Below are 115,343 nucleotides of genomic sequence, written 5' to 3'. Positions count from 1 at the left end.
GCATGATCTCCGGCGTGTACGGGGGCTGCTGGTATTCGGTGCCGATCGAGCTCGGGTGTTCGTCGGGGAAACCGACGAGCTTGACCGCGTTCGGGGGCAGCTCGTTGAAATCGCCGCCGAGCACGAACGGGCGCGTCTCCTTTTTGATTTCGTCGTAGATCTGCTGGATCTGCCGGCCCTTCGTGCCGTCGACATCGTAGGCCTCGGTGTGCACGACGTACGCGGCCACGTCGCGGCCCGCGCCCACGTCGATCACAGCACGCCCGATCATGCGGTGAATGTAGAACTTGGCCGTGATCCCGTCCTGATCGGTGCGATCCTCCTGCCGGATCCGCTCGGCGAACGTGATGGGGTATTTCGAGAAGATCGCGTTGCCGAGATCCATCCGGCCGACGCCCTCGGAGGGGATGAAGCGGCTGTTCCAGGTCTGGATGTAGGCCGCGTAATTGAGGCTCGTGCCCTCCAGCATGCCCTGCACCATGTCGTAGTAGGCGCTGCGCCGGGAGTTCACCTCGATCTCCTCGGTCATGAGGATATCGGGGTCGTACTCGTTCACGAGGCGGTAGAGGTCGGCCATGTTCTCGACGACCTCCTGCCGCGTCATCTGCACGCGGTCGCCCCAGTAATCGAACCAGAAGTCGATCCGCGCGGCGCCGTATTTCACGTTCCAGGCCATCACCTTGAGCGTGGCGGGCGCGGGCTCGGCGGGCGGCACGAGCGTGCTGCGCGTGGTGACCTGGACCTCCTGGCGGACGAAATCGAGGTCGTCCGCGAGCGGCTCGCAGGCCGGGAGCAAGGCGAGGAGCGCCGACATCGTGAGCGCGAACGACGCGCGGCGGCGGGTGAGGAGTGCCATGACCGCCCATGCTACCCGCCACGCCCCGACGGTTGAAAGATCCTTACAAGTGGCCCCCGTCACGGGCCGGTTCAGCCGGCGCGGAAAAGCTCTGCGGGTCTGCAATTCCTTCGAATGAAGGCGCCGGGTTCCCGCTTGACACAATCGATCCGCTCGATTCTCATCGCAGGATGTCCCGCGCCTCCCTCCTCCTCGCATTCACTCCCCTGGCCGCCGCCGCGCTCCTCGTGGCTCCCGACGCGTCGGCGACGAACTTCTCGCTCTGGATTCACGGCCGGAACACCGGCACCGCGACCAAGGCGGGCAATTACACCGACTTCTCCTACTGGGGTTCGTCGGGGACCGCGGCCGGCGTCAACAAGAAGGCCGTCAACTGGGACGGCAAGAGCCGCATCTCCGAGCAGAACTACCGCATCCGCGACGCCCTCGATTGCTACTGTACGGGCTCGAACTGGTGTTACATCGCCGCCCACAGCGCCGGCGACGCCCAGATCGGCTACGCGCTGGCGGAATTCGGCGGCTCGTCGCGCAGCATCAAAAACGCGACCCCGGCCTCGAACGGCACGTGTGGCAATGCGGGCGGCACGCAGACCGGCTGGAACATCAAGTGGGTCGACGTCGCGAGCGGCGCCGGCGGCGGCAGCGAGCTCGCGAACATCGGCGCCTGGGCGGTGAGCGACAAGCTCACGGACGACCTGAAGACGGCCACGATGCGTGGCCTCTACGACCACAACCAGACCCGCGGAAAGTGGTTTTACATGTTCGCGGGCGCGAAGGGCACGCTCTACTCGGCCACGCTGGCCGGTCAGGACGACGAGGCGGTCGGATACCACTCGACCGGCGGCGTCTCCGTGGAGGGCAGCTTCTGCAACCCGGGGGATCTCCTGTGCGGTGGCACGCTCACGACGGGCTCGGGCGCGACGAGCAACAACAAGGCGAAGTGGTCGTTCCACTCGGTCCTTCTCCGCGACGACGCCGAGCAGTACAACCATTACGCGAACGGCGCCTGGGGAGGGATCATCGCCCCGGTGCGCGCCGACATGGTCGCCGACGCCCTGTAATTCCTCCGCGTGACGAAACGATTGCCAGGAAAAACGACCTCTCCGCGGCCAGGACGGCGACGCCTCGCCCTCGGGGCGCTCGTCCTCGCCGCAGGTCTCCTGCTCTTCTGGCAACGCGACCGCCTCTCGCCGCGGCGCGCGCCCTCCGAAGAGGAGCTGCTCGCCGCGGCCCCCGCGCGCGCGGCAGGAGACACGCCTGCCCCTCGCCAAGACGGTCCGAAGTCCCGATGGGTGGCCCCGAAAAACGCGGGCGAGGACGGGGCGGAGGTGAGCGCGCGTGCGCTCGCCGAAAGGCGCCTGGAGCGCAGGCGGCACACGCTCGAAGGGTATTTGCAAGCGACACGGTACCCGCCCGGCGCACGCCCGCTCTCGGAAAAACCCGACCTCCAAAAGGCGCACTCCGTCTCGAAGAGCACGCAGCCGCTCGCGCGCTCGGACAAGAAGCTCACGGACGCGCGCGTGACGCTGGAGCAAGATCGCTTGTATCTCGTCGGCGACGAGGCCGCGCGCCTCCAGGTCTCGTGCACCACGAGCGAAGGCCCTGCGCGGTGCGAAGTCCTGCGCGCCGACGCCCGCGTCCCGGAGACGATGCCACAAGCAGGCACGTTGCCCGCGGCCCCCGTCGTATTCGCCGAGGAGGGCGCGGGCGGCTCCGCGGTCGCCGCGCTCTTCGCCCCAGCGAAGGAGGGGTTCGGCGGCTACCACGGCCCCATCGCGGTGAGCCTCGATCTACGCATCGACGGCGAGGAAGGCAGCGCGCGCTTCGACGTGATCTACACCCCCGCGCCGCCGGCCCGCTTGACGGGCGACGTGCGCGAGGTCCTCGAAGACGGCTCGCTTTGCTTGTACCTGCGCCTCGCCGTGGACAAACCAGGCCGCTACGTGGTCGTGGGCCGCGTGGACGACGCCGACGGGGACGGCTTCGCCTACCTGGAGCACAACGAGCCGCTCGGCGCCGGCGCGCAGGAGGCAAAAATGTGCATTTTCGGCAAACTCGTCCTCGACGAGCAGGCGAAATCCCCGTTCGTGCTGCGCGACGTGGAGGCATACCTGCTGAAAGAAGACACCTACCCCGACCGCGAGCTCGTCCCGGGGCGCGACGGGCCTTTCCACACGACGAAGGCCTATGCGCAGAGCGTGTTTTCCGACGCAGAATGGCAAAGCGAGGAGCGGGACCGCCACGTGAAGGAGTTCACGAAGGACGTGAAGGAAGCGGAAGACGCACTCGAAGCCCTTCCTTGAGACCGGAAGCGGACCGGGGCGCTGCCCCGGACCCCGCGGGGGGCTGTCCGCCCCCTCGACCCCGGACCAGCGAGGCGCTGGACCCAGGGTTGAAAAACTGCGCGATGCGCAGTTTTTCAAACAGGCCGACGACGGAGCCGGGTTGCCAGCCGAACCCGCAGCGCGGCTGTCTTGGTGGGGAACGCCGTTGCCGGTCTTGACCGGGCCTGTTCGATGAACTGCGCATCGCGCAGTTCATCGAGCTTGGGTCCAGCGCCTCGCTGGTCCGGGTGCAGGGGCGGACAGCCCCTGCTGGGGCCTGGGGCAAAGCCCCAGCGCAGCGCAGGTGACGGTCTTCGCGTGGAAAACGGCGCGCGACGTTGCGCGAAGGCGCCGCACGGGATGGACGACGGTGCGGCGTCGTTGCGCGAGGCGCGGCCACGGCGTGGATGCTGGTTGCGCAATGTTTCCGAGCCGACCGCCATGTGGTGTTCGCGGCTCGCGCAACGTTCCTGAGCGCACTTCCAGGACGTGGACGCCGCTTGCGCAACGTTTCCGCACCCTCGGCCACGGCGTGTCCGCGCCTCGCGCAACGTTTCCGGGGCGACCGCCATGAGGTGGGTGTCGCTCGCGCAACGATGCGCGCCGCGCGCCATGCGGCGGAAGCTGCTATTGCGGCGGTTCGATCTGGAACACGTCCCAGGCCGGCGTGTGGTTGTTCTCCTCCGGGACCTGCGACGTCACGTAGAGCGCGGGGTAGGTCTTTTCGATGACCTCGGTGCCGTCGGGCTGCACCTTCGTCACGACGCCGCTCACGAAGAGCTGCGGGTTGTTCAGGTCGCGCCGCTTCGAGCTGAACGTCAGCCAGTAATACTTTTTCCCCTGGAATGCCTCGGCGCTCGGCGCCCAGCGCGGCCACGAGTTCGTGATGCCCGGGCTCGGCCGGTTCACGCAGGCCGGCGGATCGTTGGCGGCCACGCGCACGGGCTCGCCGCCCTTCGCCGGCACCACGAAGACCTCGGCCATCGGCTCGTCGTACGAATCCGCCCAGTTCACGCCGTCGAACTTGTAGGGCGCGAACCGATTGAACGCGAGCAGCGTGTCGCCTGGCGAGATCACGGGGTAAAACTCCAAAAACCCGGGATCACTCGCGCCCGGCAGCGGCGTCGCATTGCCGCCCTGCCGGGCGTTGAAGGGCACCGTGTAGATGTCCATCGTCGTGTCGGCGTCCGTGATGCCCGTGACGACGCCTTCGCCGGAGGTCGTGGCCGTCGTGTACGCGATCGTCGTCCCGTCGTGCCAGAACGTCGGCGACGCGGGGGCGTGGGTGTCCCCGATACGCGGGAGAATGCCCGAGCCCGTCACCGGGTCCAGCGTATGAAGGTCGGTCCAGACGAGCTCGTTCTTGTTCGCCGTGAACGCAGGGTCGATCATGACCGTGATGGCGACGGCGTCCTGCGCCGTGTACCGCTTCTCCGAGAGCGTCGGCGCCGATTGTTTTTGCCGTCCGAGCAGCCCGAGCGCCACGGACGAGACCTGCGCCTCCGTGGGCAAACCCGCCGTCCCGTCCACCTTTCGCGCCGTGACGGTCCGCGTGCCGAGGGTCGCGTCACGCGTGAAAAACGTGAGCGCGCCGTCCGGCGACGAGGCGTGGCAAGCCACGCACGTCGTATCGCCGCCCATGATCTCGGGCGAGAGCACCGTCGTCAACTGGGTGTCGCCAATGGAAAAACCCTTCAATGCGGTCTTGCCCGAGCCCGGCGCGCCCGTCGTCCAGTACACGATCGATCCCGGCGCCGCCACGGGCGCCACGTGGACCACGCCCTCGGTGCCGACGAGCGGACCGGCGACGAGCTGGCCGCCGTCGATCTGCCCGCTCCGCACGGTCATCTTGATGTCGCGGCCCGCGCTGTGCCCCGCGAGCCCGGACCAGATCTCCGCGGGAATCGTGTACGAGGTGGCCGAGGTGTAGACCAGGAGCTCGTTCACCTGGTTGTCGACCTTGAGCCGAAGCTCGAAGACATTGTGACCCGCCGGCGCAATCCATTCGAAGCGCAGCGGTGTCCAGTTGGTCGGGACGAGCGCGTCCACCGGCGGCTCCGAGAGGCACGGGCCGCCCTGCGGCTCTCCGGGCATGCCCTGGAAGAGAGCGGGCGCCTCGGCGGGCGCGCCCATGTCGAGCTGCGGACCGGCAGGAAAATCAACGAACGGTCCGTCCGGATTGGGGCCGCTGCCAATAAACGTCCCCCCTTCCCCGCCCGCGCCGGCCGAGCCGCCCGATCCGGAGGCCCCGGCCCCGCCGGTTCCCTGGGTCGCGGACGAACCCCCCACGCTGCTGGAAGAGCACGATACCCCGGTCGCGCCGAGCACGGCGGCCGAGGCCAAGGCCAAGAGGAGCGCGAGATCGCGCCGAAGTGTAGTCGTCATGGACGGATGATCGGAAGCCACCGGCCGGCGTCAAGGCAGAGACGCCGAGCTCGCCCGATTGCGACAGGATGCCCGCGGTTGACAACCAAGCCCCCGGCGCAACGGGACCTACATGGCGGCGAGGGGGAGACAAAGGACGGTCATCGCGCTCTCGGGCGGCGTGATCGCGGGCATCTTCGGCGGAATCGTGCTGAGCCTGTACGGGCTGCTCTCGGCGGTCGCGCGCGGGGGCGACCCGTGGGTCGTGTTCAAGGGAGCCTCGGCCCCGTTCCTCGCCGAACGCGCCTTCGCGCCCGGCTTCGACGCAGGCGCCGTGGTGCTCGGCATCCTCCTGCATTTCGCCGTGTCGATCGGCTGGGGCGCGCTGTTCGGCCTGCTCGTCTTCGGCGCGAACGTGTTCCGCACGCTCGTGTTCGGCGCAGCGTACGGCGTGATCGTCTGGTTCGTCATGCACCGGTTCGTCTTGCCCGCAGCAGGCCTCGGCGAGGTCGCGGCGAGCGCGCCCGTGGGTCCCGCGATCCTCGAACACGTGGTCTTCGGGCTCGCGCTCGCCGTCGGGTTTCTCCCGTTCCAGCGACGCGCCCCCATGGTTTGACCGAGGATCTCCACGTTCCGCCCCCTTCCGAAGGGGCGTTCGCCTCGACTAGGATGCGGGGCATGCCCCTCTCGGTTTCGCCGCAGGCCGCGACGCACGTGGGCCGGAAGCGCAAGCGCAACGAGGACAGCCACCTCGCAGACCCGGACCTCGGCCTGTACATCGTCGCCGACGGCATGGGCGGCCAGGCAGCCGGCGACGTCGCGTCGCGCCGCGCCGTCGACGTCGCGCGGGCCTACGTGGCCGATCGGCTCGACGTGCTGACGCGCTTCGCGGAACACCCCTCCCAGGAGAACCGCGTCGCCGCGCAGGAGCTCGTCGCCGCGGCGATCCAGGCCGCATGCGCGGATCTCTGGGCCATGGCCGAGAACGACCCCAAACTCCGGGGCATGGGCACGACGATGGTGCTCTTCGCGGTCGCGGGGGATCGCGGCGTCGTCGGGCACGTGGGCGACAGCCGCGCCTACCTCCTGCGGCAAGGCGTGGCAAACCGGCTGACCGAGGACCACACGATCGTCGCAGCCTCGATCAAAAACGGCACGATGACGAAGGAGCAGGCGAAGGTGAGCGCCCTTCGCAGCGTGCTCACGCGGGCCGTGGGGACGCAGGAGTCGGTGCAGGTCGACACGCTGCTCGTGGAGATCATGCCGGGCGACCTGTTCCTGATCTGCAGCGACGGTCTCTACGGGTACATCGAGGACGAGGAGGTGCCCGCGCTCTGCGCCGGCGTCCCGGAGAACCTCGCGGAAGCGCTCGTCGACCTCGCAAACGAGCGAGGCGGCCGCGACAACATCACAGCGCTCGTGCTCTCGTTCCACGGCGCGACGGCCGAGGAGCCGGAGCCGGAAGCGCTCACGAAGCACGAGGCGCTACGCGGCATCCCGCTCTTCATGCACCTGACCTACCGCGAACAAGCCGAAATCCTGGCCATCTCGGACGTGCGCAGCCACCCGATCGGCGCAGCGATCGTGACCGAAGGCGAGCCGGGCGAGGATCTCTACGTGATCCTGCGAGGGCGCGTGGCGGTCGAGAAGGACAACGTCGCGATCACGTCGATCATGACGGGCGGATATTTCGGCGAAATGGGTCTCGTCGACGACTCGCGGCGCTCGGCCACGGTGCGGGCCCTCGAGCCAGTACGCACGATGGTCATCACACGAACGGACATGATGAACGTCATGCGACGCGAGCCCGTGCTCGCCGTGAAGCTGCTCTGGAGCTTCGTGCAGGGCCTCTCGCAGCGTCTGCGCACGGTGAACACCGAGCTCTCCGAAGCACGCGCCGAGCTTTTCGAAGCCCAAGGCGTCACGCCCTACACGTCGTAGGTCTCGCCTGGAGGGCGTTGCGCTGGGGCTTTGCCCCAGGCCCCACCGGGGCTGTCCGCCCCTGGACCCGGACCAGCGAGGCGCTGGACCCGGGGTCGATGAACTGCGCGATGCGCAGTTCATCGAACAGGCCAGGGCAAGACTGGCGACGAGCCTGCCAACCAGCGCGGCAGCGCCGCAGGTTCAACCGGCAGCGTGCGCGTCGCCGGCTTGAAACCCACCTCGATGGTCTTGCCACCGGCCCGTTGGAAGAACTGCGCATCGCGCAGTTCTTCCACCCCCGGTCCAGGCCGTGCCTGGTTCGGGTCGAGGGGCGAACAGCCCCCGCGGGGTCCGGGGCAGCGCCCCGGCGCGGCGCCTCGCTCAGCTCAAGCCGTGCGCTTCACGTATTCGAAATCGACGGGACGCCCTTTGATGCCGTGCTTTGGCGGCGCGATCCAGTTCGCCATCAGCTTTGCGTCGTAGATCGGCGCTGTCATGAGGCTCTTTACGTAGGCCTCGTCTGCTTCGCTCGGCATCCACTCGTCGCGACGGCGCTCCCACTCTTCCTTCGTGATGGCGTTGCCCTCCACGTCGAAACAGAGCCCGCCGTAGATCCCTGTGCGGCGATGGAACCTTCGGCTCGGCAGCTTGAGCTTGTACGCGATCCCTGCTTCGGCGAGGGCGCGGTTCCACTTGTCGACTCCGCGCTGCGCGTCCTCGATGTACTCGTCGCGCAGCACCTCGTTCATTGCGTTGCGCAGCGGCACCTCCTCGCGACGGAAGCCCGACACCACGCCGGGACCTGCCGAGACCGGCACGTCCATCGCGTAGATGCCGTCGACGGCGCGATGATCCTCGTAGCTCTCCTCCTTCGCGCGCCCCTTCAGGCTCGACGCGAAGAAGTTCGCTGCGTTCGACGAGATCTCGCCGCCGAACAGGTCGAGGGACACCGAGTACCAGAAGTTCAGGTACTTCTGCATCGTTGGTAGATCGATGCCGCCTTCGGCGCGCGCGTCCTCGTTCTTGTTCTTCTTCATCAGCTCTGCGGTGCGCTGCACGATGCGCAGGATGCCCGTCTCGCCGACGAACATGTGATGCGCTTCTTCGGTCAGCATGAACCGCGTCGTGCGCGCGAGCGGGTCGAAGCCGCTCTCGGCGAGCGCGAGGAGCTGGTACTTCCCGTCGCGATCCGTGAAGTACGTGAACATGAAGAACGAGAGCCAGTTCTGACACGGCTCGTTGAACGCCCCGAGGATCCGCGGTTTGTCGGGGTTGCCGCTGCGGCGCTCGAGAAGCGCTTCGGCCTCCTCGCGACCGTCGCGACCGAAGTAGCTGTGGAGCAGGTACACCATCGCCCAGAGGTGCCGGCCTTCCTCCACGTTCACCTGGAACAGGTTGCGGAGATCGTAGAGGCTCGGACACGACTGACCGAGGAGCCGCTGCTGCTCGACGCTCGCGGGCTCGGTGTCTCCTTGCGTCACGACGAGCCGGCGCAGCACGTTGCGGAACTCGCCGGGCACGCTTTGCCAGACGGGCTCGCCCATGTGGTCGCCGAACCCGATCTTCCGATCGGCGACGGGGTCCGTGAGGAAGATGCCCCAGCGGTAGTCGGGCATCTTCACGTAGTCGAAGTGGGCCCAGCCCTCGTGATCGACGCTCACAGCGGTGCGGAGATAGATCTGGTCCTCCTGGAAGCCCTCGGGACCCATCTCCTTCCACCAGTCGATGAACCTGGGCTGCCAGGCTTCGAGCGCCCGTTGAAGCTTCTTGTCGGACGCGAGATCGACGTTGTTCGGGATACGCTCGGAATTGACGACAGAGCTCACGTTCGCCTCCAGTCGAATTCGGGTCGCTCGGGCCGGCCGTACATCGTGAGCGCGCCCCGCTCGCCGACCGCATTCGGGCGCTGGAAGATCCAGTTTTGCCAGGCCGAGAGACGCCCGAAGATCTTTGTCTCCAGCGTCTCGGGCCCCGCGAACCGCAGCGAGGCCTCCATCCCGGTCAGCGCGTCGGGCGACAGGCTCGCGCGCTCCTCGACCGCGATCCGCACCTCGTCGTCCCAGTCCATCTCGTCGGGCGTGAACGTCACGAGCCCGAGCTTCTTCGCGGCGTCCGCGTCGAGCAGGTCCGTTTGTCCTTCCAGACGCTTCACGGCCGAAGGCTCGTGCAAAAACCGCGTCTCTAGACGCGTGAGGCCGTTCGGCATCGGGAACGGGCCGAAGTTCAGCGGCGAGAGGCCGATCACGGGCGGCTCGTCGCCGCCGTCGAGCATGTAGGTCCGGTCGCCGGCGAGGGCCAGCTCGAAGAGGCTGCCCGCGAAACACGAGCCGGGCTCGACCAGCGAGAACACGCTGCGCGCCGTGAGATCCAGGCGCTTCAGGGTGCGGCGCATCTTGAGCAGGATCTCGCGGGCGAACCAGTCGTCTTGCAGCGCGTGGAGCGCGCGATCCGCGGCGCGCACGGCCTCGGGATCGCCCTTCGTCCGGAGCAGCACGAGGCCTGCCTCCGGGTGGTTGAAGCGCAGATCGAGCAGCGCGTCGTCGAGCTCGCGGAACACGCGGAGCGACCACACGTCGGAGCCGCTCTTGTGCAGCGCCGCCACCGTCGTCTCCGGCGCGCCCGAGGGCGCGCGCACCTCGATCTCGGCGACGCGCGTCGCGCTGTCGAGGACGAGCGTGACGTACTTGTACTCGGCCTTGTACTTGCTGCCGTCCTCGGAGCGCTTCACGTCGAGCGGGGCGAGCTTCACGCCCGAGCCCGGCTTGTCCTTCGTGCGCGATGCGATCGCGTTCGCCTCCTCGATCACCACCTGATCGAAGCGGCTCTTCGGGATCGAACGATCGACGAGGCGCCACTCCTCGGCGCGCTTGCCGCGCACGCCCTCGGCGAGCGTGCTGAACACGTCGGCGAGATCGCGGCGGACCTTGCGCTTGTCCACGAGGCGCGTGAGCCCGCCCGTGCCCGGGAGCACGGCGAGCAGCGGCGTCTCCGGGAACGAGACCGCGCTCGAACCATCGTCGCAGAGCAGGATCTTCTCGCACGCGAGCGCGAGCTCGTAGCCGCCGCCCGAGGCCACGCCGTTCAGCGCGGCTACGTAGTGCTGGTCGCTCTCGACGCAGGCGGCTTCGAGCGCGAGGCGTGTCTCGTTCGTGAACTTGCAGAAGTTGACCTTGAAGGCGTGCGTCGATGAGCCGAGCATGTAGATGTTCGCGCCGGCGCAGAAGATGCGCGGCTGCCCGCTCGTGACGATCACGACCTTCACCTCGGGGTGCTCGAAGCGCAGCCGCTCCACCGCGTCCGCGAGCTCGATGTCCACGCCGAGGTCGTAGCTGTTCAGCTTGAGCGTGTAGCCGGGGCGCATTGGCGCCTCCTCGACCACATCCATCACGAGCCGCGCGATCGCGCCGTCGAACGACAGCTTCCAGTGCTTGTAGCGGCTCGGATGTGTCTCGAAACGGATGGCGGGCGCCTTGGCCCCGCTGCTTTCACTCTCGATGCCCATCGACGAAAACTCCATCACCGCGGCGGGAAGGTGTCAAGCAATATACTGCTTGTTGGATCCTGGCTCATGAAATATAGTGCATGAGGTGGCGGCCCGAAAGAAGCCCGACGCGGGCGCAGACGAACCGGAAGGCGCGGGCTCGCCGCTCCTGCGGGCGCTCGGCGAGCGGGTGCGCGAGCGGCGGCGCGCGGCCGGTTTGACGCTCCGGGATCTCGGGGTCGCGTCGGGCGTGAGCGAGCGGTTTCTGGTGCTCGTCGAGGGCGGCAAGGCGAACGTGTCCGTGGTTCGTCTCGACGCGATCGCGCGCGCGCTCGACACGTCGGCGTCGGCGCTGCTCGCAGACGCCCCCACGGAGGCGCCGCGCGCGGCCGCGAAGGGCCCGCTCGTGGCGCTGCTCGGCCTGCGCGGGGCGGGAAAAACCACGCTGGGGAGCCGCGCGGCGGCCCGGCTCGGGTTGCCCTTCGTGGAGCTCGACAGCCTCGTCGCGACGCGGGCCGGGATGAGCCTCACTGAAATCTTCGAGATGCACGGCACGGCGTACTTCCGCAGGCTCGAACGCGAGGAGCTCGCGCGGCTCGTCGCGCGCGGCGATCGCGGGATCGTCGCGACGAGCGGCAGCCTCGTGACCGATCACGAGACGTTCGAGCTCCTCCGCCGCGAGGCCGTGACCGTGTGGCTGCGCGCGCGGCCCGAGGATCACTTCCAGCGCGTGATCGACCAAGGCGACGCGCGGCCGATGGCGAGCCGGCCGGCGGCGATGGAGGAACTCCGCGCGATCCTGCGCGCGCGTCGCGCCCTCTACGAGCGCGCGGCCCACATCCTCGACACCTCGGCCCTCGGCCTCGAACGTTCGATCGACCGGCTCGTGAAGATCATCCACGCGGCGAGCCGTGGTAGGCTGCCGCCACCGCCGGTCGGTTGAACGCATGCCCCGCCTCCGCATCCTCAACGTCGTCTCCGAGTGCGTCCCTTTCGCCAAGACGGGAGGCCTGGCGGACGTGGCCGGCGCGCTCCCCATCGCGCTCGCGGCGCGAGGTCACGACGTACGCACCGTCATGCCGCGCTACCGCATCGCGAAGAAACACCCGGCCAAACGGCTGCCGATCTCGCTCGGCGTGCCCGTCGGCGGCGGGGAGGTGTGGGGCGGCGTGTGGGAGGCGCGGCTCGGCGAGAGCACGTCGCGCGTCTACCTGCTCGAGCACGACGAGCTCTACGATCGCAGCGGCATCTACAACGATTCGAACGGGGATTACCGCGACAACCTCGCGCGCTTCACGTTCCTCTCGCGCGGCGCGCTCCGGCTCGCGAGCGTGCTCGGGTTCATCCCCGACGTCGTGCACGTGCACGACTGGCCGACGTGCCTCGTGCCCGTCTACATGAAGACGCTCGACGCCCGTTCGCCGATCGGCGGTGCCGCGTCGATCCTGACGATCCACAACATGGGTTATCAGGGCTGGTTCGACAAAAACGAGCTCTCCCAGACCGGCCTCGGCTGGGACGTCTTCCACCACCGCGCGCTCGAGTCCTACGATCGGCTGAACCTGCTGAAAGGCGGCATCAACTTCTCGACGCTGCTCTCGACGGTGTCGCCGCGGTACGCGCAGGAGATCCAGACGAGCGAAGGAGGACACGGGCTCGAAGGCTCCTTGCGCGAGCGCGGCGACGACGTGATCGGCATCCTGAACGGGATCGACGACGAGATCTGGAACCCCGCGACGGACCGGCACCTCCCCGCGCATTTCGACGCCGACGATCTGCAAGGCAAGGCCTTCTGCAAGGCTGAGCTGCAGCGCGAGATGGGGCTCCCGGTTCGTCCCGACGTACCGATCATCGGCCTCATCAGCCGGCTCGTGCACCAGAAGGGCATCGACATCTTCGCGGGCGCGCTCGGGACGCTGCTCCAGCGAGACGTGCAGGTCGTGGTGCTCGGATCGGGCGAGGGTTGGGCGGAGGATCTCTTCACGCGGCTCGGCCACTCGACGGATCGGTTCCGCGCGTACATCGGCATGAACGACGCGCTCGCGCACCGCATCGAGGCGGGCTCGGATCTCTTCGTGATGCCCTCGCGTTACGAGCCTTGCGGGCTGAACCAGCTCTACAGCCAGCGGTACGGCACGCTGCCCATCGTGCGCGCGGTGGGCGGCCTCGACGATACGGTCGAGCACATGGCGACGGGCTTCAAGTTCCTCGATCTCTCGGCCGACGTGCTCGCTGACACGGTGCTCGAGGCAGCGTGGATCTACCGCGAGCACCCCGAGCACTTCCGCTCGATGCAAAGACGGGCGATGAAAAAGCCGTTTGGTTGGGATTACGCGAGCCGCCAGTACGAGGCGATGTACCGGCTCGCCATCTCACGGCATCGCGGCGAGCGCTGAGGCGGGCCCGAGAGCCCGCCTCGGCGGCGATGCTCTCAATGCGCGTGGCCGGCGTGATCGTCGGGGTGCTCGACCTGCTGCCCCGGCTGCCCCGGTTGCCCCGGCGTCGGGATCTGCCGCATGGGCGGCCCCTTCGGCTCGACGACCTGGCCCTTCGCGGTGAGCGCGCGCGAGAGGGCGCGGTGCTTCGCCTCGATGACCGAGGTGAACCCGTTGACCAGCGGGAGGAAGCCGTCGGGCTCGATCCCCTTGTCGCTGATCTTCGCCTGGGCCTCCTCCGCAGCCTTCTGGAACGCGCTCAAGGGCGGGACGGTGATCCTCGCCCAGGGATCGCTCGTGTTGTTCGTACCGAACGTCTTGATGGCCTCGATGTCCTTCGCGAGCGCCGCGACGCCCTCCTTGTAGGCGGCCGTGTCGATCTTCTTCGCGAGCACCGAAAGGACGAGCCCGCGCGCCCTGTCGTAGGCCGTGAGCACGAGCCGCTCGCCCTCGTCGAGCTTCGCCATGTCGACCGGGTGCTCCTTGTGCCACGCGGCGATCGCGCTCCCGAGTTTGTCGGCGTTCTCGTCGAGCTTGGCGAAGTCGGCGACGAGCTTCTTGTGCAGCTCCTTGCCGCGCTCGAACTTGTCCTTCGAGTACTCCTCGCGCTGGTAGTACACGCTGGCCGCGGCGATGTTGCGGCTGAGTTCCAGCGAGAACGGGGCGAATGTCGTGAGCGCCGCGTCGATGTCGGGCATCGCCGGCTCCTTGAGATCGGCGGCGACGGTGCACGCCCGCGCGTTGCGCTCGTGCGGAGCGCGCATGCCCATGTCGGCCATCTTGCGGCCTACGAACGCGCTGTTGGCGGGCGCGGCGGAGGCGACGGGGCCCGCGGACGACGCAGCCGAGGTGCCGGGCTTCGGCGGCGGCGCGAGCGTGGGCGGAGCCGGCGGCAGGGACGCGCCGGGGATGCCGAAGCTCGGGATCTTCTTCTCGCTCGGTTCGTCCTTGCCGAGGCTCCCGAGGTACGCGTCACGCGCTTGACGCAGGGTGAGCGTACCGAAGTAACAAACCTCGAGGCGGTAGTTCTTCATCGCCTGCGGGTCGAACTTCGGGATGGGGGCGATCGGCGTGCGCAGCGGCAGCTTGCCCTTCCCGCTCGGCAGCATCGCCGCAGAGGGCTTCGCCTCCGGCGCGGGCGCGGGCGGCTCCTCTTTTTTGCAACCTACGGTCAGGGGAGCGAGCGCGAGCACGAACGGAAGGAAAGACCGCAGCCGGATCATGAAGACATGCCTCCTCGAAGATGCCCCGCGCCTCGGCAAAGTCCGGGCGAAGGCCGGACCGGCATCATGCCCGACCACCGCGGACTTTCAAGCGTCGCACCGCGGCGATCCTGCCCCTGCCCCTTGCGGCCGCGCGCAGCGGAATCATGTTGGCCGTCGTGAAAAAAACCACCGACGTGCGTCCGCAGAAGCTCGAAGGCAAGAAGGTCTCCGGAAAGGCTCGCGGGCTCGCGCTCGTGCCGCTCCTCCGGGATGCGCCAGCGGCTTGGCGGCTGCTCCGAGACCGGGAATCCGCGCTCTGGGCCAAGGTGCTCGTCGTTCTGTCGGTGGTTTACTGCGTCTGGCCGCTGGATCTCGTGCCCGACGCCGTACCTTTCATCACCTGGATCGACGACGTGGGCGTGGTGCTCCTCTTCCGGGCGATCCTCCACCGTCAACTCGGCCGCTACCACGAGCCCCGATCGGAAATCGTGGAGGACGTGCGTGACACTCGATCCGGAGCCGATGTCCGCGTAGCCTGAACGCGGGTTCCCGTGCGATTCCAACGTTTGACGCTCGACAATGTCCGCATCGAGGACGAGCGCTCGTATCGACACATCGGTCTCTACGCCGAGCTCAAGCGTGCGCTCGTGCGTGACCACGTCACCTTCCTCGTGCCGAAACCTGGGACACCGGAGGCACGCTGGGATCGAGCGCTCTTCTTGAACCTCACGTTCTGGTCGCCTGACCAGCCAGGCGACGTCCTCGACGGCGACGCCATCCCCGCCGACGTGGTGATGCACGCAGGCTGGCACCACGTCACGCGACGCGCGCTCGACGCGCTCGGACCGACGGCGAGCCAGAGCCCCGACGCGCTCCTGCTCGGCGAATCGATCGCGAGCGCGTTTGATCTCTACCTCGTCGGTCGCTTGCTCGGCCACGCGCCGGACGCAGCCTTCCTCGAAACACAAGTGCCCGCGATGGCGGAGGCCGCGCAGCAAGCTGGCATGCCGGAAGACGCGTTCGAAGCGATGCTCGACGAGGTGTCGCGAGATCCGGACAAGGCGTTCGAGGATCTGCGCGAGCTGCTCTTCGACGCGAGCATCGCGCTCGTGCGCGCGCCCTCCGTCGAGGAAGCAGCCGAGAGGATCGCGCGTTTCGACACGCATCGTTTCGGACCGCTCCTGCACCACTACGAACTCTCGACGTGGATCCTGTACGCGCGCGCCTACGCGAAGGACGCCGGCGCGCCGGATCCACAGGTGATGGCCGTCGACGCGATGATCCGCCGCGCGGACGTCGCGCTCGATTGGCTCGAAAAGAACTGGATCTACGGGCTCTCGGGGGATCCGGGCGAACCCGACGACCGCGAGGTTCTGCCACGATGAGCGAGAAACAAGACAACACGAAGGCGGTAGCGGGCAACGTGGAGCCGCCGCCAGAGACGATGAAATCGATCCCCGAGCGGACGAGCGTCTTCGACCTCGACGTGTCGGCCGAGGTGGTGACGGTGCCGCCGCCCGCGCTCGCAGGCGCGGCCGACAGCTTGAAGATCCCGCCGCCGCCGCCGGCGCCGCGCGCGAAGGCATCCTCGCAGCCCACGTTGGCGAAACAGGCGACGCCGATGCCGGCCGCGACGAAGCGCACGCCGACGTTGAAGGACGACGACGACAGGCCCTCGTTCTTCGACGTCTTCGACGTCGAGCGGCACGAGGCCAAGCACATGCAGCCCGAAGCCGCCCCGGAAAAACCCGCGGACAAAGCGGCCCAGCGCGGCTCGCGGCCCGATCCGCGCGAGATCAGCCGCAGCCGGAAGATCGTCGACGAGGACCTGTTCAACCTGAGCAGCAGCCTCTTCAACAACCAAGGGCTCACGCCGCTCGTGGCGCCCGACGTCTCGGCGCTCGGGGTCTCGGCGCTCGGCAAGGATCTCACGAGCGCGCCGAAGCCGGCCGATGCGGCCGCAGGAAAAGCCGACGCGGCGAACAGCGGAGGCTCGCTCTTCCTGGCCGCGCCGCCCATCACCGCGCCGCCGGCGCCCGTGACGAAGTCGTCGATGGACGCGATCGATCTCGACGTCGACGTCGCGGCCGCGACCGGGAGGCTCGATCGCAAGCGCCTCGGGATCGGGGTCGTGCTCGTCGCGGCCCTCGCGGGGCTCGTGTTCTTCCTGGTGCAACGCGCATCGACGACGACCGAGGAGCCAACGGCCGCAGTCGCCACCGAGTCGACGACGACGACGCCCGGCACGGGCAACGACGCGCCGCTCGCCCTGCAACCGGGGAGCACGAACCAGGCGCCCACGCCGAACACGAACACCCCGGCGCCGAGTGATCCGGGCGCGGCGGCGAAGGCAGGCACAGAGGCGCCCGCGGACAAACGCGCCGGCTCGGCCGACGCCGCGCCGAAGGGCGAAGGCCGGGACAAACCAGCGGCGGGCGGAGACAAACCGCCGGAGAACGCCAAACCCGTCGAGACGGCGTCGGCGAACAAGACGCAGGATCTCGCAGCCGCGATGGCCGCGGCGAACAACAAGCCCGCCACGCCCGAGCCGCCCTCGGGCGGCGGCAACGAGTTCAGCAGGAGCGCCGCGGCCTCCGCGCTCGGCGCCGCCGCCGGCAGGGCCTCAGGCTGCAAGGCGCCCGGCGATCCGAGCGGCACAGCGCGCGTGAGCGTCACGTTCGCCCCGTCCGGCCGCGCCACGAAGGCGCAGGTGAACGGCCCGCCGTTCGCCGGCACGCCGACCGGAGGCTGCATCGCCGCGGCGTTCCGCAGCGCCTCGGTCCCGCCCTTCTCCGGTGACTCCGTGACGGTGAGCAAGTCCGTCACGATCCGCTGATCTCCGCGCAGAACGCGTCGACGTTTCTCGTTCCGTTCTTTATCCTCCCGGCCCCGTGCTGGTCGCCCTCCGCGTCAAGAACTTCGTCCTCATGGATTCGCTCGAGCTGCGCCTCGAGCCCGGCTTCAACGTGCTCACCGGCGAGACCGGCGCAGGCAAGTCGATCGTCGTCGGCGCGCTCTCGCTCGTGCTCGGCGGCCGCGGCAACGCCGAACAGGTGCGGCCCGGCGCCGACGAGGCCGAGGTCGAGGCGCTCTTCGACGTGACGGGCAGCGAGCAGCTCGCGACGGCCCTCGACGCCGCCGGCGTGTCCTCCGGCGGCGAGCTCGTCATCCGCCGCGTGGTGCAGCAAAACGGCCGCTCGCGCGCGTACCTGAACGGGCGTCTCTGCACCGCGGGCGAGCTGCAAGCGCTCGCGTCGGAGCTCTGCGACGTCGCCTCGCAACACGAGAGCGTCGCGCTGACCGATCCCTCGACACACCTCGGGTACCTCGATCGTTTCGGCCGTCTCTCGACCACACGCGAAGCGCTCGCCGCAGAGGTCGAGAAGCTCGAAAAGGTCGTCGCTGAGATCCGCGAGGTGCGCGAGGCCGAGCGCGGCCGCGTCGAGCGCGAAGCGTTCCTCGGCTTCCAGCTCCAGGGCATCGACACCGTGTCCCCGCAGCCCGGCGAACTCGAAGAGCTCGCAGCCGAGCGCCAGAGGCTCCGCCACGCCGGCCGGCTCCGCGAGCTGACCGAGCACGCGGCCGCGCGGCTCGATCAAGGCGAGCACGCAATCTGCGACGAGCTCGCGAAGCTCTCGAAGGATCTACGCGCCGCCGCAGATCTCGATCCCTCCCTCGAAGCCACGGCGAACACGCTCGATGGTTTGTTCTCCGAGCTTCGAGAGATCGCCCGCGAGGTCGATCGATACGCCGAGCGCGCCGAGGCAAACCCGTCGCGGCTCTCGGAGATCGAGGACCGCATGTACCGGCTCGAAGGTCTCCTGCGGCAACACGGGCCCACGATCGACGACGTGATCGCGGCGCGATCGCGTATCGCGACGGAGCTCGAAGGGCTCGGCAACGTGGAGACGAAGCTCGAAGCGCTCGAGCACGAGCGCGATCGGCTGCTGCGCGTGGCAGGAGATCGCGCGCGGCAGCTCTCACAAAAACGCCGCGAAGCCGGCGAGAAGCTCGGCGCGTCGATCGGCGGAGAGCTCGCCGATCTCGGCATGGGCGGCGCGCGCGTGATCGTGGACGTCGCACCGCTCTCGGGCGAGAGGTCCGAGCTCGTCGTCGACGGCGCACGGCTCGGCCGCGACGGTATCGACCGCGTCGAGTTCCTCATCGCGCCCAACAAAGGCATCGAGCCGCGTCCGCTGCGCAAGATCGCCTCGGGCGGCGAGCTCTCACGCGCGTTGCTCGCGCTCAAGCGCACGCTCGCAGAGTCAGGGCCGGCAGGGCTCTACGTGTTCGACGAGGTCGACGCCGGCGTCGGTGGCGTGGTCGCGGACAAGATCGGCCGCGCAATCGCAGACGTAGCGCGCCACCACCAGGTCCTCTGCATCACGCACCTCGCCACGATCGCAGCCTTCGCAGACGCACATTTCGTGGTGTCGAAGCAGGTCGACGGGCCGATCACGAAGAGCACGGTCAAGCGCGTCGAGGGCAAGGATCGAGTCGCCGAAGTCGCGCGCATGCTGGCAGGCGCGAAGGTCGGCCCGAGCGCGCTGAAGGCAGCCTCCGAGATGCTGGACGAGGCGAAGGCACGCTCAGCGGCCGTCGTCGCGAGCCCAAAGCGCGGCGCGAAGGGGCGCGCTTCCTGAGCGTTGTGCCGGGGTTTCACCCCGGACCCGTCTGGTCCACGATGGGGCTACGCTCGGCAAGCCGAGCTACGCCCCAAACCCCGGGTTATCCACCCCTCGACCCGGACCAGGGCCAGCCCTGGACCTCTGGTGCATCGACCGCGATGCGGTCAATGCAAAGGAGCATCGGTTCGCGCCGTGGAACCGCGTCAGGCGCGGGATAGCGAGTAGTCGCCGAGATCGACGCGGACGAGGCCTTCGAGCCAGGGGTGCACCGCGATCGCCGTGCGGAAGAGCCCCTGCGCGATGCGCCGGTAGCTCGCATGCCCCTGCCGCGCCGACCGCAGCTCGACCACGTGGAAAAGCTCGCGCAGGTTGAGCGTCCAGAGCGTGCGGATGCGGAAGCCGAGCGGCACCGCGTACTGCGCTTCCTGCGGGTGTTTGCTCTCGAGCGCCTCCCACGCGTCGCACGCCGCGACCATCGCGTCGGTGTAAGCCCGATCGAGCTCGAGCTCCGCGAGCTCCGCGGGCGTCTCGAAGCCGAGCCGGCACGTGAGCCGCTGCGTCGCCGGCAGGAGCATGCGGTGCCGCTGCAGATCGCGGTAGGCGCCGTAATCGAGCATCAACTCGAACGTCATCGTCGTCGCCTCGAAGCCACGCGGCACGGGATCGTGCGCGCCACGCCGCGCGACCGACGCACGAACGACGTCTTCGAGCTCGCGCGACGTCGAATGCCGCATCGCCTCCGTGAGCCCCCGCGCATGCACATTCGGCTCGCTGCTCTCGTACGCGAGCGCGAGCACGATCCGCTCAAGCGCGTCCTTGTCGTGACGCACGAGCCGCACCGGCTGCCCAACGACGTTCGTCGCGCTCGCGTCCCAGGGGCCAGGATCGTAGATCGACCGCAGCTTGTCCCCCACGTCGCTGCGCTGGGCAGACCGATGCTCGCTCCGCCCCGCGTACTTGACGAGGGTCGGCGTGACGGTACGCGCAGCCGCGTGCATGGACGTCGCGACGTTGCGGACCTCCGCGAGCGGATGCGAGAGCATCTTCGTGAGCAGCGCCTCGAGCGCGCGCGCGTTCGCGGTGAGGCCGAGGTTCGTCCGCGTGCCGGCCGGCAAGAGCCCGCGCAGAAGATCACAAGCATGCGCGCGGATCGCCGCCGCATGCGCCGCCTCCGACGCGCCCGGCGGCCGGAGCACGCGCACGCGAAGCGCATCCATCACGCGCGCCATGAGGTCGACGTACGTCGTGAAGAGCCGCTCCGCGCTGGCCCGGTACGTCTGCCCGAGCGGGCCTTCGAGCTCGGGCAGGTCGACGAAGCTGTTCCGATCAAAGACGACGTAACGCGTGCTCTTCTCGGTGTACGAGCCGAGCCGGAGATCCTCGATCACCTTCGAGGCCACGATGCTCACGTTCTCGATCGCGAGGTGCACGACCGCGTGCTCCGCGACCGACGCGTGCCCGTAGCCGACGACCCATTTTTCGTGGAACGCGCGCGCCTTCTCCGTCGCGAGCCCGAACGAGGGGCGCGTCGTCACGCCTTCCCCGACGTCGAGCTCCTGGTCGGTGAGCAAGCGCGCCAGGTTCGTCCGCAGATCGTCGCGACTGCGCGAATAATAGGCGAAGAGGACGGCGATCACCTCCTCGGGCAAACCCGAGAGGGCGAAGACGTCGTCGCTCAGACTGGAGACGTACGGCGCGATCCGGCCGCGCGCAGCTTCGTCGAGGGGCATGGGACCCGTGGTCCGTTAGCGCGTCGTGGCCGCGGCGGCGACCGAAAACACATCCCCGAAGATCTCGCTGTTCGAGAGCTTCCTGCTCCGGCGCGTCAACACCTCGCAGCCGTTCTTCGTCACGACCAGCGTGTGCTCGAACTGCGCGGAGAGCGAGCCATCCGCGGTGACAGCCGTCCACTTGTCCGCGAGGACCTCCACGTCGTGGTGGCCGAGGTTGATCATCGGCTCGATCGTGAAGCACATCCCAGCACGCAAGCGCATCCCCGTCCCGCGCTTGCCGACGTGCGAGACCTGCGGCGCCTCGTGGAACACCCGGCCGATGCCGTGCCCGACGAACGCGCGCACCACCGAGCAGCCCTCGCCCTCGGCGAACTCCTGGATCGCCGCGCCGATGTCCCCGAGCCGCGCGCCCTCGCGCACCTGCGCGATCGCGAGATCGAGCGAGCGTCGCGAGACCTCGGTCACGTGCTTGGCCGCGGACGAGGGTTTGCCCACGTAGAAGGTCGCCGACGTGTCGCCGTAAAACCCGTTGTAGATCGTGGTCACGTCGACGTTGATGATGTCGCCCGGCTCGAGGACCCGCGGCCCCGGGATGCCATGGCAGACGACCTCGTTCACCGACGTGCACACGCTCTTCGGGAAGCCGTGGTAGTTCAGCGGCGCGGGCCAACCGCCCCGCCGAACCGTGTCGTCGTGGACGAAGCGGTTGATGTCCTCGGTGGAGATCCCCGGGCGGATCATCTCCCCGACGTCGAGCAGCGTCTCCGCGGCCATCTGGCACGCGGCCCGCATCCCTTCGACTTCCTTCAACGTTTTGATGCTGACGTTGCTCACGATCCGGACAGCTCCGCGAGGGCGAGGGCATCCGTCACGGCAGCCGCCACCTCGGCGGTGTCCGGCGACAGATGCCAGTGAAGCCTGCTCGGCTCGTCTCCCTCGCCCGCAAAGCGATGGAGAAAGCCGATGAACGACGCGCCACGAAGGCGCATGTCGAACGCCTGCGCGACCCCGTAGGACGGGGCGGCGGGCCCAATGACGAGCTCGAAGGCCGTCTGTTCGAACGCCGGCGTGCCAAAAGCCGGCGGGATGACCTGGAGGACGAGGCGGTAGGTGCGGACCTGGTCGAGCGACTCGACCGTCACCGTGCTCACCCGCACCCGCGAGACGAGCTCCGAGCCGCGCGCCCGCTCTTTCAAGAGCGGATCCTTCTGCGCATTCGAGACGTCCGCGCCGAGGCCGAGGGCGCCTGCATCAACGACGTCGTCAAAGAGCTCCCGGTCATGCCCGAGCCAACGGGGATGCGCGACGACGTTCGGGTCCCCCTGAACGCCCGCAGCCCCGCACCCGGACACGAGCGCCCCGAGGGCCGCGCCGAGCGCGACCGCCCTGGCCCGCCTGGCCGTCCGCGTCAAGAGCTGCGCCATCGGGCCTGCAACTAGCACGTCCCCTCCGATCTGTCAGTGCTGGCAGCCTCCTGCCTCGATCGGATCCCTTTCCATCGATCGGACGCGGGCTTCGTCCAACACCCCGAAGACCTCGGCGGGCCCCTTTTCCCGCAGAATCTGGTAGATCCCGTTTGCCGGCCGCGGGCCGGCGGGGCGGAGGAGTGGAGATGAAGGTGAACAAGCTTTGGGCGGCGCTCCTGGCGACGACGTTTGGCCTCACGGCCACGGTGACCCCGATGGTGGTCGAGGCGCAGGCCAAGAAGAAAGCGGCAGCCGCGCCCGCCCCGATGGGCCCGGCGGTCGTCAAGAAGCCCATCGCCCTCGAGCCGGCGTCGCTCAAGTGGGGCATGACGACGAAGCAGGTCGGCGAGGCGATCGACGCGCAACTCGACGAGGCATACAAGCCGCTCTACCAGAAGGTCTCACCCGGCGTGAAAATGCGGGAGCTCGACGCGGCGCTCGCGGAAGAGAAAAACGCCTTCCGCCGCAGCAAGATCGAGTTCGGCAAGCTGCCGGTCGCCACGGACTCCACGCCGCTCCGCGGCGAGTACAGCTACCTCAACAAAGAGTGGATGTTGTCGATGAACCGGGACGGCAAGACCCGGTACTTCTTCTTCATCCAGGACAAGCTCTGGAAGATGATCGACGAGATCAAGCTCTCCAAGGGCGCGTCGCTCGGCGCGAACTTCCAGGAGGCCGCGGTCAAGCTCTCCACGGCGTACGGCGCGCCGGGCCGGATCATCCCACCGAACCCGGACCTCGGAATGTACGCGACCGTCGTCGACTGGAAGGACGCGACGACGCACGTGCGCTTGATCGAGCGCGGTGACCCGGCGATCGCGATCGCCTACGAGGACAACGCGACGCTGCAAAACATCGACTCGCTGCGCCCGAACAAGCCGAAGCAGGAAGACGCCATCGATCCTGCCGTGGCCGCCGCGATCCGCGGCGAGGAGAAGGCCCCCGAGCCGCCGCCTCCGCCCGCCGACAAGAAGAAGAAGTGAACCGACGAGGGCCCCGCAAACCGCGGGGCCCTTCGCGTTTCAGGGCGAAACGCCCTCCCTCTCTCCAGGACAAACCAAGGCCGACACGCGAGTGCGTCGCCTTCGCGGCCCCGCGTGGGCTCAGGTGACGAGCGACGCGCCTTCGGGGATGCGGATGCCGCTCGTCACGACGACCCGCGCCGAGGGCGCGACCGCATGCACGGCCGGCTCGATGACGCCTTTCGCGGTGAGGTTCGCGCCGGGGCAACCCGCGCACATCCCAGCGAGGTGGAGCGTGATCTGGTCGGGCTCCACCGCGACGAGGTAAAGCTCGCCTTGATCCGCGCGCACGAGCGGAGCGATCACCTCACGGCAAACCTTGAGCATCTGGTCGATGTTCGCAGGCATTCTCGAGCAATCTCCGGGAGCGAACGTAGCATGAAGCGATGAGCACGCGCAGAGGTCGTTCCGCACGTTCGTTCGGCGGGGCTTTGCGTTGGCTCCGCAACAACGCAAAACCGCAGCGTCAAAGCGTGAAGCAGACCGGGTAGCGATAAAGCAGGCACTGGAGGCGGAAGCTCGCGCGCTCGATCGACCTGGCATCCTCGGGGGTCCACACGTGGCCCGGCTCGGCCATGGCATCGAGGCGGCTGCGATCGCCGAGGATCCGCGCCGCGGTGATCGGGCTTGTTCCTGGGATCGAGCTCCAGGGCTTGGCGGCCGCGTCGAAGGCGAACCGGAGCGTGTCGCGATCGGCCGCGAGGTCCTCGCCGCGCGGGTCGAAGGAGAGCGCAGGCGGCGCGGCGGCGAGCGCTGGGACAAGGGAGGCGATCCAGCGCGAGGTGCGCGCCATGCGGTCGTAAAAGAGCGTGTCCGGGAGGTCCGAGGCGCGGTGGTACCGCGGCGTGCGGCCGCTGGAGAGGAAGAGGAACGGGACGCCGTGATCCCGGAAGACGTCGTAGTCGGAGAAGGGCTGCGGCGCATACCCAGGGATGTTCTCGACCGCGTGGATGCCGAGGCGGCGAACGTCGAGGCCAGGCTCGTGGACGCCGTCGACGATCGCCGGGAGGCCGAGGGTCTTCTCGGCGCCACACGCGAAGATGGTCTCCGCGGTGCGGCGCCAGACGACGCCGCCGATGAGGTCGAGGACGACGGCGAGGCGGATCGAGGTGAGGCCGCCGATCTCCGTGGGGAGCGCAGCGACGAAGCGCTGCGAGCCCTGGCGGGGCGTGCCGAAGTAGGGCGACTCTTCGGTGTTGAAGAAGGCGACGGCGATGCCGTACGGGCGCGGATGCTGCGCGAGGAGCGAAGGGATCGCGCCGAGGAGGACGGCGACGGCCGCGGCGTTGTCGTCGGCGCCGAGGAGGAGGCCCTCGTCGGTCTTGCCGAGGTGATCGAAGTGCGCGCCGAGGACGACGGTGCCGCGCGGCTCACCCGGGCCTTCGGGCGGGATCCATCCGAGCACGTTGTGCCCGAGCGGCGAGGTCGGCTCGGCGAGCGGCGCGAGGTAACCGCCGAGCGACGGGAAGGGTTTTACGCCGGCCGCAGCGAGCGAGTCGGCAAGGTAACGCGCTGCTGCGGCGTTGCCCTCGCTGCCGGGGACACGGCCGGCCCACGCGGGCGCGGCGAGCGCCTCGACATGCACGCGCAGCGCGGGCGAGAGCGGGTCGGTCTGCGGGAAATCGCGGCCCGAGAGCTCACGCACGCCGATCTGATCGAGGAGGAGGAGGAGCGCGAGCGCGAGGACGACGAGGGTGGCGATCCGGCGGCGGCGCGAGCGAGGCTTGCGTCGCGTGTTTGCCGCGGGATCACCGGCCGGAGGTGCGGGCGGGGGCTCGCTCGCCACGACAGTTCATGCCTTCAGATCGCGGAGGCGATCACGGTGAGGATCGTGCCCTCCCCGAGATCGGGCACGCGCTGGGCCGCGACGCCGTAGGGGCGGTTCGTGATTTCGAGCGAGCCGCGGTAGGGGCCGCTCTGCGTTTTGTTCACCAGATCCATGCCCTCGACGGCCTGCGCGTTGACGTCGGGCGTGACGGGCGCGCCGTAGGCCTTCCCTTCGCGGACGAGGAAGACATAGACGATCGGGACGTTCTTCTGCTTCTCACGCTCGGCGCGGTCGAGCAGCTCGCGCTTCGCCATCTCTTCGAGGCGAAGCGCGAAGCGCCGGAAAGACCAGCCGGTGACGAACATGCCCTTCACCTGGCCTTCCTTGTCCTTCACGGGATGCGCCACGACCCACTGCGTGTCGGGCCCCGTGCGCACGCCGCGCATCTCCTGCATCTCGCCCCACGCCTCGACGAGGCCGGCGCTCGGTTCGAGGCCCTTCTTCAGCGTGGGGAACGACGAGAGGACCGACTTCTGCGCGAGCAGATCCGGATCGGCCTCGCTGCGCAGCGCGATGCCCGTGGTGTCGACGAAGGTGAAGAAGGTGCTCTTCGCGATGTCGAGATCCTTCACCGACGCGCGCGCCCCGCGGACGGCCTTCTGCAGGGCGACGAGGTTCGCCCCGGGATCGGCGTCGACGACCTCGCCGAGCTTCTTCGCGCCCTCGGGCAGGCCGCGGCGCACCTGCCCGGCGTCCTCGTTCGCGACGGGCACGAGCTTGTCGAGCACGTAGCCCGCGGCCTGCTCCTGTTCCTTCGTGTTGTCCTCACACGCAGGCAGCGTCGCCACGAGGGCAGCAGGGACGATCAGAGAAGCGAGCCAGCTCGAACGCATCGGGACCTCATGCGCAAAAACGACGCGCGCGGGGGCATGCTACTAGAATGTCTCGGGGGTGACGAAGACGATCTCGACGCGCGCGTTGCGCGCCCGATCGCTGCCCGCAGGATCGACGACGGGCGCGGCCGCGCCCGCGAGGACGACGTCGACCCGCGGCGCGTTCGCCCCCCGGAGCGCCGCCGCGACGGCGTCCGCGCGCGCCTTCACGGCCGCCTGTTCCTTCGCCGCGGGCTCCTTGTCCTGGTGCACGACGACCGCGAGCGGGAACCGCGGGTTCTGCGCCGCGAGCTTGCCGAGCCGCGTGATCTGCTCGGTCGCGGCCGGCGTGAGCTTGTCCCCGGCGAAGAGGTTGCGCAGCGTGACCACGATGCCGCGATCGTCGCGCGACGGCGAAAACGCCCGCGTGGCGGAGATCTCGCCGAGGAGCGCGTCCCCCGCGCCCGGCGCGCGCGTGACCGGCGTCATCGCGCGGCGCATGCCCGTCAGCGCGGTGAGGCAACTCGAACGGGCGCGTGTCGCGAGATCGATCGGCGCAGGGCCCGTCTGCGCGAGCGACTCGTCGAGCTTCTTCACGATGGGCTGGGCCTCGTCGAGCTCGGTGACGAGCGTCTCGCGGGTCGGCGCGCCGACGGGCGCGGGCACGTCCGCCTTCGGCGCCGGGACCTCGGGCAAGAGCAGGCGCGCCGCCGTGCAGAGCATGCGTGCTTCGAGGGCGAGCGAGCGCGCCGCGGCCACGCGGGCCTTCTCGCGCGCCGCGTCCGCGGGGCCGGACGGCGCGACGGGCTGCGCGTCGCGGGCGACCTTGATGCGCGCTTCGAGCGCGGCGACCTCGGCGGCCGCGCGGGTCTGCTCGCCGTCGAGCGACGAGAGCTCGGCTTGTCGCGCAGCGAGCTCTGCCTCGGTGCTCTTCGCGTCGGCCTCGGCGCGCGCGACGCGGGCGAGCGTGTGGGCGTGGGCGTACGCGGCGAGCGCCCACTCGGCGTGGAGCTGCGCGCCCGCGACGTCGCCGGCCTCGAACGCGGCATGCGCCTCCTTCCGGTGTTTTTCGGCGCGCGCATAAGCGAGCGGCGCGAGATCACGCGCCTCCTTCGCCGCGGCGCCCTGATCGACGGCGTCGACCTCGGAGAGGATCGGCGGGCGCGGCACCGGGGCGCACGCCGAGGCGAGCGCGACGAGCGCCACGAGGAGCATTCGCTTCATCACTTCCCCTTCCCCTTCTTCGGGACCGCGGCCGCGCCGCCGCCGGCCTTCTTCGGGGCCTTGGCGTCGTCCTTCTTGGCCGGTTTGTCCTTGCCCTTGCCCCCGGCGATGCGCGCCTCCTCGGCCTTCGCCGCGGCCTCGCGGGCTCCTTTTTCCTCGGCCGTCGCGCGCTCGAGCTCGGCCTCGGCGCGGCCTCTCCGCGCCTGCGTCTCTTCGAGCAACGCGCGCGCGCGTTCGGCTTGCGTCGAGGCCTCCTTCGCCTTCTCGGCGACGGCCGCGGCCGCCTGCTCGGCTTCCGCCGCGCGGAGCAGATCCCGCGCCGTCTCCGCCCATTCGAGCGCGACCCCGTCGAGGATCCGGGCGTGCGGGACGTCCCCCGACGCGCGCGCGCCGTGCGCCCGTTCGAGCGCCTTCTTCGAGCGCGTGATCGCGTCCGCGACGGCCTTCTTCGAGCGTGGATCCTGGGCCTTGGCTTCGACGTCTTTCAGGACGCCGACTGCCGTCGCGCCGTCGCCGGGCGGCGGCGGCGGGACCTCGATCGGAGGGCTCGCCACGCCCCCGCCGTGCGCGAACGCCGGCGCAGCGAGGAGCGCAGGCAAGAGGAACGCGACGCCGGCGAGCGACCTTGGCCGCGGGCGATGGAGCCGAAGGTCGAACGGGAGGAGGTGACGCACCAGACGCGGGGTAGCAAAGGGGCCGAGCGCAAGCAAGACGCGTCGCGAGCGCGCGGGGGCTCCGCGCGGACGGGCCGAGCTATGGCGTCAGCGATGGAGGAAATTCTTCACCGACCAGTCGATCTGCTCGGCGAGCCGCTGCATCTGCGCCCGCGCCCCGCCCGCTTCGAGGATGAATACGCGATCGTCGGTCACGAAGACCGTCAGGTAGTAGAGGTACGGCTCGTCGCCCTCATCGTGACCGAAGCGGAGCTGCGTCCCCGTGAGACCGGCGCGATCCTTGACCTCGCGTTTTTCGAGCAGCGCGTAGCCGCCCATGTCACGCGTGCGGTTCTCGAGGGCGCGCACCCAGAACGCGCGCTCGCCCTTGGGATCGTTGTCGAACGCGCGGATGCCGATCACCACGCCGTCGGCTGTCGTGGCGCGGTACTCGGAGCGGCCGTACCGGTCTTCGAGCTCGACGAAGCCGGGCGGCGTGGCCGGCTCGAAGGGGCGGCAGGCCGAGACGAGCAGCAGGGCGAACAGAGCGATGGATCCAAGTCGGAATCGCACGAAACCCTCCGTCACAGGCTGAGCAGCCGGCCGAGGCCGAGCTCGTAGATCCAGGGCACGGGCAGGTTGAAGCGACGCTTGCCGAGCTCGGCCGAGCTCTGCGGCTGGAACGTCACCGTGATGGTCGAGAACGCCGCGCGATCGCGCAGGAACTTCATGCGCCCTTCGAGCCGGTCGATGGTCTCGGCGACGCGCTCGAGCTCCTTCTCGATCTGGATCGACTCCTCGACCTTCGTCGCCTTCGCGAGGAGCTGCTCCAGCCGCTCGCGCACGGCGCGCGCGTTCTTCAGGCGGATCTCGGTGTCGTGGAACTCCTCGGTCACGTCCTCGACCTGTACGTCGCGCGAGAGCATGTCGCCGAGCTTCTCGATGCGCCGGATCGCCTCGTCGAAGCGGCCGGCCGGCACGCGGATCGTGATCGACTGATCGTTCCTCCGCGCGAGGAAGCCGCCGAGGCTCCGCGCGAGCGACTCGACCTCGCCGAGCGAGCTCTTCACCTCGTAGACGGCCATGTTCACGCGGGCCGTGTAGACGAGCATCGGCGCGCGCATCACGGCCACCGTGCCGTCGCCTTCGAGCTTCTTGCCCGTCGCCTCGCTGCTCGGCGCCGTCTGCGCGCCGGGCGCCTCCTTCGGGGGTGCCTGGTCCTTCTTCGACCCCGCCGGCGGCGGCGGAGGCGCGGGGGCCGCATTTCCTTCCGCCTGCCGCAGGCCCAGCGCGGCGCCTCCCAGCGTGCTCGCGAGCGAGATCCCATCTTCATCGCCGCCGCTCACCGTAAGCGCTTCCTCGCGCGATTCCTCTCCGCCGACGGCCACGATCTCCGCGGGCGTGCTCACATCGCCCATCGATCGCGAGGGCGCCGCGTAGGAGCGCGCTTGCGCGCCCGCGGAACAAGCCGGCAAGAGCCCGAGGATCACGCTGGAGAGCGCGAAGATCACTTTCGGTCGCATCGTTCGTCCTGGTCGAGGAGGCCCTTCGGATCGCGGCAGCCACGTTACATGGGCCCGCGTCGCGCGCGAAGGGGCTCGTGCGCCTCAGGTGCCGCGCGGCGATCCGCCCGCGAGCCTCCGCGCCCGCTCGATCTCGCGCGTCCAGTACGACGCGCCCGCCAAGGTCCCCACGCACGCCGACGCGACGAGCGCGCCCTCCACGAGATGGGGCGCCGTGATCGCCGTGACCACCGCGACGAACTGCACGCACGTCGCGAGCTTGCCCGGCACGTTCGCCCGCGCCCCCGCCCGCCGCGCCCCGCGGAACCTCGGGCTCACGAGCACCCACGCGAGCAGCGGCGCCTCCAGGATCTCGCGCGAAAGCAAGGCCAGGGGCGCCCACGCGGGCATGCGCCGGGTGTAGAGCAACGTCACCACCACGGTCACCGCGAAGACCTTGTCCGCGATCGGATCCACGACCGCCCCCACGGCCGTGAGCTGCCCCCGCCGCCGCGCGAGCCACCCGTCGAGCACGTCCGTCAGCGCAGCCGCGAACAGCACCGCGAGCGCGGCCCGCACGTCGTCGACGACGAACGGGAAGACCGCCGCGAGCGGCAGGCGCAACGCGCTGAGGACGTTCGGCAGAAGGCCGAGATCAGCGAGACGGTACTGCGGCATCCGAACCCCCCCGGGTCGTTCAGTCCTCCCGCACTGTCACCACGGGGACCGGGCTCTTCCGCACGATCTTCTCCGCCACGCTGCCGAGGATCAGGTGTGCGACGCCGGTGCGCCCGTGCGTGCCCATGACGATCATCGTCGCGCCGAGCTCCTCCGCTGCCGCGAGCACCTCCGTCGCGGGATCGCCCTGGCGCAGCACCGCGGACACGCCTTCCTGCTGCGCGAGTTGCTCCACCGCGCGTTGCGCCGCCGCGGCCACCTCCGTGTGGAAGCCGGGGAGAAGCGTCGGTTCGAGGCCCGGGTACGTGTAGACCGGGAGCTGGTAGGCGTGCACCAGCACGACCTGGCCGCCGAGGCGCGCGGCGAGATCCTTCGCCAGCGCGAGCGCCTTGGCCGATGCGGCTTCGAAGTCGATGGGGACCAGCAGTTTCACGTTCGCTCCCGTCGTCATGGACGATGCTCCTTTTCCCTGGGGAGCGCAGGTTGCAAGCTCACCCCGAACCACGCAACGGGGAGATCTTGCCCCGAGCGGCACGTCCTTGCTCGGCTGCCAGGGACTGCCCGAGGGGCTTGCATGCGCCGAGCCAGCGCGCGGCGCGCTGCTGCTTTCTCGCGGCGCGGGGAGGCATCGCGGTACGCTCGTTCTCGCCGTGAAGAGCTCGAACCTCCGCGCCACCGTCACCGTGCACGCCTACGCCGTGACCGTCGTGGACGACTCCCAGCGCGCCGGGGCCCTCCCGCACGAGAGCGCGAGCCCGCCCTCGGTGGTCATCATGCCGACCATCGACGACGTCGTGGGCGGCGTCTACCGCCTGAAGCGCCTGCTCGGCGCCGGCATGTTCGGCAAGGTCTACGTCGCCCAGCGCGAGGACGTCCCCGAGCACCAGGTCGCGCTGAAGATCCTGCCGCGATCGCACTTCGCCGGCCGCAACGTCGAGCGCGAGCTCGTCATGCTGGCGACGGTCGGCCACCCGAACGTCGTCCAGATGAAGGACCACGGCACGACGCCCGAGTACGTGTGGCTGACGATGCCCGTCTACCGCGGCGAGACCCTCGCCGAGCGGCTCGAACGCGGGCCCCTCGGCCTGCGCGAGGCCCACGACGTCGTCCTCGCGATCGCCCGCGGCCTCGAAGCGCTCCACGCGGCGGGCCTCCGGCATCAGGACATCAAGCCAGACAACATCTTCCTGGCCACGTTCGGCGGGCGCGTGCACCCGATCTTGCTCGACCTCGGCGTCGCGGCGGAGCGCGAGGGCACGTTCGTCGCGGGCACGGCGCTCTACGCCTCGCCGGAGCAGCTCGCCGCGATGAAGGGCAACCCCGGGGATCTGCCCATCAGCGAGAAGATGGACACCTATTGCCTCGCCGCGACGCTGCTCGTCTCGCTCGTCGGCGAGGACCACTTCCCGGGCGCCTCGGCGAACACGATGGACGACCTCGAACGGGCGCTCGACGTCCGCGCGAAACACCCCCTGCCCGCGGGCGCGCTCCCCGACGTGCGGGGCGAGGCGCGCGGCATGATCGATCAGGCGCTCGCGCGGTGGCTCTCGCACGATCCGCGCGAGCGGCCGGCGATGAGCGAGCTCGCCGAGGAGCTCGACGTCCTGCTCGAACCGGAGCGCGCGATCACCCGCGCCGAGGAGCGGCAACGGCAAAAACAACGCGCCGCGCTCCAGGCCTTCCGCGTGTCGGCGGGCGCGCTCCTGCTCCTCGCCGCCGCGGGCGCCGTCGTCGCCTTCTCCAAACGGGAAACCTTCAAGCTCGCAACCGAGCTCGAACGCGCGCGGGCCGAAGGCGCGCGGCAGTTCGATCAGATCGAGATCTGCAACGCCTCCTACAAGACGGCGATGACGGACGTCGGCAAGTGCAAGGCGTCCTGGGGCAAGGACAAGAAACTCTGTGACGAGCAGCTCGACGCGCAGATGAAGCTCTGCGAGTCGGGCAGCGAGCTCGACTGCGCCATCGAGATCAAGAGGCTCCGCGACCAGGGCGCGGCGCGCCTGCAGACGTGCGAGGAGACCGCCGAGAAGGCCGAGGCCGAGTGGAAGGGCCGCGAGGCCGAGTGGGACAAACAGCGCGTCGTCCTGGGAAACGAGCGCGACGAGCAGAAGGCCCTCGCCGAGAAGAGGGCCGAGGAGCTGAAGAAGCTTACCGAGGAGCGGGAGCGCGGAGTCGCCGAGCAGAAGACGTGCACCGACGAGCGGGACAAACTCCGCGCCGAGATGAAGCCCTCCGGGTCGGGCGCGATGATCCCCGCGGCCTCCGCGTCCGTCTCGCCTCCGCCCGCCCTCACGTCGCTCGCCTCCGTGGGCCCGCCCCCACCGCCTCCACCACCTCCGCCGCCTCCGCCGCCTCCACTGCCTCCACCCACACCACCCGCGCCGCCGACCCCGTAGCCCCGTTTCCGCGGTCGATCATCGTCGACGACCCCTCCCCTGCCCACTAGCTTCTCCTCCGCGCGGCCCGCTTGTTCCACCGGCGCGGCCTTGCTATCCGTAGGAAAGCTTCCGATGCGTAACATTTCGCGCCGTGAGATGATCGAGCGCCTCGCCGCCGTGGGGCTCGTGCTCGGCGGGGCCGGGGCCCTCGCGAAGATGCGCTTCGATCGCGGCTCGATCGCGGAGGGACCTTCGAAGGATCGGCCGCAGACGCGGGATTATCGGCTCAAGGAAGCGCCCGCGGAGCTGCCCAAGCTCGTCATCGCGAAGAACGCGGCCGAGCCCGAGGCGCTCGTGCGCAAGGCGATCGCCGCGCTCGGCGGCATGAACCGCTTCATCTCGCGCGGCGACATCGTCGTCGTGAAGCCGAACATCGGCTGGGATCGCACCCCGATCCACGCGGCGAACACGAACCCGCGGGTCGTCGCCGAGGTGGTCAAGCTCGCCTACGACGCGGGCGCGAAGCGCGTCGTGGTCACGGACGCCTCGTGCAACGAGCCGAACCGCTGTTTTCAGCGCTCCGGCATCTGGAAGGCCGCGTACGACGTCGGCGCCGAGGTCGTGCTCCCCGCGGCGCACCGCTTCCGCGGCATGCGCCTCAAGGGCGAGGTCCTCGACGAGTGGCCCGTCTACACGCCGCTCATCAACGCGGACAAGGTCATCAACGTCCCCATCGCCAAGCACCACAACCTTTCGAAGTACACGGCGGCGATGAAGAACTGGTACGGCTCGCTCGGCGGGCGCCGCAACCGGCTCCACCAGAACATCGACGTCTCCATCGCGGATCTCGCGACGTTCATGCAACCGACGCTCACGATCGTCGACGCCTGGCGTGTCCTCGTGCGCAACGGACCGCAGGGCGGCAACATCGCCGACGCGAAGGAGATGCGCACGCTGCTCGCCTCGGTCGATCAGGTCGCCGTCGACGCCTACGGCTGCCAGCTCATCGGCCGTACGCCCGAGGAGATCCCGTACCTGCGCATGGCCCACGAACGCGGGCTCGGCACGATGCACTGGAAAGACCTGCACTGGGTGGAGGTCTGACGATGGCCGCTCCCGCTGTCGTCGGAACGACCAAGGCCCCGCCTGCGAAGCCTGCCAAGCCCGCCAAGGTGAAAGGGCGCCCCGGCTCGGGCATCGAGGCGCGTTGGTCGATCCGCATCCTCGTCTGGGTGCGCCGCGTCTCGCAGGCCGGCTTTCTCGCGCTGTTTCTTTATTTCCTCTTCCAGACCGCGTTCCGCGGCTCGTTCGCGTCCGCCGAGACCGCGGTGCGCTTGCCCCTGCCCGTCGAGGCGTTTCTGCTCGCCGACCCGTTCGTCGCGGCGATGACGCTCCTCTCGACGCACACGGTCTACCGCGGGCTCGCGTGGTCCGTCGGCCTGCTCGCGGTCACGCTCGTCTTCGGCCGCGTCTTTTGCGGGTGGATCTGCCCGTTCGGCACGCTGCACCATTTCTTCGGCTGGATCTTCCCCTCCCGATATTTGCGCGGAAACAAGCGCGTCGAATCGAACAAGACCGCGCCGCGGCAGCAGGTGAAGTATTACCTGCTCTACGCCTTCCTCGCGGCGAGCGTCGCAGGAAGCGCCATTGGCGGCCTCTTCGATCCGATCTGCGTCGCCGTCCGCGCGATCGGGCTCGGCGTCATCCCGGCCCTCCAGTACATCATGGGCGTCGCGAGCGTCGCGGCGGGCCAGGCCAGCGTGCGCCCCGTCCAGGGTGCGACCGACGCCGCGCAGGATTTCCTGGCGCAGACCGTCTGGCAATCGAAGCAGTTTTATTTCCACCAGACCTGGTTCATCGGGATCCTGCTCGTCGCGATCCTGTTCATGAACCGCGTGATCCCGCGGTTCTGGTGCCGCGTCCTCTGCCCGCTCGGCGCATTCCTCGGCGTCTTCGCCCGCTTCGCGCTCTTCGGCATGGAGAAGGACCACGCGAAGTGCACCGATTGCAACCTGTGCATCGTGCATTGCCAGGGCGCGGATTCGCCGCAGGGGGGCGTGAAGTGGCGCCAGGACGAGTGCCACATGTGCCTGAACTGCGAGAATGCCTGCCCGGAGGACGTGATCAAGTTCCGCTTCCTCCCGACCCGCAAGAGCACGATCTCGAAGCCGGACACGGGCCGCCGCACCGCAATTGCCTCGGCCGCGGCGGGCGCCGTCGTCATTCCGGCGATGCGCATCGCCGACGTCATCGACGCGAACTACGACCACCGCGTCATCCGGCCGCCCGGCTCGGTCGAGGAGCGCGAGTTCCTCGAGCGCTGCATCCGCTGCGCCGAATGCATGAAGGTCTGCCCGAACAACGCCCTGCACCCGGCGTTCTTCGAAGCCGGCGTCGAGGGCATCTGGACGCCGATCCTCATCCCCCGCATCGGGTATTGCGAGCACTCCTGCGTGCTCTGCGGCCAGGTTTGTCCGACCGGCGCGATCCAGAAAATTACCGAGGACCAGAAGCTCGGCATCCACCAGAAGCCGATCTCGATTGGCACCGCGTTCTACGATCAGGGCCGCTGCCTGCCCTGGGCCATGGCCACGCCGTGCATCGTTTGTGAAGAGTTCTGCCCCACCTCGCCCAAGGCCATCTGGGTCGAGGAGGTCGACATCCCGAAGCGCCTGCCCATGGCGGGCGAGGACGGCAAGGAGCCCGGGATGACCACCGTGCACGTGCAGCGCCCGCACGTCGACCCCTCGCTCTGCATCGGCTGCGGCGCCTGCGAAAAGGTCTGTCCCGTTCAGGACAAGCCCGCCGTCTACGTGACGAACGTCGGCGAGACCCGCTCGAAGACAAACGTCATCCTCCTCGAAGACACGAATTACAACCGACCCGGCTGAAGCGCCGCCGCCCTGCCGAGCCGCCGTCCGCGGCACGTGGCACGCCCGCGTTCGGCCGCATCCCCGCGCAAACCGGAGGCACGCACAGGCTCGACGAGCCATTCTCGATCGATTCTGCTTGTGTTAGCTTCATGGTTCGTTCAGCAAACCAGCGGCGCTCACGTGAGCAAGTGGAGGGGAACAACCTGGCCAGCATGGATGGGCATGGGCACTGGCCCCGGGCCGGATGCCATGGAGGGCTCTGCCGCGCGTGACTGGACACGCGAATCCGTGGCGAAGCCCTTCGAGCGCCTGTACACGGCGGCGCTCCACGCGCTCGAAGCCGATGTTCTCCTGCTTTACCTGCCGAACGAGCGGCGCGCGCTCGATCTCGTCGCCCATCGAGGCGGCCCGCCGGAATGGCCCGAGCCGCTCCACCGCATCCCCCTGACCGCGTCGAGCCTCGTCGCGCGCGTCGTCCGCGACGGCACGACCGAGGCCGTCGACGCCCGAGCGCCCATCGCGCCCGAGGACGTTCGCATGGCCCATGCGGCGAGCGGCGTACGCCATTTCCTCGCCGCGCCCGTCGACCTCCCCGACGGACGGGTCGGCGCGCTCGTCGCGGGCGTCGCTCGACCGAACCACCCCAAGACCCGCGACACGCTCGAAGCGCTGGCCGGCCTCGCGGCGAGCGTGCTCGCGGAGAAGCAGGCGCAAGCCGAGGCCGAAGCCAAAGCCGAGGCCTGGCAATTCACGTTTCAACGATTCTTCGACGCCGCGATGGGGAGCCTGCTCGTCGCGAACGACGAGGGCCGCTTCGTCGAAGCGAACGCCGCGGCCTGCCGCCTGCTCGGCCGGAGCCGCGAGGAGATGCTGAACCTCTCGATCCACGAAATCACGCCGGCCCACGGCAATGCCCGGTTCGAGGAGCTCTGGCGGCAGTTTTTGGTCGAAGGAATTCAATCCGGCCATTTCACGTTCGTCCGGGGCGACGGCAGCACGATCGACGTCGCGTATCACGCGCGCGCGGACGTCGTCCCCGGCGCTCGAGACCGGCCGGAGCTTCTCGGTCGACATCCACATCCGCCGCCCGAACGGCGAGGAGCGGCTCCTCCACCAGGAGGCCGACATCGAATGCGACGCCGCGGGCAAGGCCGTGCGGATCGTCGGCACGCTCCAGGATGTGACCGAGCAGCGCCGCGCCGAGCAGGCGCTCCGGAGGAGCCGCGAGAGCCTCTCACGGGCGCAGGCCGTCGCGCACGTGGGCCACTGGGAGTGGGACGCGGCGACGGGGGAGTCGTGCTGGTCGGAGGAGGTCTACCGTATCTTCGGCCTGCCGCCGCGCGCGGGCCCCGAGCCGCACCAGACGCTCGCAGGCGCGCTCCACCCCGAGGATCGGATGCGGGTCCTCCTCGGCTTCCGCTCGCTCCTCGAGAAAGGCGAGCCTTTTTCCTGTGAGCACCGCGTCCTCCGGCCGGACGGCGAGCTCCGGATCGTCCGCGTTGAGGCCATGCTCACGCGGGACGAGGCGGGGCGGCCGCGCAACGTGCTCGGGGTCGTGCAAGACATCACCGACCTCCGCCGCGCGGAGCACGAGCGGGAGGCGGGGCGGCGGGCCCTCGCGGACGAGCGCCGCTGGCTGCGGGCCGTCATCGAGAGCTCGCCGGTCGGCATCCAGCTCTGGCAGGACGTCGCGTCGCCGCGGATCACGCAGAACCGCATGGCGGACCTGCTCATCGGCAACCTCGTCGACGCCACGCCGAACCTCGACGCCCTGCGCAGCGTCGTCACGTACCCGGACGGCACGCCGGTCGAGCCCGGCGATCTGAGCATCGAACGCGCGCTGCGCGGCGAGGTGGTCATCGGGCGTGAGCTCATCCGAAGGCTGCCGGACGGGACGAACATGCACACGCTCGTCAACGCCTCGCCCGTGCGGGACGAGAGCGGCTTCATCCACGGGGCGGTGGTCCTCTTCAGCGACATCACCGCCATCAAGGAACTCGCGCGGCTACGAGAGGAGTGGACGAGCATCGTCGCGCACGACCTGCGGCAGCCCGTGACCACGATCCTCGCGACCGCGGCGCACTTGGTCCGCTTCGTCGTCGAGCCGAACATCAAGTGCAAGGTCGAGCGGATCCGGGCGAGCGCCGAGCGGCTCATCCGCATGACCGACGATCTCTCGGACCTCTCGCGCCTCGACACGCACAAGCTCGAGCTCGTCCGGGCCCCGACAAACCTGCCGGCGCTCTTGCGCCAGATCGTCGAGGACATGGCCGACAACGAGGCGCGCGCGCGCGTCTGGCTCTCGATCGATCGGGACACGCCGCTCGTGCACATCGACGCGGCGCGCATCCAGCAGGTCGTGGAGAACCTGGTCTCGAACGCGGTGAAGTACGGCAAACCCGGCACGCCGATCGCGCTCCGGCTGCAGATCGTGCCGGGGGAGATCGTGCTGGGGGTGTGCAACGAGGGGGCGGGGATCGATCCCGAGCTCATGCCGCGGCTCTTTTCGCGGTTTCAGCGGGGGATCGCGGGGGCGACGCGGATGAAGGGGCTCGGGCTCGGCCTCTACATCTGCCGCGGCCTCGTGGAGGCGCACGGCGGCCGGATGAGGGTCGAGAGCGAGCCCGGCAAGACGACGACGTTCTCGTTCACGCTGCCGATCGACGACGACGGATCATCCGATCACGACTGAGCGCGGAAGCCCTCGGCGGGGCGGAGGCGGGCGGCGTAGAGGCTCGGGACGATCGTCGCGACGAGGCAGATCACGATGGCGATGGCGCCCGTGATGACGAACTCGAGCGGCCGCACCTGCACGGGCAGCTCCGAGATGAAGTAGACCTTCGGATCGAGCGGGAAGCCGTAGACGAGCAGGCCCTTGCAGACGAGCACGCCGAGCAGGAGCCCGAACGTCGTGCCGAGCAGCCCGATGATCCCGCCCTGGTAGAGGAAGATGCGCAGGATCTCCCCGTCCGTCGCGCCCATCGCCTTGAGGACCGAGATCTCCTTCGTCTTGTCGAGCACGACCATGATCAGCGTGGCCACGACGGTGAACGCGGCGACGACGATGATCAGCGCGAGCACGCCGCTCATGAGGATCTGCTGGATGAGCAGCGCCGTGAACAGGCCGTGGTTCAGCTCCTCCCAGTCCATCGTGTGGTAGAGGCCGCTGGCGAGGTTCTGGCTGATCTGCTTGGCGATGGGCTTGGCCTCGTCGATGTCGTCGACCTTCATCTCCACGCCGGTGACGGTGTCGCCCTGGTCGTAGAAGGCCTGCGCCTCGTAGAGGTCGGTGTAGACGAGCTTCGAGTCGTACTGATCGAAGCCGGCCTCGAAGAGCGCGATGACGCGGAACCGCTTGGCCACGGGGGGCTTGAGCGACCCGCCCGAGTACGAGTAGCCGATCGTCGGCGACGTGACCGTGACGCAATCGCCGAGGCCGAGCTTCAAGGTCTTCGAGAGCGAGACGCCGACCACGATGCCGGGCAATTTCGCGACCACGGCGGGATCCGCGCAGAGGTCGGGATCGATCTCCTTCGGCACGTCGTCGTCGTCCGGCAGCTTGCTCGCGTAGCCGCCCTCCGGCTCGACCGAGCCGACGGGCGCGCCGTCCGCGACGCCCGCGTCCGCGACGTCGTCCGCCGCGGCGACCTTGTCGTCCGCCACGCTCGGTTTGTCGGCCTCGTTCTTGTCCGGGCCGCCGAGCTTGCCGGCCTCGATCGCGAGGATCTCCTCGATGCCCCCGCCGCTCGGTTCGAGCTTCTCCTTGTCGGGCACGGGCGCCGCCTTCTCGGCCTTGCGCAGATCCTCCTCGATTGCGCGCAGCAAGCCCTGCGTGCCCCCGCCTCCGTCGGCGCCCGCGTCCGCATCGAGCGAACGTTTGTCCGGGAGCACCGGCACGGGCGGCAGCTCCGGCCCCCCGCTCCGGCGCTCGGGGGGCTTCGCGCCGGGCAGGCGCAGGCCGCTCAGGGAACCGAACTTCACCTGCTTCGGCAGATCCAGGACGTACGGCGAACCTTCCGGCATGCCCACGCCGAGGCTCGTCGCGGGATCGACGCCCTTGAGCAGCACGCCCGTGGCCGTCGCGTCGCCGTGGGTCAGCATCATCGGGTTGATGCTGAACGGCGCCACGGCGCTGACGCCGGGCACCTTGGCGACCTGCTCCATGATCGAGCGGTACTCCCGGAAATCCGTGGAGTACTTCAGCACGAGCACGTGGGCGTTCACGCCGAGGACCTTCTCGCGGAACTGCGCCTGGAAGCCGCCCGTGACGCTCATCACGGTGGCGAGCGCGGCCACGCCGAGCGTGACGCCCAGGATCGCGAAGGCCGTGCCAACCGAAATGAACGCGCGCTTCTTGCTCCCCAGGTACCGGAGCGCAACCTCGAGAGGGTAGCCCATCTGGCGGAGCCTCTAGCAGAAGGGCCGCTCCGCAGCACGTGGGAGCTTCGGGGCGGGCATGGGAGGCGGGTCGGGGCGACGGCGCGGGGCCCCTCGGGGGATGCCCGATCGCGTCCCTGACGGCCAATCGAGCCTGGACCGGACAGACGTCCTCCACGCTCTTCTCGGGCTCGCCGCGTCCTGCTACGATGGCCCCTAGCTTCCCGAACTATCTGCGATCTCCTGCATGTCGCCCCCCGACAACGAGCCCCCTGCCCTGCCCAAGCCGCCTGCGGTTCCCAAAGTCGCAGCGGGGAGCTCGCCCCATCCTGGGGGCGGGAAACCCGCGACGAAGCCGCCGCCCGCGCCTTCTGCCGCGACGAAGCCGCCGCCTCCGGTGCCGCCGATCCCCGCGGGAGCGGCGCGCGCTTCCTCGCCTGGCATCCCGCGCCCGGCGACGCTGCCCTCGCTGAAGAAGCCGCCGCTCGCGCCGGCCGTGTCCGCCGCGGCCGCGACGAACCCCGCGAGCGTGCCGCCGCCGGCGATGCCGAAAAAACCTTCGATTCCTGCGCCGCCGCCGGTGATCCAGATCGAAGAGGAGCCGCTTGACGCGGATCTCGCGATGCTGGCGAGGTCGCAGATCGAGATCGACACGGGCGCGCGGCGCAGCCGCATCTCCACGCCCGACGGCGATCCCCCGCGCCGCAGGCTCAGCTCGAACCCGGACGAACCGCAGCCGACGTCGCGGCGCTCGTACGAGGACCTCCTGCCCGCGTCGCGCCGTGGCGAACAGGACCCGGACATCCCGCCGCCCGCGCACGTCGACGCGGATCGCGCGCCGGGCTCGAAGGATCCGTACATCGGCACGACCTTCGATCATCGCTACAAGATCGAAAAGCTCCTCGGCGAAGGCGGCATGGGGTTCGTCTACCTCGCCCGCCACAAGGTCATCGACAAGAAGGTCGCCGTGAAGGTCCTGCGCTCCGACATGGCGCGCGACCGCGAGATCCTCGAGCGCTTCCTGCAGGAGGCGCGCGCCGCGTCGAGCATCGGCAACCCGCACATCATCGACATCTCCGACTTCGGAGATCTGCCGGACGGCTCGACGTACTTCGTGATGGAGTTCCTCGACGGCAAGAGCCTGATCCAGCTCAACGAGGACAAGGCCAAGCGGCTCGAGCCCGAGCTCATCGCGAAGGTCGCGATCCAGATGGCGAACGGCCTCGCGGCGGCGCACGAGCGCGGCATCATCCACCGCGATCTCAAGCCCGAGAACATCTTCATCATCCAGCGCGGGATCGACAAAGAGTTCGTCAAGATCCTCGACTTCGGCATCGCGAAGGTCGCGACGAGCGGCGACAACAAGCTCACGCGCGCGGGCGCGGTGTTCGGCACGCCGCACTACATGTCGCCCGAGCAAGCCGCGGGCGCGCCGCTCGATCACCGCACCGACATCTACTCGCTCGGGATCATGCTCTACGAGATGGTGAGCAACCAGCTCCCCTTCGTCGCAGACAACTTCATGGGCATCCTGAGCCAGCACATGTACCAGCCGCCCACGCCGCTGGCGAAGCTTGGCCTCGAGCCCCCGTGCCCGGTCGATCTCGAAGCGATCATCTTCAAGTGCCTGTCGAAGGCGCCCGAGGATCGTTACCCCGACATGGCCGCGCTCGCGGCCGATCTGCAGCGCTTCCAGCAGGGCCACGTGCCCGACGCCGTCGCCGAGATGGCCTCGCGGCCCGACGGGCTTTCGGCCTCCGTGCCCGACGGGGTCGCGGACAGACCGAAGAAATCGCCCTGGCTCCGCTTCATCGCCGTCGGCGCGGTCGTCATGGGCGCGACGCTCGGCACGGTGCTCATCTTGCTGAGCGGTCCAGGCCCGAAACCCGATCCCGGCGCGGTCACGTCGCAATCCGCCACGGCGCCGCCCGCGCCCACTTCCACGAGCGTCGCGAAGAAGATCGTGCTCGTCGACGTGGATCCGCGGGACGCGAACGCGTCGACGACCTACGCGGGCAAGCAGCTCACGTTCCCCGCGAACTTCGAGGTCGAGCCGGGCAAACCCGTGACGCTCGAAGTGAAGGCCACGGGCTACACCACGCAGACGATCACGATCGACGGCTCCCAGGAGAAGCAGACCCTCAAGCTCGTCGCGATCGCGGGGACGACGCCGGCCACGACCGACGCCGGGACCGCGCGCCCGCCGACGACGAAGGCCGGCGGCGTGCACGTGGGCCCCCTGCCCACGACGAAGAAGGGCAACAACGCCGCGAGCAGCGGCGGCGACATCGTGGACATCTACCACGGCGGCTCCAACAAGCCGTGACAGGCGTCTCCGCGCCAGAAGCGTGGTAAAGCCGAGCGCCGTGGAAGGCGTCGCTCACCTCATCGAAAAGGTCCCCGAAGACGTGCTCGGGATCTGCCGCCGCCTGCGCGAGAACGGCAAGCGGGGCTGGATCGTGGGCGGCTGCGTGCGTGATCTCCTGCGCGGCCAGCCCGCGAAGGACTGGGACGTCGCGACCGACGCGCGGCCGGAGGAGGTCATGCGGATGTTCCGCAAGGTCATCCCCACGGGCCTGCAGCACGGCACGGTCACGGTGCTCCTGCGCGGCGTGCACTACGAGATCACGACGCTCCGCGGAGAAGGCGCCTACAGCGACGGGCGCCGCCCCGACTCGGTGGAGTTCGTCGACGACATCAGCGCGGACCTCGCGCGGCGTGACTTCACGGTGAACGCGATCGCCCTCGATCCCGTGGACGGCCACGTGATCGATCCCTTCGGCGGCGAGCGGGATCTCAACGCGCGCGTCGTGCGCGCCGTGGGGGATCCGCGCGAGCGCTTCGGCGAGGACGGGCTCCGGATCCTGCGGGCCGCGCGCTTCTCGGCGACGCTCGGGTTCGAGATCGATCCCGACACCGAGCGCGCGATGGGCGAGCCGCGCTCGCTCGTCACGTTCCGCCGCGTGAGCGCCGAGCGGGTGCGCGACGAGTGGTTGAAGAGCATGCGCGCGCCGCGGCCGAGCGTGGCGTTCGAGGCCATGCGCCGCACGGGCGTCCTCGGGATCACCTGCCCCGAGCTGCTCGAAGCGGTCGGCTGCACGCAGAACAAGTGGCACGCCTTCGACGTCTGGGGCCACGTGATGGCCTCCCTCGACGCGAGCGAGCCCGCGCCGCTCCTCCGCGTGGCTGCGCTCCTGCACGACATCGCGAAGCCGCGGACGCGCGCGTTCTCCGAGAAGACCGGGGACTACACGTTCTACGATCACGAAAAGATCGGCGCGGAGATGGCGACGGACATCCTCGGCCGGCTGCGCTTCTCGAACGACGAGCGCGACCGGATCGCCGCGCTCGTCCGGCATCACCTCATCTGTTACGACGAGGGCTGGACCGACGCGGCCGTGCGGCGCTGGATCCGCCGCGTCACGCCGGATCTCGCGCCGGATCTGTACGCGCTGGCGCTCTCGGACGTGCGCGGCAAGGGGCGGGACCCGGCGGACGAGGTCCAAGCGATCGAGCGGCTGCGCGAACGCGCGACGGGCCTGCTCGCCGCGGGCGCGCCCCTCGGGACGAAGGACCTGAAGATCCGGGGCAACGAGCTCATGAAAGAGCTCGCCATCCCGCCGGGGCCCGTGGTCGGCGAGATCCTCGCGGCGCTCGTGGAGGTCGTGACCGACGATCCTGCCGAGAACGAGCGCAGCCGGTTGCTCGTGGCGGCGCGGCGGCTCTACGACGAGCGGCGGAAGAGCGACGGCTGAGACGCGAGAAAACGCGTCGACGCGCGGCGCCCGATTGAGTAGACGGCCCTCCGTGACTCGCACGACTCTTCCCGCTCCGGGCCCGCTCGTGCGCGCGCGCGCCTACCTCGGCCGCGCCGCCGCGATCGGCGTCGCGATGGCCCGCTTCGCCAAGCTCGGCCGCAAGGACGGCGTCGACAACGGCGTTCGCGCCTTCCGCGCGCTCGGCCGCGAGATCGGCGGCGCCCTCCGGGGCCGCGGGGGCGATCGGGACTGCACGCTCTGCGGCTGGAGCGGCGAGCGCTTCGGGCCGATCTACTACGTCGACAGCTACCGCGAGGACACGCTCTGCTACGCGTGCGGCTCGACCGATCGCGTCCGCCTCCTGCCGCTCTTTTGCCGCGACACGCTCGCCCCTTTCTTCGGTGAGAAGCGCCGCCGCGTGCTCGACATCGGGCCCCTCTCGAACTCGCGCCGCTTCTTCCCGGACGACGTCGACTACGTCTCGTTCGACCTCTACGCGCCGCACGCGATGGTGCGCGGGGACCTCGTCGCCGCGCCGTTCGCCGACGCGACCTTCGACCTCTGGGTCTGCTTCCACGTGCTCGACCTCATCGAGGACGACGACCGCGCGATGCGCGAGCTCTACCGCATCCTCGCGCCGGGCGGCGTCGGCCTGCTCGACAACGCGATGAACTGGAACGCGCCCACCGAGGAGTACGGCAGGGCGCGGCCCGAGGAGGCGATGCACCGACGCCGCTATGGGCACGATCTCCCGGATCGGCTGCGCAAGATCGGCTTCGAGGTCGAGATCGTCGACGTCGAGCGCACGTTCGACGAAGCGACGCGGGCGCGCTACGGCATCCACCCGCGCAAGTTCCTCGTGTGCAAAAAGCCCTCCGCGGGCGCCGCTTGACCCATGCAGACGACCCACGAGCCCTCCGAGGAGAGACTTCCGACGCTGCCGGACCGCGCGGGGATCGGCGACGAGGAAAAGCGCCTCGGCGAGGCGTTTCGCGCCCGATACGCCTCCGAGTTCCGCGAGCTCGTCGTGCGCCGCGAGGTCAAAGATCCCGCGGTCACGCTCGTCGTGATCTCCTACCGCGCCGCCGACTACCTGCTCGACTGCCTGCGCCACCTCCGCGGGCAAACCGTCGCGCTCGATCTGCCTTACGAGATCCTCCTCGCGGACAGCGGCGGCCTCGACCATCTGCGGGATCGGTACGGCAACCTCGTCGACGTCGAGCTCCGCCTGCGCGACGGGCTGCCGCTCAACGTGGCGCGCAACGCGGCGATGGGCTGGGCGCGCGGCGAGCTCGTGGCCTACATCGACGACGACGGCCTCGTCGTGCCCGACTGGGTCGAGTACGGCGTGAACCTCTTCCGCGACGAGACCATCGGCGCCGCGCGTGGCCGCATCGTCCCGCACAAGCACCCCTGGTACAACGTGTGGGCCGGCCACTACGACCGCGGCGACGATCTGTGGGACGAGGACAACGTCTCCACCGAGGGCAACATGCTGATCCGCCGCGCCGTCTACCTCGCGATCGGCGGCTTCCGCGACGATCTTTACGGCGGCGAAGGGCTCTACCTCGCCTACCGCATGAAACACGCCTTCCCCGCGCTGCGCTCCGTCTACGCGCCGGGCATGATCATGCGGCACGACTACTGCCGCTCGGCGCGGGAGTTCATCTGGAAGTCGCGCCGGTACAAGGACGTGCGCAAGAACATCACAGGTATCGAGCCCGCGTTCGACGCGTACATGGCGACCTTCGACGCGCGGAAAAAGCCCGTCCGCAAGCGCACGCCCACGGAAGAAGTCGTCCTCGCCGGCATGCGCGCGGCGCAGTCGATGATCGCGCGCATGCCGATCTTCGACCGCGTGAAGCGGCGCTGACGGCCCTCAGGTCACACGCACGATCGCGGACTCGGCCTCGCGCAGCTCGCCTTCGAGCTCCACGACCGTGAGCAGGCCGAGCACGATCCGCAGGATGCGCGCCTTGTGCGACCGCGCGTGCAAGAGCAAGAGCGGCGAGCGCAGGGCCGTGCGCGCCCGCGAGGACACGGGCTGGGGCACGCCGAGCACGACCGCGGCCACGTCGAGGAACGCCCGCAGGCGCGCCGGGACCACGAGGGGTTCCAGCAACGAGCTCGCGTCTTCGAGGCGCTCGCGGATCACACGCCACTGCCCCACGAGCGCGGGCTCTTGCCAGCCCGAGCCCAGGATCGGACGCGCGTGCCGCACGGGCTCGGTCGTGATCGCCGCGCGTGCGTTCGTGCTCCGCGCGACCATGTCGGCCTTCCACGACGCGTTCGCGAAGGGCAGCTCCACGAGCTCGGGCCAGAGCCGCGACATGAGCTCGAAGTGCACGCGATCACTCGTGCGGTCCGCGAGCGGCAGCCCCCCGAACGCGCGCTGGATCGCGGGGTGGTAGAGCAGGTTCAGGACGAGCGCGGTGATGCCGTCGCCGAGCCGCGCCTGGCCGATCCAGCGCGGCACGTACTGCCGCGCGTAGTAGGCCTCGTGCAGGTGCTCGGGCGCCGTACCGCGATCGAGCTCGCCCTTCATCCAGCGCGCCGTCCGCGTGATCTGCGGCGCGAGCGCCTCCGGGCGGAGCACGCCGCCGAGGTTCGGCGAGCTGAACCAGAAACGCGCGGCGGCCTCGGGATCGGGCGAGGCTGCGCCGCGGCTGCGGTAGAGCTCGCCGAAGAGCCCGTGCAGGCCGAGGCGCGCGTGGTACGTGACCGCGCCCGTCATGTCCCACGCGTTGAGCGCGCCCTCGGTCAGCGCCACGTGGCGGCGCATGTCTTCGAGGATGCGGGTGCGCGGCGGCGGGCTCTTCCGTTCGAGGTTCAGGCCGAACCGATCGGCGATGCGCCGCGCCGCGAGGTGATCGGCGTGCTCGGGCGGCACGCTGATGTAGAGGCTCGCGCGCTTCTCCAGGCCCGCGCTCTTCAAGGCCGCGAGGACGAGCCGGCTGTCCTTGCCTCCGGTCAGCGCGGCGAGGATCGGTTTGTTCGTCCCCGCGATCCACGCGAAGTTCGAACGCAAATGCTCCGCGAGCGTGTCCCAATCGGGCGCCGCGCCCGGGATCGCGGGCTCACCGCCGCCGAGCGCGCGGATCTCGACGGGGCCCGCGTCGCGGGGCACGACGACGGCCGTGTGGGCGTCGACGAGCCGCACGCCGCGCACGGCCGTGCCTTCGGTGCAGACGAGGTAGCCGGGCGAGATGAGCCCGCCGAGCGCCTCGAAATCGGGCACGGGGCGCGGGCCGAGCGCCTTCATCAGCTCCCAGAGCAGGCGCGCGCGGTTCGAAACCGCGAAAAACCCCGGCTGCTCCGTCATGTACACGTGCTCGGTGCCGACCGGATCACAGGCCACGAAGAGCCCCTCGTCCGTGAGCTTGCACATCGACCACTCGCCGTGAAACCGGCGGCGCAGGGCCGGGGCGTCGGCCTCCCGCAGCACGTCCGCCGCGCCGAGGAGGCGGCGATCGTCGGCCACGCCGTACCCCGTGATCACCGCGGCCCCGCTCATATCCTCGTGCCAGCGCGGCTCGGGCCAGAGCCCCTCGTCGCGGAGGAAGGCCCAGAGCTGGATGCCGCCGCGCGCAGCCGAGAACCGCGCCTCCGGCACGAACGGCAAGGCGCGATCGAGGCGCGCGGAGAGGCCCTCGGGCAGGCCTTGGGGGTTCTTCAGGCGGAGGGCGAGGTAACACGAGGACATCGGCGCGCCGGGGCCTGTATACCCGATCCCGAGGCTCGTGCTTGCGCGGAGGCGGCCTCGTGTGACAAGGGGTTCGGGTGTTCGTCGACGAGTCGGAGTGGATCCGCGACGTGCTCGAAGCAACGCCGCTCGAAAAGGGCGCGACGGTGCTCGACATCGGCTCCTCCACGCTCCACTTCCGCACCGTCGTGCAGCCGCACCTCGATCGGAACGTGTTCGCGCCGCTCCGCGCGCGAGGCCTCGAGGTGCTGCACCTCGACGCGCGGCCGGAGCCGGGCGTCGACATCGTCGCCGACGTGACGAACCTGAAGGGCGTCGATCGCACCTTCGACCTCGTGCTCTGCACGAACCTCCTGGAGCACGTGACCGATCGCGAGGCGACGCTCCGTCACGTGGCGCGGGTCGTCGCGCCCGGCGGCCTCCTCGTGCTGACGGTGCCGCGTCGGTACCCGATCCACCGCGATCCGATCGACACGGGGTACCGCCCGACGGCGGCCGAGCTCGCGGCGCTGCTCGGCTGGCCCGACGTGCTGCGCCAGGAGGTCCTGACCATCCGCGCACCCGAGCACTACCAAGGCTTCAAGCGCGCGCTGCGGCGGATCTTCTCCCCGTGGCAGATCGCGTGCGTGCTCGCGCGAAAGCCTACGTAAAGCGGCTCAGCGCGGCGCCCACACGCGCTCGGAGAGCACCAGGCTCGCGAGCAGGGCGATCTGCGGCATGCCACGGCGCGAGCCCGCCTCGACGCCCGCGAGGAGCCGCGCGACGGAGGCCCGATCGAAACAGCCGAAGCGATCGACCCCGGTCCGCGGATCGAGGAGCAGGTCGCGGAGAAACCCACGAAGCCGCGCCGATCTGCGGAAGACCGCGTCGTGATCGAAGAAGGCCGCGGCGGGCGGATACGGCGGCTTGCGCAGGCGGCGGACGAGCGTCTCCACGACGCCCCCGCGCGGCACGGGCCAGCCGATGCGCTGCCAGGGGATCGCCGCCATGTGAGGAAATCCCTCCCAGAAGAAGGAGGCCTGGAGCGCGGCATCGAGGCGCGCCTCGGGCGCGACCGCGAGCAGCCGATCGATGAAGCCCGGCGCGAAGAACGGGAACGCCGAGCGCGCCACGCCGCGCCAGAGCAGCGGGCCGTTCACCGTGAAGCGCCGGATGCGGTGCCGCAGGATCCAGAAGTCGGACCAGCGGGGATCGTCGAGCGGATCGGCTTCGAGGCTCTTCGTGAGGGAGGCGCGGGCGAGATCAAGCATCTCGCCGCGGGCCTCGGGCACGAGCAGCTCTCGCCAGGCCGGGCGTTCGAGGCGAGCACGCGAAGCCCAGAGCAAGCGGTGGCGCGCCTCGGGGCTCCGCGCGGTGAGGTGCTCGCGGCGGAGGAAACTCGCGCCGAGCACGACGTCGCCGGCAAACCCGTCGAGCCGCAGCATCCCCTCGGGGAACGAGCCCGTCAGGCTGATGCCGTAGGCGTGCAGCAAATTGAGCTGACCGTCCGTCAGCGCGGACGCGCGGACGGCGTGATCGACGAGCCAATCGTCGTCGAGGCCAAGCGCGCGCCACGGGACGCCGAGCACGCGGCAGACCTCTTCGGCGATGCCGATGTCGGGCGTACGCTCGCCGGTGCCGGAGAACGTGAAGGCCGAGGCAGACGCACCCGCGGAGGCGGCCGTCGCGAGCAAAAGCCGCGAGTCGAGGCCGCCGCTCAGGGGAACGACGAGCGGCTGATCCCCGCGGGTCGCGAGCGCGTCCGCGAGCCCCTCGCGCCAGAGCGGGATCAACGCGGAGACGGCCGCAGCCGGCGACGTCCCGCGATCGATCGGAAGCTCGGCGTACCGGAAGCGCCGCGGAAAGCTCGGGCCCGCGGGGCCGATCTCGAGGGCCGCGCCTTGTGGCAGCGCGTTGACCTCGCGGCGCAACGTGCGCTCGCCGAGCAGGTGGTCGAAGGCGAGCAGCTCGGCGAGCGCGTGGCGATCGAGCGAAGAGCGCGGCGCGAGCTGCCCGAGGCGCCCCGCGGACGTGGAGAACACGACACACGCGCCCACGGTGCGGACGTAGACGAGCGCGAAGCCGTGGCGATCGACCTCGACGACGGCCACGCCCCGCGCGGCATCCCAGCGGCAGAGGAGCCACGGCGGGACGAGGCGCGCGGCAGGGCTCTTCTGCTCATCGCCGCCGAAGCCGATCGCATGCCCCGCGGCGCCGGGCGCGCCGGGGCAAACGATGCGCTCGCCGGCATGCTGCGGGAAAAGGGCCGCGCGGAGAGGACCTTCGTGCAGCGACGAAGCCGCGCTCCCGAGATCACGCGTGAGCTCACGAAAAAGCGCGGCGCCTTCGCGCTCGGCCCCCGCGGGCGTGTACACGCCGACGAGCGTCGGCATCAGTGTGCCTCCTTCGGGGCCGCTTCCTCGGCAGGCGTCTCGGCCTCCGTCGGGGCCTTCGCGGGCGCCTTCTTGTCGCGCTTGAAGAACCCGAGGAACGCGCGCACCTCGGCGGTGATCGGCGGGTAGATCACGCGCAGCGTCGCGACGTACACGAGCAGCATGATCAACGTGAGCCCCCCGAGCCGCGCGACGTCTCCGACGACCCCCGCGGGCAGGAGCGTCGCGAGCTCGAGCCGCGCGATCGCCCCGGCCGCGGTCGCGACCACGACGGCCACGGTCGGCACGACGAGCACGCCGAGCAGCCGCGAGAGCTTCATCTCGATGTAGCGGCACGCCAGCCACTCCGTGAAGAGCGTACCGGGCACGCAGAGGATCGAGATGCTCACGGCGACGCCGAAGGCCCCCCAGTTCACGCCGATGATCAGCGCCACCGTGAGCCCCACGAGCCACGCGATGTTCCAGTAGAGCTCCACCGCGGGTTTGCCGCGGGACTTGAAGATGATCCCCACGAGCGTGCCCACGGCCTTCAGCGCACCCGCCACGCTGAGCGCGCGCAGCGGCCCCACCGCCGGCAGCCACCGCGGCCCGTAGAGCAACGCCACGAGCTCGGGCGCGACGACCGCCACCCACGCGAGGATCGGAAAGCTCACGATCGCCACGGCGCGCGTGATCTTCAGGTACGTCTCGCGCATCTCGTCGAGCTTGTCCTGGATCGTCGCGAACGCCGGGAACATCACCTGGCTGAAGAGCGAGGCGATACGCGTCAGCGGGAACGTCATCGTCTCGTACGCGAACGTGTACGTACCGAGCGCCGCGGTCCCGAGCCGCTTGCCGACGATCATGTAGTCCATGTTCGCCGACAGGTAATTGATGGCGCTCGCCCCCGCGACGTACGCGCTGAACGAGAAGAGCTCACGCGCATGCGTCCACGTCGCGCGAAAGCGCGGCCGGAACGGGCTCGACAGCGTGTACGCGACGACGGACACGACATGGCTCGCGAGCGGCCCGAACACGAGCGACCAGTACCCGACGCCGAACGCCGCGAGCCCGAGCGTCGCCGCGCTCGCCGCGACGTTGCGCCCGGCCTCGATGGCGGCGACACGCCCGAAGCGAAGATCACGCCGCAAGAGCGCGGCGTGCGTCGAGGCGAAGGGGCCGATGAGCAGCGGGAGCGCGGAGACCACGACGAGCGACACCACGCGCGGCTCGCCGTAAAAGGCCGCGAGGGCCGGGGCCGCGGCGACGCTCGCGACGAAGAGCACGGCGCCCATCGAGATGCTCATCCAGAAGGCGGCGTCGCGGTGGCCGTCCGAAAGCTCCTTGCGCTGGATCGTCGCGGCCGTGAGGCCCATGTCGCTCAGCGCGCCGAGGAAGCCGAGCAGCACCGTGCAGAGCCCGACGAGGCCGAAGTCCTCGGGCACGAGCAGCCGCGCCAGGACGAGCGTCCGCACCCAGCCGAGGGCCGTGGCGAAGGTCTGGCTCGCCCCGAGCGCGACCCCGCCGCGCGCCGCGCTCCGTAGAAGGCTCATCCGGCGGCGCGGCGGCCTTCACGCGCGAGGAAATCGCGGTACCAGGCGGTCGTGCGATCGAGGCCGGCGACGAGCCCGTACCGGGGCTTGATGCCGAGCACGCGCCGCGCCTTCTCGGCGTCGAGGTACTGGTGCGCGATCTCGTGCGTCGCTTGCCCGCGCACATCCGGCTCCAGCGTCGACCCCATACGCTCCAGAATCGCGCGCGTCATCTCCAGCACCGTGAGCTGGTTGCCCGCCGAGATGTTGAAGGCCTCGCCGTGGACGGCGGGATCTTCCATCGCGCGGGCGAGATCGAGGTACGCGTCGACCGCGTCTTCCACGTAGAGGTAGTCGCGGATGAGCGTGCCGTCGCTGCGGATGACGGGCCTGCGGCCGGCGACGATGTCGCGGATCACGCCGGGCACGATGCGGTTCCAGTTGAGATCCCCGCCGCCGTAGAGGTTCGCGCAGCGGGTGATGGTGATGGGCAGCCGGTAGGTCACCCAGTACGTCCGGGCGATGAGGTCTGCACACGACTTCGAGACGTCATACGGGTGCTCGCCCCGCAGCGCCATCGCCTCGGTGTAGGGCAACGTCTCGTGCGAGCCGTAGGCCTTGTCGCTCGACGCGAGCAACACGCGGCGCACCTTCGGCGACCTGCGCGCCGCCTCGAACACGTTCCACGCGCCGGCGACGTTGCTCTCGAACGTGCTCACCGGGTTCGCGTTCGCGATGCCCACGATGGTCTGCGCGGCGAGGTGGAAGACCGAGTCGATCTCGTGCTCGCCCATCACGCGTTCGAGCAGCTCGCGGTCGCGGATGTCGCCGCTCACGAGCGTCATGCCCTCGGCGATCGTCGTCCCCTTCGACCCTGCAACGAAGAGCCTCGACGTGGGCACGAAATCGCGCACGAGGCCCACGACGTTCGCGCCGAGCGACACGAGCCGCTCGCTGAGCCACGATCCGAGCAGCCCCGTCGCGCCCGTGACGAGGACGTTCCGATCGCGGAAGAACGCGCGATCCGCCTCCTCGTCCCTCACCAGACCTTCCACGGCGCTCCTCCTGTCCAGAGGCTCCGGAGCATCTCCAGATCACGCATCGTGTCCATGCACTGCCAGAAGCCGCGGTGCTCGTAGACCATCAGCTCGCCGTCCTTCGCCAGCCGCGCGAGGGGTTTTCCTTCGAGCACGCAGCCGTCGTCGTCCTCGAGGTAGTCGAAGAACTTGCGGCTGAAGACGAAAAACCCGCCGTTGATGCAGCCGTCGTGCATGAGCGGCTTCTCGTTGAACTCGACGACACGCGAGCCGTCGCGGAGCAGCTCGCCGAAACGCGACTGCGGGAAGACGCCCGTCACCGTGCCGATACGCCCGTGCTCCCGGTGGAACGCGAGCAGCCGCCCGATGTCCACGTTCGACACGCCGTCGCCGTAGGTCACGCAAAACGTGTCCGTATCGACGTACTTCTCGATGCGCTTGATACGCGCCCCGGTCATCGCGCGCTGGCCGGTCTCGGCGAGCGTCACCCGGAAATCTTCTTCTTCGGCGGCCGGCGACTCGTGCAGCGTGATCGCGCCGCCCTTGCCGAGATCCAGCGTGAAGTCGCGGCTCATGGCGCGGTAGTCGAGGAAGTACTGCTTGATGACCTCGCCCCGGTAGCCGAGGCACACGATGAAGTCGCGCAGCCCGTGGTGCGCGTAGCTCTTCATGATGTGCCAGAGGATCGGACGATCCCCGATGGTGATCATCGGCTTCGGCCGAAACTCGGTCTCCTCCCGGAGACGCATCCCCTGGCCACCCGCGAGGATGACGACCTTTTCACGCGACACGGCCAAAAGCGTTTAATCGAGAGACCGACGCAGAGCAAGCGCGGCTAGCGCGTCGTAGTGCGCCTCCAGCGTGATGGCGAGCTTGCGCGCGTCGTAGGTCGCGAGCGCTTTCTGCCGCGCCGCCTCGCCCATGCGCGCGCGGAGCGATACGTCCTTCGCGAGGCGCACGAGGCCCGCGGCGAGGCCCTCCTCGTCACGTTCGGCGTAGAGCAAACCGCTCTCACCATCGACCACGATCTCCGGGATCCCCGCGTGCCGGCTCGCGATCGCGGGCAAGCCCGTCCCGGCGGCCTCCACGAGCACCGTGGGCACACCTTCCTTGTCGCCGTCCGCCGCCGTCACCGAGGGGCAGAGCATGAGCTCACTCTCGCGCATCACGACGGCGGGATCCGTCTTCGGATCGAGGATCTCGACGTGGGGCCCGAGCCCGAGCTCCTCGATGAGCGCACGCAAAGGCGCGCCGAGCGGCCCAGGCGCCGGGAGCCAACGCACGCGTAGATCCACGCCCGCGGCCCGCGCCCGATGCACCGCGCGGAAGCCATGGGCGAATCCCTTCTTCTCGATCTCGCGGCCACACATCACGACCGAGAGCGGCCCTGTGCGATCGGCGCGCGGCGCCGGGCGGAAGCGCTCGAGGTCCACGCCGTTCGGGTGGATGCGGAGCTTCGAGGCGGGACATCCGAGCCGCACGAGATCGTCGCGCATCGCGGTCGAGAGCACGAGCACGAGATCACTTCCCTCGAAGAGCGCGCGCTTGCCGAGGATGTAGTGCCAGTAGCGCCGCAGGTGCTTCCGCGGTTCGAGGAGGATGCCGACGTCGCCGCCGTAGAACGAGGTGACGACCGGCAACCCGAGCTTCTTGCCGTACACCGCGGCGATGAGCCCATTCGTGCCGAACTGACCATGCAGCACCGTCGCGCGCGTCTCTTCGAGCGCCCGCATCCACGCCGGATCGAGCGTGAGCCTCCCGTGCAGCGGGCGGAGCGCCTGGCCGATCTTCGAAGGCTGCCTTCGCCCGAGGATCCGCGGCTCGGTCCAGGGGAAACGCTCCTCGTTGGCGACGCGGTTGCAGAGCGTGATCGCCTGGTACCGCGTGAGGGAGCGCATCTGGTTGAAGAGGAACGTCTCGGTGAACGAGAACGCCGTCCCGAGGAGGAACGCGACGGCGGGGCGCGCGGGCTCGGGGCCGCTCACTTGGAACGCTCCTCCCGAGCCGCTTCGATCGTGCGATCGATGCCCTCCTCCAGCGACACCTCGGGCTTCCACCCGAGCCGCGCCTCCGCGGGCGCGGGATCGCCGTAGTGCGCTTCGGGCTCGTCCGCGGGGCGCGCCGTCGCGCCGAGCACGGGCCCGCCGTGCGCCGGCTGGATGCGATCGACGACGAGGCGCACCACGTCGGCGACTTGCCGCGGCACGCCCGTGCAGAGGTCGATCACGCGCCCCACGGCGTCGGGCGCCGTCGCGGCGAGGGCCACCGCGCGGGCCACGTCGCCCACGTACACGAAATCGCGCCGCTGGAGGCCGTCGGTCATCGGGAAATCTCGACCTGCGAGGCAAGCGGCGATGAGCGCGGGCAAGAGCTGTCGCGGCTGCGCGCCTGGCCCGTACACGAGGTACGGCCTGAGCACGACGGCCGAGAGGCCCTGGTCACGCAGCGGCCCGAGCACCATCGCGTCCGCCTCGGCCTTCGTGCGCGCATATGGCGTCCGCGGCGCGACCTCACCTTCCGCGTCATGCGGCGAAGGGAGCTTGCCGTACACGTCGCTCGTCGACACCACGACGAGCCGCGCGCCCAGCTCGATCGAAGCCTCCGCGAGCCCACGCGTCACGCCCACGTGGAGCGCGCGCATCGCCTCGACCTCGTCCTCGGGAGCACGGGCGCGCGCGTCGGCCGCCAGGTGGATCACGACCTCGGGCTGCGCCCGCGACATCTCCGCGCGGACCGCCTCCGCCGCGCCGAGATCGACCCTGCGAAGCTCCGTGCGATCGAGCCGCGTCCCGGCCACGCGAAAGAGCCGCCCGAGCTCCGAGCTCGGCCGCGCGAGCAGCGTCAGGCGCGCTTCCTGGTCGAGCAGCGCTCGCGTCACGTGCGCGCCGAGGAACCCCGTCGCGCCCGTGATCAGCACGCGGAGGCGGCTCACGGCCGGCCCTTCGTTCCCTTCGCCTCGACGTACACGAAGAGGTTCACGCTCGTCTCCTCGCGGAAGAGCCCCCGCGCATACCGCTTCGCCTTCCACCACGAAAACTCGCCCGGGAGCCGCTCCCGCCCCGCGGCGAACGCCTCCCGATCGAGGTCCACGATCCGCAGCCGGAGCCCCGGCCTCCGCGATGAAAGCGCCCGCAGGATCCGCACGACGCGGCCCTTCGTGATGTACTGGATCGTGTCGAGACCCGCCGTCGGCTTGCCGAGCGCCCGCAGGTAGGCGCGCGCGAACGGCCGCGGGAAGAGCGGCAGCCAGGGCAGCCGGTAATGCCCCTCGAACGTGCCGCGGTAGTCCGGGCAGCGGAGGTGGATCCCGCCGCCGGCCCGCGTCACGCGCACGAGCTCCGCGAGCACGCGGTCGACGTCCTGCACGTGCTCGATCGTCTGGTAGCTCGTCACGCAGTCGAAATCGTCGTCGGGGAACGGGAGCGCTTCGCCCACGCCGTCGTGGAAGCGGCTCATCCACTCCGCGGGGTAGCCGCGCTCCTTCGCCTTCATCCCGTTGAAGGTGTGTTTCCACCCCTCGGGATCGATCCCGACCATGTCGTAGCCGTGGAGCAGCCCGTAGAACACGGCGCTCCCGCAGCCCGAGGCCATGTCGAGGATCCGCTTCGCCGAGGGCAGCGCGGCCTCGATCGTGTCGAAGCGATGCTTCGAGTTCGTATCGTCGGCCATCCACGCTTCGACCACGCCGTCGAGGAACGAGCGCGGCGGCAGGCCGAACCACGCGCTGTATTCACGTTCGAGCTCGGCGCGCAGGAAATCGCGGGCAGCGGACATAAGCGATGCCCGGGTATAGGGCCCCTCGCCGATCGATGCAACCGCGCGCGGCGCCGAGGGGCCCTCGTGACTTGACGCATCCGAGCGCGCGTGGCACTCGGCCGTCCGTGGCGCGTGACGAGGCCCGCGCGGCGGGCGAAGGCGACGAAGCGGAGGAGATACGCCGCTTCTACCGCGAGCGTTTCCTGCCGCAGAACGCGTGGTGGCCGATCCTGCCGCACGCGTACCTGTGCCAGCGCCAACGCCAGCGCCGCATCCGCCAGTCCTTGCAGGAGATCGGCGTCGCCTCCTTCGAGGATCTCCGCGCGCTCCGGGTGCTGGAGGTCGGCTGCGGCGGCGGCTCGAACCTCGCCTGGCTCGTCGAGATGGGCGCAGATCCCACCGGGCTCGTCGGCGTGGACCTCGTGCCCGAGCGGATCGAGCAGGCGCGGCAGCGCTGCGCCGGCGTGCGTTTCCTCGCGGGCAACATCCTCGAAACGGACGTGGGCGGCCCCTTCGACGTCGTGATGCTCTTCGCGGTGCTCACCTCGGTCACGAACGCCGAGACGAAGCAAAAGATCATGGAGAAGTGCTTGTCGCTCCTCCGCCCCGGGGGCGCCTTGCTCTTCTACGACCTCATGACCCGCCGCGAGGATCCGGGGACGCCGAACTACAAGAAGCTCACGTACGCGGAGTTCGAAGGGTACCTCGGCGGCCGCCGTCCCCGGTATTTCAAGCGGGACTACCTCCGGCGTGACGTCGCCGAGCGTATCGTCCCCCTGCCCCGCGTCGGGCTCTTCGCCGCCGAGGTGCTTCAGGCGATCGGCTGGTTCAACATCGAGGCGACCTTCGCGCACGTGCGCGCCTGAGCCCCCTCTCCGCATGAACGCACCTGCTTCGAGCGCGCCGCTCCTCACGATCGGCATCACCTGTTACGCCGAGGGCGACTGGCTGCTCGACTGCTGGAACAGCGTCCTCGCGCAGACCGATCCCCGCTGGTGCGCCGTGCTCGTGATGGATGGAACCGAGCACGCGCGGACGCGGGAGATCTTCGCGGCGCTGAACCATCCGCGCCTCGTCAAGTACGCGATGCCCACGAACATGGGCCCGTACCCGACGCGCAACAAAGCCTTCGAGCTGACCGAGACGCCCTTCCACTTCTACGTCGACGGCGACGATCAGCTCGTGCCGAGCAGCGTCGCGCTCGTCCTCGACACCTTTGCGCGGCACCCCGACGCGGCCTTCGTCTACGGCGACAACGAGCGCTTCGGCGCCTACACGCTCGTGCACAAGCACCGGCGCGAGGTCACGTGGGACGACTTCATCACGGGACAACCCACGCCCGGCCCCTGCGCCTACCGCAAGGATCTCTGGGTCGAGCTCGGCGGGTACACGGACGAGCTCGCGCGCGGCAACGGCGACTACGACTTCCTCATCGGCGCCGCCGAGGCCGGCCGACGTGGCTACCACTGCGGCGAGATCCTCTACCGCTACCGCGTCGGCAACGCCGCGAAGGTCTCGAAGAGCTACGACCGCCGCTACCACGAGACACACGAGATCATGGTGAAACGGCACCCGCGCTTCTTCGCGGATCCCGCGCGGCGGGATCGTTTCCTCGCCCTCGCCTACCTGCGCGCGGCCGAGGCGAACCTCGCCGTTGATCCACGAAGGGCGCGCGAGCTCGCGCGGAAGGCCATCGACCTCGGCCTCCGCTTCGACACGCGCCCGTGGAAGACCCTCGCGAAGGCGGGCCTCGCCGAGCTCAGCCGAGCACGTTCTTCCAGGCGCGGAGCAGCTCCGCCACGCTGAAGGCCTGCGCCGGCCCGCCGTTCGGCGAGAACGGCATCACGCCGCTCGCGAGCTCGGGCACCTGCCCCACGGCGATGTCCCGATCGGCCGCCGCCGCGATCAAGTCCGGTAGCTCCACCACGAGCGGATCCTCCGCCGGCAGCACGCTCCGCACGGCGCGCGCGTAAAACCCGAGCAGCCACGGCCAGGCCGTCCCCTGGTGGTACGAGGCGTCGCGCTCGAACACGTTGCCGCCGTAATACCCGCGGTACGACGCGTCCGAAGGCGCGAGCGTCCGCAGCCCCGCGGGCGTCACGAGCTCGGCCCGCGCCCGCGCGATCGTCGCGCGCGCCTGCTCCGGCGAGAAGCAGGCCGGATCGATCGCGAGCGCGAGGATCGCGTTCGGCCGGATCGACGCGTCCACGAAGGCGGTCTCTCCCTTTGGCGTCTCGGAGATCACGTCGAACGGGTACGACGTCTGCTCGCACCAGAACCGCGCGTGGAACGCCGCGCGCGCCCGCCTGCAGGCGATGTCGGCCCGATCGGCGAGCGAGCCTGCGCCCGCCGCGTGCGCGAGCCGCGCGAGCGTGTGGCAGCCGCGCGCCCACAACGCGGAGAGCTCGATCGCGCAGCCCACGCGTGGCGTCACCGGGACGCCGAACGCGCGCGCGTTCATCCACGTCGGCGCGTCGCCCGGCTTGCCCGCGGCGAGCAGCCCATCCGCCGTCACGCGGATCCCGTTCGGCGCGTCGCCGCGCAGGATCGCCTCGAACGACGCCGTCATCCCGGGCACGAGCTCGGTTTGCAGGAAGGGATCCGACGCGCCGAGCACATCGGCAAAACACCGCGCCGCCTCGAAGAGCCAGAGCGTCGCGTCGGCGGACGCCGTGTCCGCGCGGCCGTCTTCATCGGCCCTCCGGCTCGGCACGAGCCCGCCTTGCATGCTGGCCACGATCCCGCGCGCCACGCGCTTTGCTTCTTCGATCTTGCCCGTCGCGAGGTAGAGCCCCGGCAGCGCGATCAGGCTGTCGCGCCCCCAGCCCTCGGCCCACGGGAAGCCCGCGACGATCGCCGGCTCCGGCGCGAGATCCGCGCGGTAGAGCTCCGCCGCGACCGTGAGCTTGCGCTCGAGCGCGGGGACCGAGGGGCCCGGATCCTCGGCTTCGAGCGCCGCCGTCGTGGCGGCGATGAGCTCCTCGGGTTTGCCCTCGGGCAGCTTCTCCACGCCGACGACGAGGAAGCTCGGCGCGCCCGATCCATCCGCGCGGATCTCGAACACGCCCGGCGTCCAGAGATCCTCCTGGAACTCGAGCCCGCGATCCCGTTCGAGCAGGTACTCGAAGCGCCGCCACCAATCGGGCGATCCCACGAACGTGCCTTCGTAGCGGAAGCAGAGCTTCGGCAGCGCGCGCATCGGGCGCACGCGCATCTCGCCGGCGCGCAGCTCCACGCGCTGCTCCATCGCCCCGTGCTCGCGCATGAGCCGGTGCATGTGGCGCATCGCGAGCAGCGGCCGCAGCGTGATCACGACCGGATGCGGCCCGCGCCACGTGTAACGCAGCACCACGGCGTTCTCGCCGCGCACGAGCGAGAGCAGCACTTCGAGCTCGCCGCCCGCGACGCTGTAGGTCCAGCGTGGCACCGGATCCTGATCGAAGCGGTCGAGGTAAAACGGCCCGCGCTCCGGGTTGACCCCCGGGAACTGGTGCGTCGCGAGATCCCACACCCCACGCGGCGCGAGCGACTTCACCGCCACGTCGACGTGCGAGAGCACGACGTGCCGCGCGCGCGGCGGCTCCAGCGCGGCGACGAGCAGGCCGTGGTAGCGCCGCGTGTGCATGTTCGCGATCGTCGAGCTCGCGTACGCGCCGGCGCCGTTGCTCGCGACCCACTCACGGAAGAGCGCGCGGCCGAGATCCCGCCGCACATCGACGTGCGGCCAGATCGACACGCCCGGAGCGCCGCTGCCACTCATACCGTGTGCCCTCCCCGATCGAGCGCGCCCTCGGCGGCCCGCCGCATCACGTCGAGCGGCGGCTCTTGCCCGGTCCACAACACGATCGAGCGGGCGGCTTGTCGCACGAGCATCCCGAGTCCGCCTTCGGCCTGGATGCCCCGGGAGGCGGCGGCGTGCAGGAACGGGGTCATTCTTGGGGTATACACGACGTCGTACGCGAACGCGTCGCTTCCGAGATCGTCCCAAGGAACGACATCCCGGACCGACTCGCCCGGGTCCTTGCCGAGCATGCCCGCGCTCGTGGCCTGCACGACGAGCGAGGCGCCCCGCGCGAGATCCCACCACTGGAGCCGGAGGGCCTGCGAGGCGAAGCTATCGGGCGCGGGCTCGCCCGGCCCGGGCCAGGGCAAAGGCAGCGCCCCCATCCGCCGCACCTGCTCGGCCGACGGCGATGTCTCCACGTTCTCCGACCGCGCCCACGAGCGCGACGTCACCGCGATCAATTTGAACCCCAACCGCTTGCAGGCGGCCACGGCCGCGACCCCCGCCCCGCCCCCGCCGATCACCATCGCCCGCTTGCGCGACGCGTCGGGTGCAAGCGCCGCGATGTCGTCCGCCAGGGCGTCCGCGTCCGTGTTGTAGGCCCGGAGCCGGCCGTCCTCGCCGCGGCAGAGCACGTTCGCCGCGCCCGGCTCGATCGCGCTCGAATCGACCTCGTCGGCGTGATCGAGCACCGCGCGTTTATGCGGCAAGGTCACGTTCACCCCGCCGAGCGCACCCGAGCGCAGCTCGTCGAGGACGGCGACGAGCTCGGCCGCGGTCGGCACGTCGATCGCCCGGTACACGTGCGGCAGCCCCAGCGACGCGTACGCGACCGTGTGGATCACCGGCGAGAGCGAGTGCGCGATCGGATGCCCGAGGACGGCGAAGACCTTTCCCTCAGCCATCGCTGCCATTGCCTTCCGTCGGATCGATCACCGCCGTCACCTCGGCGCGCAGCGCGCCCTCGTGCACCCGCACCGTGATGGACTCGCCCACGGCGACCTCCTTCGCGGCCCGCACCGCGCGCCCCGACGTCGTCGTCGCGATGGCGTAGCCGCGGGCGAGCACGCCGAGCGGCGAGAGCGCGTCGAGCCGCGCCGCGTGTCGCCCGAGCGTCGTCCGCAGCCGCTCGACCCGCCGGCGCTCGGCCGCCACGAGCCGTACCTCGAGCGTCCCCGTCGCCGCGCGCGCCCCGGCGATCACCGCCCGCGGGTGCCGCGCCGCGAGCCGCCGCTCGATCTGCCCGAGCTCTTCCTTCCGCCGCGACGTCGACCGCTCCATCGCGCGTTCGAGCCGCATCGTCGCCTCGTCGAGCCGCTGCTGCCGCTCAGCGAGCAGATCCCCGGGTGAGCCGATCGAGCGCGCGAGCCTGTCGACGACGACACGCCGCCGCTCGATCGCCTGCCGCGTGGCGCGCCACATGCGCGTGACCAAGTGCCGGAGCTGCTTGCGCCGCTCCACCCGATCCGCGACGAGCATCTCCGCAGCCTGCGAGGGCGTGGCCGCGCGCGCATCGGCCGCGAGGTCCGTGAGCGTCACATCGACCTCGTGCCCGACGGCGCTCACGACCGGCACGGGAAAACTCGCCACCTTCCGGACGAGCGCCTCGTCGTTGAAAGCCGAGAGATCCTCCGCCGATCCGCCGCCACGCCCGAGGATCACGACCTCCACCTCGGGCACACGCGCGAGCTGATCGAGCGCGCGGGCCATCGACTGCGCGGCCCCCGGCCCTTGCACCGTCGCCCGCGCGAGCAAGATCCGCGGCGCGCCGCGCCGGTACGACACGGTCACGATGTCGTGGATGGCCGCGCCGTTGCCACTCGTCACGACCCCGATCACAGCCGGATCCGCGGGCAACACGCGTTTCCTCTCGGGCGCGAAGACGCCCTCCCCAGCGAGCTTCTGCTTGAGCCGCTCGAGCGCTTCGAGCAACGCGCCGCGCCCGGCCGGCCGCACATCCGACACGGAAAACTGGAGATGTCCCCGCGGCGCATACACCGTCGCGCGTCCGGTCAGCACCACACGCGCGCCGTCCGCGAGCAGCTTCCGCGCCCGCGGCGCGGCCGTCTTGTACATGACGCAGTTGATGAGCGCGTCCTCGCGCTCATCCTTCAGCGTGAAGTACGCATGCCCGCTCGAATGCAGCCGGAAGCCACCGACCTCGCCGAGAACCCGCACGTCCTGCGTCGCGGTCTCGACGACACGGCGGAGCCGCTGATCAAGCGCAGCCACGGAGAGGACCTCGGGCTCCTCCTCGGCGCTGCGGGTAGGAAAGGAGCTCCCCCGAGGCTGGTAGGCCGCCATCTCATCGGACCCTCCTGCCTCGTGGAAGGAGAGCCCGGGGCCCGATTCGCGTCGCTGCACGGGGGGCGATGGGTAGCTCGTAACGGCCCCGAGGGAAAGGGATTCGTTGCACAGAGCTGGGGCGTCGCCCCAGGCCCCAGCAGGGGGCTGTCCGCCCCCTGCACCCCGGACCAGCCAGGGGCTGGACCCGGGGTTGAAAAACTGCGCGCCGCGCAGTTTTTCAAACAGGCCGACGAAGAAGCCGGCTTGCCAGCCGAACCCGCCACGCGGCTGTCTTGGTGGGCAACGTCGTTGCTGGTCTTGACCCGGGCCTGTTCGATGAACTGCGCGATGCGCAGTTCATCGAGCTTGGGTCCAGCCCCTGGCTGGTCCGGGGTCGAGGGGGCGGACAGCCCCTCGCGGGGTCCGGGGCGGAGCCCCGGTGCGCGGCGCGCCGGTGCGCATGCTCAGCCACCCTCCCGGCCCGAGCCGTGCTACGTGGGCGTCCGTGATCCGCAAGGTCCTTATCGCCAACCGCGGCGAGATCGCCGTCCGCATCATCCGTACGCTGCATGAGATGGGCATCGCCGCTGTGGCCATCTACAGCGAAGCTGACCGTAAATCCCTGCATGTGAGGCTCGCCGACGAGGCTTACTGCATCGGGCCGGCGCCTGCGCGTGAGAGTTACCTCTCGATCGAGCGGGTCCTCGACGCTGCGCGCAAGTCCGGCGCCGACGCGATCCATCCCGGTTACGGCTTCCTCTCGGAGAAGAGCGAGTTTGCGGAGGCCTGCGAGCGTGCTGGCATCGTGTTCATCGGGCCCCCGTCCCGCGCGATGGCTGCGATGGGCTCGAAGACCGCCGCGCGCGCCAAGATGGCCGCGGCTGGCGTGCCGATCACGCCTGGCGGCGACGCGTCCACGGTTGAGGAAGCGCGCGTGACGGCCGAGCGCGTCGGCTACCCGGTGTTGATCAAGGCCGCGATGGGCGGCGGCGGCAAGGGCATGCGTCTCGTGCACAACGCGGACGAGATGCCGAGCGCGTTCGAGCGTGCCCAGAGTGAGGCTGCGCGCGCCTTTGGCGACCCGACGGTCTACATCGAGAAGGCGATCCTCCGGCCGCGGCACGTGGAGATCCAGGTCATCGGCGATCGCCACGGCAACATGGTCCACCTCTTCGAGCGTGACTGCTCGATCCAGCGCCGGCACCAGAAGGTCGTCGAGGAGACGCCTTGCCCCGTGGCGACGCCCGAGCTCGTCCGGCGCATGGGCGAGGTTGCGGTGAAGGGCGCGCTCTCGGTCGGTTACTTCTCGGCCGGCACGTTCGAGTTTTTGCTCGGCGAGGATGGAAGTTTTTACTTCCTCGAAATGAACACGCGCCTCCAGGTCGAGCACCCGGTCACGGAGTGGATCACGGGGACGGACCTCGTGGCCGAGATGGTGCGCGTGGCGGCGGGCGAGCAGCTCTCGTGGCGGCAGGAGGAGATCGTGCGTCGTGGGGCGTCGATTGAATGCCGTATTTACGCGGAGGATCCGATTGGCTTCCTGCCGAGCCCTGGCAAGATCGAAGCGCTCCGCGTGCCCGCGGGCCCGTGGGTGCGCGACGACGGCGGCTTTTACGAGGGCGCGACGGTGCCGAGCCATTACGACCCCTTGGTGTCGAAGGTGAGCGTATGGGGGCCGGACCGGAAGACGGCCATTCAGCGCATGCGCCGCGCACTGTCGGAATACGTGGTGACGGGCATCAAGACGAACATCGTTTTCCACGAGAAACTGCTCGCGCATCCGGCGTTCGTGGAAGGCCGTTACACGACGGGCTTCATTGAAGAGAACAAGGACGCGCTGCTCGGCTATTCGGACGTGCGCGAGGAAGACGAGGCGACGCTGGCCGCGGCGATTGCGGTGGCGGCGGCGCGGGCGGAGCGGAAGGCGCAGCGGGCGGAGGGGCAGGCGCTGGAGGATCGCGGGCGGCTTTCGCCGTGGGTGGAGCAGCACCGGGGGCGGGTGTTGCGGTAGCCTCGGCCGCGCCCCTCTCCCGCGCGGGAGAGGGGCGGGAGAGGGTTGATCAGCCGGTCGGCTCGCTCGACGCCTCCTCGTTGGCGCGCGCCTTCTCCTTGGTCGCGACGGCCTTGAGCGCGGGCGCGGACTGGTAGGCGAGCAGCTTCTCGAAGGGCGCGAGGATCTCGGCGCCGTCAGGGGAGCGATCCGCGCGGCGGCGGATCTGTTGCACCATTTCGCCGAGACGCATGGCGATCTCGTGACCCCGCACGAGGCGGGTTTCGTGGAGGAGCTCGAGGAGCTTCTCGACGGCGGGGATGACCTCGTCGATGCGCTGGACGTCGGCCCAGCTCGCGGCGAGGGCCTGGACCTCGCCCGGATGGATCGCCGCGCGCTGGATAGCGAGGGGCGAGGCGGTGACGAGGGTCTCGACAGCCACGTGATACCCGTCGCGGAGCTTGCTCAGGCGGCTGATGTGGTCGGGCGTGATGTCGACGAGGATGAGGTCCGAGAGATCAAAGACCTGGTCGTTCGGCTTGGGATGCTTGGGATCGGACATGGAGAGACTCCTCCCCGAATGCGGGGGGCATAGGGCTGTACTGTCGCGCGGCGTGATTGCAGCGCGGGTGTTGGATGAGGCCGTGTCTTCAAGATTAGGGGCCGAGCAAGAAAACGACGGGGACGGGGGCGCGGGGGGATGAAGGCGAAGGGGTGACGGGGCGGGGCCGAGTCTTCGGAGACACGAGGGCGTGTGGCGGATGAGGAGGAGGTCGGGGCAGCGGGAGGCGGGGACGAGGGGGTGACGGGGCGGGGTCGTTTGGGCGACGGACGGGCGAATCTGGGGAGGAGGACGAGGGCGTTGTCGACGGGATACGACCTCGTCGCTGGGGGGGACGGAGGCGTGCCGTTTGGAACGGTGAGGATGCTGCGTCAGGACACGACGTCATGCGTGCAGAAACAAGGCCAGGGACAGACGAGGGCCAGGGCGAGCACACCTCGGCAGCGAAGGCGAGGGACGCCAACGTGGACCGGCGTGATCGGCGCAGGTAAACTCCCCGAGGGGAGGGGTCATGCAACGGATCACGAGTCTTGGAAGCATCGTCTTTCTTATAACAGTCCTATTCGTGTCGCCGGAGGCGGCCGCAAACGGGGGCAACGACTGCCCACCGTCGAGCGTCGCGGGGCGATGCGAAGACCGATGCATCGAGCAATACGATCAAGACGAGGCGGATTGTCGACGATTGCCAAAAAAACAGTCGTCAGGCCTGCTTTACGAGGCCATGCGACGGCTGGCGAACTGCATGGCCAAGTGTCCGGATAGGTCGAAGAACGGATGCAAGAAGTAATCGCTGAAAGGCAACTGGACTTCTATTCACCGCGAGGCCGACGGCCGAAGAAGGTCATCGTCCGCATAGGCAAGGCCGAACTCGACGAGACAGGCGAGACCTGGCGCGCGCCCATCGAGATCCTTGGGCCCAAGGTCGGCCAGGTCTTCCGGAGTCGGGCGTCCGGTGTCGACTCCATGCAGGCGGTCATCGGGGCCATATGGCTCGTCCCGGTCCTTCTTCGGACCCTCACGAACGACACGGGCGGGCGGCTGGAATTCGAAGGGAGCGCCGATCTCGGCTTCTACATGGAGCCGCATGAGGCCTTCAAGCCCCCCGCATCCGCGAAGGAATGAGGCCGCCGTAAATCCTCAAGACGCGTAGCACGCTCCGCGATGAACTCGTAGGGCTGCTTGTAGTTCGCTACCCTCCCACCTGCCATGCTCAGCGCCTTCACGCGCATCGCCGTCGTCCAACTCGCGTACCACCCGGCGATCCTCCTGCAGATGCGCTCGCCGCTCGAGGATCCTGGTGGCGTCAAGCCTCTTCTGCCGTCCGACGTCCCCGCGACGCTCGTCAAGCCGTTCGACGATCTTCGTCTCCGCATCCGGACCGCGTACACGGCGTTCTCGCTTCGGCGAGTCAAGGCCATCCTCGAGGCGTGCCGCGGCTGGGGCGTGCGTCTCGTCGTCTTCCCCGAGTACAGCATCCCCTGGGGCATCCTCGAAGACGTCGCGCAGGCAGCACGCGACATGGTCGTCGTGGCGGGGACGCACATGGTCGACTTCGAGGTGCTCGAAGCGGGCATCTACGAGCGCCTGGGTCGTTCGAGCAACGCCTTGCCGATACCCCGGCAGGCGGTCGCCCCAGTGCTCTGCCGCGGAAAGCTCCTCGCGCTCTCGCCCAAGTTTCACCCCGCAACGGCCGTCGGCGAGGAGATCGAGGCCGGAACGTCGTGGGCGCCCGTGGATCTTCCCGAGGACATCGTAGGGCCGATGGGCGTCATGGTGTGTCTTGACTTCCTCCACCGCGAGAACGCCGAGCACCGGGCGCTGGTCACGGAGCCGCTCGCGCAATGCAGATTCCTCGCAGTGCCCAGCCTGACCGGGAAGCACACGGTGGGTGAGTTCGCGGCGAAGGCCTGGGAGGAGGCGAAGCGGTACGGGAGGCCCGTGCTCTACACGAACCAGGCGGAGCATGGTGGGACGTCGATCTTCGTGGACGAAGAGAAGCACTCGGACGTCCGGCCATTCCCTGAGCACGTGGGCCGCCTGGAGCCCGGGGAAGAGGGCGTCATCGTCGCGGATGTGGACCTCGGGTTCGTGCGCACGGGAGGCTCGACGCGTTACGACGCCCGCAGACCTGTACGCCCGTTTGCTGCGGCGACGCTCGTCTACCGCGCGCGCCCCGAGGACGACGCATATGCGGCATGGATCGAGGAAACGGCTCCGCTTCTCGCGGCGAAGGACATCTCTACGCTGCGAACGCTCAAGCAGCGTGTGGAGGCAAGCGCCACGGTCCGACAGAGCGCAGCCGGTAACGACATTGCCATGTCGCGCAGGGAGCGTCTGTCACGGCTTATCAGGGATCTGCGCCTGGTGTCGAACGTCGACGAGATCGGACGGCTCACGCGCGAGGTCGTGCTGCCTTCAGACATCGTTCCGTTCGACACGATGTGCGCTGCCCTCGCAAAGGGCGCTGCTGAAGCCATGCAACCGTGGCTTGTCGAGCATCCAGATCTGGGGCCGGACGTCGCGCGGCTGCGAAAGGCCGCGAGTGTGCTCGATCGCGGTACGTGGACGGATGCGGGACAAACTGCACTCAAGTCTCTTGTCGCGGAGGTACGAGGCGGAGGCAAAGTGGCGGAATCGCCAGCCCCCGTTTCCGCACGGGTGGTGCTTCCGGAGGGAATCCCCCCGGCGGCCCTTGGCGTGCGGAAGTATGGAGGGCTGGTCTTCTCGTTTTGCGCCAGGCCTGCCGAATTCCGGGAAGCGACGCACGCTCACCAGGCGGCCCCAAAGCATGGATTTACTGAGCTGTACTTGCGCCATGCGGAGGATGTGTATCAGCTTGCCCTCGCCGAAGGGGCGACGGGGATCGCGGTCGTAGGCATCTGGTCGGAAGCGCCCGTAGCCGGCACTCTCTTCGTGCTCGTTCCTCGAAGCAATCGCTGGATCGCATGGACGAGCACGACCGATCGGTGGGTCGAAACGAAGCGTGCTGTGATGGTGGAGGGGCTCTGCTCGTTTGGGCTCAAGCTCGAAGGGACCGAAATTCTTACAAGGGCAGATCGGGAAAAGCGAGCGCGCCGGATCCTGCCACGCTTCGCAGGTGCGCAGACGCGGATCGATGCCCGCGTGGAAGATCGCCTGCGTGAGGTGGGAGGTCAATTCATTGAGCCGGCGGTGCGTGTTGACGGCACCGGACCCGAGCCGGCGCTCGCCGCGATGGATACGTGGCTCGCAGAGGGAGGGCAAACCGCGCTTTTGCTGGGTGAGTTCGGGACGGGCAAGTCGACCCTTCTTGCCCGCTGGGCCCAGGAGCGATGGCGCGCGCCCACAGGACCAGGGGCCCTTCTGGTTAACCTTGCGGGTGCGGACACGCACATGGTCGCAGAGCAGCTTCTGCTCGACGCCGCGGACGTGTCCGACGATTCCGCGAATCGCGCTGCCTTGGCATTACTCGTGCGCTATCAGCTGCTCGTCCCGTGCTTCGATGGTTTCGACGAAATGGCGACGCGAGTCGGGGAGGCCGAGCTGAGCGGCCGACTGGCAGGGCTGCTCGGGGTTGCGCGGGGAGGCGGACGGGTAGTGCTCTCGTGTCGCGATCACTACTTCCCCACGGAAACCGGACTGCGCGCGACGGCGGAGCAAGCGCTCGGGTCCTCGGCGGGCGTCATTCGGCGACTCGTGCTGCAGCTCTTCGATCAGTACCGAGTTAATGCACTCGTCAGCAGGGTCAAGGATGGGGAGATCGCGACACGAAAAGCGTTGGCGCAGCTCGATCGGACGTATGATCTCGGTGATCTGGTAAGGCGCCCGCTGCTGCTTGGCATGGTGCTGACGACGCTGGACAGGCTCGACCCTCAGGCGCGCGTCGGTACAGCGGACGTTTACGAGACATACCTTGCCAGGTGGCTCGAACAGACTCGCTCCAGGGATCCCGAGTGCTTTACCGACGCCCAGAAGATCGCGTTTGCCGAGGCGCTTGCAGAAGAGCTGTGGCGCACGGGAAAGAAGAGCTGCTCGTTGGTGGAACTGCGGAATTCGGTGCGGGAGCGACTTTCCAGAGAGCTGCCTGACGACATGCCGCGGGAAGCAGCCTACTTCGAGATACAAGGCGGCGCGTTCTTCGTGCGTGAGGGAGATGAGCGCTATCGATTTGCACACAAGTCGTTGCTGGAATACTTTCTGGCGAGATCGCTCGTCAGAACCTTGCCGATGAAGCCGGTGGAGGCCCTCACGACGAAGCGGCTCACGCCCGAGGTGGCAGCTTTCGTAGGCGAGGTGCTGCGTCGAGGAGGGGAACCGAAGGACGCGGCAGCGGTGCGGGTGATTCAGGACTGGTTGCGCAAGGGTAGGGGAACCGACCCTACGGCCACGGCCGGGGCGGCGGCGAATGCGCTGCTCTTGTTGCTCGGACTTGGGCGATGGGCGAAGGAGCCGGAAGGGTGGGCGCCCGAGGGAGCGGACCTGCGTGGAGTGCGGCTCGCGGGTGTAGACATGCAACGAATCGCGCTCACAGGTGCCCGCTTCGACGGTGCCGATCTTACGGGCGCCGACCTCCGAGGCGTCATGCTGGCCGCCGCGACCTTGAATGGAGCACGACTGAGGGGCGTGCGTCTTGATGGAGCGGTGCTCCAGCGTGCAAGCGCACGAGAAGCAGATTTCACGCAGGTGGAGGCGCACGGGGCCAATCTCGAAGGAACCGATCTGTCGGGTTCGGCGCTACGGCAATCGACGTGGACAGGATGCCGGTGGGAAGGGGCTTGCTTGGATGGGGCCGACGTAACGGCTTGCATTGCCCCGGAAGCGCCGTCCGGCAACGCCACGATCGGGGCCGACGCTGCGAGTCCAACGATGCTCGTCGAGCGACGGCGCATCTGCTCTGCCAAAAGCCCCGAAGGCCGGTACCTGGCGAGCGCTGAAGTAGACAACGTGATTCGCATCCGAGACTGCTCGGCAGATCGAGTTCTCGCAAGCTTGATGGCACCGGACGCCGTGACGCGTTCCATGACCTGGGATCCTTCGGGTACGCGGCTTGCTGCCCTTGGAGAGCGAGGGTTCGTCGCCTCGTGGGACGGAGTTGTCCCGAGGCTCGTGGCGCAATTCGAGGGCACTGCCGAGAGGCTCTCGTTCAGCCCAGATGGAACCAAGCTAGCCGGCTCGTTTATTACTGGCGAACGCCTCTTGGTTTGGGATGCCGTAAGCGGTAGACAGATTATCGCGCGTGAAGCATGGGCCCTCGATATGGCCTGGCATCCGCGTGCCCACATCCTAGCGCACTGTGGCCACAGCGTGGAAGTGCTGGACGTGGCGTCCGGGGCGTCGTTCGAGATCGCGGAGTACAGGTCGTGGCGGCGCGCTTTGCTTTGGAGCCCAGACGGCCGTTTTCTGGCTGGAACTTACGCGGAGAACTCGGGAGGGTGCGCCGCCCAGATCTGGGATGTGGAGCAGCGAAAAGAGATTTGGCACTTCCCCCTCGGGGAGGATACCGGACGACTCGCCTGGCAACCTGACGGTCGGTTATTCGTAGATACGGAAGGGGAGCGAATTATCTGGGACGGTCGCGACATACGTCGGGAGAACGCGACGGGTATCGAGCATCAAAGTGCGGATGAGCTCAGACCAGACTCCAGGGCTTCCTTTTTCGAGTCTTTTGCGGACCCGATCACCACCCAAGCCATCCGGTGGGATCCACAAGGTGCTTGGCTTGCCATCGAAGACGGAAGGCAAAAAATCCGCATCTGGAACGCGAAAACAGGCAGAGAAGCGCTCGTCATCGCGGATGCGCATGGATCGGTCTGGAGCCCCGACGGGGCACGGCTCGCCGCATTTGCAGCTCCAGTGCGCAGCGAGGACGAAGATAAGGTCATTCCCGGGCTGCGAATCTTCGACGCCACAAGCGGGGCTCTGCTCCTTTACATTGGTACCCCGTCGTTCGGACCATCTGAGTCGCTCCTGAGCGCATGGCCCGAAGAGGACACCCTTGTTGCGGGGACTGTCCATCGCATGGGAACCATTCACCTTGGCCGTAATGGCGACGGCAAGTTCGCCCTGATGCCCACGGACGAGCTCCCCGGATGGCATCCGGCTTGGGCGCTGAGCCCGAACTGCAAGAAGCTCGCACGCGCCTACCGGCGCGGCTCGTGGGAGGGGCCATCCGAGATCGACGTATTGGATTTCCAGACAGGGCAGCGCATAGCTCTGAAAGAGGTCCCCGAGACGGCGAATGTCCTCGTATGGCACCCATTGGGAGAGCGAATTGCCGGAGCCACCCCCTCGGGATATGTACGAATATGGGATGCGGTAACCGGACGTCTGCTTGGTAGGGCACGAGCCCCCGAGGACCAGGCCGCGATGGCGTGGCATCCCGATGGTACATCGCTAGCAACGACTGATAGCAATGGCTTAGTCACGCTTTGGAACGCATCTCCCTTAACGCCGAAGATACGCCGGGCGGTAACCGCCTGCCGTATTCGCGCGCTCGCGTGGCATCCGAGTGGGAAATGGCTCACGGGCCTGGCGTTGAATGACGTGGTTCACCTGATAAACCCTTCAACGCTGGAGACGGTCGCCGCCATCGAAATCTCTCCAAGCTCCCTACTCACCCGGACTGCGGAAGGGTTTTACGTTGCAAGTGGCAATTCCGAGCGGATCGGGCTTGCGCTCCATCACCCCGATCCCAGCTCAGGTACCGCGCTGTACCTTCCCTTGGCCGGATTGGGTGACGTCCTCTCCAACCCTGCCAAGGTCGAATCCGCTCTTGTAGGCGACATCTCTGGGAACGGCCTCTCCCAGGAACTCGCGAAGCGCGGCTGGGACAAGGGCATTCCGTGGGATGGTAAGCAACGCTACGTCCACGCCGCGTTTGCTACGCCCAACGCCATCGCCGCCTTTTCACCTCCCCAAAGTCCACCGATGTCCTCCGTCAAGCTCCCCCGCCTCCTCCTCGACGCCTACCGCAATGGCAAACTCGCCCTCTTCGTCGGCTCCGGCCTCTCGCTCGGCCGCGACGTCGCGGGAAGGTTCCCCACCTGGTCCCAGCTCCCCGAGCGCCTCCTCGACGCCTGCGCTCGTTACGATGCGCTGGACGGCGACGTGATCGCTGCAAAGAGGGCGCGGTTCAAGCCCGGCATGCGGCTCGAGAACATGCTCGCGGAGCTCGGGGCCTTGCGGACCGCACTTAGTCGGGACTACCAGAGCGCCCTTAACGACATCTTTCGCCCTGAAAACGCTGCGCCTGGCGAAGCACATCGCGCGCTCGTCAGCCTCGGGATCCGGGCCATTCTCACCACGAACTACGACCATCTCCTCGAAGACGTGCCCGAGACTCAGCGGCGCCAGCCCTACACCTGGAAGGACGCCGATCGGGCGCTGGGGGACTTGCGCGCGGGCCGGAAGGTGCTCCTCAAGGTCCACGGAACGGCGGAGCACCACGATACCGTCGTAATGTCGGAGGTCGAGTACAACCAGGCACGCGCTGACCGCTCCTACCAAGCCGTGCTGAGCTTCCTGCTCCAGGATCACGTGATGCTCTTCGTGGGCTACGACATGAACGATCCGCTCGACCTCGATCTTGCCTTGAAAGGCAACGCAGACGCGTTCCGGACCTCGGCACAGCGGCACTACGTGTTGCTCAAGGGGCCTTCCGATGCGGATCGGGATCGGATCGAGCGAGAGTACAACGTCCGCGTGATTCCTTATGCAGAGCATTCGGAGATTCCCGCGATCCTCCGAAGCATCGCGGACGCGTGACACAAGGGGGCCACGCCGGTCGTGCTCGCAGACGTCGCTTGCACCCGATGGCCGCCCCATCCGTGCGAGCCCGTTGTGGCTCCACGTCTCACGCGTAGTTCGCTACCCCCCGTCTGTCATGCCCAGCGCCTTCACGCGCGTCGCCGTCGTCCAGCTCGCGCACCCCCCGGCGCTCCTCATGCACATGCGCTCGCCGCTCAAGGATCCGGGGGGCGCAAGGCCTCATTCTCCCGCCGAACGTCCCCGAACCCCTCCTCAAGCCGCTCGAAGACCTCCGCCGCCGCATCCGGACCGAGTACACGACGTTCGTCCTCCGGTGGGTTCAGGCCATCCTCGAGGCGTGCCGCGGCTAGGGCGTGCGTCTCGTCGTCTTCCCTGAGTACAGCATCCCCTGGGACATCCTCGAAGAGGGCGCGAAAGCCGCAAACGACATCGTCGTCGTCGCAGGGACGCATATGGTCGACCTCGATGGGCTCGACGCTGGCATCTACGAGCGCCTCGGGTGGCCAAGGGACGCCTCACCGAAGCCTCGGCAGGCGGTCGCCCCCGTACTCCACCGTGGCAAGCTCCTCGCGCTCTCGCCCAAGTTCCACCCCGCGACGGCCGTCGGCGAGGAGATCGAGGCCGGAACGTCGTGGGCGCCCGTGGATCTTCCCGAGGACATCGTCGGGCCGATGAGCGTCATGGCGTGTCTCGACTTTCGTATCCCCACCGCTCTCGTCACCGACTGTCCCCAACCGGTGGGGCGCTTGACAGAACCTTGACAACTCACTGCGGACCGTGATTTGACCTACCAAAGAGACTTCCGTCAGCCACCCTCCCCCTCCCTATGCACCCGTTTCCTCCTGGATTTGCAGTCATCGACGTCGAGACCACTGGCCTCCGACCTCAGTCCGAACGCATCATCGAGATCGGCCTCGTACGCACCGACGTCTACGGCAACGTCCTGAGCGAGCTGTCGACCCTGCTCAACCCCCAGCGAAATCCAGGCGCGACGCATATCCATGGCATCACCCCGGCAGACATCACGGATGCTCCACGATTCCGCGAGGTGCTACCGGAGCTCGTCAGGCACCTGGCCGGTGCGGTTCTCGTGGGACACAACCTGCGGTTCGATCGCGGTTTCTTGCAGCATGAGTTTTCACGTACAGAATACGCGTTCCCTGCCGCTCCCCAGCTCTGCACACGGGATCTTGCCGTCGAGTTCTTGCCGCATCTCCCCAATTACCGACTGCCCACGTGTGGTGCTGCCATTGGTATCCATCATGCCTACCACCATACTGCGCTCGAGGACGCACGCGTAACGACCAAGCTCCTCCAGCACTTCGGCCGCATGATGACCGCCCGGACCGCGTGGCCATGGGGGTTTGAGATCGAGCAAGCTCGCGCTGTCGCGTGGCCCCATGTCGTCGGACCATCGCGCTTGCTCACGCGGCGCGGAAGCGCGGAACGGCGTGCAGCGGAGAAAACATATCTGTCACGGCTCGTCGGCCATGTGCCAGCTCGCTCGGCTGAGGGGAACACGAATACGCGCGCTTATTTCTCGATGCTCGACGAGATCCTCGAAGACCGCCGCGTAACAGCAGAGGAGGCGCAGGCGATCTATGAGGTGGCGCGCTCGCACGGGCTTGGAGGAGAGGACCTCCTCGCAGCGCATCGCATGTATCTCGTCGGCCTGGTGCGTGTGGCTCTCGCCGACGGCGTCATCACTGATGTCGAAGCGGCGGATCTCGCGAACGTCACGAGCCTCCTTGGTCTGAGCGAGTCCGACCTGCACCGGGCCTTCATGGATGCACGTGCCGGCGTGGTCGCACCCATCCCAGGCGAGGAGCGTCTGCTGCGCGTGGGTATGACCGTGTGCTTCACGGGCGACACCGTGCCTCCGAAGGACGAGCTCGAGCACCGCGCTCGACAAGCTGGCCTACGCGTGGTGAGCGCCATGTCCGGCAAGGTGGACGTCCTCGTCGTGGACGATCCGTACTCGATGTCGGTGAAGGCACAGCAAGCGCGAGATGCGAATCTTCGTGTCCTTGCCGTGCCCACATTTCTTTCGCTACTCGCGCGCTGCGAACCCGCGGAGCCGAGCAGCAAGGCTGCCGCCCATTCACCTGCTGAGCGACACCGGCCGCAGAGCCTTGGAGATCTGGATGGCAAACGCATCCTCGTGCTCGGCGTCGAGGCCGATGCGGACGTGCGTCTTACGAAGCTGATGACGGCTGCTGGAGCCACGATTGCCAAGAAGCTGACGCCCTCGGTCGATATCGTGGTGTATGCTGATGAAGGGGCCGAGGTAGAGCGTATCGGACGTGCTCGCGACCTCGGATGCGTACTCCTCTCTGTCGAGGAGGTCGAGGCCCTGCCAGTATCCCGCGCTGAAGCGCCCTCGGCGCAGGCGCCGTTTTTACCAGCTCAATTACAGAACCCTCCCTTGGCCCCAGCAGTGCAAATTGCACAAGTCGGTTCGACATCGTCCCAGCCTGAGAGCGCGCCATGGCCCCCCGGTTGGTACCCGGACCCCTGGAAAGCCGCACCGGCCCGATGGTGGGACGGCAGCCGGTGGACGGAGCACGTGCAGGGACGGGGGTGACGGTTGATTCGACGTCGCCTCGGCGGCCGATGCGGAGCAAGAGGTCTGGCTGGCGATCACCGATGCCCTTCGTCCTTCCCGTCACCACTCCCACTGCGCGCACCGCCGGCCGTGGCCTGACCGTCGTCGACTTCTCCGCAGGGCGACACGCTGTCCCCCCGCGGCCCCCGCGCCTCCGCCTTCACCCCTCGCAGCGCCCCTCTCCCCCGTGTCCGAATACGTCGAAAACGAACGCACAAATAAATTGCCGAACGGCAACTCGACTTCTATTCGCCGCGAGCCCGACGGCCGAAGAAGGCCATCGTCGGCATTGGCAAGGCCGAGCTCGACGAGACAGGCGAAACCTGGCACGCGCCCATCGAGATCTCTGGGCCCAAGGCTTCACAGGTCTTCCGGAGTCGGGCGTCCGGTGTCGACTCCGTGCGGGCAGTCATCGGCAGCCCCCAGCCCCCTTGGCCCCGGCCCCCATCTTCCCGTAACCTGGCCCTCCCCCGCTATGAACAAGCCGAACCTCCCCATCGCCGTCATCGAGGTCAAGGACAACAACCACGCCGTCGGCGCCCGCAAGCTCGCCGACGCCCTCGTCGCCGAACTCCTTGCCTGAAGATTCGATCCATGGGCTGGGCCACCGGATACATCACCAAGCTTCGCGCCGGCGAAATCGTCTCCTTCCGCCCGCGGGGCAACTCCATGGCTCCGCGGATCGAATCCGGTCAGCTCTGCACCGTGGAGCCCGTTGACCCACGCGACCTCCGCCCCGGCGACATCGTCCTCTGCAAGGTCCGCGGCACCGAGTATCTGCACTTCGTCAAGAGCGTGCAGGATGGGCGGTTCCAGATTGGGAACAACCGCGGGCACATCAATGGGTGGATCGGGCACAATGCGATCTTCGGGCGGCTCGTGAAGGTGGAGCCGTGAGGGATGATGGGGCGCAAGGCGCGCCCCACCTTCACCGCCCCCCTACTGGATCCGCGTGCGCGCAGCACTGTGCTTGCCCGGGTCCCAACGCCTTCAGAGATCCTGATTGACCGGCCAGTCTTCAGGATGATAGCTTACGCCGAGGTCGGCGGACATGAAGGTGTACCTTGCGTTGCTGGCGCTTGCGGTGGGTGGGACGCTCGTCGGGTGCGGTCCAAGCGTGACGGCTTTTCAGTGCAGGGATCCAGCAAGCTGCGATCTTCAAACGGACCTCTGCTACAATAGTTGTGCCAACCCCGGAGCTGTCTCTGGTTGCGGGGATTGCTGCCAAGCAAACCAGAAGAAGTGTCACAATTGCGACGAGACGGCTGTATTCCATCAGTGTCATTGAGACGCAGAGAACACACCATGCGAATCACCGTCGTTATCTTGGTCGCCATTCATGGACTCCTGACCACTTCGTGCAGCCACGCGGAGTCGAATCGTATCACCCTCCAGCGTGGTGAAGTTCAACGCGTCGAGGAATGTCACCTCCTCCTCGACTTCGCGCCCATCAGCCCGAAGGGCGTTCCCTTTGCTGACATGCGCTACGTCTGTGGCGTATCGGAATCAGCGCTGAAGCAACAAGAGTGGTGGGGTGACAAGCCTCAGCCGCTCGCGTTTGCCATGAAACAAGGCGACTGCATTCCCCTCGATACAGCCTATTACTGCGTGGACGCCATCGAACCGGGGGCCTCGGTCACGCTGAAAGCGACGTACAAAAAACCCCGGCGACCGGAGCACATGCTCGAGCGTTTGCCCTGAGTTCGTCTGGTTTCCGGGAGGCGCCCCTCCCGCGGCAGGAAAAATCGTCCAGGGGGTGAACGGATCCACCCGCCAGCCTGCCCAAGACGAGACGTGACGACCCCCGAACCCGCCGCGCCCCCTCTCGGTTCCTTCGCCAGCCTCTACCAGGCCTACGCCGCCCAGCTCCCCCACTGGTTCCGTCGGCTCCGTGTCCCGGCCGTCAGCACCCCGGATGCGGAACAAGAGGTCTGGCAGGCCGTCACCGAGGCCCCCGAGAGCATCCCGACGAGCCCCACCGAGGCCCGGCGCGCGCTCTTCGATCTCGCCGTGCGCGTCGCCCAGAACCACAGGCGCCGTGAGGCCCGGAACGCGGCCCGGCGAAGCGCCGTCGCGATCGACGACATCGCGTCCGACCGGCCAAACCTCGAAGAACAAGCGGCCGTCGCGCTCGCGTTGATCGAAGCGCTCGAAGAGCTCCGCGACGAGGCGACACGCCGTATGGTCCTTGCAAACAAGGTCCTCGGGTACACGGAGCCCGAGATCGCCGCGCTGTTCGGCATGCCCGTGAACACGGTACACAGCCGCATTCGGCGGGCCTGCGTGCAGCTCTCCAAGCGCCTCCGCGCGAACGACGCGCCCGAGGAGCGGCGCGGCGTTGTGCTCCTTCCCGGCGCGATCGTGTTCGATCCGGAGATCCGCGCCGCGATGGCCGCGATCCTGTCCGTGGACGGTCGTCTCCCCTCGTTCAGCGGAGGCGGGCCCGGCGGCCCGCCGCCCCCACCTCCGCCGCCTCCCCCGCCCGTGCCGAAAGCTCCCTGGTTCACGCCGAACCCCACGACCACGTCGAACCTCGCCGCCCTGGTCGTGCTCCTCCTGCTCGGGCCTGCGTGCGTGGCGGCCCTGGTCTTCCTCTTCCTCGGGTCTCCCGAGCGCCCCGCGCTCGCCCGCGGCGGTCTCTTCGTGCCGACCCCGCGCGTCGATTTCGGCGAGCCAGACGAGAGCGCGCATGCCTCCGCGACGCCGCCCCCGACGCTGCCGACGAGCGCTCCGACCTCGACGCCCTCCACGCGCGCGCCTCGCCCCGAGACGTTGAGCGACGAGGCGCGCCGCGCTCTCCGCCTGCAACGGCCTGCGTTCACGCACACGAGGGGCGAGTAACACGCCGTGGATTTCCCCGGGCCCTTTCTGGCGCCCGGGGCGGGAATCCCGACGGCGCGCGGGCTCCTGCACTTCATCGCGCCTGCAAGGTGATGCCATGTCGAACGAAGCCCAGACCATCGACGATACGACCGAGGCCCCCGAGCTCGTGACCGAATTCGCCATCGGGAGCGACGGCCATCTCTATGTCAGCGCGGAGAGCCTACCGCCCGGGGCTTTGGCCGGGCGCAAGCAGTTCGTCGGATACGAACTCACGAGCAAGGAGGCAAGGCAAGTCTGGGACACGCTCCATCGGCTCGCGTTCAACGCGACGCAACCCCTACGCGCCCGCCGTTGAGCTTTCGAAGTCCCCGCGAGGGTTCGTCCTGGATACGCTCTCGCTCGATGACCCTCGCGCGGTTCGTGTTCGTCCTGGTCCTCGTGCTCGTCGGCGGCGTGTCGCGCGCCGACGAGCCCCCGGGCCCTCCGAGCCGCATCGATCAAGCGGCGCGGTTCGCCGAGCTCGTGCGCGAGGGCGATCGCGCCCGCGCCGCGGGGCGAACCTCCGCGGCCGTCCAGGCGTACAGCGAAGCCCTTCGTATTCGTGACGATCCCGCGATCGTGGGCCGCCTCGGGCTCGTCGCCCTCGAAGGGGGCGCGACGGCCGAAGCCGTGAGTTATCTGCTCCGCGCCATCATCGATGGGCACGACGTCCCGCCCGCCGAGCGGCGCAGGATTCAGGACGCCTACGAACGCGCGCGCCCGCAGGTCTGCCGCGTCGACGTCGCGCTGAGCCACCTCGGGGCCGATGTGCTGATCGATGGCGAGCTGGAGCGCGCGTCGTCCACTGCGGGCGAGTTTTACGTGTTCACGTCGCCGGGGCGGCACGAGGTGCGCGCGACGCTCGGGGGGTTTCAGGATGCCATCGAGACGATCGACGCGCCCAAAGGAGGACGCGTGCGGGTCTCGCTGGTGTTGACGCCCCTCCCCGCGCCGAGCCCGCCGCCGGCTCCCGAGGCGCCCGCGACGTCGAAGCCGGCGAGCCCGGCACCGAGTTCTCCGTGTCCCGCGCCGAGTTCGAAGCCACCGGCCCCGAGATCACCTGCGCGCCGATGGTCCCCATCTTTCGGAGCGACGGTCCTCTATGGTCCAGTCTCCCCCCTACCATCCTTCGGCGTTGTCGCATCTTCGGACTGGCCGCTGGGTGAGGTCTTTTCTTGGCGTCTCGACCTACGGGGCGCATTCTCACCCCGGGACGAAGGGAACGCCGTTCGCGGGGCCCTGATCGGCGCATGGCCCGGCGCTTGCGGCACAGTGCGCTGGTTCTCCGGCTGCTTGCTCGCAGCCGGGGGCGCACTCCATCGGTCCAGAATCACCCCGCGCACCCCTGCTTTTTCAGAGTGGCACCGCTTCCTGGGGTTTGGTGCGGGTGCCATGGCAGCGATCCCCCTGGGGCCGCTGAACGTGCGCATCTTGCTGGACGCAGTCGTGTTGATTGATGACTACCCGCTCGTCGCAGGAGGGGGGCCCGCGGGTTGGAGCGGCAACCAGATCATGGCAGGGCTCAGCATCATGGCCGCCATGCGTTGACATAGGTTTGTCGACGGAGTACCGTGCTCCCTATGCGATCCAAGTTGTATTTCCTGTCTGTTCTATGCGCTCTGCTTGCAGCAGCCGCCTCGCTGAGTGTGGAGGGCTGCGGTTCTGACCCAACATATATTCCGTGCACGAATGATGTGAAGGAGCCGTGCTTCGGCGGCTGGGTGTGCATCGAAGAGACCGGTACATGCGTCCCTCCTGATGCGGGCACCGACGCCGCGATCGATGGAACCGCCTCCGCCATCGGATGCTCTGGCCCCTGCATCCCCCACCCGCCTGACGAATGGGACCTCCGCGCGCTCTGGCATGGGCCCGCGGCCGAGGCGCCGCAGATCTGCCCCGCGCTCGGTACCGATGGAGAAACCGCGCTCCCGCTCTTCGTCGGGCGTGCGGACGTCTCCGCGCCCCCTGCGAACTGCGACCGCTGCAAATGCACGGAAGCAACGGGCGCGTGCACGACGCTCCCCGAGACGATCGAGGTCCGCGCCGCGACATGCGGGGCCGCGGGCACGAGCACGCCGTTCGGCGGACCCGACGGGTGGGACGGGTCTTGCACGAACGCAAACGCGCTGACCGCGGGCGCCATGTGCGGCGGGGCCTTGTGCGCGCAGTCGATCGCCGCCTCGCCGCTCGGCGCTCCCACGGGCGAAACGTGCGCGTCGTTCGCGGAGCCGATCCCCGTCACGCAATACGGGCTCCCCGCGCCGACGTGGGCGACAGCGGCGATCGGATGCCTGATCCCGACGTGCAACGTGCCGAGTGCGTCTTGTCTCCCCTCGATCCGCCGCCTCCCCGACGGGTTTCAGACGTGCATCAAGCGAGGGGGGGAGCACGTCTGCCCCGTGGGGTGGAACGGCGATCGGTTCGTCGTGTACGAGGTGACGCACGAGAAGCCGGGCTGGCTGGAAGGGCGCGAATGCACAGCGTGTGAATGCGGCGCGGCCGTCGGCGGGGCATGCCTCGCGCGCGTGCGCACCTTCGAGGATGGCGCGTGTTCGAAGCTGCTCTCGGACGACGGGATCTCGTCGGTCGTCGAGCAATGCTCGAACGTTCCATTCGCGGGCCTCGCGATCGGCAGCAAGGAGATCACGCCGCCCGAATACCTACCCGGCGCATGCGAGCCGAGCGGTGGAGAGCCGAGCGGCGATGTGAAGGAAGACCCGGAGCAGGCGGTGACGTTCTGCTGTCGGCCGCCGGATACTTGAGCGCACGTCGGACGCTGCCCGACGCTGTCGGACGAGGGCAAGGCGTGCGTCGTGAACGCGAGCTCATGCGCAGCCATCGACGCCTGCGGGAGCAGCAGCGCGACGACCAGCGGGAGCAGCAGCGCGAGCAGCGGAGGCAGCAGCTCGTCGAGCGCGAGCAGCGGATCGGGGGGCTCGGGGGATGTTTGCGCGGCCTGCAAATCGGACGAGTTTTGCGTGAAAAGCTCGTCGGTCGCGTCCGAGGTCGGTTGCGTCGGCCTCACCTTCACCGCCCCTCCCCTGTCCCTCGCCCGACGGCACCCCGCAAACGCGCGCGCTCGCCCGCCCCTGCTCCCGCGTCCTTCGCGCTTGCTCGCGCGATCTACGTACGGGTACACTGGTTGTACGATGACGGAGAGTTGCGACGACAAGGCGCCCTTCGGGCCCTCGGGCGAGAGTCCAATGGACCGGGCGTTGTGTCGACGGTTGCTGGATATCGCGCTGGAGAACGGCGGCGACTATGCGGAGCTGTTCTTCGAATATCGAGCGGGCGGCGGATTTTCCTTCAGCGACGACACGCTGAAGGCCGTTTCGCGTGGTGTATCCATGGGCGTCGGGGTGCGTGTCCAACGGCAGGGCGTGACAGGCTTCGCGTCCAGTGAGGACCTCTCGTTCAAGGCGCTGGAGCGCGCGGCCAAAACCGCATCACAAATCGCCGTCGGAGGGGGCGGCAAGCGAGCGTTCGCCCTCGAGTCTCCCCCCATTCCGCGTCGATACGAGGTGGAGGCCGCTTCCCTCGACGCACCTCTTCGCGAAAAGCGGCTCCTGTGTGAGCGTGCGGCGTCCGCCGCCCTCAGCTTCGACCCTCGCGTCATCGCTGCGGAGAGCACCTTCTCGGAAGAGGTGCGTGAGATCCTGGTCGCCACGTCCGACGGCATCTTTGCGCACGATGTGCAGCCACTCTTCCGCGTCGGCGTGCGTGTGCGAGCCGAGGATCACAGATCGTGGCGGGAAGGATCCAGCGGGGGAGGAGGGCGCGTCGGGTTGGGCTATTTTCGCGACAGGCCCCCTGAATGGCACGGCCGGGAAGCCGCGCGCCAAGCCGTCCAACTTCTGGATTGCCGACAGGGCCCCACGGGCGACGTCGTGGTCGTCTGGGGATCCGCAGACTGCGGAATCATCTTCCAGCAGGCCGTGGCTCAATCGCTGGAAGCGGATTACATACTCGCAGGAACGAGCGGGCTCGCGGGTCTCATGGGACGGCAGATCGCCAACGATTTCTTTACCTTGATCGACGATGCATCCGTCCCAGGCTCGCGCGGCAGCCTCAACGTCGACGATGAAGGCATCGTCCCTCACCAGACCGTGTTGATCGAAGAAGGCCGGGTGTGCGGCCACCTGCATGATCGTCGGTCGGCGCGGCTCCTCGGTCATTCGACGACGGGAAACGGGAGGAGGGAGAGCTTTGGCACGACCCCCATGCCCCGCTGCACCAATACGTTGGTTCTCCCGGGTCCCCACGAGCCGGAGGAAATTCTTCGGAGCGTGAAGCGTGGTATCCTGGTGATGAAACTCGGCGGCGGGCAGATAGACATGTCGAACGGTGACTTCGTCTTCGGCATGACGGAGAGCTACCTCATCGAAGACGGCACGGTGACCGCGCCGCTCGCGCCGCAGAACATCCTTGGCAATGTGATCGAAATGCTCGGCAACGTGACGATGCTCGGCTCCGACGTCTTTCTCTCGGATGGCATCTGGACGTCTGGCAAGCACAACCAAAGCGTACCGGTCGGCGTCGGTTGCCCCGTGATGAGGGTCGAATCGCTCTTCATTGCCTCCTAGAACATCGATCGGTTCAAGAACCGCTCGATGTTCTAGGCTTCTTTCGTCCCGAGGGGGACGCCTCGCGTCCCCCTCTCGCCCGGGCAAAGCCCGGTCGATTCACCCCCCGAGAACAGTTCTAGCACCCCTGACCCGGCGTAACCCGCTGGATCCACGTCCTGGTGACGACGGATCGGCACCGTTGGCGCGTGTTGGTGCCACTTCGGACCCCGTGGCCGCCCTTTGGGGTCCCCCCGGAGCCGACCCACGCAGGACCCTTCTGGCCGTGCTCGTGCAAGGAGAGGTCACGGCGGCGGCGGCAGGCGACCTCGACGCCGCTGTGGTCGCGCACGAGGCTGCCGGCCGGCTCCTCGCGATGATGCCGGACACCGCTGACGACATGGCCGCCGCGCGGGCGGCGCACACGGCCGTCGCCAATCTTCTTCGCGTCATGAAGCGACGGTGATCCATCCACCGCGGCCCCCCTCGCACCCGGGGGGGCTCGCGGGATCGTTTGTCCGCGGGGTTTGTCTTAGCGCTCGCTCTGTGGTAGGGACCTTGGACCCACTCACGCGCGAGTAGGAGGAACTGTGCCCCGACGAACCGAACCCAAGCCGCTCTGCCTGAAAGTTGGCGCTCGTATCCGCGAACTGCGAACCGAGCGCGGCATGTCCTTGCAGGATCTCGCCGAAGCTGGCGCGATGTCAAAAGGTCACCTTTCGAGCGTCGAGCAGGGCCTCGCGGCGATCACCATCGAGACCGTCGAACGCATCGCAGCCGCGCTCGGCGTGTCCCCGTTTTGCGTCGTCACCTTCCCGGAAGACGACGAGCTGGATCGGATCGCGGATCTCGCCCGCAAGCTGCCGAAGGGCGAGCGCCGGAAGCTTCGGAAGGAACTCCAAGCGCGCACGACACACGAGCCCCCGACGTAGCCAACGTCACGCCCGGGGCCCCGTCACTCCAAGCAGAGGCAACGCTACCGGACGGGCGCAAAGAACACCTCGACCTCTCGCGGAGCCATCGCGAGAAGCTCGTCGAGCGTCCGGAGTCCCCACCGCGCCACCTGGATCCCGAATTCACCGCGTTCCTTGAGCTGGACGATCTCGACGCAGCAATCCGCGTCGGGCTTGTCGGCGTAGAAGCCTACCCAGACCTCCGCCCGCCCTGCCCTGGCGACCCTAACTCGGGCCAAGTCCTTGGCGTCGCTAAGGATGATCTTGAAAGCTTCCCAAAAGTTCGGCTCTGAGGCGAGCGCCGCTCCCGTGTGCAAATGCGAAGGTAAATGACGGGCAAGCAGTCCATAGAGGCGCGCAAACTGAGGCCGCACCGTGGCCAAGGGGCCGTCGTCGTGGTCATGCATGCTATTACTCCTTCAGCTATAGCTCGCCGTCCGAAGGCGTGGCCTTTTCGGCAGGGTGCTGCTCGAACTCCCTGTTTCTCCAACCGTCCGCCCAACCCCACTGTACAGGCATCAGGCAAAGCGGACACGCAGTGAACGGCTCTCCCTCCGAGAACAGCACTTCCAACTCTGCCTTGTCACGACAAGTCGGCTGGTAGTAGCCCTTCCGATCGCAAAGCGTTGGTTTGGCGGCCGTCGCGCGTCCCCGCCGCCGTGCGACGATAAGGAGTCTGTTCGAGCGACGAGGATGCGCGCCTGCGGGAACGTCCGGCGGGATTCCTTCAGCGCACGTACCTCGAAGCCTTCGGCTGCGAAGTCGTTGAGCACACCTTGGGCATCCTCTGCCACGGGCCGGAAGACACGCCATTCGAAGTCGGACGGATCTCTCGTCATTTACTCCTCGATGAGCTGCACGCGAGTGAACCGGATTCGGGTTCGCGTCGCGTTCGTTTGGAGCGTGCCGTTCGAAAGTGTCCCCGCGTCTTTGGAGAACCACTTGGTGTCACCCGCCGGAATCGACCCCTTCAGAGTGAAAGGGACCGAGCCAACCTTGTGCCCGTTGTCATCCAGCCAGTCGACTTCCCCCTCAATACTACCAAGGGCGTACTTGGATTTGTTGAGTACACTCATCTTCACCAACTGCCGATAGCTGTTGATGATCCCTTTGTCGAAGTAGCCGAGATTGTCAGCCACGAGTACGGACGAGGGGTCGCGCAGAATGCGGAGCTTGGCTTGCTGGATGGCCTCTTTTTCGGCGTCCGCGCGCCGCTTCTCCTCTTCGGCGCGCAGACGCTCCTGCTCGCGTGCCACCTCCAGCGCAAACGCGGCCTGCTCCCGCTGGTGATCTGCCTCGCTCTTGCAACCGCTGAGCCCTGAAGCGACGACCGACACGACGACGACCGACAACCGAACGACGTACTCGAACCGTTTGCCCATACGACCGTTCGCACTACCACAGGCCCGACTTACATGTCTACAAGGGTTTCGCCGGGCCGGGCATGCTCGGGGCTCGCGTGTTTCTAAGTGAGGTGGCAAACGTGGGTCTTGGGGAACGCGCCCACGTTCGGCGGGGCGTATCGTCCCACGGGCGCGACACTGGGACCGCTCTTCCTCACTCGGAGGCGGCAAGGATTGCGCCGATGCCGACGATCCGGTGGACCTCCTGAACTCCCCTGACGCGCCTACGAGATCGAAGTAGTCCCCCCAGCTCCGGCAACATGGAGGCATTGCCCCGGGGCGGCGGCTACACACCAACCGCGATGCGGCTGCCTGCATGCCGCTTTGATCCGGCACCGCAGCTCGGGAAGATCGGGGAGCTTTGGCTGCGGACCGTGATTGATGCCCCAGCACTTCTCTGGGTGCCCGAGCGGACACCAGCATCGCGGGTTCAGGTTTCGCCGTATCGCCCACGCGAGTGCGCGGCGCACGAGAGGCAAGAAAAGCACATGCTGCCAACACACTTCGTCCCGCGTTTTCTCATCAATGACCTCCGCCCTGCCCAACCAACGGGTGCCCTTATAGCAGTCCACGAACAGATCGCGGAGACGGACGTCCCTGCCGCTGGACCGCGCGAAGAATACGAAGACCAGCGGGCCAAATCGCGTGGAGGCGTAGACCTCGACCATGAACCGATCGCGGTAGCGATGTAAAACGAGCCGGGGCGGATCGCACTCCGCTAACAACGGAATGCCTACGCTTGGCCCGACATCTGCGGGGCACCGCGTTCGTTTTTCGTTGATGGCCATTGCCGCTCGCGGCTCACTCGGAGTCATGCTCGATTAGGCGCAGCGCTACGGGCGTGAAGAGCAGGGCGAACAAGATGAAGACGTACGGCTCGGGACCGGCATGGGTGAACAGCGCGAGGAAAACCGCGGCGAAAATTGCACCCATGCCAACGATGCAGATCACGGCCGCTTCGGCCGCGTCCTTCTCGGGGTCGGGGTTCACCTTCACTTGGTCCGCGCCGCTATGGTGACGTTGAACGCCGTTCGGTGGATCTCCCGGGCGGCACGTTTGGCTTCCTCGGGGGTCAGGGCGTAGCCCCTGAACTTTTTGCGCCCTCTGGGATCGACCAAGCCCTCTCCGACGTACACGCGCCCATCGCTCCCCAGCGCGAGGAGCTGGAGGCTGGCCCAGCGGAGCAAGCCTCGCGTGCCGTGCTGCGCGCATTCGTCGGCGCTCAGCGCATATCCAGTGAACACCCGTCGGCCAGCGGGCGGCTTGTCCTCCAAGCTAACATAAATCGCGCCATCGCTTGCGAGTACAAGCTCCGTTTCCATGGTCGACGGCTTGGTTGCCATGATGTCGCATTCCTTTTTTAGAGGGGGATCCGGAGCTGAACGCGATGGGGCACCTTCGGCGCTTCCTCGGTTCGCTGGATATCAACGACGCCAGCCTTCTCCAGGCGAAGAAGCGCAGATACGAGGGCCCCGGAAGCCGAAACGTCGCACAGGATGTCACGCAACCGCGCGAAGGAGACGTATCCATCGGCGTCCGGCCGCATGCGCGACAGCGCGTAGTGGACGATGCCTTCGGCGTACGCCTCGCTCCCGCGATTGCGGAGCGCGGTGCCGTAGCTCGCGACGTAGACGGCGGCGTGCTGGTACGCCGGGGCCGCGCGCAGGATTTCAAGCAAGAGCAGCTCCCCGCGCTCGTCATGGCCGACGGCGCCCGCCGAGACCTGCGTTGCCCTCGCGGATCGCGGTGGCGGAGGCGGTGGGAGTCGATCCGAAAGGCGCGCTTTGCGGACGCGCTCGCGCCATTCACGCCACACCGCACCCGCGAAAGCACGGGCGCGTTTCCACAGGGAGGGCGGGTCCGCGATGGTGTCCCGGGGCGGTTCGGAATGGGCGACGGAGACGCGCATTCCGCTCGCGGGGGGCAGGGCCGCGCGATCCATGACGGTCGTAGCGGCGTCGTCGTCATCCATGTCGGGTGCGGCGCTCATCGGTTACCTCCAGGAAGTCATCGGCCCGAGGCGGCTGCGTCGCGCGGAGCGTGCGCGTACGGGGAAACGCCGCGCGGCGCAGTCGCCTCGGATCGGTGACTATTTTAGTCGCAAACGACCGGCAGGAGAGGACGATGGAAGCACGAAGGTGCCGCCCAGAGACCGCAACGCATCCCCATCGCCCTCTTCTGCGGGTCGTTTATCGGACAAACCCGCCCGAGGCCGAACACGGCGCCTTTTCGTTTACGAGGCCAGGAGGACCGTGTTCGGCTCGGGCAGGAGGGGACGAGCGTCGAGAGCCGTCGGACCGCACGCGCGTCCGCCGGTGGCCCGAGTCTCGCCCCTTCAACCGCGCTACATGATCGGGGACGCGAATCGGATCGACGAACGCAAGAAATAGGTGGGAGTAGGTGCTACCTGGGTGGCAGGTAGAACGGTTCAAGGCAGCAGAACGTCACGGCTTCTCCGGGCGCGCCCCTCGCGTTGCCCGTGGGTTCGCCTCCGGTTGCAGAGCACGTGCCCGGCGTGTACGCGAGGTTCGTGATCGCCTTGCTGCCGAGCGCGCGCCCGGGAGGGTGCACGTTCACGCACTGGTCGCCGAACGATGACACTCCGACCTTGTCAGCCTCGTCTCCACACGTCGCATCGCTGTAAAGCCTCAGCGTTGCCAGGCAGGCGCTCCCCTCGGGCTCCCCGCCGCATTCGCACGCCCTGCAACCGCGCTCATCGAGCGGCTCCTCGCCGTACATCACGAACCGCGCGTACTTGTAGTTCCCGGGGCATTGATGCTCACCGGAACGAGACACGCACAGGAGCCACGGGAGCGGCAGATCCCGCGCGCACCGGTACGTCGAGGGATCACACGCGCCTTCGAGTTCCTTGGCCTCGCATGCGATGCCTTCGGTGAGCCACGTAGCCGGCGCCGTCGCGACCGCGGCCGGGACGGTCGTTACCGGGCACGCCTCGCTCGTCGGCCCCGGGAGCGGCGAGGACCACACGGACTGCGCGCAAGGCTCGCCGCCGCAATCAGCCCCCGCCGGCAGGGCGTTCGCGCTCGTGCACGAGCCGTCCCAGCCGACGGGTCCGCCGAAAGGGAGGGCGGGGGCTCCGTTCTCCGCGCAGGTGCCCGCGCGGATTTCGATCGTCTCGGGAAGCTCGGTGCACGTCCCTTCGGATGGAGGGCAGGTGCATTGGCACGTCGCGGGCGGCGCGTCGATGTGCATGAAGCGACGATACTTCATGAACAAGACGTCCTTGTCGACACCATCATTCGGCGTCGTATCCGGGCAGCTCGTCGGCACCTGGCCCTTGGGGCCGACGTAGAGGAGCAGCGGCGTGCGAGGCCAGTCGCCTGCCGAGATATCGTCCGGCTCGGGGACGCAGCGACCAGTGCATTCGGCTTGGATCTCCGCGTCGGGCGCGTCGTCGCTCGCGTCGGCGTCGGCGCCGGCGTCTGGTATGCATTCCGGAGTAACGACGATTGCGTTGGGATCGCACTCCAGAATGCCCACCGATGAGGGTGCCGAACATGCTACTACTAGCGCGATACCGCTCGAAGCGATTGCCATTTTGATCATTGCCCAAACTCCCACTCGCCCGCAAGTTGCGCTCCGATTAGGACCGGCGGATGGTCGACAATTACAGTCTGCCTCGCGACAATCTGTGTGCCCGTAGCCAAAGCCAAAACATCCACGCTTGCGCGGATAGCGAATGATTGCGTCATGTTCAGCTTTGCGCCCGCGCGCACACCCAACCCCGGCTTGGTAAACGTGAGCGGGGGCGAGGCGTACGCAGTGGGCAAACCCTCGACGTGGATCACGCCAATGTGACCCACCGCGCAGCCGAAAAGCCAGCGCCAGTGCCCGCAAACGCTCGCTAGACCTCCGGCTGTCATTGCGTTGATGGGCCTCTCAGCTACGCCGGCCGTTAGCCACGCGGCCCGGCCCTCAACCCCGAGCGATACATACTCACTTGGCCGAAAGCTCCCCCCCACAGCCAACCCCACCGCGGGCATCCACGACGCCACGCCGAACACAACGACCGGCCCCCCTCCGATCGAGCCCCGCACGCCTTTCTTCTCCCCGTCGCCTCGGTTCGTCGCGGGCTTGTCGTCGTAGGCGTACGGGTCTTCCTGCTTCGTGAACTTCGGCTCACCCACGACGACCGTGGGGGCCACGATCTTCGGCGAATCCTTCTCCGGCTGATAGATCGCCTTCACGTCCGGAGGCGGCACGGACAGCGGTTTGAGCGTGATCCGCACCGGCCGGTCCTCGCCCTTGATCACCGTGAACTTCTCGACGGCCTCCTCGTACCCGTCGAGCTTCGCGCGTACCTCGTGCTCCCCCGCGCGGACGAAAAACCATGATGCCGTGTGCCCCCGCGTGTCCGCAGGCTCGCCGTCCAGCGTCACCTGCGCGCCCGGATGGGACACCATCAGCTCGATCCACGAGCCTTGCGCGCGCGCCGCCTCGTGCGCCTTGAAGAACCCTTCACGCTCCTTCGGCGACGTGGTCGCGCGATGGATCGCGTCGAGCAAAAGCTCGGGAGCAAGCTCGGGCCGACCAAGCTGCACGAACAGGACGCCGAGCCGCCCGCCGATGAGCGGATCGGAGCGGACCTCGAGCGCTGCCATGTACGCCCTCGCCGCCGCACGGGGATGGCCCGCCGCGCGCTCGCGATCCCCCAGCGACGCGAGGGCACGAAAGCGCAAGTCCTCCGCGCTCTCCTCGCCCTCTTCCGTTGTGTCGATCGGGGCCTCTGCCCATGCGGGGGACGCGAGGCCGCAGAGGAGGACCGAAACGAGACCGAGACGACGCATCCCCGCGATCGATACCGTGACCCGATGGCGGCGTCTACCAGGACCAACCCTGCCCGCGAAGCGGTCGACGCCCTTGCCCCGAGCGCTTCACGACGAACGGATCGGGGGATGCCACGCTGCTTGACACGGGCGCCGTCGTCGACGGCAGCGAAAGCGGCGGCGGCCGGTTTGTCGTCGAACCCCAGACCTCCGCGGCCCTCGCCACGTCGGCCGCCGACGCCCCGAGGACGCGGGCAGCGCCGATCGCGATGGCCGAAGCCTCGGGCGGCGCGGGCCGGTACAGGACGAAGAACAGCGACGCGAGGAGCGCGTGCCCGAGGGGGTACACGTAGTCGCACACCCGGCGCGCGAGGGCGCGGCGCCGGAAGAAGGCGATCGGCACGGCGCCGAGATACTGCTCCTTTGGGCCGAGGGCGCGCATCATGTTCGTGCGCGCCGCGAGGAGCCTCGATTTGACGGTGCCGAGGGGGATGTCGAGTAGGTCGGCCGTCTCCGAGCATGAGCACTCGGCGAGGTCGACGAGCACGAGCACGAGGAACTGCTCCGGCGAAAGCGTCTTCAACGCCGATAGGAGCGCGCGCCGGGCCTCGGAGCGCCGAGCTTCCTCCTCGGGAGAGGCGCCGGGCGACGCCGTGCGCTCGGCGTCACCGAGGTCCGGACAGAAGTGCTCGCGCTCGCGCCGTGTCCGGCGCTTCTCCTCGCTCCGGAGGTTCTTGGCGATGCCGAACAGCCACGGACGCACCCCGTCAGGGTGCGCCGTGTAGCCGGAGAGCGCCGCGAACCCCCGCAGCATGAGTTCTTGGATCCTGTCGGTGGCGAGGGCGTCCGAACGATTTTGCAGGATGCATGCCACCTCGGGACGAAGCGCGACCAGTTCGGTCGTGAGCGGAGAGGGAATCGTAGGGCGCGCCATGTCCCGGAACATGATCGAGCGAGGGATTTGGATCGAAAGAATCGACCGGCTCGCGCCGATTTCCGTTGTGATGCTGAAAACGTCCGACCCTACCTCGTGTCCCGAGCGGGGTCAGAAACTCGACAGTATGCAATCCGCATTACGGCCCGCATCTTGCTGGCCCAGGGTCTTTAGGACAGAGAACGTCCTACGTAAAGCGTGCTTCGCGCTTCCATCCTTGACGGTAAGCATATCAGTCGGACAACCTGCTTCTCCAGGCTCTCCGAATCTCGGAGAAACCTGTACGTAGGGGTCAGGGCAATGAATATCCTCCTTTCGATTGAGGGGGCTGGTGAGCTATTGCGTGGTGTTCGGCTCTCCGGCTCCGAAGGCGTATCCGAGCTTTTTCGATTCGAGATTGACGTCGTTCGCGGCTTTCCGATGCAGGGAATCGTTGGCGGGTTGCTCGACAAGCTGGGCGTCGGGTCCCTCCCGGTCAATCCGTTGTCCGTCGCGCAGACGATCCACGCGGCCATGGTCAATCATGTCGGCCAAACGGCAAGCTTGACTTTCGATACGGGCGAGAGCACGCGGACGGTTCGCGGCATCATCGCCGAGTTCGTGCAGCTCGACGACGGAAAGACGGGGACCGCGTACAGGTACTCGTCCCGGAGGTCGCGCGACTTCTCCATCGTAAAGACAACCGAATCTTTCAGGAGAAGTCCGCGCCTGAAATTATCGCCGCGGTGCTCAACTCTGCTGGCATCCGTGGCGGCAGCTATCGCTTCGCGCTGGGAAAGGAAAACCTTTGCCCGTTCGTCTTTCTCGAAGGACCGACCGAGACGACAGATGACGGGTGGGAAATCCGCAGCGAAGAGCTGCGGGTCGACATGGAAGAGATCGCGGAGTTGCACGAGAAGGCGGGCGAAGGCGTCGCGGTCGGCGCCATGCCCGGCGAAGCACGCGCGCTGTCCGCGCTGGGGCGCTTCGGCTTGGAGCTGCGCGCGGCCCTCGGCTGTCTCCGGCGCCCCGCTCACGGGGCTCGTGGTCGTGCTCTCGCCCGTTTGGGTGCACGATGCGAAGCAGTGGATGGAGGACGTTGCCGCGCTCGACCAACGCGGCGAACAGCTACTCCTCGATCTCATGCTCGCCGAGCCGGCCTACCTCAGCCGCCACAAACAATGCTGGCGCTCTCGAAGCAGGGGTAACGCGGCTGTGCCAGACTTTTTTGACCGAGGGCACGAGCCCCAGATACGAAGCCGCCTGGTCGGCGTTCTTGAACCGATTGATATCCCCCGAGCGCCGCGAGCAGCGCCTGTGCGATCGCTACGTCCACGCCAATGTAATGAGAAGCCGCACGGGCGGACCCTCGTAGCCATTGCGCGCGATCCGGAGATCAATTTCGTGAATCTCTCTCTCGACTTGGGCCAGGAGGCGCATTTCGCAGTCGATCGCCGCCTGCCACGGAGTACGGCGTGGTAGTACGGTCGCTCGTCCGACCGGCTGGAGCGCTCGTTGCTCGTTCGGGTGCTGGGGAGCGCGGTTTACGTGCTGGGGTTCCTGTACGTCAGGATGGCCGCTACGATGACGCTTGACTTTCGGATAGCGTTCGGATTTCCTGTGTACCTCTCAGGGAGACGCTAAATGACAACTATCGGTGACGTCCTGGATGAATTCTTCTCCCCTCTCTCGTCAGAGAAACTCTGGATTATGCCGGAATCGGATAACTACACGAGGATCGTCAGGAGATGGCAACCGGTGATCGACGCCTCGAATCGGACGAAGCGAAATCTTGCAGGGAACTGTTCCCTGTGGAGATCCAACTTCGTGACGATTCCATCATGGCAACCAACGAAGACTGATGCACCAAAGCCAAAGTCCTATCGTGAGTTTGTGCAGAGTCCACCTGGCACCGACCCCACAACCTGCAAGAACGCATTCATGGTTTATGTAGCCTCGAAGTTCGCAAAGCCTCCCGTGATTCCCGTTTTCCTCCCAGAAATCCAAACTGAGAAATTATACACCTGCTCAATTGGATCCTTCAATATTTATACGAGCGTGAATAAGATCGATTGCACTACTAGGACGGCGCAGATGAATTTTTGGATGTACAACTCAATGAGCAGACGCTCATTTGGAGACTTCGCGAGTCATCCGGTGTTCTCTCTCTGCGGTATGGCTACACAGTACATGTGGTGGAATTGGGTCGAGTCCGTGGACTGGAGTGACGGGACGGTACGAACAGTTAAAGCGGCAGGTGGAGGTGGAGGTGGATGGTGAACTGGTCCCTACCGTCAACTCGCTGATGAAGCAACGCGCCGTCTTCGGGTTGATGCTTGTGATCCTCGTATCGTCTGGTTGTATTGGTTGTAAACCGGATCATCGGCACGGTGGAGCCGAGAAGGGCGAAGAAAGTAAGAAAGCGACGCTCGGTGAGGTGCGCATTGGCGAGGAATCGGTAGAATTTTACACCGTGCACGGATTCGACTTCGCAATCCTAGGCTTTTCCGTCTCAACTGGCGCTGGGCCAACGCGATACTTTCCCATATTCGCTTCTACGAATCGCGGGGTTCCATCGGTTGTGTTGGAGGTTTTTACCTCGAAATCAGAAGACGAGATGTGGGTCCGTTCGTCTTGGTCGGTGAATGAAATCCTTGCGTATCACCAGATCGGCGCTGAAACCGCCATAACTCAATGGGGAGAGATAAAATTTCTTAAGGAGCCGATGCCAGACCACCTCAGCGGCGGCTCGCCCGGCCCTCGCGCTCGCAAGTGGGGCTTCCGCGGGCTCTCACGCCGCAGCTTCAACGGAGGCGGGAGCGGTTCGGGCAACGCGCGCAACGTCAACGTGACGCGCATCTCCTGCCCCTTCCGCGCCGTGAACGTCTCCACGGCGTCCTCGTAGCCATCAAGACGCGCCCGCAGCTCGTGCTCGCCGGGCGCGACGAACGTATCCGTTCGGCCGCCCGCATCATGGCGGCCATCGAGGCTGCTGCGTAACTTTCCTCCGCGATGCCGCGGCATGACGAGTTCGTCGGGGAAGAGCCCTTGGGAGACGCAGCTCGCCCGAAGCCGGCGAGAAAGCGTGGTTCTGCGCAGCGCCAGAACGCGGGTGGCAACCACGCTGATGCGTCCGAGCATCTCGATGTTCGCCCGAAGGGCGGCGAGAGCTCGTCACGACATCGCGGCTCGACCAAACCGTCCAAGCGTAGCGATGAAGCCACGTCGACGGTCGACGCGCCTTCGAGGCGCCCTCAGAATGTACGTGTCCGCCGAACGCGAGCCGACGAAGGCCCGGATCCGAAGGACCCCACGACCGCGCCGCGCCCGAAGTCAGGACGGAGGCGGCGTGCTCGAAACGCGGCTCCAGATGCTCCCGTCGAGCCGCTGACGAGCGTCGGTCTGCTCGAGGGTTTGCTTCCAGTACTTGGGATGCGCGTCGCGCCGGGCTCGAGCCCCTGCGGCACGCGAAACGTCCCGCGCTCGAGGCGCTTGTAGAGGAGGCATAGCCCGTCCGATCCCACCAGAGGATCTTGACCCTGTCGGCCGCCTTGTTGAAGAACATGAAAAGCGCGCCCGAGAGCGGATCCTCGCGCAGCACCTCGCGCACGACCCCCGAAAGCCCGTCGAACGAGCGACGCAAATCGAGCCGCTCGGTGGCGACGTAAATGGCCATCCGTGCGGGGATCATTCGAGCGCCCCGCGAAGGGCCGCGACAACACGGCCGAGCTGGGAGAGGTCAGCGCCAGGAGGCACACGAATCACCTCGCCACGCGGAAGAACGACCTCCAGGGCCGCCTTCGCGGAGACCGAGCCGGACGGGGCGTCGTCGACGATCTCGACGGGCAGGAACGTCGGCGCTGCGGTCGCGAATTCGGAGTCCTGCGCTGCATCCTGTCTGCCGAGTCGGCTGCTCCACCAATACATGGTGACCGGGCTGATGCGATGGCGCTTCGCGAACGCGCGTGCCGGCAAGCCGCTGCGTCGCCACTTCTCCACGATGCGCCGCCAACGACGCTCGGCCTTGGTCGTCCTCGTAGCCATGACGAACCTCCCTTCGGCGGGCATACATGCACGGCCGAGGGGTGAAGCGGAAGGATGGGGGTGGCGGGACGGATACCGACGAACATGGACAAGGCCGAGAACCCCTCGCGGTTCCTCGGTTCCCCGTCGAGCGTGAGCTTGGTCCCCGCGTGCGAGATCGTGACGTCAACCCAGGTCATCTCCGCGCGGGCCGCGTCGTACGCCTTCAGGAAGCCCTGACGTTCCTCCGCGGTCGCGTTCGTCGCGCGCTGGATCGCGTCGAGCAGCAGATCCGCGGCATCCACGGGCTTCCCGAGCTGCACGAGGATCACGCCGAGTCGGCCGGCGATCAGCGGATCGTGGCGGACGTCGAGCGCGGCGGCGTACGCTCTTGCGGCGGCTGTAGCTCGTCCCGCGGCGCGCGCACGATCCCCGTCGATCACGTACGAGGTGAAGCGCGCCTTCTTCGCCGCGTCTTCGAGCGCATCCGGCGGCACGGGTGACGCGTCGCGAGGTTCGTCGGCGAGCGCGGCGGTCGTTAGGCCGAGAAGGACGACGAGCGCGACACCTAGGGATCGCATGCGCGGCGCACGATACCGCGGCTGCCGATCGAAGGCGAGAGGGGTGTACGGGACGAACCTCACTACCGCGGCCGGAAATCCAAGCCTTTCCGTGGGGGAAGGTCGAAGGGCTCGGGGTTCGTCGCGGTGGTTCCTCGCGGCGCCGTCGGCTGCGCATGGCGGCTGTGTGGAACTGGTGTGACGTGCGGCAGCCGAGGCTCGACGGGAGCGGCCGGTGCGCTGTCCCCAGGCGCCGAGTCTCGGGGCCGCGACGCGAACGACGTCCGCCGCCGCAGCAGCGACGACGCGCGCCGGACCCGTGGCCACGGCGTGCAGCTCGGCCGGCGTGGGCGCCGGCTCGCGCGACATGAACGGGTAGAACACGAGGGCCATGAGCGCGGCCCACACGTGCCCGACTGGATACACGTAGTCGAACAGCCTTCGCAGGAGCGCCCGGCGTTCGAGCGCCGCGAGCGGCACGGGCGGCACGATGACGAAGGGGTCGTTGCTCGACAACAATTCAGGATCCGGATCGTGTCTGGTATCGCAGGATAAAGTTCGTCAGCCGAGGACGACGTTCACGAACAACTTCCTTGTCTCCGTATGCACGCGCATGGGAAGATGTGAGTTCATGAAATCCGGGGACATCCTTGGGGGCAAGTACCGACTGGTCCAGAGGATCGGCGCAGGGGCTATGGGCGAGGTTTGGGCAGGGGAGAACCAAGCCACTGGCGGCAAGGTCGCGCTCAAGCTCATCATCCCCTCGGCTCCAGAGCAACGCACGCCGGAGCTTCGCCAGCGGCTCATCCGCGAAGCAAAGGCTTGCGGTAAGTTGTCTCACCGGAACATCGTTCAAATCTACGACGTGGGCACGACGTCGGACGGCGACCCGTTCCTCGTACTCGAGCTCCTGCGCGGCAAGCCGCTCGACGAGATGCTCAAGGACACGCGACGCATCGAGCCGGCGATGGCCGCGCGCATCGGTGCCGAGATTGCGGGCGCGCTCGCCGTGGCGCATGCGGCGAAGATCATCCATCGCGATCTGAAGCCCGCGAACATCTTCCTCCATCGTGAAGAGGGGATGCAGGAAGACCGCTTCGTTGTGAAGGTGCTGGACTTCGGTGTGAGCAAGAACCTCGAAGGTGGAGCAGATGGGCCTGCGACACTGACCAACGTGGCGGTGGGATCGCCTGCGTACATGAGCCCGGAGCAGGTGGCCATGCGCCAGGATCTCGATGGTCGCACGGACCTCTGGTCGCTCGGCGTCGTGCTCTACGAGATGCTCGCGGGCGTGCGCCCGTTCGTGGGCAACGTCGACGAAGTGATCCGGCAGATCGTGCTCACGAAGGTGAACAAGGTGCCGCCGCCTTCGACGAAGGTGCGCAGTGTGCCTCCGGAGCTCGATGAGATCGTCGCGCGCTGCATGAACCCGGATCGCGACAGCCGATACGCGAACGCATCGGAGCTCGCGCTCGCGCTGAAGTCGGTCGCCGAGACAAGCCGCAGCATGCGCATGCCGGTGAGCGTCGCGGCGCCCTCATCGCCCGGACTGCAACGTACGCCGACATCACCAGGTCCTGATGTCGCGCCGGTGTCGGCTGCGCGGCCTCCGATGCCTTCGACGCCGCAGACGATGGACGGCGACGAGGCTGCGACGTTGCCCATGCAAGGGCGAGTGCTCGCCGAGATGAGCGCGCGGAAGGGTGCGTCTGCGAAGCAGGAGCAGTCTGCGACAGGGACGCAGGTCATGTCTGCCGATCAGCCTGTTGCATCACCTGCGCCTGCCTGGAAGAAGGAGATGGAACAGTGGCGCACGAGCCGTCAGTCCTCGGCGAGCCTCGAAGCGGCGGCGCCGTCAGACGCGGTGCACGGCGGCACGCAAGCGCTCGATCCAGAGGTCGTGATGCGCGCGGAGCGTGCGGCGACGACGTCGGCGATCACATCGATGTCGACGAGCCCATCTCCGGCGGCGTCGGCGCCTGCGCAAGGTCCTTTGCGGGCAGCTCAACGGCGCAAGCGTAGCTCGAAGCTGTTCTTCGCGATGATGGGGCTTGGTGTCTTGTCGGCGCTTGTGGTGGTCGTGGTGCTCCTCGTGTCGCAAGCGGAGGGGGATGGTGCCGTCGCTGCCGCTGCGGGGTCGGCGAAGCCAACGGCCAGTGTGGCTCCGACGGTGGCGGGGAGCGTGGTTCCTGCCGTGACGAGCGCTGTCGCGCCGACGCCGACCCCTCCACCAACACCCGCAGCACCGCAAGCGCCTTCCGCAGCGCCCACGCCACAACCGACCCCTACAGCCAAGCAGGTACCCGTGATCCCGCTCTGCAAAAAAGGCACAAAGCTGGTCAAGTGTCCCCCAAAGGACAACCTGGGTCCCCTATGAGGTCGTGGCGCTGCTTGCCTCTTGAGAGCAGGTGCGCATAACAGGTAAGGTCTCGCTCGGAGGCAAGGTGAAGGCACGGGCGAGGCAACTTGGATCTTGGGCGGGACGATCACTCACGCTGGGACTTCTGGCGGCGGGTGTGCTTGTGAGTGCGCCGGTGCTTGGGCAGGGGGCAACGACGGCCGAGCAGCACTTCAAGGCGGGTCTCGAGCAGGTCGAGGGGGACAAGTGGGCGGCGGCGCGCGAGGAGTTCGGGGCTGCTTATGCGGCGGATCCGCAACCGAGGTATCTCGCGGCCTTGATACAAGCCGAGATCGCGACGGGTCAAGATCGCGATGCCGCCCAGCATTTGACCACGATATTACGCCGTACCGACCTTGACCCGAAGACGCGTGCGGAGGCCGAGAAAAAGCTCGCCGAGCTGGCGGCGAAACTCGGGAAAACCCGGATCCAAGTGAACATCGAGGGCGCGGAGATTCGCGTCGACGGGGTGGTGGTCGGTCTTTCGCCGTTGCAGGAGGACATCTTTGTCGATCCGGGGCAGCGGACGTTCGAGGCGAAAAAGGAAGGGTACGCGCCTGCTCGGATCGTCGAGGACGTGAAAGCAGGCTCGGAGCCGAAGGTCGGCTTGGAGCTGCGCAAGGTCGAGACGGGGCCGACTGTACCTGGTGGATCCGCGGGCCCGAACAAGACCATGGTCTATGCGGGCATCGGGGTGACGGGCGGGCTGGTGCTTGTTGGGGTGGGGCTTGGGGTCGTCGCGAACAACCTGCTGTACTCGGCGGCAAGTGATAAAGAGTATGGCATCGGGTGCAGTGGTCGCGTCGATTGTGAAAATCAATACAACGATCTGCATGACACGCGAATCACCCTGAATTACGTGGCGCTTGGCGCATTCATTGGCGCTGGCGTCGCGGGTGTTGGCACATTGATTTACGCGCTGACTGCAAAGAAGTCGGATGACGTGGCGAAGCCGCACGCTTCGGTGATGGTGGGACCGGGCGGCGGTGGGCTGATGCTCACGGGGAAATTTTAGCAGGCAGTTTCTTGGGGCGAGGATCAGTCATGAAGCGATTTGGCATTTCGACGGCATTGGTGATGACGTTGGGCGGGTTGGCAGCGGTCGTCGCTGCTTGCTCTGGCGGTTTTCTTGGCAACGATCAGTTCGAGGATAAGACTGACGGGGGATTGGGCGGATCGAGCGGGTCGGGCGGGAATGGGGGAACTGGCGGAATGGCATGCACTTGTCCGACCGTGCCGCCGTGCAAGAAGTGCGATCCGACAGACTGTAGCATTGTGGAAGATCCTGCGCAGGAGAACATGCCGTGCGGGATGGATCAGGTCTGCAATGGGGCCGGAAAATGCGGTTTTAAGAACGGGCTTCCTTGCATGACTGACGACCAGTGCAGTGGATATTGCGCGGACGAGGTTTGCTGTGCGACGCCCTGTAACGAGCAGTGCGAGTCATGCAATGTTCCAGGAGCGGCTGGTCAATGCACGACAGCTGACGCACTACCCAATGGATGGCCGGATAATTCCTGCGGAGAGACTTTCGCGTGCAGCAACATGGTATGCGCGTTAGGTCAGGCACTAGGCGAACCATGTGAATGGGCGACTCCACTATTTGGCCCCTGCGTAAATGACAAATGTGTCGGTGGCTACTGCCGTCTCACTAGCGGCCAGTCCTGCGATGATCCAGTCCAATGCGAAACAAACTATTGCGACAGTACGACTAAAAAATGCGCACCGCCCCCCGCCGCCAACCCAGATGCGTGTCGTAGCAAGGAGATTGACCAAGGGAGGTGCAAAGCGGATGCCGGGGAGCCTTGCAGGCCAGGGGCGCAGAGTTTCATCAAATGCAAAACGGGCTTCACCTGCAAGAATGGGCTCTGTGTAGGAGAAGAAACTACGTCGTGCGCTGCGGACTATCAATGTTTTGACTACCTGTGCGACAAGACGACCAAGGAATGTGTACCATGTCCGCAAGGCATGACGTGTCCCACCCCGCCAATTCCCGACGGTAGTTACTGCCGCGAGGACACGGATTGCAACACGAATAGCATCTGCACGGGCTTCCCGCAAAAATGCAAGTCTAAGTAGCTCGAACGTCACTTCTGCTTCTTCAAATCAAACAATGTTGTATCGCCGCCCGAGGCGGTCGCCGTCCCCTTCGTCTTCACCGTCCCGCCCTTCTTCCCCGTCCCCGTCCCACTCGGCACCACGCGCGTCCCTGCACTAGACGCTTCACTCGGCGCCCCACTCGGCACCGCACCCGCGGAACTCGTCGCGACCACGGCGGCCGACGACTCACCCGTCGCTATCGCAAAAGCCGTCGCTGTCACCACAGCCGTCGGCGCCCCCGTCCCCGTAGGCACCACGGTCTCCGTTGGCACACCCGCGACTGTCGCCCCCGTCTGCCCCACCGCCGGCCCATTCGCCTGATGAGGCCCCACCCCTCCCCCAAACCACACCGCCGCCCCCAACCCCACCAGCGCCACTACCACTCCGAGCACCACAATCGGCATGAACTGCCGACGCGGCTTCTTCTTCACATCCGACGCCTCCATGGGCTTCGCGACCGCATCCGCAGACGCATCCGCTTTCTCCGCCTCCGGCTTCGCCTCCTCCACCGCCGGCTTCGCCCAGGGCCGCGCACGCTGCTGTTCCTCCGCCGGCATCGCCGGAGGCCTCACCGAACCCATCCTCCCGCTCGACGTCGACGCCGTCGGCACCGCAGGCATCGCCGCCCCCGAGCCCCCTCCCGCCTGCTTCGCCATCATGTGACGCCAGTTCAGCCGCAGGTCGGGCATCTGCGAAATGCGCACCTCCTGCGCCCCGAAGAGCTGCTCCGCAATCTCCCGGGGGTCCTGCGGAACCTGGTCGATATGCACCAGCACGACGTCCGGCGGCTCCTGCACAGCATCGCGCTCGGGGATGAACCGCACCGTCAATCCTCCGAGCACGTCCTGCTCTCTGCCGTTCGAGATCGCCGTCCATCGAATATCGGATTCCACAAGCACCTGCGCGATCCGCGCCGCGCAATGTGCTAGCACTTCGAATGGCGCCTGGTCTGGATACACGACCACCACCCGTCGCGGCGGCGTCGAGTTCTCCGCCGTATAGCGCAATCCAAGCCCGCTCGGTGATGGCGCCGGCAGGTCATCGAAGTCCTGGATGTATCCCCGAATGACCTGCTCCACAGCATCAGAGCGTTGCTGCACCGCGGAGACATAGGTGTGATACCAGCCGCTTCCCTCTACCCTCGATTCCTGGTCCGGCAGGAGCTTGTGGTAGAACGCTACGGCTGACCCATAAACGGCCGCGCCATCGAGATGCCGATCGACGCAAACGATCGAATGGCAGAACGGCGGATCCTGCCTGCCCGCATGATCCTCCGCTCCTTTGATCCTCAACCCAAAGACGAACGCAACCCCCCCGCGTCCCGGCTCGTATTGCGTGTCGTCACGCGACAAATTCGCGATGGCAAACGCATACGCCGCCCCCTGACGCGGCTCGATGTACTTCACGATCCGGGCAAGATGGCTGAAATGCTGCTGCGTTAGCGTGCCTTGAGGGATCGCCGGTTGATAGATGAAATCGATCTGATGCCGCGGCACGTTGCCGTGCAGGAAGTGATACCAGACTGCATCCGGCGGCCCTTGGTACGTGAGCGCCTGGTATTCAGCGGAAACAACGTGCGAATCCATGAGGCCCTCGTCTCACGCCTTGCGCGGCGGCGTCAAATGACCAGGCAAAGGCGCCGTCGTGTCACTGGGAGCCTGCGAGCCAGCTTCCGGCATCTTCATCGTGAGTCGCTGCTGGAAACCTGGACGCGCAGGCAACGCACCGAACCCGAGGCCAGTACCATTCGACGTTGTCGGCTGCGCCGCGGGAGCCGCGTTCGGCATGGGCGGCGGCTGGAACTGAAGCGCAGGCGCCGCTTGTGACGGCAGCGCGGGCGGCGCTTGCGGCGGCAGCGCTGGCGGAGCGAAGTTCAGCCTCGGCGCGCGAAGCTCTTGCTTGATGCGCTGGAGGAGCTGCGAGTCGTAGGCGTTCTTCGGCAGGATCCTCTCGACGAAGTGCGAGAAGAGCATGTGCGTCGAGTGCCCGTAGCTCGCGGACCCGACGAACACCTTCACGTCGATCTTCATCGAGAACTTCTGGAGGCTGTCGATGAGGGGCTGATAGAGCTGCTTCGCGCGCTCCTCGACCTGCGCAGGCGTGCCCGCGATGAGGTCGCTCTTGTTGATGAAGAGCACGACGGTCTTGCACGAAGCCACCGTCTTCGGGCTGAAGAAGTAGCGCAGCGCTTGCGGCTGGAACTCCTCGAGCTGCTCGGCGACACGCGCCATGTCCACCTCCTGCGCGTCCTTGCCGCCGAGATCGACGACGATCAAGAGCCCGTGGATCTCCTCGACGATGAGCTCTTGCAGCGCGTCGACGATGTGCTCGCCGCCCCAGTCGTGCACCTCGAAGACGTGCTCGACGAGCTTGTCCTTCTCGCGCACGTGGCTCACGCTGCGCTGGTAGCGCTCGATCTTCGTGCCTTCGATCGTGCCGAGATCGGTGAGCGGGTTCGACCACTTGAGCGTGAGCGACGTCTTGCCGGTGGCCTTCATGCCGAGCGTCAGGATCCGGTAGACCCTGCTCTCGATCTTGGGCCGTTTCTCGAGCTCGACCTTGGTCCAGTTGAGCTCTTCCTCCATCCCGTCAAGCCAACCGACCTTCTTCTGGTCCTCCGTTTCGAGCGTGGCGACGCGTGACTTCAGCGTGCCGATCTCGAGCTGCGCGGCTTCGTACTTGCCCTCGATCTGCTCGAGCTCCTCGTTGAGCTTCGACGCGCGGAGGCCGAGGATGACAAGGAACACCACGAGCGCTGCGACGATGATCCCGACGATGATGAAGGTCATTCTGGGCTCACGTGTAGAACACCGACGCCGAGAGCCCCCCGGGCCCGCCGACGTTCGGACTGTGGAACCTCGCTCATAACACACCGCGGTCCAGAAACGGAAGGAAGAGCACCTGGAAGACCTGGCAGGGTGCAGCCTCCACTTCCTCGGAGAGGGCGCGAGCGGACGGGACCGACCGGAGTGGTCTGGCGTGCAGGATGGTGCTTACCGTCGGCGAGCGAGGCTGGTAGGTTGACAAGGATGGATGTCGTTTCGACTTGCCCGCTTTCGGCGTGGGGATTCGTCTGGCAAACGAGCGCGGGAGCGACCGCGCAGACAGTCGTCGTCAAAGCGACGTTTCAGCTCGCGCCGGGTGAGTCGGTGCTCGCGAAGGAGCAGGACGGGGCCGTCGAGGAAGACGAGTTCTGGGACGACGACCCGACGCGGAGCGTGCGCGTCGCGAGCGACAAGGTTCCCTACAAGGCGCGAGCCGACGTCATGCTCGTGGGGCACGCGTATGCGCCGGAAAAACAGCCGGTGCGATCGCTGCCGGTGCGGCTCGTGGTGGGCGAGCTCGATAAGTCGATCGAGGTTTGGTGCGATCGCGTGTTCCGAGCGCAGGATGGGCAGCTTCTCGAGGGGCAGCGGTTCGTCAAGATGCCTCTGCGATGGGAGCGGGCCGCGGGCGGGCCGGAGACGAACAATCCGGTGGGGTTGCGCTTCGACGCACCGCCAAACTCGTACGGCATGATCGCCATCCCGAACCTCCAACCGCCGGGGATGTTTGTGTCGCAACGCTCGGACACGTTCGTGCCGGTGTGTTTCGCGCCGATTGGGGGAGGTTGGCCGAGTCGGGTGGCGAAGCTCGGGCCGCTGGCGGGGGCGTTCGCGTCGCCTGGATGGGAGGCGCGACCATTGCCTCAATTACCTGATTATGGGTATTTCCAGGCTGCGCCTCCGGATCAGCAACTGGCGGAAGTCCGGCCGAATGAGCGACTTGTCCTGGAAAATTTGCATCCGGAGCATCCGAGGCTGGTGACGAGCCTGCCAGGGATCCGGCCGGTGGCTATGGTGGAGCGGGGAACCGGCGAGCGCGAGCCGGTGGCGTTCGTCGCGGACACCATGTGGATTGACACAGACCGCGGAGTCTGCGTTGTGGTATGGCGCGGCAGGATCGGGCTGCGGCACGCTGCGGAGGCCGGGCGGATCGTAGTGACGCTCGACGGTACGGAGGTCGAGGAACTCGACGACGAGGACCTGCTGAAGACCATCCCCCCCGCGGCGGTAAAGGAAGCGGCAGCGGGAGGCGCGGATGAGGACCTCGCTGGCATGACGCTGGCGCCTGGGTTTGATCTCTCCAGGGCACTGGCGCCGGTGATGCCGTTTCTGGGGCAGGACAAGCCGCAGGCCGCTCCGGCGGCGGTCGCGGAGGATGCAGGGCTAGGGGCTGCGGGGTTGCCGTTCGGGAAGGCGGGGGGATTGGCTGCGTTGCGGGAGGTGGCGCCGGCGCCGCCCGCGTCGGCGGATTCGACGTTGTATGCGCCGATGAAGTTCGGGCCGTCCACGTCGGCGCTCCCTGCGCCGCCCCCGCCTGCGCCGGTGGCGGTGAATCTGCCGCCTCCAGTCGCTCCACCACCGATGGTGACGATGCCGCCAGCGGTGGAGCAGATCGCGCCTGCCATGACGCCGAGCCAGTGGGCTGCCGGGAGCACACCGAGTCATGAACCGGGAAAACTTTCGATTGGGCAACGCCTGATTGGACAGGAAACCACGAGCAACAAGGGGGAGGGGGAGAGACGCGCAGTCGGTGAGGTTGCCGTTGGCAACGAACCTAGCCCCCAAAGGCGCTGGAAAACACCAGTCTCCCAAGAGAAGGGAGCCGGCGGAGCAGGAGGCTCGGGCTTGCGTGATGCGGTCCTTGGCGGCGCCGTTTCGGCCTCGAATGCAGCGGCCGACGCGCAAGTCATGCCGCGAGAGTCTAGCGCCACAGCAAGCGCAAAGCCTTCCGCACGAGTAATGCCGAAGGAGATCGTGGAACTCCTGTGGTTCGACCCGGCTTGCGTGCCGCGCCTGCGTCGCAAGCCGGCATGGAAGGAGATCATGTCACAGGTCAAGCCCTCCCCCACGGATGACGACTATCCGGGTGAGGCGCCTTCGGATAAACGGCAGGAGTTGCGGGAGCGGCGCGAGGTATTTGGGCTACTGGCACGCGGAACCCCCATCGATGCCCATGAAGTTGACGGAGCGCTTGTGGAAGCAGTGCGCGATGATGGTACTTTCGTACCCCCGATTGTACTCGTCGGGGGTACGCTTGAGTTTCCGTTCGACGAACTCGAGACCCTGAGAGCTACCATCGCTGCGGTCGCCCCACTAGCTACAGGTGACAAGCGGCTGAGTGAAGCCGTCCAAACGGCGCAGGATCTTCTGAAGACGCCGTGGCTTACGGGCGCGAGCAGCGTGACGGAGGGGCAGACAGCGAAGCTAAAGGAGATATTCACTCAGGGAAATCGTGCGCTGCCGCCTAGATACCTGGAGAATCACACGGAAAGGATGCTGCTCGAACAGCGCGCACACCAGAGGCGTACGCTCTTCGGCAGTAGGCGAATCCGTGGTCTACTTTCCTTGCCGGGAACAGTAACGCCAGTGCCCGTCTACTTGCCGGAGGAGTGCGGCCAGCGACTTCCGAGCGTGCAGCGAATTACTGCTAAACTGTTAGCCGAGGTTCACGTCGATCTCGACCAGTATGAAACGCATGGTTTGACACTGATCGTGCTGTGCCTGGGGCGGCTCCTCAGTGGTGTGACGCGAAACCACTAAATCGGTCACACGGCATCACCGAATAACTCCCGCAAATTCTTGGCCACCGTGCTCAGATAGACGCCCTTCCTACGGTCAGCGCTCGCCGTAACAAGCGTGTGCGGACAAACGGGCGCAGATTGCTTTCCGAAGCCCACGAGTATAGGCAAACCATAATAGGCGAACTTGGGATCGTCTAGCTGGACGGTCCACTTTCCACCAAGAAAACGCCGAAATGTTTCGCCGACATAGCGAGCGAGGCCATCGACAACTTGAGACTCGCTAGCTGCCAGCATTTCCCGAGTACTGCCGTACCGCTGAAGCAGCCATGCTTCGATACTGTCGAGGGAAGAAACAGAAAAATCCAGCTTTCCCCTCAGTTCGTCCGGCAATCGGGTCATGAAACGATCCAACGCATCGGACATGTCGGATAGCCAACACTCGAAGTCGTCGCGTGTGGTCGTTCTCATGGTGATCCTATTGTATAGGGAATCCCGGCCTTGTCAAGCTCCTCTAGCAGCGGCTTGCTGGCGTGCCCATCGAACTTCCACGTAATGTCCCAGCCCTGCTTGACCAGCATGGCATCTCTTTCGATCTCCCAGAGGTTGTCTTGCGTCGCGTATTGATTTCCAGACTTTATCTCAACGCCTCTCTTCGTGGCTTCGTCTGCGATGTCCAATCGCCGTGTGACGCCTTCTTTGACGTTTACGGTGACTTCGCGTTCCCCCCAGCCTAATTGCTGATGGTAGGCATCTGCCACCTCGTGCGCCTTGGTGGCACGCTGCATATTGTTGTCATATGTTTTGCTCCACCGTTCATATGACCACTCACCGCCTCGCTCCTGATACTCTTTCCAGCGCGCAGCTTTATGCTCCGGGGAGCCAGGTGCGCCGGGTTCGGGTACATCCGGCTTCGGCTCGGTTACATCCGGCTTCGGCTCGGTTACATCCGGCTTCGGCTCGGTTACATCCGGCTTCGGCTCGGTTACATCCGGCTTCGGCTCGGTTACATCCGGCTTCGGCTCGGTTACATCCGGCTTCGGCGGCTTGATATTCAACCGTTTGAGAATATCGTCAAGTTGATCCGCCGCCTTCTTGAGCAATTTCTCAACGAATGGAATCTTGCCAAGCCCGAAGGTAAGTAGGTCAACAAAGATCGACGTGACCATTCCTTTGAAGGCGCATTCCCAGCACCAACCTTGGCCGTTCATCCAGCCTTGGACGAGTGTACCGAAGAACGTGCCAATCGCCCCACCGATGAGGCCGCCCCAGAATGTGCCGAGCCCGGGAACGACGCTTCCGATCAGCGCGCCCGCGGTCGTGAAAAATCCCTCGATTGCACCACCGACGAATGCAGCCCAGAGGTCACCATGCCCGAAGAAGTACTCGGTGGCGACGCTGATGCCGCCGCCGACCAGCGCGCCTACCGCCAGCACGCCGACGACTACCCAAGGGAAGGCCCCCGAGGGATCCACACGATTGTATGGGTCGTTCCGCGCGTAGCTGTAGTTACTCGCGCCAGGGCATAGCCAGCAGGGGTCGAGCGAGAGGTACGTCTTGGTCCATGGGCAGTAATATCGAGCAAGGTTATAGTAAAGTCCTGTCTCCTCGTCCTCGTATTGCCCTGCCAGCCGGAGCGGCTGGCGGATCCGCGATACCTCCACCTTCGCCGTGCCGAAGGGGTCGTAGCGCGCCCTCCACACAACGTTCCCATCCGCGTCAAACGCACGGATGACTGCGCCGCGTGGGTCCGTCTGGAGCCAGTAGGTGCGCCCGGCCTCTCGAAATGCGAGCGGTCGGCCATCCGGCAAATAGAGATAGTCCCTGCGGATCGGTGACGCATCAGGATGCGAAAGCCACTCCTCCCAAAGTAGCTGCCCGGCGGCCCAGCCGTAGCGCCAAGTCGACTGCCCGACACACTTGGAGAGCCGGCGCCCAAGGGCATCGTACGTATACTCCACGCGAGTGTCGCCAACGCGGGTCTCGCGAAGCGTGCCGTCCTCATTCCACCTGCATTCGAACTCGCGACGGCTGGGCGTGGGGAGAGAAATGACGTTCCCCCGAGGGTCGTAGATAACCTCACGACCTTCGTGAGACAACGGCTCGTCCATACAGCCGACGTGTACGGTAGACCCATTGTCGTAGACGATGTTGCCCTTGGCATCATAATCATATTCCAGGCGAACCCGCTCAGAGGCCGCGTCGATCTCCGCCAGGAGCCTGCCCTCCGCGTCAAGTACGAGTCGTCGGTGGTCAACCTCTCCCACCCCGGGTCCCCATCTATCCGATATGCCAGCGAGTCGGTCACAAGTATCATAAGAATAATACTGTTCGCTCACCAGGCATCCGTCGGCATCGTAGACGCTCGCGGACGATACGAGCCCCAAGCGCGCGAATTGGCGCCTTTCGATGAGTGTTCCGCCGTAATATATCGTCTCTATGCCGCCACCCGGCGCATATTCGATGCGGGTGATTCCGTTGGCCCAGTCCGTTACGGTAGAGAGTCGACCGTCCGCGTCGTACCCATATACAACAACGTCTCCCCAGGGAGTTCGAACGCACGTCAGTCGACCATCGTCGTCATATTCGTACCCCACAGCTCCTATGGGGGTCTCTTCGCGTACCGGGCGCTTGCTTGCATCGCGAACAATTGAGATTGTCGAGGTCGCGTTCGCAATTACGAGCGTTCCTTGCTCCTCTGTACGCAAGAATGTTTGGCTTCCATCTGCCCACCGAAGGGAGGTGAAATTGCCCTCCAGATCTCGTTCGTGTTGCACGACGCTGCCGTCGCGACGCCGCACAGAAACGAGGACGCCATCCGCATCTCTCTCGTAAGCCTGGGTGGTTCCGTCCGCGAACCCGACCTCGAGAAGCCGCCCCTGCGGACCAGCTGACAAAGTAGTCGTGCGCCCAAGGGCATCCCTTACGGCGTATCGGCCAGCTTTCTCGTCTCTCGTGTAAAAAGTTGTCGCCCCAGTCCGATCCGTCAGCCGTTCGAGACTCGTTGTGCCGTAATCGAATGTCGTTGTAGTTTCGTCCGGGAATGCCACCCTGGTCAGGCGACCTTGCTCATCGTGCTCGAAGCGATGTACGGGTCGTCCAGCGTAACCCAGCGACGCGAGCCGCCCGTTTTCGTCGAGCCCCATCTCGATACGTTCCCCGCTGGGAAGCGCGACACCAGCGAGTCGCCCGCGAGCGTCGTGCTCGAAACTGACGCGCGCGCCCGATGGAAACACGGTCGCCTCGGGTGCACCGGTCTCGGTGAAGAGCAAGGACGTCTTGTTGCCGCGGGTGTCCGTCATCACGACGGCACCATTGTTCGCGTCCCGCTCGGCTGTGATGCCCTTCTCGCGTAGTTCCGCCAGGAACCGCTCTGGCAATGTCGCCAGCAGAGCAGGGCTCATGGCCTGCGCGTGGTCACCTCGTACCCGGAACATGGGCTTGAATCTCCTTAGCTACCGGACTCAAGTGCAAGACACGTCGGCTCTGGTTCCTCGGCGTCCCGAAAGAAGCGCAACAAGGACTTGGCGTCCTCCGACTCCGCGAAGAAGGTTCCGATTGGCCCGAAAAATTGAATCCACTCCTCGTAAGTACAATGAGGTAGAAACAAGCGCAGTACTCGCGGATCGTAGAATCGAAAATATGCTTTCCTCCCGTTTTTCAGCTCGACCAAGGTGAACCGTCGGAGGTGTCGCCGCACTACGTCGAAAGGCTGGTCGCAAGCAAGATACACCCCGAAGCTTTTGCCCCAGCCAGTGCGGACCCAGTCCTCGATCGCTTGCGCGTCCCCACCCAATTCTATGAGATACGGACCAAAGGATCCGAGTTCCTCTGCAGCTCGGCCATCGTAAAGAGATTGATGCCGAAAACCAGAACCATGCAGCGCACGCGGGATGGCCCGATCTCTCGCGCCATCCATGATGGCAAAGATCGGCGCAGCCTCACGGATGAGCAAATCGGCTACACGGTCGTACATCGTCATGCCCCCGCATCGACGAACGCTGCACCAGCCTCCGCTGCGGCAACCATGCATGCCGCTCTGGGCGGAGAACCGATCAGAACACTCGCGCAGCCCTCGACAACCTCACCCCCGTCTGTAGGATCTCCCTTCCGCGCAGCAGGCTTGTCTCCGATCAGCACGGTCGGTTCACCCTTCTTGATTGGATCCTTCGTGGACCAGCAATCGCACTCGTCACCCTCGCGAGCCGCCGGCTTGTCACCGATAAGTACGCTAGGGCAGCACTCGGGCAAGATCGGGCCGTCCCAATGACGTTTGCATACGTGTTTGTCACCCAATCGGGCAGCAGGTGGCATTCTTCGTCTCCCGCGTCCTGGCTTCGTGTGGTTACTCGCTACAATTGATCTTCACCTGCGGATTCCCCTTGACAACGATGTCACCGGAGTCCGCCGTCATTTTGATGCCGGTCGCCGCATGAACCTCGATGGTTCCTCGTGACTCAAGCTTGATGTTCGTATTGGCATCGAGCGTGATCTTGGGGCCCTCGATCGTCACCGTCGCCTCCCCGGTTGTCATGACGATCTTCTTGTGTGTCATCGTGACGCTCGTTGGTCCTGGTGCCGGCGGCCCGTCCCCAGACGCCGCGATCGTCAGCGAATGCTGCACACCAACCAGCGACGAATCGTTCTTCCATACCGTTTTTGTGCGGTTGTTCTTGATCGTCGCAGTTTCATTGTTTTTGACGAGCTTGGCCATATCCTTTTGGGCCTGAATATTGACAAGCTCCTTCCCCGCCGCGTCTTCGAACATGATCTCGTTGTAGCCGCCGCCCCCACCCGTCGAGTTGCTCCTCCATCCCGATTGCGTCCTGTTCTCTGGCAGCTTGTAGGGCGTCTTCTGGAGATTCGTATACACCCGCCCCACAATCACCGGCCGATCCGGATCCCCTCCCAGAAAATCCACCAACACTTCCTGCCCGACTCGCGGCAAATTCGTCGCGCCATACCCCGACCCACCCCACGGTTGACTCACGTGGATCCAGCAAGAGCTGTTATCATCCATCTTGCTCTCGCGATCCCAGTGGAAGTGTACCCGCACCCGGCCGAATTCGTCGGTATGGATCTCCTCCCCGGGCGGCCCCACCACCGTCGCGCTCTCCACCCCGTTCACCTTTGGCCTTGGAGTCACCAAGTCTGGCCGGTACGGCACCTCAGTCCCTCGTACCTCGCAATGATGCGACCATTCCCCTCGGTCCATCCCGCTCAGGGACGACTCCACGACCAGGAAACTCTTCGCATCTGCGAGCGCCGAATGCGGGTGACCGCTCAACCCCATCACCACGCCAGGCGCCAGGTCATGCGCGTTCGTCTCGAACGTCGCCACTCGCGCGCTTCCTCGCTTCGCTTCCAGCCGCTTCTGGGCGAGTATCGCGGCTTCCTTCTCGTCCGTCCGCGTCTTCCCCTTGTCATCCGCGCTCGGCGTTGCATCCCCCGAATCCGTGCCGAACAGGAAGGCCCCGGGCACGTACTGGAACCGCTCGAGCTTCTCCTCGACCTTCAGCCCCTTCGACGCACTCGACATCAGCTTGTAATCGGGCGGCTTCCGGTAATCGTGGTCCCGCAACGTATACTTGCCCGGACGCACCCGCTGACCCATCCGCACGGACGTTGCGAACTCCAGGTCGATGCTCTTCACCATGCTCGTGTCATCCACGAACGTTATCGGCGTCCCTCGCTTCGCGTTCGACTGCGGAGCATCTGATAAAACGAGCTTCGTCTCCTCGCCCGCCTGCTCGAAATAGAACGTGATCCCCGCATCCTCGAGCATCCGGCTCATGAACGTGAAATCGCTCTCCGAATACTGCACGCGGTACTTCCGCTTCTTGTACGCCCCCTTATCGACCCGCAGCGTCGGCTCGATCTCCCACTCCTTCAGCAGCTTGAGCACGATATCTAGCTCCGACATCTGCTGGAACATCCGGTAATTCTTCCGCTGCGTCAGGAGCCACAACATGGGCACGATCGAGAACTGATACGTCGAGAGCCCCGACGGCTCGACGCGCACCTGCTCGAAATGGTTGCAGATGCCCGACCAGAACCGATCGTGCTTCCCAGCCGCCATCGAGAACTTCGCGGCCTGGCCGACCACGTCGTCGAACTCGATGCTCGGGTTCTCTGATACCCCGATCAGATTGACCTGGAACAAACACGAAAGCCGCTCGTGAATCGAAAACTGCCGAACCTCTACCTTGTCACCCGAGCCAATCTCGACCTCAAGGTTTTTTCCGCCAAGCCGCTGCGTGACGCTGCCGAGCCCAGAAGCAGCTTTCCCAGCCACTCCCTTCGCCATCTTCCCCGGATCGAACGATGTGACTGCAATCTCCTCGAAGACCGGCAACTCCCCCGCCACGATCCCTGGCGTTCCTCCGCCCCCGATGAGCCCCCCGAGCGTCGCGTTGATCGCTCCCCCGGCAAACCCACCCGTCACCGCCCCCGCGAGCTTCCCGACCGCCCCTCCCGCGAGATTCTCGACCGCCCCCGTCCCCTGCCCGATCGCATTCGAAATGGCCCCCGTCACCATCCCGCTCGCCATCGCCCCGAGATCAGGCACGCCGCCACCAGCGACGATCCCCACCGCCCCTGCAGCCCCGCCTCCGATGGTCCCGCCTGCAATACCGGTCGCCACCGCCCCGAGATCGGGCACTCCACCACCGGTCACCGCGCCGGCAATCCTACCACCGACCCCGCCGAGCGTTCCGCCCGCGATGCCTGTCACCGCCGCGCCGAGATCGAGGGAGCCTCCCTTGGTCGCAGCTCCGATCAACGTGCCAGCGCCCGCCGCCTTTCCGCCTGGATCGACGACAGCCTTAAGATCTGACGCTTTCACCTCGCCCGCGACCTCGCCGATCCCCACCCCATCGATCTCGCCCGAGAGTTTTACCGATCCATCACCCGGCGGCTTGACAAACGTCATCGGTCGATCCTCCTCGTAACCTGCAAAACTTCCCGAACGATCCCAGACGCCGCTTGCGAACGGAGAACCGTGAGTGCTGCTTCAACGGACCGCCGCGTTGAACCCAGACCAAACTGTTCCTAGAAAGGCGGCACATCGTATCTTCCCAGGAGCGACGTGTGAAGCCGTTTGTCTGTGCGAGCACATTGCTCTGGAGAACGCGCGCAGGTCGTGTTGGCGCAACCACTGCCTGGAACCACAGCGACGCATCGGCGGGGCCCCTAACTCCAAGCTGTCCAGGTTGACGTCCCTGCGGCCACGGCTTGCATGCACAAGCAGGCGTCACCTGTCAAGAGGAGAACGTGCCCCCACCCTGCCTCGAAGCTCACCTGCGGGAACAACGCCGCAAACGGCTGCGGCACCGCCGTCTGCCGAGGGAAGATGGCGACGCCGGGGTCGGGGCCTTGGGAGTGGCGACGTCGGTCCTTCCCCCAAAGCCGTGCCCTTGTCCCCCGTGCAGGAGGTCGCGCAGGTGCCCCGAGGTCGGATCCTGGCCGATGAAAATCCCGCGCCACCGCGGCGGAGCGCCCATTCGGAGGCTCTTCCGCATGTCCGCAGGCGTCGTGGCCACGTAGATGCTCAGCGCGGGAGGGAGCGTGAACATTGATTCGGGCGTTTTGGCGCCAGCTCACGGCGGGGAACGTCCACGGGGCAGAGGCACATGCACTGCCGTGCGTGGCGAGCGCGGCGAAGGACTGCGCGTCTGCATCGGGGTCGGGATGGTGACCGGAAGGGCCGCGGGCGTCGCGGCGGGGACAGGGCCCGAGGTCGGCTTGGTGCCCAGAATCAGCACGGGGACCGAAGGGGCCTCGGGCATCGCATGGTGCTTCCACCGCGGAACAGCGAGAGCAGCGGCCGAGACCGTCGGGACCGGCTCACGCGGCACGGGCACAGAAGCCGCGGGAGGCGGCGGAACCGGCGGCACGGGCTCCCGCACGACGCCCGACCTGGCCGCGGTGCTCCGCCACGGCCGCGCCGCCAAGGGCAGGCGCCGCGCGACGATCGGACGCGTGGTCACGGGGCGCAGTTCCGCGACGGGGAGGCCCGTGGCAGGCAGCTCCGCCGTCGCGGGGGGCTGTGCGGGTTGCGGCTGGGCTTCCGTCGTAGGAGCCGACGCCGTGGGCGCCTGGGATTGAGCCAGTCGCGCCGCGTTCGTCAATGCCAAGACCGTGTAGAGCACGATTTCCCGAACGAGCGACGTCGGTGGGGCGGTCTGACACTTGGCCAGCACGTTGCCGACCACCTGCATCAAGATTGCGGCAGGCATCTCGGATGCTCGTGAGAAGGCGTGCTTCGCCGCGTCGCCGCTGCCCTTCGCCCGGCCGTACGCGACGACGACGCGAGCGACGGCGCGCACGCTCGGATCCGAGAGAGCGCGCTGGCACGTCGCGAACTTCTCGCCGAACACGCGGTGGATGTCCTGCCATGCTGCGTCCGTGATCCCCCGATCGGCATTCGTCACTGCGAAGAGCGCGTAGAAGACGAGTTCCACGTGCAGCGGGATCGAACGCGTCGGCGTGGGGGGCGCAGAAGGCGCGGGCGCGACCGGCGCGGCCGGCGCGGCGGTGGATGCCGCCTCGCGCGGGAAACGAAGCATTCCGAGCAGGGTGTCGGCGAGCATCTGGAGGCGTTCGTCCTCCTCGTACACTCCGCGGACTCCGGCGATCCACACCGGATCATCCGGGGTGGGCGACGCTCTCGGCACGCGCTTTTCGCAGGCTGCGAGGAACGCGCTCGCAAGCAACTGGACACGCTGGTCGCCGAGCGTCGCTTGCGCAGCCTGACGCCATCCAGCGTCCGCGAGACTGCGCTGCACGGGCCCGATCATCGAGGCGGGCGCGCCACTCGGCAAATTGTAGAGACCTGCCGCGAACGCGCCCAACGCCACGCCGAGCGACACGAGATCCGACGACGACTCGCAGACGCCGATGAGGACCACCGCAGTGCAGACGGCGGAAGGCGAGGTTTCTGTTTGCAATGGCAAACCGGGACGCGCCTTGGTGTCGCTCGGGGATCGGATCCCAGCCAAGTCCATAGGTAGGCTCCAACCGAGCACTATGCACACCCGCCGGCCTGCAAGCCACAAAAATCAGCGTCAGCGCGAGGCACGTACGACGGTGTCCGCTACGTCTATGGTGGAATGGTCCAAGCCTCTGCGGCGCGTTGTTCGAGGAAAACCCACGAAGTCCGAGAAACGTATCCGAACTCCGGGATCAACACCCTTGTTTTGCCGTGTCGACAAGTGAAAAAGCCGAGCGACACAATGGGTTTTTGACCAATTTCGCGTTGAGAGGGGGCGCGCGGGCACCTCCCGCGTGCCGCTGCTCGTGTGCGAGTTCACGCTTCCGGATAGGGCAAGCCCCGTGCCCTCCGCAGACAGACCGAGAAATCGCCGCGTTTGGTCCATGAGAGTCGGTCCCGCCCCTTGTTTCACAGGCTCGGGATCCGAGCAGGGTCCACAAATCGATCCACTTTTTGCTCGCCGGAGCCATGCCTCGGGCGGCGGAAATGTTTCACGGTCCCCGGGCCGGTATTCGATTTCACGTTCGGGACAAGCGCAAGGACCGTGCCCTCCGCGGGCAAACCGCGAAATCGTCGCGTTGAGCCATGGGAGTCGATCCTGCCCCCTTGTTTCACAGACTCGGGGTCCATGAAGGGTCCAGAAATCGATCCACTATTTGCTCGGCGGAGCCATGGCTACACGCCCCAAAAATGTTTCACGAGGTGGGATATACGCGTACCCTATCAAATCAGCCGGATTTCGAGCACTCGCTTCGCATCGGGGAGCGGGCGGAGCGCCCCCCAGGATCCATGGAAAGCCATGGCTTTCCCATGAGCAGAGCCATCGGGTTCCAGTGGCTCCCGGGCATGGCTCCGAGACTTGCCCGAGAAGGGCCGAGAACGGGCCGAGAACGGGCCGAGAACGAGCCGAGAACCCGGGCCGAGAACCCGGGCCGAGAGACGCGCCCGGAGAGGCGACCGACAGCAACGCGTAATATGTATGGTCAGACTATACGTATGGTCGGGCTATACGTATGGTCGGGCTATACGTATGGTCGGGCTATATATATAGAACTCGACGGCGACCTCCATTTTCCCTTGTCCCGCATCCCCCACGGGCGGGAGAATCGGATCCACGCAACGGCGCCCCTTCGTGCGCCATGGGAGGGCGGACATGTCCATCGGTGAGTCCCGCAGCCCGGACAGCAACATCACGGCGACCTTGTCGATCCCGCGGGGCGTCCTCCAGGTCGTCGCGCCCCCGCCCGAGACCCTCTCGCAATGCAACGTCGAGGCGGTGACGGGCATCCCGCGGCGCGTCTTCCTGGAAGCCATCCGCGCGCCGGACTTCCCGGTCCCCGTCGCGCGGCTCGGGA

The 115,343-nt window shown here is 67.4% G+C and carries 94 protein-coding genes and 2 pseudogenes (1 of these 96 running past the window's edge); 43 read left to right on the top strand and 53 right to left on the bottom strand.

Annotated features, from left to right (window positions below):
- Positions 1–856 carry the 5' portion of an endonuclease/exonuclease/phosphatase family protein gene (locus tag E8A74_RS13135; RefSeq protein ID WP_170229098.1) on the bottom strand. Its footprint begins 305 nt before the window's first position, so 856 of the gene's 1,161 nt are visible here — the first part of the coding sequence; its start codon is at positions 854–856; the stop codon falls past the left edge of the window.
- A 170-nt stretch (positions 857–1,026) separates the two neighbouring features.
- Here E8A74_RS13135 and E8A74_RS13130 point away from each other — a divergent pair, with 170 nt between their 5' ends.
- Together E8A74_RS13130 and E8A74_RS13125 are read left to right on the top strand one after the other, a co-directional pair.
- Positions 1,027–1,917: a hypothetical protein gene (locus E8A74_RS13130; protein WP_136929319.1), complete on the top strand. Its 891-nt coding sequence runs from the start codon at positions 1,027–1,029 to the stop codon at positions 1,915–1,917.
- A 9-nt stretch (positions 1,918–1,926) separates the two neighbouring features.
- Positions 1,927–3,159, top strand: coding sequence for a hypothetical protein (locus E8A74_RS13125; protein ID WP_136929318.1), 1,233 nt, complete (start codon positions 1,927–1,929; stop codon positions 3,157–3,159).
- A 648-nt stretch (positions 3,160–3,807) separates the two neighbouring features.
- Here the strand turns inward: E8A74_RS13125 and E8A74_RS52230 are convergent.
- Positions 3,808–5,565 carry a TolB-like translocation protein gene (locus E8A74_RS52230; protein WP_170229097.1) on the bottom strand — a complete coding sequence of 586 codons (1,758 nt, stop codon included), beginning with the start codon at positions 5,563–5,565 and terminating at the stop codon, positions 3,808–3,810.
- Positions 5,566–5,677: 112 nt separating this feature from the next.
- Between E8A74_RS52230 and E8A74_RS13115 the strand changes: the two genes are divergently transcribed.
- Together E8A74_RS13115 and E8A74_RS13110 are read left to right on the top strand one after the other, a co-directional pair.
- Positions 5,678–6,160 (top strand): hypothetical protein, encoded by a 483-nt coding sequence (locus tag E8A74_RS13115; protein WP_136929317.1) that lies wholly within the window; start codon positions 5,678–5,680, stop codon positions 6,158–6,160.
- 62 nt (positions 6,161–6,222) lie between these two features.
- Positions 6,223–7,485 carry a cyclic nucleotide-binding domain-containing protein gene (locus E8A74_RS13110; protein WP_211365348.1) on the top strand — a complete coding sequence of 421 codons (1,263 nt, stop codon included), beginning with the start codon at positions 6,223–6,225 and terminating at the stop codon, positions 7,483–7,485.
- Between the two features lie 119 nt (positions 7,486–7,604).
- Here E8A74_RS13110 and E8A74_RS52225 read toward each other — a convergent pair whose 3' ends face one another.
- The 3 genes from E8A74_RS52225 to boxC all read right to left on the bottom strand — a co-directional run bounded on the left by E8A74_RS52225 (position 7,605) and on the right by boxC (position 10,984).
- Positions 7,605–7,763 (bottom strand): hypothetical protein, encoded by a 159-nt coding sequence (locus E8A74_RS52225; RefSeq protein WP_170229096.1) that lies wholly within the window; start codon positions 7,761–7,763, stop codon positions 7,605–7,607.
- Between the two features lie 90 nt (positions 7,764–7,853).
- Positions 7,854–9,293, bottom strand: coding sequence for a benzoyl-CoA 2,3-epoxidase subunit BoxB (gene boxB / locus E8A74_RS13105; protein WP_136929315.1), 1,440 nt, complete (start codon positions 9,291–9,293; stop codon positions 7,854–7,856).
- Positions 9,290–10,984 carry a 2,3-epoxybenzoyl-CoA dihydrolase gene (gene boxC / locus E8A74_RS13100; protein ID WP_211365352.1) on the bottom strand — a complete coding sequence of 565 codons (1,695 nt, stop codon included), beginning with the start codon at positions 10,982–10,984 and terminating at the stop codon, positions 9,290–9,292. Before boxC ends, boxB begins: the two co-directional genes overlap by 4 nt.
- Positions 10,985–11,054: 70 nt before the next feature.
- Between boxC and E8A74_RS13095 the strand changes: the two genes are divergently transcribed.
- Complete coding sequence (locus E8A74_RS13095; protein ID WP_232379532.1) at positions 11,055–11,891, top strand: shikimate kinase; 837 nt, start codon at positions 11,055–11,057, stop codon at positions 11,889–11,891.
- A 4-nt stretch (positions 11,892–11,895) separates the two neighbouring features.
- Entirely contained in the window at positions 11,896–13,344 is a 1,449-nt protein-coding gene (glgA, locus tag E8A74_RS13090; protein ID WP_136929312.1) for a glycogen synthase GlgA, read from the top strand.
- 35 nt (positions 13,345–13,379) lie between these two features.
- Here glgA and E8A74_RS13085 read toward each other — a convergent pair whose 3' ends face one another.
- A complete protein-coding gene (locus E8A74_RS13085; RefSeq protein ID WP_136929311.1) occupies positions 13,380–14,606 on the bottom strand; it encodes a DUF3829 domain-containing protein in 1,227 nt (408 codons plus the stop codon).
- Between the two features lie 20 nt (positions 14,607–14,626).
- Here E8A74_RS13085 and E8A74_RS13080 point away from each other — a divergent pair, with 20 nt between their 5' ends.
- The 4 genes from E8A74_RS13080 to recN are packed head-to-tail and all read left to right on the top strand — an operon-like array spanning position 14,627 to position 19,231.
- Complete coding sequence (locus E8A74_RS13080; RefSeq protein ID WP_136929310.1) at positions 14,627–15,127, top strand: YkvA family protein; 501 nt, start codon at positions 14,627–14,629, stop codon at positions 15,125–15,127.
- Positions 15,128–15,139: 12 nt separating this feature from the next.
- Positions 15,140–15,973, top strand: coding sequence for a hypothetical protein (locus E8A74_RS13075; protein ID WP_136929309.1), 834 nt, complete (start codon positions 15,140–15,142; stop codon positions 15,971–15,973).
- Positions 15,970–17,424 carry a hypothetical protein gene (locus E8A74_RS13070; RefSeq protein WP_136929308.1) on the top strand — a complete coding sequence of 485 codons (1,455 nt, stop codon included), beginning with the start codon at positions 15,970–15,972 and terminating at the stop codon, positions 17,422–17,424. Before E8A74_RS13075 ends, E8A74_RS13070 begins: the two co-directional genes overlap by 4 nt.
- A 55-nt stretch (positions 17,425–17,479) precedes the next feature.
- Positions 17,480–19,231, top strand: a complete 1,752-nt coding sequence (gene recN, locus E8A74_RS13065; protein ID WP_136929307.1) for a DNA repair protein RecN — start codon at positions 17,480–17,482, stop codon at positions 19,229–19,231.
- 188 nt (positions 19,232–19,419) lie between these two features.
- Here recN and E8A74_RS13060 read toward each other — a convergent pair whose 3' ends face one another.
- From E8A74_RS13060 to E8A74_RS13050, 3 genes are read right to left on the bottom strand one after another with little or no spacing between them, the layout of a single operon-like run.
- Positions 19,420–20,946 carry an FAD-dependent thymidylate synthase gene (locus E8A74_RS13060; RefSeq protein ID WP_136929306.1) on the bottom strand — a complete coding sequence of 509 codons (1,527 nt, stop codon included), beginning with the start codon at positions 20,944–20,946 and terminating at the stop codon, positions 19,420–19,422.
- Positions 20,947–20,961: 15 nt separating this feature from the next.
- Positions 20,962–21,783: a type I methionyl aminopeptidase gene (gene map / locus E8A74_RS13055; protein ID WP_136929305.1), complete on the bottom strand. Its 822-nt coding sequence runs from the start codon at positions 21,781–21,783 to the stop codon at positions 20,962–20,964.
- The gene (locus E8A74_RS13050; protein ID WP_136929304.1) at positions 21,780–22,373 is read right to left on the bottom strand and encodes a cobalamin ABC transporter substrate-binding protein; all 594 of its coding nucleotides are present in this window, start codon (positions 22,371–22,373) and stop codon (positions 21,780–21,782) included. The genes map and E8A74_RS13050 overlap by 4 nt, the downstream gene beginning before the upstream one ends.
- A 188-nt stretch (positions 22,374–22,561) precedes the next feature.
- Here E8A74_RS13050 and E8A74_RS13045 point away from each other — a divergent pair, with 188 nt between their 5' ends.
- Entirely contained in the window at positions 22,562–23,398 is an 837-nt protein-coding gene (locus E8A74_RS13045) for a hypothetical protein (RefSeq protein ID WP_136929303.1), read from the top strand.
- Between the two features lie 120 nt (positions 23,399–23,518).
- On the opposite strand, the gene E8A74_RS13040 is transcribed toward E8A74_RS13045, so the two are convergent.
- The 9 genes from E8A74_RS13040 to E8A74_RS13000 all read right to left on the bottom strand — a co-directional run bounded on the left by E8A74_RS13040 (position 23,519) and on the right by E8A74_RS13000 (position 30,567).
- Positions 23,519–23,785: a NifU family protein gene (locus tag E8A74_RS13040; protein WP_136929302.1), complete on the bottom strand. Its 267-nt coding sequence runs from the start codon at positions 23,783–23,785 to the stop codon at positions 23,519–23,521.
- 118 nt (positions 23,786–23,903) lie between these two features.
- Positions 23,904–25,223 carry a M28 family peptidase gene (locus tag E8A74_RS13035; protein WP_136929301.1) on the bottom strand — a complete coding sequence of 440 codons (1,320 nt, stop codon included), beginning with the start codon at positions 25,221–25,223 and terminating at the stop codon, positions 23,904–23,906.
- 14 nt (positions 25,224–25,237) lie between these two features.
- Positions 25,238–26,098: a hypothetical protein gene (locus E8A74_RS13030; protein ID WP_136929300.1), complete on the bottom strand. Its 861-nt coding sequence runs from the start codon at positions 26,096–26,098 to the stop codon at positions 25,238–25,240.
- A gap of 42 nt (positions 26,099–26,140) precedes the next feature.
- Complete coding sequence (locus tag E8A74_RS13025) at positions 26,141–27,301, bottom strand: hypothetical protein (protein ID WP_136929299.1); 1,161 nt, start codon at positions 27,299–27,301, stop codon at positions 26,141–26,143.
- Positions 27,301–27,975, bottom strand: coding sequence for a hypothetical protein (locus tag E8A74_RS13020; protein ID WP_136929298.1), 675 nt, complete (start codon positions 27,973–27,975; stop codon positions 27,301–27,303). The genes E8A74_RS13025 and E8A74_RS13020 overlap by 1 nt, the downstream gene beginning before the upstream one ends.
- Before the next feature lie 87 nt (positions 27,976–28,062).
- Positions 28,063–28,527, bottom strand: a complete 465-nt coding sequence (locus tag E8A74_RS13015; RefSeq protein WP_232379531.1) for a serine/threonine protein kinase — start codon at positions 28,525–28,527, stop codon at positions 28,063–28,065.
- An 11-nt stretch (positions 28,528–28,538) separates the two neighbouring features.
- Positions 28,539–29,477, bottom strand: a complete 939-nt coding sequence (locus E8A74_RS53885) for a DUF4349 domain-containing protein (RefSeq protein ID WP_232379530.1) — start codon at positions 29,475–29,477, stop codon at positions 28,539–28,541.
- Between the two features lie 84 nt (positions 29,478–29,561).
- Positions 29,562–30,134 (bottom strand): CDP-alcohol phosphatidyltransferase family protein, encoded by a 573-nt coding sequence (locus E8A74_RS13005; RefSeq protein ID WP_136929296.1) that lies wholly within the window; start codon positions 30,132–30,134, stop codon positions 29,562–29,564.
- Between the two features lie 19 nt (positions 30,135–30,153).
- Positions 30,154–30,567, bottom strand: coding sequence for a universal stress protein (locus E8A74_RS13000; protein ID WP_232379529.1), 414 nt, complete (start codon positions 30,565–30,567; stop codon positions 30,154–30,156).
- Between the two features lie 217 nt (positions 30,568–30,784).
- On the opposite strand from E8A74_RS13000, the gene E8A74_RS52215 reads away from it, so the two are divergent.
- The 5 genes and pseudogenes from E8A74_RS52215 (at position 30,785) to E8A74_RS12970 (ending at position 38,077) form a co-directional block, all read left to right on the top strand.
- On the top strand, positions 30,785–32,530 hold the full coding sequence (locus tag E8A74_RS52215; RefSeq protein WP_170229095.1) for a serine/threonine protein kinase: 1,746 nt from the start codon (positions 30,785–30,787) through the stop codon (positions 32,528–32,530).
- Positions 32,531–32,644: 114 nt separating this feature from the next.
- Positions 32,645–33,616, top strand: a complete 972-nt coding sequence (locus E8A74_RS12985) for a DUF362 domain-containing protein (protein ID WP_232379528.1) — start codon at positions 32,645–32,647, stop codon at positions 33,614–33,616.
- Positions 33,617–33,618: 2 nt separating this feature from the next.
- The gene (locus tag E8A74_RS12980; RefSeq protein ID WP_136929294.1) at positions 33,619–35,403 is read left to right on the top strand and encodes a 4Fe-4S binding protein; all 1,785 of its coding nucleotides are present in this window, start codon (positions 33,619–33,621) and stop codon (positions 35,401–35,403) included.
- 198 nt (positions 35,404–35,601) lie between these two features.
- Positions 35,602–36,345 (top strand): annotated as a pseudogene (locus tag E8A74_RS56005) (PAS domain-containing protein); the annotation flags it as partial.
- Positions 36,296–38,077, top strand: coding sequence for a sensor histidine kinase (locus tag E8A74_RS12970; RefSeq protein ID WP_136929293.1), 1,782 nt, complete (start codon positions 36,296–36,298; stop codon positions 38,075–38,077). The pseudogene E8A74_RS56005 and the gene E8A74_RS12970, both read left to right, overlap by 50 nt.
- Here E8A74_RS12970 and E8A74_RS12965 read toward each other — a convergent pair.
- Complete coding sequence (locus E8A74_RS12965) at positions 38,068–39,783, bottom strand: ABC transporter permease (RefSeq protein WP_136929292.1); 1,716 nt, start codon at positions 39,781–39,783, stop codon at positions 38,068–38,070. The genes E8A74_RS12970 and E8A74_RS12965 overlap by 10 nt on opposite strands.
- Before the next feature lie 226 nt (positions 39,784–40,009).
- Here E8A74_RS12965 and E8A74_RS12960 point away from each other — a divergent pair, with 226 nt between their 5' ends.
- The 4 genes from E8A74_RS12960 to E8A74_RS12945 are packed head-to-tail and all read left to right on the top strand — an operon-like array spanning position 40,010 to position 45,393.
- Positions 40,010–42,088, top strand: coding sequence for a serine/threonine-protein kinase (locus E8A74_RS12960; protein WP_232379527.1), 2,079 nt, complete (start codon positions 40,010–40,012; stop codon positions 42,086–42,088).
- Positions 42,089–42,128: 40 nt separating this feature from the next.
- Entirely contained in the window at positions 42,129–43,517 is a 1,389-nt protein-coding gene (locus tag E8A74_RS12955; protein WP_136929291.1) for a CCA tRNA nucleotidyltransferase, read from the top strand.
- A gap of 52 nt (positions 43,518–43,569) precedes the next feature.
- Entirely contained in the window at positions 43,570–44,412 is an 843-nt protein-coding gene (locus E8A74_RS12950; RefSeq protein WP_136929290.1) for a class I SAM-dependent methyltransferase, read from the top strand.
- 3 nt (positions 44,413–44,415) lie between these two features.
- A complete protein-coding gene (locus E8A74_RS12945; protein WP_136929289.1) occupies positions 44,416–45,393 on the top strand; it encodes a glycosyltransferase family 2 protein in 978 nt (325 codons plus the stop codon).
- A 6-nt stretch (positions 45,394–45,399) separates the two neighbouring features.
- Here E8A74_RS12945 and E8A74_RS12940 read toward each other — a convergent pair whose 3' ends face one another.
- Positions 45,400–47,223, bottom strand: coding sequence for an asparagine synthetase B family protein (locus E8A74_RS12940; RefSeq protein WP_136929288.1), 1,824 nt, complete (start codon positions 47,221–47,223; stop codon positions 45,400–45,402).
- 77 nt (positions 47,224–47,300) lie between these two features.
- Here E8A74_RS12940 and E8A74_RS12935 point away from each other — a divergent pair, with 77 nt between their 5' ends.
- Positions 47,301–47,873, top strand: a complete 573-nt coding sequence (locus E8A74_RS12935) for a class I SAM-dependent methyltransferase (RefSeq protein ID WP_136929287.1) — start codon at positions 47,301–47,303, stop codon at positions 47,871–47,873.
- A 6-nt stretch (positions 47,874–47,879) separates the two neighbouring features.
- Here E8A74_RS12935 and E8A74_RS12930 read toward each other — a convergent pair whose 3' ends face one another.
- The 7 genes from E8A74_RS12930 to E8A74_RS12900 are packed head-to-tail and all read right to left on the bottom strand — an operon-like array spanning position 47,880 to position 55,917.
- Entirely contained in the window at positions 47,880–49,595 is a 1,716-nt protein-coding gene (locus tag E8A74_RS12930) for an asparagine synthase-related protein (RefSeq protein WP_136929286.1), read from the bottom strand.
- Positions 49,595–51,127 carry an MOP flippase family protein gene (locus tag E8A74_RS12925; protein WP_136929285.1) on the bottom strand — a complete coding sequence of 511 codons (1,533 nt, stop codon included), beginning with the start codon at positions 51,125–51,127 and terminating at the stop codon, positions 49,595–49,597. Before E8A74_RS12925 ends, E8A74_RS12930 begins: the two co-directional genes overlap by 1 nt.
- Positions 51,124–52,161, bottom strand: a complete 1,038-nt coding sequence (locus E8A74_RS12920; protein WP_211365347.1) for a GDP-mannose 4,6-dehydratase — start codon at positions 52,159–52,161, stop codon at positions 51,124–51,126. The genes E8A74_RS12925 and E8A74_RS12920 overlap by 4 nt, the downstream gene beginning before the upstream one ends.
- On the bottom strand, positions 52,146–52,934 hold the full coding sequence (rfbF, locus tag E8A74_RS12915; RefSeq protein ID WP_232379526.1) for a glucose-1-phosphate cytidylyltransferase: 789 nt from the start codon (positions 52,932–52,934) through the stop codon (positions 52,146–52,148). The genes E8A74_RS12920 and rfbF overlap by 16 nt, the downstream gene beginning before the upstream one ends.
- 12 nt (positions 52,935–52,946) lie before the next feature.
- Complete coding sequence (locus tag E8A74_RS12910; protein ID WP_136929284.1) at positions 52,947–54,128, bottom strand: glycosyltransferase; 1,182 nt, start codon at positions 54,126–54,128, stop codon at positions 52,947–52,949.
- Positions 54,125–55,075 (bottom strand): NAD-dependent epimerase/dehydratase family protein, encoded by a 951-nt coding sequence (locus E8A74_RS52205; RefSeq protein WP_170229093.1) that lies wholly within the window; start codon positions 55,073–55,075, stop codon positions 54,125–54,127. Before E8A74_RS52205 ends, E8A74_RS12910 begins: the two co-directional genes overlap by 4 nt.
- Positions 55,072–55,917: a class I SAM-dependent methyltransferase gene (locus E8A74_RS12900; RefSeq protein ID WP_136929282.1), complete on the bottom strand. Its 846-nt coding sequence runs from the start codon at positions 55,915–55,917 to the stop codon at positions 55,072–55,074. Before E8A74_RS12900 ends, E8A74_RS52205 begins: the two co-directional genes overlap by 4 nt.
- A 107-nt stretch (positions 55,918–56,024) precedes the next feature.
- Here E8A74_RS12900 and E8A74_RS12895 point away from each other — a divergent pair, with 107 nt between their 5' ends.
- Positions 56,025–56,765 (top strand): class I SAM-dependent methyltransferase, encoded by a 741-nt coding sequence (locus E8A74_RS12895; RefSeq protein ID WP_170229092.1) that lies wholly within the window; start codon positions 56,025–56,027, stop codon positions 56,763–56,765.
- Positions 56,766–56,778: 13 nt separating this feature from the next.
- Positions 56,779–57,705 (top strand): glycosyltransferase family 2 protein, encoded by a 927-nt coding sequence (locus E8A74_RS12890; RefSeq protein WP_136929280.1) that lies wholly within the window; start codon positions 56,779–56,781, stop codon positions 57,703–57,705.
- Here the strand turns inward: E8A74_RS12890 and E8A74_RS12885 are convergent.
- From E8A74_RS12885 to xseA, 3 genes are read right to left on the bottom strand one after another with little or no spacing between them, the layout of a single operon-like run.
- Complete coding sequence (locus tag E8A74_RS12885; RefSeq protein WP_136929279.1) at positions 57,659–59,659, bottom strand: amylo-alpha-1,6-glucosidase; 2,001 nt, start codon at positions 59,657–59,659, stop codon at positions 57,659–57,661. The two genes, E8A74_RS12890 and E8A74_RS12885, sit on opposite strands and share 47 nt — an antisense overlap.
- Entirely contained in the window at positions 59,656–60,588 is a 933-nt protein-coding gene (locus E8A74_RS12880) for a shikimate dehydrogenase family protein (RefSeq protein ID WP_232379525.1), read from the bottom strand. The genes E8A74_RS12885 and E8A74_RS12880 overlap by 4 nt, the downstream gene beginning before the upstream one ends.
- Positions 60,581–62,047 carry an exodeoxyribonuclease VII large subunit gene (xseA, locus tag E8A74_RS12875; protein ID WP_232379524.1) on the bottom strand — a complete coding sequence of 489 codons (1,467 nt, stop codon included), beginning with the start codon at positions 62,045–62,047 and terminating at the stop codon, positions 60,581–60,583. The genes E8A74_RS12880 and xseA overlap by 8 nt, the downstream gene beginning before the upstream one ends.
- 382 nt (positions 62,048–62,429) lie before the next feature.
- Here xseA and accC point away from each other — a divergent pair, with 382 nt between their 5' ends.
- Positions 62,430–63,980 carry an acetyl-CoA carboxylase biotin carboxylase subunit gene (gene accC, locus E8A74_RS12870; protein WP_136929277.1) on the top strand — a complete coding sequence of 517 codons (1,551 nt, stop codon included), beginning with the start codon at positions 62,430–62,432 and terminating at the stop codon, positions 63,978–63,980.
- Positions 63,981–64,029: 49 nt separating this feature from the next.
- Here accC and E8A74_RS12865 read toward each other — a convergent pair whose 3' ends face one another.
- The gene (locus E8A74_RS12865; RefSeq protein WP_136929276.1) at positions 64,030–64,521 is read right to left on the bottom strand and encodes a hypothetical protein; all 492 of its coding nucleotides are present in this window, start codon (positions 64,519–64,521) and stop codon (positions 64,030–64,032) included.
- 774 nt (positions 64,522–65,295) lie between these two features.
- Between E8A74_RS12865 and E8A74_RS12860 the strand changes: the two genes are divergently transcribed.
- The 13 genes from E8A74_RS12860 to E8A74_RS12795 all read left to right on the top strand — a co-directional run bounded on the left by E8A74_RS12860 (position 65,296) and on the right by E8A74_RS12795 (position 83,228).
- Positions 65,296–65,643 carry a DUF6968 family protein gene (locus tag E8A74_RS12860; protein ID WP_136929275.1) on the top strand — a complete coding sequence of 116 codons (348 nt, stop codon included), beginning with the start codon at positions 65,296–65,298 and terminating at the stop codon, positions 65,641–65,643.
- 84 nt (positions 65,644–65,727) lie between these two features.
- Complete coding sequence (locus E8A74_RS12855) at positions 65,728–72,264, top strand: SIR2 family protein (protein WP_136929274.1); 6,537 nt, start codon at positions 65,728–65,730, stop codon at positions 72,262–72,264.
- Between the two features lie 356 nt (positions 72,265–72,620).
- Complete coding sequence (locus E8A74_RS12850; RefSeq protein WP_136929273.1) at positions 72,621–73,028, top strand: hypothetical protein; 408 nt, start codon at positions 72,621–72,623, stop codon at positions 73,026–73,028.
- 65 nt (positions 73,029–73,093) lie between these two features.
- On the top strand, positions 73,094–74,851 hold the full coding sequence (locus tag E8A74_RS12845) for an exonuclease domain-containing protein (RefSeq protein ID WP_136929391.1): 1,758 nt from the start codon (positions 73,094–73,096) through the stop codon (positions 74,849–74,851).
- A gap of 615 nt (positions 74,852–75,466) precedes the next feature.
- Positions 75,467–75,769, top strand: coding sequence for a S24/S26 family peptidase (locus E8A74_RS12840; protein WP_136929272.1), 303 nt, complete (start codon positions 75,467–75,469; stop codon positions 75,767–75,769).
- Positions 75,770–76,177: 408 nt separating this feature from the next.
- Complete coding sequence (locus E8A74_RS12835) at positions 76,178–76,573, top strand: hypothetical protein (protein ID WP_136929271.1); 396 nt, start codon at positions 76,178–76,180, stop codon at positions 76,571–76,573.
- 93 nt (positions 76,574–76,666) lie between these two features.
- Positions 76,667–77,713 carry an RNA polymerase sigma factor gene (locus E8A74_RS12830; protein ID WP_170229091.1) on the top strand — a complete coding sequence of 349 codons (1,047 nt, stop codon included), beginning with the start codon at positions 76,667–76,669 and terminating at the stop codon, positions 77,711–77,713.
- Between the two features lie 97 nt (positions 77,714–77,810).
- Positions 77,811–78,050: a hypothetical protein gene (locus tag E8A74_RS12825; protein ID WP_136929269.1), complete on the top strand. Its 240-nt coding sequence runs from the start codon at positions 77,811–77,813 to the stop codon at positions 78,048–78,050.
- A gap of 47 nt (positions 78,051–78,097) precedes the next feature.
- Positions 78,098–79,282 carry a tetratricopeptide repeat protein gene (locus E8A74_RS12820; protein WP_136929268.1) on the top strand — a complete coding sequence of 395 codons (1,185 nt, stop codon included), beginning with the start codon at positions 78,098–78,100 and terminating at the stop codon, positions 79,280–79,282.
- A 146-nt stretch (positions 79,283–79,428) separates the two neighbouring features.
- Complete coding sequence (locus E8A74_RS12815; protein ID WP_136929267.1) at positions 79,429–80,496, top strand: hypothetical protein; 1,068 nt, start codon at positions 79,429–79,431, stop codon at positions 80,494–80,496.
- Between the two features lie 387 nt (positions 80,497–80,883).
- A complete protein-coding gene (locus tag E8A74_RS12805; protein WP_136929265.1) occupies positions 80,884–82,317 on the top strand; it encodes a TldD/PmbA family protein in 1,434 nt (477 codons plus the stop codon).
- A gap of 265 nt (positions 82,318–82,582) precedes the next feature.
- The gene (locus tag E8A74_RS12800) at positions 82,583–82,762 is read left to right on the top strand and encodes a hypothetical protein (RefSeq protein ID WP_136929264.1); all 180 of its coding nucleotides are present in this window, start codon (positions 82,583–82,585) and stop codon (positions 82,760–82,762) included.
- Between the two features lie 124 nt (positions 82,763–82,886).
- Entirely contained in the window at positions 82,887–83,228 is a 342-nt protein-coding gene (locus tag E8A74_RS12795) for a helix-turn-helix domain-containing protein (protein ID WP_269749871.1), read from the top strand.
- Positions 83,229–83,272: 44 nt separating this feature from the next.
- Here E8A74_RS12795 and E8A74_RS12790 read toward each other — a convergent pair whose 3' ends face one another.
- The 11 genes from E8A74_RS12790 to E8A74_RS56000 all read right to left on the bottom strand — a co-directional run bounded on the left by E8A74_RS12790 (position 83,273) and on the right by E8A74_RS56000 (position 91,642).
- Entirely contained in the window at positions 83,273–83,656 is a 384-nt protein-coding gene (locus E8A74_RS12790) for a hypothetical protein (protein WP_136929262.1), read from the bottom strand.
- Positions 83,657–84,088: 432 nt separating this feature from the next.
- Positions 84,089–84,631 (bottom strand): hypothetical protein, encoded by a 543-nt coding sequence (locus E8A74_RS12785; RefSeq protein ID WP_136929261.1) that lies wholly within the window; start codon positions 84,629–84,631, stop codon positions 84,089–84,091.
- A gap of 822 nt (positions 84,632–85,453) precedes the next feature.
- The gene (locus tag E8A74_RS12780) at positions 85,454–85,648 is read right to left on the bottom strand and encodes a hypothetical protein (protein WP_136929260.1); all 195 of its coding nucleotides are present in this window, start codon (positions 85,646–85,648) and stop codon (positions 85,454–85,456) included.
- Positions 85,645–85,995: a hypothetical protein gene (locus E8A74_RS12775; protein WP_136929259.1), complete on the bottom strand. Its 351-nt coding sequence runs from the start codon at positions 85,993–85,995 to the stop codon at positions 85,645–85,647. Before E8A74_RS12775 ends, E8A74_RS12780 begins: the two co-directional genes overlap by 4 nt.
- A 17-nt stretch (positions 85,996–86,012) precedes the next feature.
- Positions 86,013–86,642, bottom strand: a complete 630-nt coding sequence (locus E8A74_RS12770) for a hypothetical protein (protein ID WP_136929258.1) — start codon at positions 86,640–86,642, stop codon at positions 86,013–86,015.
- Between the two features lie 413 nt (positions 86,643–87,055).
- Positions 87,056–88,153, bottom strand: a complete 1,098-nt coding sequence (locus E8A74_RS12765; RefSeq protein WP_136929257.1) for a hypothetical protein — start codon at positions 88,151–88,153, stop codon at positions 87,056–87,058.
- Between the two features lie 62 nt (positions 88,154–88,215).
- Positions 88,216–89,460, bottom strand: coding sequence for a PEGA domain-containing protein (locus E8A74_RS12760; RefSeq protein WP_136929256.1), 1,245 nt, complete (start codon positions 89,458–89,460; stop codon positions 88,216–88,218).
- Between the two features lie 34 nt (positions 89,461–89,494).
- Positions 89,495–90,373 (bottom strand): RNA polymerase sigma factor, encoded by an 879-nt coding sequence (locus tag E8A74_RS12755; protein ID WP_170229090.1) that lies wholly within the window; start codon positions 90,371–90,373, stop codon positions 89,495–89,497.
- Between the two features lie 336 nt (positions 90,374–90,709).
- The gene (locus E8A74_RS12750; RefSeq protein ID WP_136929254.1) at positions 90,710–90,907 is read right to left on the bottom strand and encodes a hypothetical protein; all 198 of its coding nucleotides are present in this window, start codon (positions 90,905–90,907) and stop codon (positions 90,710–90,712) included.
- Positions 90,895–91,389, bottom strand: coding sequence for a hypothetical protein (locus E8A74_RS56300; protein WP_232379522.1), 495 nt, complete (start codon positions 91,387–91,389; stop codon positions 90,895–90,897). The genes E8A74_RS12750 and E8A74_RS56300 overlap by 13 nt, the downstream gene beginning before the upstream one ends.
- Before the next feature lie 91 nt (positions 91,390–91,480).
- Positions 91,481–91,642: an IS110 family transposase gene (locus tag E8A74_RS56000; protein ID WP_136929390.1), complete on the bottom strand. Its 162-nt coding sequence runs from the start codon at positions 91,640–91,642 to the stop codon at positions 91,481–91,483.
- A gap of 354 nt (positions 91,643–91,996) precedes the next feature.
- Between E8A74_RS56000 and E8A74_RS12735 the strand changes: the two genes are divergently transcribed.
- Entirely contained in the window at positions 91,997–92,632 is a 636-nt protein-coding gene (locus E8A74_RS12735; RefSeq protein WP_136929253.1) for a hypothetical protein, read from the top strand.
- Positions 92,633–93,043: 411 nt separating this feature from the next.
- On the opposite strand, the gene E8A74_RS55995 is transcribed toward E8A74_RS12735, so the two are convergent.
- The 3 genes from E8A74_RS55995 to tnpA are packed head-to-tail and all read right to left on the bottom strand — an operon-like array spanning position 93,044 to position 94,396.
- Positions 93,044–93,376 (bottom strand): PEGA domain-containing protein, encoded by a 333-nt coding sequence (locus E8A74_RS55995; RefSeq protein ID WP_170229089.1) that lies wholly within the window; start codon positions 93,374–93,376, stop codon positions 93,044–93,046.
- Positions 93,324–94,028 (bottom strand): IS66 family insertion sequence element accessory protein TnpB, encoded by a 705-nt coding sequence (gene tnpB / locus E8A74_RS55990; protein ID WP_170229088.1) that lies wholly within the window; start codon positions 94,026–94,028, stop codon positions 93,324–93,326. The genes E8A74_RS55995 and tnpB overlap by 53 nt, the downstream gene beginning before the upstream one ends.
- An 11-nt stretch (positions 94,029–94,039) precedes the next feature.
- Positions 94,040–94,396, bottom strand: a complete 357-nt coding sequence (gene tnpA / locus E8A74_RS12720; RefSeq protein WP_136929250.1) for an IS66 family insertion sequence element accessory protein TnpA — start codon at positions 94,394–94,396, stop codon at positions 94,040–94,042.
- Between the two features lie 149 nt (positions 94,397–94,545).
- Between tnpA and E8A74_RS12715 the strand changes: the two genes are divergently transcribed.
- From E8A74_RS12715 to E8A74_RS12705, 3 genes are all read left to right on the top strand, one after another.
- Positions 94,546–94,878, top strand: coding sequence for a hypothetical protein (locus E8A74_RS12715; protein WP_136929249.1), 333 nt, complete (start codon positions 94,546–94,548; stop codon positions 94,876–94,878).
- A gap of 688 nt (positions 94,879–95,566) precedes the next feature.
- Entirely contained in the window at positions 95,567–97,312 is a 1,746-nt protein-coding gene (locus E8A74_RS12710) for a serine/threonine-protein kinase (protein WP_170229087.1), read from the top strand.
- Positions 97,313–97,451: 139 nt separating this feature from the next.
- Positions 97,452–98,348, top strand: a complete 897-nt coding sequence (locus tag E8A74_RS12705) for a PEGA domain-containing protein (RefSeq protein ID WP_170229086.1) — start codon at positions 97,452–97,454, stop codon at positions 98,346–98,348.
- A gap of 1,072 nt (positions 98,349–99,420) precedes the next feature.
- Here the strand turns inward: E8A74_RS12705 and E8A74_RS12700 are convergent.
- Entirely contained in the window at positions 99,421–101,019 is a 1,599-nt protein-coding gene (locus E8A74_RS12700) for a hypothetical protein (RefSeq protein WP_136929246.1), read from the bottom strand.
- A gap of 12 nt (positions 101,020–101,031) precedes the next feature.
- Positions 101,032–102,222, bottom strand: a complete 1,191-nt coding sequence (locus E8A74_RS12695; protein WP_136929245.1) for a GTPase domain-containing protein — start codon at positions 102,220–102,222, stop codon at positions 101,032–101,034.
- A 240-nt stretch (positions 102,223–102,462) separates the two neighbouring features.
- Between E8A74_RS12695 and E8A74_RS12690 the strand changes: the two genes are divergently transcribed.
- Positions 102,463–105,018: a DUF2169 family type VI secretion system accessory protein gene (locus E8A74_RS12690; protein WP_136929244.1), complete on the top strand. Its 2,556-nt coding sequence runs from the start codon at positions 102,463–102,465 to the stop codon at positions 105,016–105,018.
- Between the two features lie 5 nt (positions 105,019–105,023).
- Here the strand turns inward: E8A74_RS12690 and E8A74_RS12685 are convergent, their stop codons facing one another.
- The 6 genes from E8A74_RS12685 to E8A74_RS12660 all read right to left on the bottom strand — a co-directional run bounded on the left by E8A74_RS12685 (position 105,024) and on the right by E8A74_RS12660 (position 113,905).
- Complete coding sequence (locus E8A74_RS12685; RefSeq protein ID WP_211365346.1) at positions 105,024–105,467, bottom strand: hypothetical protein; 444 nt, start codon at positions 105,465–105,467, stop codon at positions 105,024–105,026.
- On the bottom strand, positions 105,464–108,400 hold the full coding sequence (locus tag E8A74_RS12680; RefSeq protein WP_170229085.1) for an RHS repeat domain-containing protein: 2,937 nt from the start codon (positions 108,398–108,400) through the stop codon (positions 105,464–105,466). The genes E8A74_RS12685 and E8A74_RS12680 overlap by 4 nt, the downstream gene beginning before the upstream one ends.
- A gap of 47 nt (positions 108,401–108,447) precedes the next feature.
- On the bottom strand, positions 108,448–108,978 hold the full coding sequence (locus tag E8A74_RS12675) for a DUF4123 domain-containing protein (RefSeq protein WP_170229084.1): 531 nt from the start codon (positions 108,976–108,978) through the stop codon (positions 108,448–108,450).
- Positions 108,975–109,310, bottom strand: a complete 336-nt coding sequence (locus E8A74_RS12670) for a PAAR domain-containing protein (protein WP_136929241.1) — start codon at positions 109,308–109,310, stop codon at positions 108,975–108,977. The genes E8A74_RS12675 and E8A74_RS12670 overlap by 4 nt, the downstream gene beginning before the upstream one ends.
- A 31-nt stretch (positions 109,311–109,341) precedes the next feature.
- Complete coding sequence (locus E8A74_RS12665) at positions 109,342–111,927, bottom strand: type VI secretion system Vgr family protein (protein ID WP_232379520.1); 2,586 nt, start codon at positions 111,925–111,927, stop codon at positions 109,342–109,344.
- A 667-nt stretch (positions 111,928–112,594) separates the two neighbouring features.
- The gene (locus E8A74_RS12660; protein WP_136929240.1) at positions 112,595–113,905 is read right to left on the bottom strand and encodes a hypothetical protein; all 1,311 of its coding nucleotides are present in this window, start codon (positions 113,903–113,905) and stop codon (positions 112,595–112,597) included.
- Between the two features lie 1,236 nt (positions 113,906–115,141).
- On the opposite strand from E8A74_RS12660, the pseudogene E8A74_RS12655 reads away from it, so the two are divergent.
- Positions 115,142–115,343: pseudogene (locus E8A74_RS12655) on the top strand (hypothetical protein); the annotation flags it as partial.

Source organism: Polyangium fumosum (assembly GCF_005144585.1).
In the GTDB taxonomy this organism is placed as follows: domain Bacteria; phylum Myxococcota_A; class Polyangia; order Polyangiales; family Polyangiaceae; genus Polyangium; species Polyangium fumosum.
Note: the sequence above shows the minus strand (reverse complement) of the source record. Positions and strands in the feature narration are given on the sequence as shown.

Coding starts and splice junctions, on each gene's coding strand:
- E8A74_RS12880 (WP_232379525.1), bottom strand. CDS start 60,588: ATGGCTGAGGGAAAGGTCTTCGCCGTCCTCGGGCATCCGATCGCGCAC.
- E8A74_RS12890 (WP_136929280.1), top strand. CDS start 56,779: ATGAACGCACCTGCTTCGAGCGCGCCGCTCCTCACGATCGGCATCACC.
- E8A74_RS53885 (WP_232379530.1), bottom strand. CDS start 29,477: ATGCGACCGAAAGTGATCTTCGCGCTCTCCAGCGTGATCCTCGGGCTC.
- E8A74_RS12760 (WP_136929256.1), bottom strand. CDS start 89,460: ATGCGTCGTCTCGGTCTCGTTTCGGTCCTCCTCTGCGGCCTCGCGTCC.
- E8A74_RS12930 (WP_136929286.1), bottom strand. CDS start 49,595: ATGCCGACGCTCGTCGGCGTGTACACGCCCGCGGGGGCCGAGCGCGAA.
- E8A74_RS12900 (WP_136929282.1), bottom strand. CDS start 55,917: ATGTCCGCTGCCCGCGATTTCCTGCGCGCCGAGCTCGAACGTGAATAC.
- E8A74_RS12670 (WP_136929241.1), bottom strand. CDS start 109,310: ATGCCACCTGCTGCCCGATTGGGTGACAAACACGTATGCAAACGTCAT.
- E8A74_RS12835 (WP_136929271.1), top strand. CDS start 76,178: ATGCGAATCACCGTCGTTATCTTGGTCGCCATTCATGGACTCCTGACC.
- E8A74_RS12680 (WP_170229085.1), bottom strand. CDS start 108,400: ATGAGCCCTGCTCTGCTGGCGACATTGCCAGAGCGGTTCCTGGCGGAA.
- glgA (WP_136929312.1), top strand. CDS start 11,896: ATGCCCCGCCTCCGCATCCTCAACGTCGTCTCCGAGTGCGTCCCTTTC.
- E8A74_RS13045 (WP_136929303.1), top strand. CDS start 22,562: ATGAAGGTGAACAAGCTTTGGGCGGCGCTCCTGGCGACGACGTTTGGC.
- E8A74_RS12770 (WP_136929258.1), bottom strand. CDS start 86,642: ATGAGCGCCGCACCCGACATGGATGACGACGACGCCGCTACGACCGTC.
- E8A74_RS13115 (WP_136929317.1), top strand. CDS start 5,678: ATGGCGGCGAGGGGGAGACAAAGGACGGTCATCGCGCTCTCGGGCGGC.
- E8A74_RS12710 (WP_170229087.1), top strand. CDS start 95,567: ATGAAATCCGGGGACATCCTTGGGGGCAAGTACCGACTGGTCCAGAGG.
- E8A74_RS12940 (WP_136929288.1), bottom strand. CDS start 47,223: ATGTCCTCGTGTTACCTCGCCCTCCGCCTGAAGAACCCCCAAGGCCTG.
- E8A74_RS13130 (WP_136929319.1), top strand. CDS start 1,027: ATGTCCCGCGCCTCCCTCCTCCTCGCATTCACTCCCCTGGCCGCCGCC.
- tnpA (WP_136929250.1), bottom strand. CDS start 94,396: ATGGCTACGAGGACGACCAAGGCCGAGCGTCGTTGGCGGCGCATCGTG.
- E8A74_RS55995 (WP_170229089.1), bottom strand. CDS start 93,376: ATGCCGCGGCATCGCGGAGGAAAGTTACGCAGCAGCCTCGATGGCCGC.
- E8A74_RS13060 (WP_136929306.1), bottom strand. CDS start 20,946: ATGCCCCTCGACGAAGCTGCGCGCGGCCGGATCGCGCCGTACGTCTCC.
- E8A74_RS12695 (WP_136929245.1), bottom strand. CDS start 102,222: ATGACCTTCATCATCGTCGGGATCATCGTCGCAGCGCTCGTGGTGTTC.
- E8A74_RS12675 (WP_170229084.1), bottom strand. CDS start 108,978: ATGACGATGTACGACCGTGTAGCCGATTTGCTCATCCGTGAGGCTGCG.
- E8A74_RS12855 (WP_136929274.1), top strand. CDS start 65,728: ATGCTCAGCGCCTTCACGCGCATCGCCGTCGTCCAACTCGCGTACCAC.
- E8A74_RS13080 (WP_136929310.1), top strand. CDS start 14,627: ATGCCCCGCGCCTCGGCAAAGTCCGGGCGAAGGCCGGACCGGCATCAT.
- E8A74_RS12970 (WP_136929293.1), top strand. CDS start 36,296: ATGCCCGGTTCGAGGAGCTCTGGCGGCAGTTTTTGGTCGAAGGAATTC.
- E8A74_RS12820 (WP_136929268.1), top strand. CDS start 78,098: ATGACCCTCGCGCGGTTCGTGTTCGTCCTGGTCCTCGTGCTCGTCGGC.
- E8A74_RS12845 (WP_136929391.1), top strand. CDS start 73,094: ATGCACCCGTTTCCTCCTGGATTTGCAGTCATCGACGTCGAGACCACT.
- E8A74_RS13110 (WP_211365348.1), top strand. CDS start 6,223: ATGCCCCTCTCGGTTTCGCCGCAGGCCGCGACGCACGTGGGCCGGAAG.
- E8A74_RS13005 (WP_136929296.1), bottom strand. CDS start 30,134: ATGCCGCAGTACCGTCTCGCTGATCTCGGCCTTCTGCCGAACGTCCTC.
- accC (WP_136929277.1), top strand. CDS start 62,430: ATGCTCAGCCACCCTCCCGGCCCGAGCCGTGCTACGTGGGCGTCCGTG.
- E8A74_RS12785 (WP_136929261.1), bottom strand. CDS start 84,631: ATGGGCAAACGGTTCGAGTACGTCGTTCGGTTGTCGGTCGTCGTCGTG.
- boxC (WP_211365352.1), bottom strand. CDS start 10,984: ATGGAGTTTTCGTCGATGGGCATCGAGAGTGAAAGCAGCGGGGCCAAG.
- E8A74_RS12825 (WP_136929269.1), top strand. CDS start 77,811: ATGTCGAACGAAGCCCAGACCATCGACGATACGACCGAGGCCCCCGAG.
- E8A74_RS12685 (WP_211365346.1), bottom strand. CDS start 105,467: ATGAGAACGACCACACGCGACGACTTCGAGTGTTGGCTATCCGACATG.
- E8A74_RS12865 (WP_136929276.1), bottom strand. CDS start 64,521: ATGTCCGATCCCAAGCATCCCAAGCCGAACGACCAGGTCTTTGATCTC.
- E8A74_RS12755 (WP_170229090.1), bottom strand. CDS start 90,373: ATGGCGCGCCCTACGATTCCCTCTCCGCTCACGACCGAACTGGTCGCG.
- E8A74_RS13030 (WP_136929300.1), bottom strand. CDS start 26,098: ATGCGTTCGAGCTGGCTCGCTTCTCTGATCGTCCCTGCTGCCCTCGTG.
- E8A74_RS13085 (WP_136929311.1), bottom strand. CDS start 14,606: ATGATCCGGCTGCGGTCTTTCCTTCCGTTCGTGCTCGCGCTCGCTCCC.
- E8A74_RS12665 (WP_232379520.1), bottom strand. CDS start 111,927: ATGACGTTTGTCAAGCCGCCGGGTGATGGATCGGTAAAACTCTCGGGC.
- E8A74_RS12960 (WP_232379527.1), top strand. CDS start 40,010: ATGTCGCCCCCCGACAACGAGCCCCCTGCCCTGCCCAAGCCGCCTGCG.
- E8A74_RS12775 (WP_136929259.1), bottom strand. CDS start 85,995: ATGGCAACCAAGCCGTCGACCATGGAAACGGAGCTTGTACTCGCAAGC.
- E8A74_RS12885 (WP_136929279.1), bottom strand. CDS start 59,659: ATGAGTGGCAGCGGCGCTCCGGGCGTGTCGATCTGGCCGCACGTCGAT.
- E8A74_RS13050 (WP_136929304.1), bottom strand. CDS start 22,373: ATGGCGCAGCTCTTGACGCGGACGGCCAGGCGGGCCAGGGCGGTCGCG.
- E8A74_RS12980 (WP_136929294.1), top strand. CDS start 33,619: ATGGCCGCTCCCGCTGTCGTCGGAACGACCAAGGCCCCGCCTGCGAAG.
- E8A74_RS13070 (WP_136929308.1), top strand. CDS start 15,970: ATGAGCGAGAAACAAGACAACACGAAGGCGGTAGCGGGCAACGTGGAG.
- E8A74_RS12700 (WP_136929246.1), bottom strand. CDS start 101,019: ATGGATTCGCACGTTGTTTCCGCTGAATACCAGGCGCTCACGTACCAA.
- E8A74_RS12945 (WP_136929289.1), top strand. CDS start 44,416: ATGCAGACGACCCACGAGCCCTCCGAGGAGAGACTTCCGACGCTGCCG.
- E8A74_RS12790 (WP_136929262.1), bottom strand. CDS start 83,656: ATGCATGACCACGACGACGGCCCCTTGGCCACGGTGCGGCCTCAGTTT.
- E8A74_RS52230 (WP_170229097.1), bottom strand. CDS start 5,565: ATGACGACTACACTTCGGCGCGATCTCGCGCTCCTCTTGGCCTTGGCC.
- E8A74_RS13040 (WP_136929302.1), bottom strand. CDS start 23,785: ATGCCTGCGAACATCGACCAGATGCTCAAGGTTTGCCGTGAGGTGATC.
- E8A74_RS12805 (WP_136929265.1), top strand. CDS start 80,884: ATGACGGAGAGTTGCGACGACAAGGCGCCCTTCGGGCCCTCGGGCGAG.
- E8A74_RS12985 (WP_232379528.1), top strand. CDS start 32,645: ATGCGTAACATTTCGCGCCGTGAGATGATCGAGCGCCTCGCCGCCGTG.
- E8A74_RS13025 (WP_136929299.1), bottom strand. CDS start 27,301: ATGAAGCGAATGCTCCTCGTGGCGCTCGTCGCGCTCGCCTCGGCGTGC.
- E8A74_RS12840 (WP_136929272.1), top strand. CDS start 75,467: ATGGGCTGGGCCACCGGATACATCACCAAGCTTCGCGCCGGCGAAATC.
- E8A74_RS12965 (WP_136929292.1), bottom strand. CDS start 39,783: ATGGGCTACCCTCTCGAGGTTGCGCTCCGGTACCTGGGGAGCAAGAAG.
- E8A74_RS12690 (WP_136929244.1), top strand. CDS start 102,463: ATGGATGTCGTTTCGACTTGCCCGCTTTCGGCGTGGGGATTCGTCTGG.
- E8A74_RS12860 (WP_136929275.1), top strand. CDS start 65,296: ATGCAAGAAGTAATCGCTGAAAGGCAACTGGACTTCTATTCACCGCGA.
- E8A74_RS12925 (WP_136929285.1), bottom strand. CDS start 51,127: ATGAGCCTTCTACGGAGCGCGGCGCGCGGCGGGGTCGCGCTCGGGGCG.
- tnpB (WP_170229088.1), bottom strand. CDS start 94,028: ATGGCCATTTACGTCGCCACCGAGCGGCTCGATTTGCGTCGCTCGTTC.
- E8A74_RS12735 (WP_136929253.1), top strand. CDS start 91,997: ATGACAACTATCGGTGACGTCCTGGATGAATTCTTCTCCCCTCTCTCG.